Source organism: Marinomonas alcarazii (assembly GCF_003208215.1).
In the GTDB taxonomy this organism is placed as follows: domain Bacteria; phylum Pseudomonadota; class Gammaproteobacteria; order Pseudomonadales; family Marinomonadaceae; genus Marinomonas; species Marinomonas alcarazii.
Genome location: NZ_QKLW01000001.1, coordinates 920,781 through 1,036,123 on the forward strand (window position 1 = coordinate 920,781; position 115,343 = coordinate 1,036,123).

Annotated in this window: 110 protein-coding genes and 3 tRNA genes (1 of these 113 only partly in view); 69 read left to right on the forward strand and 44 right to left on the reverse strand. The window is 42.6% G+C overall.

Features of this window, described 5'->3' with window-relative positions:
- Window positions 1-44: 44 nt before the first annotated feature.
- Entirely contained in the window at window positions 45-3,119 is a 3,075-nt protein-coding gene (gene ydiJ, locus DFP75_RS04095; RefSeq protein ID WP_110572469.1) for a D-2-hydroxyglutarate dehydrogenase YdiJ, read from the reverse strand.
- Window positions 3,120-3,265: 146 nt separating this feature from the next.
- Here ydiJ and DFP75_RS04100 point away from each other — a divergent pair, with 146 nt between their 5' ends.
- The 10 genes from DFP75_RS04100 to DFP75_RS04145 all read left to right on the forward strand — a co-directional run bounded on the left by DFP75_RS04100 (window position 3,266) and on the right by DFP75_RS04145 (window position 16,716).
- Window positions 3,266-4,219 carry a 1-aminocyclopropane-1-carboxylate deaminase/D-cysteine desulfhydrase gene (locus DFP75_RS04100; RefSeq protein WP_245926959.1) on the forward strand — a complete coding sequence of 318 codons (954 nt, stop codon included), beginning with the start codon at window positions 3,266-3,268 and terminating at the stop codon, window positions 4,217-4,219.
- 132 nt (window positions 4,220-4,351) lie between these two features.
- Window positions 4,352-5,233, forward strand: coding sequence for an NAD(+) kinase (locus tag DFP75_RS04105; RefSeq protein WP_110572471.1), 882 nt, complete (start codon window positions 4,352-4,354; stop codon window positions 5,231-5,233).
- Between the two features lie 59 nt (window positions 5,234-5,292).
- Window positions 5,293-6,174 (forward strand): rhomboid family intramembrane serine protease, encoded by an 882-nt coding sequence (locus tag DFP75_RS04110; RefSeq protein ID WP_110572473.1) that lies wholly within the window; start codon window positions 5,293-5,295, stop codon window positions 6,172-6,174.
- A 52-nt stretch (window positions 6,175-6,226) separates the two neighbouring features.
- Window positions 6,227-6,508, forward strand: a complete 282-nt coding sequence (locus tag DFP75_RS04115; protein ID WP_110572475.1) for a YeaC family protein — start codon at window positions 6,227-6,229, stop codon at window positions 6,506-6,508.
- Window positions 6,508-7,332, forward strand: a complete 825-nt coding sequence (locus DFP75_RS04120; protein ID WP_110572477.1) for a DUF2797 domain-containing protein — start codon at window positions 6,508-6,510, stop codon at window positions 7,330-7,332. Before DFP75_RS04115 ends, DFP75_RS04120 begins: the two co-directional genes overlap by 1 nt.
- 13 nt (window positions 7,333-7,345) lie before the next feature.
- Entirely contained in the window at window positions 7,346-9,979 is a 2,634-nt protein-coding gene (pepN, locus tag DFP75_RS04125; RefSeq protein ID WP_110572480.1) for an aminopeptidase N, read from the forward strand.
- A gap of 182 nt (window positions 9,980-10,161) precedes the next feature.
- Entirely contained in the window at window positions 10,162-11,697 is a 1,536-nt protein-coding gene (locus DFP75_RS04130) for a coiled-coil domain-containing protein (protein WP_110572482.1), read from the forward strand.
- Window positions 11,698-11,855: 158 nt separating this feature from the next.
- Window positions 11,856-15,593 carry a methionine synthase gene (gene metH, locus DFP75_RS04135; RefSeq protein WP_110572484.1) on the forward strand — a complete coding sequence of 1,246 codons (3,738 nt, stop codon included), beginning with the start codon at window positions 11,856-11,858 and terminating at the stop codon, window positions 15,591-15,593.
- Window positions 15,594-15,672: 79 nt separating this feature from the next.
- Window positions 15,673-16,281: a cob(I)yrinic acid a,c-diamide adenosyltransferase gene (cobO, locus tag DFP75_RS04140; protein WP_110572486.1), complete on the forward strand. Its 609-nt coding sequence runs from the start codon at window positions 15,673-15,675 to the stop codon at window positions 16,279-16,281.
- 81 nt (window positions 16,282-16,362) lie between these two features.
- On the forward strand, window positions 16,363-16,716 hold the full coding sequence (locus tag DFP75_RS04145; protein WP_110572488.1) for a RidA family protein: 354 nt from the start codon (window positions 16,363-16,365) through the stop codon (window positions 16,714-16,716).
- A 52-nt stretch (window positions 16,717-16,768) separates the two neighbouring features.
- On the opposite strand, the gene DFP75_RS04150 is transcribed toward DFP75_RS04145, so the two are convergent.
- Window positions 16,769-17,257, reverse strand: coding sequence for a Crp/Fnr family transcriptional regulator (locus DFP75_RS04150; protein ID WP_110572490.1), 489 nt, complete (start codon window positions 17,255-17,257; stop codon window positions 16,769-16,771).
- A 299-nt stretch (window positions 17,258-17,556) separates the two neighbouring features.
- On the opposite strand from DFP75_RS04150, the gene DFP75_RS04155 reads away from it, so the two are divergent.
- Complete coding sequence (locus DFP75_RS04155; protein WP_110572492.1) at window positions 17,557-19,143, forward strand: ABC-F family ATPase; 1,587 nt, start codon at window positions 17,557-17,559, stop codon at window positions 19,141-19,143.
- Window positions 19,144-19,213: 70 nt separating this feature from the next.
- On the opposite strand, the gene DFP75_RS04160 is transcribed toward DFP75_RS04155, so the two are convergent.
- The 4 genes from DFP75_RS04160 to DFP75_RS04175 form a co-directional block, all read right to left on the reverse strand.
- Window positions 19,214-20,056: an MOSC domain-containing protein gene (locus DFP75_RS04160; protein ID WP_110572494.1), complete on the reverse strand. Its 843-nt coding sequence runs from the start codon at window positions 20,054-20,056 to the stop codon at window positions 19,214-19,216.
- Window positions 20,057-20,167: 111 nt separating this feature from the next.
- Complete coding sequence (locus tag DFP75_RS04165) at window positions 20,168-21,334, reverse strand: type III PLP-dependent enzyme (protein WP_110572496.1); 1,167 nt, start codon at window positions 21,332-21,334, stop codon at window positions 20,168-20,170.
- 266 nt (window positions 21,335-21,600) lie between these two features.
- Window positions 21,601-22,020: a DUF6691 family protein gene (locus DFP75_RS04170; protein WP_110572498.1), complete on the reverse strand. Its 420-nt coding sequence runs from the start codon at window positions 22,018-22,020 to the stop codon at window positions 21,601-21,603.
- Between the two features lie 10 nt (window positions 22,021-22,030).
- A complete protein-coding gene (locus DFP75_RS04175; protein WP_110572500.1) occupies window positions 22,031-22,429 on the reverse strand; it encodes a YeeE/YedE family protein in 399 nt (132 codons plus the stop codon).
- A 166-nt stretch (window positions 22,430-22,595) separates the two neighbouring features.
- Here DFP75_RS04175 and DFP75_RS04180 point away from each other — a divergent pair, with 166 nt between their 5' ends.
- Both DFP75_RS04180 and DFP75_RS04185 read left to right on the forward strand, forming a co-directional pair.
- Window positions 22,596-23,063 (forward strand): DUF6942 family protein, encoded by a 468-nt coding sequence (locus tag DFP75_RS04180; RefSeq protein WP_110572502.1) that lies wholly within the window; start codon window positions 22,596-22,598, stop codon window positions 23,061-23,063.
- On the forward strand, window positions 23,060-23,503 hold the full coding sequence (locus DFP75_RS04185; RefSeq protein ID WP_110572504.1) for a tellurite resistance TerB family protein: 444 nt from the start codon (window positions 23,060-23,062) through the stop codon (window positions 23,501-23,503). Before DFP75_RS04180 ends, DFP75_RS04185 begins: the two co-directional genes overlap by 4 nt.
- A gap of 63 nt (window positions 23,504-23,566) precedes the next feature.
- On the opposite strand, the gene DFP75_RS04190 is transcribed toward DFP75_RS04185, so the two are convergent.
- Complete coding sequence (locus DFP75_RS04190) at window positions 23,567-24,151, reverse strand: Fe-Mn family superoxide dismutase (protein WP_110572506.1); 585 nt, start codon at window positions 24,149-24,151, stop codon at window positions 23,567-23,569.
- A gap of 157 nt (window positions 24,152-24,308) precedes the next feature.
- Here DFP75_RS04190 and DFP75_RS04195 point away from each other — a divergent pair, with 157 nt between their 5' ends.
- From DFP75_RS04195 to cysN, 3 genes are all read left to right on the forward strand, one after another.
- A complete protein-coding gene (locus DFP75_RS04195; RefSeq protein ID WP_110572508.1) occupies window positions 24,309-25,229 on the forward strand; it encodes a hypothetical protein in 921 nt (306 codons plus the stop codon).
- Between the two features lie 218 nt (window positions 25,230-25,447).
- Window positions 25,448-26,353 carry a sulfate adenylyltransferase subunit CysD gene (gene cysD, locus DFP75_RS04200; RefSeq protein ID WP_110572510.1) on the forward strand — a complete coding sequence of 302 codons (906 nt, stop codon included), beginning with the start codon at window positions 25,448-25,450 and terminating at the stop codon, window positions 26,351-26,353.
- A gap of 18 nt (window positions 26,354-26,371) precedes the next feature.
- A complete protein-coding gene (gene cysN / locus DFP75_RS04205; RefSeq protein WP_110572512.1) occupies window positions 26,372-27,985 on the forward strand; it encodes a sulfate adenylyltransferase subunit CysN in 1,614 nt (537 codons plus the stop codon).
- Window positions 27,986-28,047: 62 nt separating this feature from the next.
- Here the strand turns inward: cysN and DFP75_RS04210 are convergent, their stop codons facing one another.
- Window positions 28,048-28,788: a siderophore-interacting protein gene (locus DFP75_RS04210; protein WP_110572514.1), complete on the reverse strand. Its 741-nt coding sequence runs from the start codon at window positions 28,786-28,788 to the stop codon at window positions 28,048-28,050.
- Between the two features lie 10 nt (window positions 28,789-28,798).
- Entirely contained in the window at window positions 28,799-29,245 is a 447-nt protein-coding gene (locus DFP75_RS04215) for a MarR family winged helix-turn-helix transcriptional regulator (protein WP_110572516.1), read from the reverse strand.
- 211 nt (window positions 29,246-29,456) lie between these two features.
- Between DFP75_RS04215 and DFP75_RS04220 the strand changes: the two genes are divergently transcribed.
- The 14 genes from DFP75_RS04220 to nadA all read left to right on the forward strand — a co-directional run bounded on the left by DFP75_RS04220 (window position 29,457) and on the right by nadA (window position 40,282).
- A complete protein-coding gene (locus tag DFP75_RS04220) occupies window positions 29,457-29,948 on the forward strand; it encodes a GreA/GreB family elongation factor (protein ID WP_110572518.1) in 492 nt (163 codons plus the stop codon).
- Window positions 29,949-30,131: 183 nt separating this feature from the next.
- Window positions 30,132-31,904 (forward strand): aspartate--tRNA ligase, encoded by a 1,773-nt coding sequence (gene aspS, locus DFP75_RS04225; RefSeq protein ID WP_110572520.1) that lies wholly within the window; start codon window positions 30,132-30,134, stop codon window positions 31,902-31,904.
- Between the two features lie 156 nt (window positions 31,905-32,060).
- Complete coding sequence (gene ruvC / locus DFP75_RS04230; protein ID WP_110572522.1) at window positions 32,061-32,618, forward strand: crossover junction endodeoxyribonuclease RuvC; 558 nt, start codon at window positions 32,061-32,063, stop codon at window positions 32,616-32,618.
- Window positions 32,615-33,217: a Holliday junction branch migration protein RuvA gene (gene ruvA, locus DFP75_RS04235; RefSeq protein WP_110572524.1), complete on the forward strand. Its 603-nt coding sequence runs from the start codon at window positions 32,615-32,617 to the stop codon at window positions 33,215-33,217. The genes ruvC and ruvA overlap by 4 nt, the downstream gene beginning before the upstream one ends.
- Before the next feature lie 3 nt (window positions 33,218-33,220).
- Window positions 33,221-34,234 (forward strand): Holliday junction branch migration DNA helicase RuvB, encoded by a 1,014-nt coding sequence (ruvB, locus tag DFP75_RS04240; RefSeq protein ID WP_110572526.1) that lies wholly within the window; start codon window positions 33,221-33,223, stop codon window positions 34,232-34,234.
- Between the two features lie 9 nt (window positions 34,235-34,243).
- Window positions 34,244-34,924, forward strand: coding sequence for a protein TolQ (gene tolQ / locus DFP75_RS04245; RefSeq protein WP_110572528.1), 681 nt, complete (start codon window positions 34,244-34,246; stop codon window positions 34,922-34,924).
- The gene (gene tolR / locus DFP75_RS04250; RefSeq protein WP_110572530.1) at window positions 34,924-35,349 is read left to right on the forward strand and encodes a protein TolR; all 426 of its coding nucleotides are present in this window, start codon (window positions 34,924-34,926) and stop codon (window positions 35,347-35,349) included. The genes tolQ and tolR overlap by 1 nt, the downstream gene beginning before the upstream one ends.
- Entirely contained in the window at window positions 35,349-36,290 is a 942-nt protein-coding gene (gene tolA, locus DFP75_RS04255) for a cell envelope integrity protein TolA (RefSeq protein WP_110572532.1), read from the forward strand. Before tolR ends, tolA begins: the two co-directional genes overlap by 1 nt.
- Window positions 36,290-37,588, forward strand: a complete 1,299-nt coding sequence (gene tolB / locus DFP75_RS04260; RefSeq protein WP_110572534.1) for a Tol-Pal system beta propeller repeat protein TolB — start codon at window positions 36,290-36,292, stop codon at window positions 37,586-37,588. The genes tolA and tolB overlap by 1 nt, the downstream gene beginning before the upstream one ends.
- Before the next feature lie 19 nt (window positions 37,589-37,607).
- Window positions 37,608-38,183 carry a peptidoglycan-associated lipoprotein Pal gene (pal, locus tag DFP75_RS04265; RefSeq protein ID WP_110572536.1) on the forward strand — a complete coding sequence of 192 codons (576 nt, stop codon included), beginning with the start codon at window positions 37,608-37,610 and terminating at the stop codon, window positions 38,181-38,183.
- Entirely contained in the window at window positions 38,183-38,974 is a 792-nt protein-coding gene (gene ybgF / locus DFP75_RS04270; RefSeq protein ID WP_110572538.1) for a tol-pal system protein YbgF, read from the forward strand. Before pal ends, ybgF begins: the two co-directional genes overlap by 1 nt.
- Before the next feature lie 41 nt (window positions 38,975-39,015).
- Window positions 39,016-39,091 (forward strand) — tRNA-Lys (locus DFP75_RS04275).
- A 26-nt stretch (window positions 39,092-39,117) separates the two neighbouring features.
- Window positions 39,118-39,193: transfer RNA gene (locus DFP75_RS04280), tRNA-Lys, on the forward strand.
- A 42-nt stretch (window positions 39,194-39,235) separates the two neighbouring features.
- Window positions 39,236-40,282, forward strand: a complete 1,047-nt coding sequence (gene nadA / locus DFP75_RS04285; protein ID WP_110572540.1) for a quinolinate synthase NadA — start codon at window positions 39,236-39,238, stop codon at window positions 40,280-40,282.
- A gap of 22 nt (window positions 40,283-40,304) precedes the next feature.
- On the opposite strand, the gene DFP75_RS04290 is transcribed toward nadA, so the two are convergent.
- Complete coding sequence (locus tag DFP75_RS04290; protein WP_245926961.1) at window positions 40,305-41,783, reverse strand: coiled-coil domain-containing protein; 1,479 nt, start codon at window positions 41,781-41,783, stop codon at window positions 40,305-40,307.
- Window positions 41,784-41,940: 157 nt separating this feature from the next.
- On the opposite strand from DFP75_RS04290, the gene DFP75_RS04295 reads away from it, so the two are divergent.
- The 4 genes from DFP75_RS04295 (at window position 41,941) to zapE (ending at window position 44,926) form a co-directional block, all read left to right on the forward strand.
- Window positions 41,941-42,507 (forward strand): nitroreductase family protein, encoded by a 567-nt coding sequence (locus DFP75_RS04295; protein ID WP_110572544.1) that lies wholly within the window; start codon window positions 41,941-41,943, stop codon window positions 42,505-42,507.
- A gap of 91 nt (window positions 42,508-42,598) precedes the next feature.
- Window positions 42,599-42,686 (forward strand) — tRNA-Ser (locus DFP75_RS04300).
- 268 nt (window positions 42,687-42,954) lie between these two features.
- On the forward strand, window positions 42,955-43,188 hold the full coding sequence (locus DFP75_RS04305; RefSeq protein ID WP_110572546.1) for a hypothetical protein: 234 nt from the start codon (window positions 42,955-42,957) through the stop codon (window positions 43,186-43,188).
- Between the two features lie 271 nt (window positions 43,189-43,459).
- Window positions 43,460-44,926, forward strand: a complete 1,467-nt coding sequence (gene zapE, locus DFP75_RS04310) for a cell division protein ZapE (protein ID WP_220032613.1) — start codon at window positions 43,460-43,462, stop codon at window positions 44,924-44,926.
- A gap of 10 nt (window positions 44,927-44,936) precedes the next feature.
- Here the strand turns inward: zapE and DFP75_RS18485 are convergent, their stop codons facing one another.
- The 6 genes from DFP75_RS18485 to yciH all read right to left on the reverse strand — a co-directional run bounded on the left by DFP75_RS18485 (window position 44,937) and on the right by yciH (window position 49,148).
- Complete coding sequence (locus tag DFP75_RS18485) at window positions 44,937-45,098, reverse strand: hypothetical protein (protein ID WP_220032614.1); 162 nt, start codon at window positions 45,096-45,098, stop codon at window positions 44,937-44,939.
- Complete coding sequence (locus DFP75_RS18770; RefSeq protein ID WP_425451216.1) at window positions 45,043-45,177, reverse strand: phage integrase central domain-containing protein; 135 nt, start codon at window positions 45,175-45,177, stop codon at window positions 45,043-45,045. The genes DFP75_RS18485 and DFP75_RS18770 overlap by 56 nt, the downstream gene beginning before the upstream one ends.
- A 49-nt stretch (window positions 45,178-45,226) precedes the next feature.
- On the reverse strand, window positions 45,227-47,125 hold the full coding sequence (locus DFP75_RS04320) for an alkaline phosphatase D family protein (protein ID WP_110572550.1): 1,899 nt from the start codon (window positions 47,123-47,125) through the stop codon (window positions 45,227-45,229).
- Window positions 47,126-47,181: 56 nt separating this feature from the next.
- A complete protein-coding gene (locus DFP75_RS04325; RefSeq protein ID WP_110572552.1) occupies window positions 47,182-47,592 on the reverse strand; it encodes an acyl-CoA thioesterase in 411 nt (136 codons plus the stop codon).
- A 21-nt stretch (window positions 47,593-47,613) separates the two neighbouring features.
- Window positions 47,614-48,642 carry a GGDEF domain-containing protein gene (locus DFP75_RS04330; RefSeq protein WP_110572554.1) on the reverse strand — a complete coding sequence of 343 codons (1,029 nt, stop codon included), beginning with the start codon at window positions 48,640-48,642 and terminating at the stop codon, window positions 47,614-47,616.
- Between the two features lie 161 nt (window positions 48,643-48,803).
- Window positions 48,804-49,148 (reverse strand): stress response translation initiation inhibitor YciH, encoded by a 345-nt coding sequence (yciH, locus tag DFP75_RS04335; protein ID WP_110572556.1) that lies wholly within the window; start codon window positions 49,146-49,148, stop codon window positions 48,804-48,806.
- A 142-nt stretch (window positions 49,149-49,290) separates the two neighbouring features.
- Here yciH and DFP75_RS04340 point away from each other — a divergent pair, with 142 nt between their 5' ends.
- Window positions 49,291-49,848: a GNAT family N-acetyltransferase gene (locus tag DFP75_RS04340; RefSeq protein WP_110572558.1), complete on the forward strand. Its 558-nt coding sequence runs from the start codon at window positions 49,291-49,293 to the stop codon at window positions 49,846-49,848.
- Here the strand turns inward: DFP75_RS04340 and DFP75_RS04345 are convergent.
- The gene (locus DFP75_RS04345; protein ID WP_110572560.1) at window positions 49,805-50,536 is read right to left on the reverse strand and encodes a pseudouridine synthase; all 732 of its coding nucleotides are present in this window, start codon (window positions 50,534-50,536) and stop codon (window positions 49,805-49,807) included. The two genes, DFP75_RS04340 and DFP75_RS04345, sit on opposite strands and share 44 nt — an antisense overlap.
- A gap of 114 nt (window positions 50,537-50,650) precedes the next feature.
- Window positions 50,651-51,277, reverse strand: a complete 627-nt coding sequence (locus DFP75_RS04350) for an arylesterase (protein WP_110572562.1) — start codon at window positions 51,275-51,277, stop codon at window positions 50,651-50,653.
- A 26-nt stretch (window positions 51,278-51,303) separates the two neighbouring features.
- Between DFP75_RS04350 and DFP75_RS04355 the strand changes: the two genes are divergently transcribed.
- From DFP75_RS04355 to DFP75_RS04365, 3 genes are read left to right on the forward strand one after another with little or no spacing between them, the layout of a single operon-like run.
- A complete protein-coding gene (locus tag DFP75_RS04355; protein WP_110572564.1) occupies window positions 51,304-51,987 on the forward strand; it encodes an ABC transporter ATP-binding protein in 684 nt (227 codons plus the stop codon).
- On the forward strand, window positions 51,984-54,443 hold the full coding sequence (locus DFP75_RS04360; protein ID WP_110572566.1) for an ABC transporter permease: 2,460 nt from the start codon (window positions 51,984-51,986) through the stop codon (window positions 54,441-54,443). Before DFP75_RS04355 ends, DFP75_RS04360 begins: the two co-directional genes overlap by 4 nt.
- Before the next feature lie 35 nt (window positions 54,444-54,478).
- Entirely contained in the window at window positions 54,479-56,830 is a 2,352-nt protein-coding gene (locus tag DFP75_RS04365) for a DNA polymerase II (RefSeq protein WP_110572568.1), read from the forward strand.
- A 24-nt stretch (window positions 56,831-56,854) separates the two neighbouring features.
- On the opposite strand, the gene DFP75_RS04370 is transcribed toward DFP75_RS04365, so the two are convergent.
- Both DFP75_RS04370 and DFP75_RS04375 read right to left on the reverse strand, forming a co-directional pair.
- The gene (locus DFP75_RS04370) at window positions 56,855-57,631 is read right to left on the reverse strand and encodes a TatD family hydrolase (RefSeq protein ID WP_110572570.1); all 777 of its coding nucleotides are present in this window, start codon (window positions 57,629-57,631) and stop codon (window positions 56,855-56,857) included.
- Window positions 57,628-58,812, reverse strand: a complete 1,185-nt coding sequence (locus tag DFP75_RS04375) for an EAL and HDOD domain-containing protein (protein WP_110572572.1) — start codon at window positions 58,810-58,812, stop codon at window positions 57,628-57,630. Before DFP75_RS04375 ends, DFP75_RS04370 begins: the two co-directional genes overlap by 4 nt.
- A gap of 113 nt (window positions 58,813-58,925) precedes the next feature.
- Between DFP75_RS04375 and DFP75_RS04380 the strand changes: the two genes are divergently transcribed.
- The 6 genes from DFP75_RS04380 (at window position 58,926) to DFP75_RS04405 (ending at window position 63,535) form a co-directional block, all read left to right on the forward strand.
- Window positions 58,926-59,861, forward strand: coding sequence for a chemotaxis protein CheV (locus tag DFP75_RS04380; protein ID WP_110572574.1), 936 nt, complete (start codon window positions 58,926-58,928; stop codon window positions 59,859-59,861).
- Window positions 59,862-59,979: 118 nt separating this feature from the next.
- Window positions 59,980-60,783 carry a sulfite exporter TauE/SafE family protein gene (locus DFP75_RS04385; RefSeq protein WP_110572576.1) on the forward strand — a complete coding sequence of 268 codons (804 nt, stop codon included), beginning with the start codon at window positions 59,980-59,982 and terminating at the stop codon, window positions 60,781-60,783.
- Between the two features lie 129 nt (window positions 60,784-60,912).
- The gene (gene hemH, locus DFP75_RS04390) at window positions 60,913-61,905 is read left to right on the forward strand and encodes a ferrochelatase (RefSeq protein WP_110572578.1); all 993 of its coding nucleotides are present in this window, start codon (window positions 60,913-60,915) and stop codon (window positions 61,903-61,905) included.
- Window position 61,906: 1 nt separating this feature from the next.
- Window positions 61,907-62,659 carry an HAD family hydrolase gene (locus DFP75_RS04395; RefSeq protein WP_110572580.1) on the forward strand — a complete coding sequence of 251 codons (753 nt, stop codon included), beginning with the start codon at window positions 61,907-61,909 and terminating at the stop codon, window positions 62,657-62,659.
- Window positions 62,656-63,024, forward strand: a complete 369-nt coding sequence (locus DFP75_RS04400; RefSeq protein ID WP_245926963.1) for a hypothetical protein — start codon at window positions 62,656-62,658, stop codon at window positions 63,022-63,024. The genes DFP75_RS04395 and DFP75_RS04400 overlap by 4 nt, the downstream gene beginning before the upstream one ends.
- Window positions 63,025-63,028: 4 nt before the next feature.
- Window positions 63,029-63,535: a DNA topoisomerase family protein gene (locus tag DFP75_RS04405; protein ID WP_110572584.1), complete on the forward strand. Its 507-nt coding sequence runs from the start codon at window positions 63,029-63,031 to the stop codon at window positions 63,533-63,535.
- A gap of 9 nt (window positions 63,536-63,544) precedes the next feature.
- Here DFP75_RS04405 and DFP75_RS04410 read toward each other — a convergent pair whose 3' ends face one another.
- Window positions 63,545-64,429: a TIGR01777 family oxidoreductase gene (locus DFP75_RS04410; RefSeq protein ID WP_110572586.1), complete on the reverse strand. Its 885-nt coding sequence runs from the start codon at window positions 64,427-64,429 to the stop codon at window positions 63,545-63,547.
- A 165-nt stretch (window positions 64,430-64,594) separates the two neighbouring features.
- On the opposite strand from DFP75_RS04410, the gene DFP75_RS04415 reads away from it, so the two are divergent.
- From DFP75_RS04415 to DFP75_RS04445, 7 genes are read left to right on the forward strand one after another with little or no spacing between them, the layout of a single operon-like run.
- Window positions 64,595-65,002 carry a sirohydrochlorin chelatase gene (locus DFP75_RS04415; protein WP_110572588.1) on the forward strand — a complete coding sequence of 136 codons (408 nt, stop codon included), beginning with the start codon at window positions 64,595-64,597 and terminating at the stop codon, window positions 65,000-65,002.
- 39 nt (window positions 65,003-65,041) lie between these two features.
- Window positions 65,042-66,433 carry a Wadjet anti-phage system protein JetA family protein gene (locus DFP75_RS04420; RefSeq protein WP_110572590.1) on the forward strand — a complete coding sequence of 464 codons (1,392 nt, stop codon included), beginning with the start codon at window positions 65,042-65,044 and terminating at the stop codon, window positions 66,431-66,433.
- A complete protein-coding gene (locus tag DFP75_RS04425) occupies window positions 66,433-67,080 on the forward strand; it encodes a DUF4194 domain-containing protein (protein ID WP_110572591.1) in 648 nt (215 codons plus the stop codon). Before DFP75_RS04420 ends, DFP75_RS04425 begins: the two co-directional genes overlap by 1 nt.
- Before the next feature lie 9 nt (window positions 67,081-67,089).
- Complete coding sequence (locus tag DFP75_RS04430; protein ID WP_110572593.1) at window positions 67,090-70,506, forward strand: SbcC/MukB-like Walker B domain-containing protein; 3,417 nt, start codon at window positions 67,090-67,092, stop codon at window positions 70,504-70,506.
- A gap of 11 nt (window positions 70,507-70,517) precedes the next feature.
- Window positions 70,518-70,823, forward strand: coding sequence for a BolA family protein (locus DFP75_RS04435; protein ID WP_110572595.1), 306 nt, complete (start codon window positions 70,518-70,520; stop codon window positions 70,821-70,823).
- Between the two features lie 25 nt (window positions 70,824-70,848).
- A complete protein-coding gene (locus tag DFP75_RS04440; protein WP_110572597.1) occupies window positions 70,849-71,151 on the forward strand; it encodes an STAS domain-containing protein in 303 nt (100 codons plus the stop codon).
- A gap of 9 nt (window positions 71,152-71,160) precedes the next feature.
- Window positions 71,161-72,312 carry a fused response regulator/phosphatase gene (locus tag DFP75_RS04445; RefSeq protein WP_110572599.1) on the forward strand — a complete coding sequence of 384 codons (1,152 nt, stop codon included), beginning with the start codon at window positions 71,161-71,163 and terminating at the stop codon, window positions 72,310-72,312.
- Window positions 72,313-72,335: 23 nt separating this feature from the next.
- Here the strand turns inward: DFP75_RS04445 and DFP75_RS04450 are convergent, their stop codons facing one another.
- Window positions 72,336-72,974 (reverse strand): UPF0149 family protein, encoded by a 639-nt coding sequence (locus DFP75_RS04450; protein ID WP_110572601.1) that lies wholly within the window; start codon window positions 72,972-72,974, stop codon window positions 72,336-72,338.
- A gap of 96 nt (window positions 72,975-73,070) precedes the next feature.
- On the opposite strand from DFP75_RS04450, the gene DFP75_RS04455 reads away from it, so the two are divergent.
- The 4 genes from DFP75_RS04455 (at window position 73,071) to DFP75_RS04470 (ending at window position 76,889) form a co-directional block, all read left to right on the forward strand.
- A complete protein-coding gene (locus DFP75_RS04455) occupies window positions 73,071-74,828 on the forward strand; it encodes a RecQ family ATP-dependent DNA helicase (protein WP_110572603.1) in 1,758 nt (585 codons plus the stop codon).
- On the forward strand, window positions 74,828-75,352 hold the full coding sequence (locus tag DFP75_RS04460; RefSeq protein ID WP_110572605.1) for a SprT family zinc-dependent metalloprotease: 525 nt from the start codon (window positions 74,828-74,830) through the stop codon (window positions 75,350-75,352). The genes DFP75_RS04455 and DFP75_RS04460 overlap by 1 nt, the downstream gene beginning before the upstream one ends.
- A 120-nt stretch (window positions 75,353-75,472) precedes the next feature.
- Complete coding sequence (gene ttcA, locus DFP75_RS04465) at window positions 75,473-76,312, forward strand: tRNA 2-thiocytidine(32) synthetase TtcA (protein WP_110572607.1); 840 nt, start codon at window positions 75,473-75,475, stop codon at window positions 76,310-76,312.
- A 10-nt stretch (window positions 76,313-76,322) separates the two neighbouring features.
- The gene (locus DFP75_RS04470; protein ID WP_110572609.1) at window positions 76,323-76,889 is read left to right on the forward strand and encodes a YfaZ family outer membrane protein; all 567 of its coding nucleotides are present in this window, start codon (window positions 76,323-76,325) and stop codon (window positions 76,887-76,889) included.
- A gap of 85 nt (window positions 76,890-76,974) precedes the next feature.
- Here the strand turns inward: DFP75_RS04470 and DFP75_RS04475 are convergent, their stop codons facing one another.
- The 3 genes from DFP75_RS04475 to hemN are packed head-to-tail and all read right to left on the reverse strand — an operon-like array spanning window position 76,975 to window position 79,698.
- Window positions 76,975-77,517 carry an adenine phosphoribosyltransferase gene (locus DFP75_RS04475; RefSeq protein ID WP_110572611.1) on the reverse strand — a complete coding sequence of 181 codons (543 nt, stop codon included), beginning with the start codon at window positions 77,515-77,517 and terminating at the stop codon, window positions 76,975-76,977.
- Between the two features lie 24 nt (window positions 77,518-77,541).
- The gene (gene fnr, locus DFP75_RS04480) at window positions 77,542-78,303 is read right to left on the reverse strand and encodes a fumarate/nitrate reduction transcriptional regulator Fnr (RefSeq protein WP_110572613.1); all 762 of its coding nucleotides are present in this window, start codon (window positions 78,301-78,303) and stop codon (window positions 77,542-77,544) included.
- 21 nt (window positions 78,304-78,324) lie between these two features.
- The gene (gene hemN / locus DFP75_RS04485; RefSeq protein ID WP_342767494.1) at window positions 78,325-79,698 is read right to left on the reverse strand and encodes an oxygen-independent coproporphyrinogen III oxidase; all 1,374 of its coding nucleotides are present in this window, start codon (window positions 79,696-79,698) and stop codon (window positions 78,325-78,327) included.
- A gap of 179 nt (window positions 79,699-79,877) precedes the next feature.
- On the opposite strand from hemN, the gene DFP75_RS04490 reads away from it, so the two are divergent.
- Both DFP75_RS04490 and tusA read left to right on the forward strand, forming a co-directional pair.
- Window positions 79,878-80,462 carry an alpha/beta family hydrolase gene (locus DFP75_RS04490; RefSeq protein ID WP_245926964.1) on the forward strand — a complete coding sequence of 195 codons (585 nt, stop codon included), beginning with the start codon at window positions 79,878-79,880 and terminating at the stop codon, window positions 80,460-80,462.
- A gap of 15 nt (window positions 80,463-80,477) precedes the next feature.
- A complete protein-coding gene (gene tusA / locus DFP75_RS04495; protein ID WP_110572620.1) occupies window positions 80,478-80,711 on the forward strand; it encodes a sulfurtransferase TusA in 234 nt (77 codons plus the stop codon).
- Between the two features lie 67 nt (window positions 80,712-80,778).
- Here the strand turns inward: tusA and DFP75_RS04500 are convergent, their stop codons facing one another.
- From DFP75_RS04500 to DFP75_RS04515, 4 genes are all read right to left on the reverse strand, one after another.
- A complete protein-coding gene (locus DFP75_RS04500) occupies window positions 80,779-81,372 on the reverse strand; it encodes a CBS domain-containing protein (protein ID WP_110572622.1) in 594 nt (197 codons plus the stop codon).
- Window positions 81,373-81,415: 43 nt separating this feature from the next.
- Entirely contained in the window at window positions 81,416-81,721 is a 306-nt protein-coding gene (locus DFP75_RS04505; protein WP_110572624.1) for a hypothetical protein, read from the reverse strand.
- Between the two features lie 198 nt (window positions 81,722-81,919).
- The gene (locus DFP75_RS04510) at window positions 81,920-83,320 is read right to left on the reverse strand and encodes an NAD(P)(+) transhydrogenase (Re/Si-specific) subunit beta (protein WP_110572626.1); all 1,401 of its coding nucleotides are present in this window, start codon (window positions 83,318-83,320) and stop codon (window positions 81,920-81,922) included.
- 10 nt (window positions 83,321-83,330) lie between these two features.
- Window positions 83,331-84,899: a Re/Si-specific NAD(P)(+) transhydrogenase subunit alpha gene (locus DFP75_RS04515; protein ID WP_110572629.1), complete on the reverse strand. Its 1,569-nt coding sequence runs from the start codon at window positions 84,897-84,899 to the stop codon at window positions 83,331-83,333.
- A gap of 543 nt (window positions 84,900-85,442) precedes the next feature.
- Between DFP75_RS04515 and DFP75_RS04520 the strand changes: the two genes are divergently transcribed.
- From DFP75_RS04520 to DFP75_RS04535, 4 genes are all read left to right on the forward strand, one after another.
- Complete coding sequence (locus DFP75_RS04520; RefSeq protein WP_110572631.1) at window positions 85,443-85,940, forward strand: formate dehydrogenase subunit gamma; 498 nt, start codon at window positions 85,443-85,445, stop codon at window positions 85,938-85,940.
- Window positions 85,940-87,508: a formate dehydrogenase beta subunit gene (locus DFP75_RS04525; RefSeq protein WP_110572633.1), complete on the forward strand. Its 1,569-nt coding sequence runs from the start codon at window positions 85,940-85,942 to the stop codon at window positions 87,506-87,508. Before DFP75_RS04520 ends, DFP75_RS04525 begins: the two co-directional genes overlap by 1 nt.
- Before the next feature lie 2 nt (window positions 87,509-87,510).
- Window positions 87,511-90,381 carry a formate dehydrogenase subunit alpha gene (gene fdhF, locus DFP75_RS04530; protein WP_110572635.1) on the forward strand — a complete coding sequence of 957 codons (2,871 nt, stop codon included), beginning with the start codon at window positions 87,511-87,513 and terminating at the stop codon, window positions 90,379-90,381.
- 83 nt (window positions 90,382-90,464) lie between these two features.
- Window positions 90,465-90,695 carry a formate dehydrogenase subunit delta gene (locus tag DFP75_RS04535; RefSeq protein ID WP_110572637.1) on the forward strand — a complete coding sequence of 77 codons (231 nt, stop codon included), beginning with the start codon at window positions 90,465-90,467 and terminating at the stop codon, window positions 90,693-90,695.
- 91 nt (window positions 90,696-90,786) lie between these two features.
- Here the strand turns inward: DFP75_RS04535 and DFP75_RS04540 are convergent, their stop codons facing one another.
- Entirely contained in the window at window positions 90,787-91,203 is a 417-nt protein-coding gene (locus tag DFP75_RS04540; RefSeq protein WP_110572639.1) for a MaoC family dehydratase, read from the reverse strand.
- A 67-nt stretch (window positions 91,204-91,270) separates the two neighbouring features.
- Between DFP75_RS04540 and DFP75_RS04545 the strand changes: the two genes are divergently transcribed.
- The 7 genes from DFP75_RS04545 to yjjG all read left to right on the forward strand — a co-directional run bounded on the left by DFP75_RS04545 (window position 91,271) and on the right by yjjG (window position 97,289).
- Complete coding sequence (locus tag DFP75_RS04545) at window positions 91,271-91,915, forward strand: HAD-IA family hydrolase (RefSeq protein ID WP_110572641.1); 645 nt, start codon at window positions 91,271-91,273, stop codon at window positions 91,913-91,915.
- A 2-nt stretch (window positions 91,916-91,917) separates the two neighbouring features.
- The gene (sppA, locus tag DFP75_RS04550; protein WP_110572643.1) at window positions 91,918-92,937 is read left to right on the forward strand and encodes a signal peptide peptidase SppA; all 1,020 of its coding nucleotides are present in this window, start codon (window positions 91,918-91,920) and stop codon (window positions 92,935-92,937) included.
- A gap of 170 nt (window positions 92,938-93,107) precedes the next feature.
- Complete coding sequence (locus DFP75_RS04555; protein ID WP_110572645.1) at window positions 93,108-93,872, forward strand: hypothetical protein; 765 nt, start codon at window positions 93,108-93,110, stop codon at window positions 93,870-93,872.
- A gap of 53 nt (window positions 93,873-93,925) precedes the next feature.
- The gene (gene prmB, locus DFP75_RS04560; RefSeq protein ID WP_110572646.1) at window positions 93,926-94,840 is read left to right on the forward strand and encodes a 50S ribosomal protein L3 N(5)-glutamine methyltransferase; all 915 of its coding nucleotides are present in this window, start codon (window positions 93,926-93,928) and stop codon (window positions 94,838-94,840) included.
- Window positions 94,841-94,843: 3 nt separating this feature from the next.
- The gene (gene aroC, locus DFP75_RS04565) at window positions 94,844-95,941 is read left to right on the forward strand and encodes a chorismate synthase (RefSeq protein WP_110572648.1); all 1,098 of its coding nucleotides are present in this window, start codon (window positions 94,844-94,846) and stop codon (window positions 95,939-95,941) included.
- An 81-nt stretch (window positions 95,942-96,022) separates the two neighbouring features.
- Window positions 96,023-96,586: an inosine/xanthosine triphosphatase gene (yjjX, locus tag DFP75_RS04570; protein ID WP_110572650.1), complete on the forward strand. Its 564-nt coding sequence runs from the start codon at window positions 96,023-96,025 to the stop codon at window positions 96,584-96,586.
- 22 nt (window positions 96,587-96,608) lie between these two features.
- Window positions 96,609-97,289, forward strand: a complete 681-nt coding sequence (gene yjjG, locus DFP75_RS04575; protein WP_110572652.1) for a pyrimidine 5'-nucleotidase — start codon at window positions 96,609-96,611, stop codon at window positions 97,287-97,289.
- Window positions 97,290-97,392: 103 nt separating this feature from the next.
- On the opposite strand, the gene DFP75_RS04580 is transcribed toward yjjG, so the two are convergent.
- From DFP75_RS04580 to DFP75_RS04635, 12 genes are all read right to left on the reverse strand, one after another.
- Window positions 97,393-97,686 (reverse strand): hypothetical protein, encoded by a 294-nt coding sequence (locus DFP75_RS04580; protein WP_217494962.1) that lies wholly within the window; start codon window positions 97,684-97,686, stop codon window positions 97,393-97,395.
- Between the two features lie 238 nt (window positions 97,687-97,924).
- Complete coding sequence (locus tag DFP75_RS04585; protein WP_220032615.1) at window positions 97,925-99,544, reverse strand: sensor domain-containing diguanylate cyclase; 1,620 nt, start codon at window positions 99,542-99,544, stop codon at window positions 97,925-97,927.
- Between the two features lie 53 nt (window positions 99,545-99,597).
- Window positions 99,598-100,764: an MFS transporter gene (locus DFP75_RS04590; protein WP_110572654.1), complete on the reverse strand. Its 1,167-nt coding sequence runs from the start codon at window positions 100,762-100,764 to the stop codon at window positions 99,598-99,600.
- Window positions 100,765-101,002: 238 nt separating this feature from the next.
- Window positions 101,003-103,582: a heavy metal translocating P-type ATPase gene (locus DFP75_RS04595; protein ID WP_110572656.1), complete on the reverse strand. Its 2,580-nt coding sequence runs from the start codon at window positions 103,580-103,582 to the stop codon at window positions 101,003-101,005.
- 34 nt (window positions 103,583-103,616) lie between these two features.
- Window positions 103,617-104,027: a MerR family transcriptional regulator gene (locus tag DFP75_RS04600; RefSeq protein WP_110572658.1), complete on the reverse strand. Its 411-nt coding sequence runs from the start codon at window positions 104,025-104,027 to the stop codon at window positions 103,617-103,619.
- A 165-nt stretch (window positions 104,028-104,192) separates the two neighbouring features.
- Window positions 104,193-105,482 (reverse strand): NAD(P)/FAD-dependent oxidoreductase, encoded by a 1,290-nt coding sequence (locus tag DFP75_RS04605; protein WP_110572660.1) that lies wholly within the window; start codon window positions 105,480-105,482, stop codon window positions 104,193-104,195.
- Window positions 105,483-105,569: 87 nt separating this feature from the next.
- Complete coding sequence (locus DFP75_RS04610) at window positions 105,570-106,019, reverse strand: YaiI/YqxD family protein (RefSeq protein WP_110572662.1); 450 nt, start codon at window positions 106,017-106,019, stop codon at window positions 105,570-105,572.
- Between the two features lie 116 nt (window positions 106,020-106,135).
- The gene (locus DFP75_RS04615) at window positions 106,136-107,785 is read right to left on the reverse strand and encodes an electron transfer flavoprotein-ubiquinone oxidoreductase (RefSeq protein ID WP_110572664.1); all 1,650 of its coding nucleotides are present in this window, start codon (window positions 107,783-107,785) and stop codon (window positions 106,136-106,138) included.
- Window positions 107,786-107,849: 64 nt separating this feature from the next.
- On the reverse strand, window positions 107,850-109,619 hold the full coding sequence (locus DFP75_RS04620; RefSeq protein WP_110572666.1) for an acyl-CoA dehydrogenase family protein: 1,770 nt from the start codon (window positions 109,617-109,619) through the stop codon (window positions 107,850-107,852).
- 140 nt (window positions 109,620-109,759) lie between these two features.
- On the reverse strand, window positions 109,760-110,827 hold the full coding sequence (locus DFP75_RS04625; RefSeq protein ID WP_175404922.1) for an AraC family transcriptional regulator: 1,068 nt from the start codon (window positions 110,825-110,827) through the stop codon (window positions 109,760-109,762).
- Window positions 110,828-110,958: 131 nt separating this feature from the next.
- A complete protein-coding gene (locus tag DFP75_RS04630; RefSeq protein ID WP_110572670.1) occupies window positions 110,959-111,312 on the reverse strand; it encodes a hypothetical protein in 354 nt (117 codons plus the stop codon).
- A 61-nt stretch (window positions 111,313-111,373) separates the two neighbouring features.
- Window positions 111,374-111,799: a cytochrome b562 gene (locus DFP75_RS04635; protein ID WP_110572672.1), complete on the reverse strand. Its 426-nt coding sequence runs from the start codon at window positions 111,797-111,799 to the stop codon at window positions 111,374-111,376.
- Window positions 111,800-112,054: 255 nt separating this feature from the next.
- Between DFP75_RS04635 and DFP75_RS04640 the strand changes: the two genes are divergently transcribed.
- The gene (locus tag DFP75_RS04640) at window positions 112,055-112,300 is read left to right on the forward strand and encodes a hypothetical protein (protein ID WP_110572855.1); all 246 of its coding nucleotides are present in this window, start codon (window positions 112,055-112,057) and stop codon (window positions 112,298-112,300) included.
- A gap of 43 nt (window positions 112,301-112,343) precedes the next feature.
- Here the strand turns inward: DFP75_RS04640 and DFP75_RS04645 are convergent, their stop codons facing one another.
- A complete protein-coding gene (locus DFP75_RS04645) occupies window positions 112,344-114,812 on the reverse strand; it encodes a Lon protease family protein (RefSeq protein WP_110572674.1) in 2,469 nt (822 codons plus the stop codon).
- A 171-nt stretch (window positions 114,813-114,983) separates the two neighbouring features.
- Window positions 114,984-115,343, reverse strand: partial view of a TatD family hydrolase gene (locus tag DFP75_RS04650; RefSeq protein WP_110572677.1) — the final stretch only. 450 nt of this gene lie beyond the right edge of the window; 360 of the gene's 810 nt are visible here — the last part of the coding sequence; its start codon lies beyond the right edge, outside the window — the gene reads right to left on this strand; its stop codon occupies window positions 114,984-114,986.

Genomic DNA, 115,343 nt, shown 5'->3' on the forward strand with positions numbered 1-115,343 from the left:
AGGCTCGTATTTCAGAGCCTTAATGATGGTGATGCAGTGATTGCTTAATCGGTTCGCACTTCTCTTAGATGTTTCAAGATGGCTTGCACTGGATGAGGAATGGCAACGTCATCAAACCGTTTTGCTTGGCTACGGCATGAGTAGCCTGTAGCTACTAGTTTTCCGGCTAACCCAGGATCCGTCACTTTTTCTTTCCAAGACAAATCATAAATGGTTTTGGACGTTTCTTTATTCGCGGTTTCGTGACCATAAGTTCCCGCCATGCCACAGCAACCGACGTTTTCGACTTTCAGTTCTAGACCTAAAATACTGTAGACCTTTTGCCAGTCTTGAATAGACGCCGCCGCATTGGTTTTTTCTGTGCAGTGGGTCATTAGGTGGTAAGTCGAATTATCACACATTAAAGGTTGTTTAATCAGGTGAGCACTTTTCTTCATCAACCATTCTTGCAGCAACTGGATGTTAGGTATTTGTCTAGTATCGCCAAAGACTTTGGTATATTCCGAACGATAAGTCAGCGTCATCGAAGGATCAATGCCGATAAATGGCAAGCCATAGAACGCCAAGCTTTGCAGCATGTCTAAGTTCTTACGCGCCGTACGATTAAAGGCTTTCATGAAGCCGTGTACATGCAAGGGTTTTCCGTTAGGCATGTAGGGCGCTAGGTAGGCTTGGAAGCCAAGACGGCTTAGGGTTTCCATCGTGTCTAATACCAGCTCCGTTTCAAAGTAGCTGGTAAACGCATCTTGAACCACGATAACAGCACGGGTTCTGTCTTTTGGGCTTAGGGATTCGATTGCTAATGGTGTTGCCAAACGAATACCACGACGGGACATTTCTTTCTTTAGGTTGAGCGCGCTCAATTTTGGATTTTCAGCCAAGCCTAGGTATTTGCTACAGAAGTGATTAACCCAACGACGTCGAATGAGCCAATTGTATGGCTGAGGAAATATTGCCAACGTTGGCATGATGAATTCTAACGACCCAATCAGGTAATCTTTGGCAGGTCGTAAATAACGGCTGTAATACAGCTCCAAAAATTTCGCTCTGAATTCTGGTACATCAACTTTAATTGGGCACTGTCCGACACAAGATTTACACGCCAAGCAGCCCATCATAGATTCATGCACTTCATTGGAAAAGTCGTAGTCGCCGCGACGTTTTGCTAGTGTGTTTTTAAGCTTTGGAAAAAAGCTAAAAAGAAAATTACTGTTTTTTGCGTCTTTGCTTGCTTTAACCGTGTCCACGCCTTGTTGACTCATTCCACGTAGCCATTCACGCATTAAAGAGGCGCGTCCTTTTGGCGAATGACGACGATCTCGCGTACCTTTCCAGGAAGGGCACATGGCATCATTTGGGTCAAAGTTGTAGCAGGCACCGTTGCCATTACAGTACATACCTTCCTGAAATTGGTCACGATTATGCAATGGAATTTGACGGTCAAATTGACCTCGTAATGGAACGGCATCTATCTGTAATAAATCTACACCGAGTTCAAATGGCGTAGCAATTTTACCGGGATTTAATTGGTTTCTTGGATCAAAAGCGCCTTTTATTTGCTGGATACTCGGATAAAGTTCGCCAAAAAAAGCAGGAGAATATTCAGAGCGAACGCCTTTGCCATGCTCACCCCACAACAAACCATTGTATTTCTGGGTAAGTGCAACGACCTTATCTGTGATCTCTCGGATCATGGGTTCTTGGGCTTCGTCTTTGAGGTCAAGTGCAGGGCGAACATGAAGAACCCCCGCATCAACATGACCGAACATGCCATACTGAACATTATAGCTATCAAGAACGGCACGAAACTCCATTATAAAATCAGCAAGATTCTCTGGCGGTACGGCTGTGTCTTCAACGAATGGAATAGGGCGACTTTCCCCCTTTGCGTTTCCTAATAACCCAACGGATTTTTTACGCATTGCCCAGAGCTTGTTAACGTTATCGTGTCCCATGGCGATGGTGTAACCCAACGCACTGCTTCCGCCTTGTTCCGCTAAAGCATCTAATTTGTCGGTCAGTATTTTGATTTTATCGGCAACGTCTTGTTCGTCATTTCCAGTGTATTCGACAAGGTTAATCCCTTGGATGTCTTCTCCTGCTTTTTCTGGAAAAAACTCAGCTACAGAGTTCCAAATAATATCGCCTTTCGCGAGTCCGAGAACTTTCGAATCAACGGTTTCGATGGAGGTTGGCTTGGCGGCCAGTAGCTCACGAGCATGACGCAGGGATCCTTCGAAGCTGTCATAACGAATATTGACTAAAGCGGCATAAGTTGGAATCGGTAAAAGGTTAACTTTCGCTTCAACAATAAAGCCTAGCGTGCCTTCTGAGCCACAAAGCACCGAGTTCATATTGAATTGTCCGTCTTCGGTGCGAATATGAGCCAAGTCGTAGCCCGTTAGACAGCGGTTAAGTGCAGGGAAGGTGTCTTTGATTTCTTGAGCTTTGCTTTTCTGAATACTATCGACAACACGGTGTGCATGAGCGGAATAGTCACTGCCACTTTGTATATCATCCAGTGTTTTATCATCAATGGGGGCAGAATCTAATAGATGGCCATCTAACAGCACGGTTCTTAGCTCAAGAACGTGATCGCGTGTTTTTCCATACATTACCGAACCTTGTCCGCTGGCGTCGGTATTAATCATGCCGCCAATAGTCGCTCGGTTGCTGGTCGATAACTCTGGCGCGAAGAATAAGCCGTGAGGTTTAATCGCTTTATTAAGCTGATCTTTTACTACGCCGGCTTCGACACGAGCCCAACCTTCCTCAGCGTTAATTTCCAGTATTCGATTCATGTGCTTGGATAAATCGATCACCAAACCATCGGTTAACGACTGGCCGTTAGTGCCCGTGCCGCCACCACGAGGGCTTAACACCACATCGTTGAACTCTTCTTGATTAGAAAGTTGAACCAACAGTTGAATATCTTGTACGTTCTTAGGAAAGATAACCCCTTGAGGTAAGACCTGATAAATAGAGTTGTCAGTTGAAAGAACCACACGGTTGGCGTAATCAGGATTGGTATCTCCTGAGAATCCTGAAGCTTTCAGGCGCTCAATGAAAGAAAGGTATTTGGCCTGAATGGGCGAGACTTCAGAAAGCTTTGGAATCATGTTTCATCTCCACAATTGATGAGTGCGAGGATTTTAACAAACAAATGTCAGCGAGAGTGGTTTTTCTCATTTTAAAAAGTGTGTGATAGCGAATGAAAAACACATGTTATGATGAAAACATGTGTTTTTTGTAACTGAGTATATTTGTGTCTTGTATCCAACCAATCGCCTTTGGGCCAGATTTCCTTCCATCAAATGAATTTAAGGTTTCTAAGATTAATTACGAGTTAGATATCTACCGCGGCGATCTTGAACACCCGAATGCACCGGGAAATAAGTGGCATAAGCTTCAGCATCATATTGAGGCTGCCAAAAAACAAAACGCTTCTGTCATCGCTACGTTTGGTGGGCCGTTTTCAAATCACCTTCATGCCTTTGGTGCTACGCTCAAGGATTTGCCGTTTAGAGCGGTGGCTGTCGTACGGGGCGAACTTCAGCCTAAACTCACTCCCACATTAAAAGATATGGTGAGCGATGGTGTTGAGTTGTGGCCTTCGACAAGAGCCGATTATCGACTTGGTATGGACGCTCAAATAGTTGATGAGATAAACCGTTATTATGGAAATGTTTACTGGATTCCAGAAGGTGGCGGCGGGAAGCTTGGTGCTATGGGTTGCCGAGATTGGGCGACTGATATTAACGCAATCGATGGTAAATATGATGCATGGGTTGTGTCTTCAGGTACTGGCACAACTGCCGCAGGTATGTTGGCAAGTCACCAAACGCCAGATTTACATGTGTTTAGTGCGCTTAAGGGTGAGCCCGCTCAGCGAGATTTGATTTTAGAGTTAGCCAGTCAGCTAGCCGATGCGTCAATCTCAAAAGAGTGCTTAGATTCAAAATTGTTCTTCCATTTCGATTGCCACGAAGGTGGTTACGCCAAACAAAGCCCAGCATTAATTGCCTTTATGAGAGAATTCGCGAAAGCCAATCCCAAACATCCACTTGACCCGGTTTATACAAGTAAAAGCATGTATGCCACCTTGAAAGCGATAAAAGAGGGCGTGTGGCCATATCGTCGTACATTATTTATCCATACAGGCGGTTTACAAGGCTGGCGAGGATATTCAAAAGATACTAATCCCTACTGGTGTTCTTAACGAGATGGCGATAGTCATCGTCTTCATGTTAAAGTTGCGCAACTTATGTAAGACCCACATAAAAATAAAAACCGTTATACACACCTTAGTGGGTTGATTTGTTGACATCGATAGACGGGAAGAGAATGACACATGAGTCTTTTTAGACGTGTTGGTATTATTGCTCGATTAGATAAACCTCAGATTCTTGATACGGTTAAGAAGCTGATGGAATATCTCCAAGAAAAAAACATCGCACCGGTACTTGAAGACCAGTTGGCAACTATGATGCCGGGCGTTAAAGTCGCATCCTCTGCGCTAAAAGAATTGGGAGATCATTGTGACATGGTCATGGTCGTTGGAGGTGATGGTAGTTTCCTCGGCGCAGCAAGAGCAATTTGTAATTACGACATTCCAGTTTTAGGTATCAACCGTGGCACCTTAGGGTTCCTTACCGATATTTCTCCTCATAACCTTCAAGAAGAGTTAGATCCTATTTTTCGTGGTGAATACCACGAAGAAAAACGCTTTATGATCGAGGCCAAAATTAAGCGTCAAAATCGTCCTAGCGGTGAGGGCATAGCACTGAATGATCTAGTGCTTCATCCAGGTAAATCTGCGCGAATGATTCGCTTTGATTTATTTATTGATGATCAATTTGTGATGAACCAAAAGTCTGACGGTTTGATCGTGGCAACGCCAACGGGGTCGACGGCATACGCGTTATCGGCTGGTGGACCTATCATGCTACCAAAATTGGATGCCTTGGTACTGGTTCCTATGCACCCTCATACCTTAAGTAATCGCCCCATTGTGATTGATGCGAATGCAAAAATCCGTATTGTGGTGTGTGAATCCAATCTTACCTACCCAAGCGTGAGCTGTGATGGTCAGTTAAACATTACGGCAGCACCTGGTGATGAAATACATATCACCAAAAAAACGGGGGGGATTCGCCTAATACACCCTAAAAACCATGACTTTTACAATGTGTGTCGTGATAAATTAGGTTGGCAATCCAGTTATCGCCCTTAAAGGGTCGAATAACAGGTTAGTGTTCTTATCATTTTATAAACATATCCTTTAGGGGTTCCATGTATTTTGTTTATCAGTTTCAACAAACAGAAGACCCTAAAGGGTTAAGTGAAGCATTATGGCGACATAAGGTGGCACATCAGATTGTTTCTCAACAAGGCCATGATGAGCTATGGATACTAGATCCAAACCAACTTCCAACGGTTGAGCAACTTCTAACCATATGGAAAGATAATCCCTCTTTGTTAGAACAAACCCAACCTAAAGACGTCAAAGCGACATCTCCGGGTGGCATTGTTTCTCAGCTTAAAAAGTCGCCTGTCACAACCATTCTTTTGTTACTCACTCTTCTAGTGGCCGTCCTTACTCAGCTAGGTGCAAACCTCAAGACAGTTGGTTACTTTTCCATAAGTCCGTTTGATATTAGAAATGGTCATATTTATTTTTATGACTTAGCTGAAGTCGTTGCTAAAGGAGAATATTGGCGTTTCTTTACTCCTGCATTACTGCATTTTAGTGTGCTTCATATTGTCTTTAATACCCTGTGGGTATGGGAAATCGGCGGGAAATTAGAGCGTATTTTAGGTTCCATCGTTTGGAGTGTTGGGGTTGCCATCATTGCGGTTTTAAGCAATGTTCTGCAATATCAACTAAGCGGCTATCCATTATTTGGCGGCTTGTCTGGTGTTGTTTACGGCTTGATTGGTTTTGCTTGGCTCGTACCACTATTAAACAAGCGCTGGCCTAATATTATCAGCAAGCACTTAATGTTGTTTTTTACAGTTTGGCTCGCAGTAGGCTATACGCCTTTGCCTGAAATGATAGGACTTGGCAGCATTGCAAACACAGCCCATACCATTGGTTTGCTATCGGGCTTGGTGCTGGCTGTGATCTATTGGTTGGCGACAAAACACCGCCAAAATCCGTCAAATCAATTTTAATTTTACCTTTTAATTATAGACTTAGCCTGCTGTAGCGCAGGGAGATACAAAAATGAATTTTAAAGAAATGATCGACAATATGTCGCCTGAAGTTTATGTCAAATTGAAGCAAGCTGTAGAGCTTGGTAAATGGCCCAATGGCGTGAGATTGACCCCAGAGCAAACAGAGTTATGTCTTCAAGCTGTCATTACTTATGACTACAGCAATAAAGAAGAAAAAGACCGCGTGGGATACATTGATACCACAGGGCATAAAAATGTCGGCAAAAAAGATCCAGCAAAAGAACAAGACACGATCAAATGGGTAGGTGATGGCCCTGAGGGGCAAGCTTAATGCTGCAAGGCAACCTCAAAAAAATGTCCACTGAAGTCCGCGATGGTCAGGTTTATTATCATCTTGATTTGGGTAATGAACGCGTTTTAATCAACGACCTCTTGGGTAAGAAAGTCTCTTTGCATATTGATGGCATCATTCATTGTGTTCATTGCAGTAAAGTGACTAAAAAATCATTCAGCCAAGGTTTTTGCTACAACTGTTTCCGAAAGTTGGCTGCTTGCGATACCTGCATCATGAGTCCAGAAAAATGTCATTTCCATTTGGGAACGTGTCGAGAACCTGAATGGGCTGAGCAATATTGCATGCAAAGTCATTATGTTTATTTGGCGAATTCATCGGCACTGAAAGTTGGCATCACCCGTGGCGATCAACTTCCTACCCGCTGGATCGATCAAGGTGCGACACAGGCAAGAGCCTTGTTTCGAGTACAAAACCGCAGAATGTCGGGGTTAGTCGAAACCTTGTTTAAAACCGAAGTGGCAGATAAAACCAACTGGCGAAATATGCTCAAAGGGTCGTCTACCGAACTTGATCTTGAGCAAGAGCAAGAGCGATTAATTGATCGCCTTTACGAAGGCTTAGACTCACTACAGAGTGAATTCGGCTTGCAATCTATAACCGATCTTTCTGATGAAAATGAAACCCATGAGTTTCACTATCCAGTTTTAGAATATCCAACCAAGATCACCAGCCTTAATGCGGAAAAAACGCCACTCATTGAAGGGACTTTAATGGGAATAAAAGGGCAATATTGGATGCTAGATACAGGCGTCATAAATATCCGTAAATACACTGGTTATCAAGCGACATTGACATTTTAGGAGATTAGAACAAATGAAAGAGAGTCAGCCTTCAGTAATTTATTTAAAAGACTATAAAGTTCCTCCTTTTCTTATTGATAAAACAGAGCTCACCTTTGATCTAGACGAAGCCACTACCATCGTGACTTCTCGCCTACATATGCGCCGGAATCCAGCGTTTGGCAAATCAACAGCGCCTTTGGTTCTTGATGGCGGTGAAGATGTTAAATTAATCGGTGTTGCTATGGATGACTACGCATTGCCGCCAGAAGAATACCGTATCAGTGAAGATAAACTGATCATTACTGCCACCGCTGATGAATTTATTCTGACTTGTGAAACTCTAATTGAGCCACAAAATAACACACGCCTAGAAGGCTTATATCGTTCGTCTTCTATGTTCTGTACCCAGTGTGAAGCCGAAGGTTTTCGCCATATTACTTATTACCTAGATCGTCCTGATGTAATGTCCGTGTTTACCACAACCATTATTGCTGACGAAGCACGCTACCCAGTTATGTTGTCTAACGGCAACGAAGTAGAGCGCGGTAAAACGGATGAGGGCAAAACGGTCGTTGTGTGGCACGATCCATTTCCAAAGCCTGCGTATCTTTTTGCCTTGGTAGCGGGTGATCTTGCAGTTAAAAATGATGTCTTTACGACACAAAGCAAGCGCGATATAAAACTGCAAATTTTCACTGAGTCCCATAATATCGACAAAGTCGATTATGCGATGGAAGCGCTAAAACGTTCCATGCGTTGGGACGAAGAAACTTACGGTCGCGAATACGATCTGGACATTTTCATGATCGTTGCCGTGGATGACTTCAATATGGGCGCAATGGAAAACAAAGGATTGAATATTTTCAATTCATCATGTTTGCTAGCTAGCCCAGAAACCACCACAGATGATACGTATTTGCGTGTTGAAGCTATTGTCGCTCACGAATATTTTCATAACTGGTCAGGTAATCGCGTCACTTGCCGTGACTGGTTCCAATTAAGTCTAAAGGAAGGTTTTACGGTCTTTCGTGATCAAACCTTCTCTGCCGATATGCATTCAGACACAGTAAAACGTGTTGAAGACGTTTCTTTTCTAAAAACAGCGCAGTTTGCTGAAGATGCTGGTCCTATGGCGCATCCGGTACGCCCAGCATCTTTTATCGAAATTTCAAACTTTTACACCCTGACTGTTTACGAAAAGGGCGCTGAAATTGTACGTATGATTCACACCTTGTTAGGTGCTGAAAAATTCCGAGCCGGTTCCGATTTGTATTTTGATCGTCACGATGGTCAAGCGGTAACTTGTGATGATTTTGTTGCAGCGATGCAAGATGCCTCTGGCGTTGATCTTACGCAATTTAAGCGCTGGTACTCTCAAGCGGGCACACCGATTGTCACAGTGACAGATCGTTTTGACGAAGCAACAGGTACGTATCGTTTAACCATGAAACAAGATACACCTGCCACCCCAGGTCAACCAACAAAATTACCTCTGCATATTCCAGTGCGTGTTGGCTTGCTTGACCAACAAGGCACGGTTATATCTGCTGAAGTAAACGGTGTGAGAGCAGAAGATCATGTATTGCACCTCAATGCCAGTGAGCAAGAATTTGAGTTTAGCGGTTTGACTTCTAAGCCTGTACCGTCTTTGTTACGAGGCTTTTCGGCACCCGTTAAATTACGTTATGACTATTCTTCGAAAGACCTATTGTTATTGCTGTCTTCCGATTCGGATGGGTTTAATCGTTGGAGCGCTGCTCAGCAACTCGCTGTTAATGAGCTAACCACTCTTATTAATCAGGCAATAGAAGGGCAAACCTTATCTATTGACTCGCAATTAGTGCATGGCTTTAAAGCATTGCTAAATGATGAAACGCTCGACCCAGCAATGGTTGCTTTAATTCTTGCCTTGCCGAGTCAAGCTTATTTGTCTGAACTAGCAAATCCAATATACCCAGCGGCCATTAAACAGGCCCGCCAGTACTTAAAAGGGCAATTGGCTAATGCGCTGGAGACTGACTTTGAGCGAGTCTATCGTCAACATAAAATTCAAGGTGAATACCAACCCGCCGCTGAAGACATCGCTCATCGTTCATTGAAAAACATCGCCTTATCTTACTGGGTGGAATCGGGCAGTGAGCTCGCTCAACAAGAGCTTGTTGCACAGTTCAAAACAGCCAACAATATGACAGATCAGTTTGCTGCACTTTCTATTGTGGTTAATACCCAGCAAAAACAAGCCGATGTATTATTGAATGCCTTTTATGAACAGTGGAAAGCGGAACCATTGGTGGTCAATAAATGGCTTATGTTAAGTGCAAGCCAAGAACAAGAAACCGCTTTGGAAACGGTGAAAGGCTTAATGGAACATCCTGCCTTTGACCTAAAGAACCCAAATAAGGTTCGCTCTGTTCTCGGTGGTTTTGGACAAAGTATTAGCGGTTTCCATAAAATGGATGGCAGCGGCTATCATTTCTTGGCAGATCAGATAATTTTGTTAAATAAGCGTAATCCACAAATTGCTTCTCGCCTTTGTACTCCATTAACTCGTTGGAAAAAAATGCAGCCTGAGTTAAGTATAAAAATGAAAGCAGAGCTTGAGCGTATATTGGCAGAAGATTTATCTAAAGATGTTTATGAAGTGATTTCAAAAAGTCTTGCCTAGCAAGTTTTAGATTATCCTTTCGTCGATATTCAAAGCCCCCAATGTTTTTCATTGGGGGCTTTTTTGTGTATGGCTTATAATAATTTGAGTTCTGTCTTTACTGGTTCTTTGCATTCTATACTTAAATCTGGCATAAGAGAGGATAACTTATTGTCGACCTTGAGTTTATTAAGGAGCGAAACATGAAAAGCAATAAAACACAGTTTATTCCTATTGCTTTAGGATTATTATTGTCAGCCTGTAGTACAACGTCCAGCCAGCAAACGTCATCATCTATCGACAATGACGTGGTTGAACCCACAACCGCTACAGCAGTCAAATCAGCAAGCAATGACTCCAATGCTGAACTTATTCAAAACCTTCAGACTCAACTAGACAACAACAAAGCGCAGCTTTCGTTGCTTAATCAATCCCTTGATGAGAAAGATAGCTTAATCGCCTCGCTTCAAAAAACAGCACCAACAGCTGAAACCCTAGCGACTTTAGAAAAGCAAAAACAATCCCGAGCAGAACTCGAATCACAATATTCAGCATTAAAACTGGATAATGAATTATTACACCGTCGTATTAGTCAGCTTGAAAATGAAAATGGATCATTAAAGAAACAAGTCGCCAGTCTTGAAGCAATGCCAGCATCACAAGATGGTTTTAAACAAAGCTATCTTGAGCTATTAGGTGAAAATACAGAGTTGCAAGCAAAGTATGCAAATCTTCAAACAGATAACAAAGCCCTTCAAAAACAGCTTTCAGACCTTAAACAAGAAAACCTAATTCTTGCTGGTGAGTTATCTGACGCCCGAGCTCGACATCAAGCATTATCAGAGAGACTTTCTAATCTAAACGATAACTCTGTGATTCCTGATTCAACAACCCAGCCTGTGATACAAACAGATAACGGTGCTTTTTATGACCGTGATAATGCCCAATTACGTGTTGAATTGATTAATCTGCAAAAGCAAGTAACAGATCAAAAAGCACTAATAGAAGAATATAAAAGTGACATTGTTAAGTTGGAAGCAGCATTAGATGAGGGCGCAGCCTATGAGCAGCGCTGGAAAGACTTAAATGCGAAATTGTCACTTGCACAGCAAAATAATGCTACGTTAACTGCCAAGCTAGAAGCCGCAGAAACGGCTCTTAGCACAACTGAGTCTGAGCTAAGCGCCGTATCAGATCGCCTTACTAGCACTCAGCAAGCACTTCAGAGCAATGAGAATAATGGCATATCGGTCAACGCAACGATCGAATCCTTGCAATCTCAGCTAGGTTCAAGATTACAGAATGTCAGCTGGCAGCTACCAGACGAAATGGCGCTGCACAACAACTTTGAAATTCTGGTTTCTGCTGATGTACAGCCATTTATATCAGGTCAAACTTATCAAGCTGAGCTGGTAGTAGACAGTGATATTCAAATGATTAGCGATCGAGTTGCAAATGCTATGGTGCAAAATGGTCGTTTGCAATGGCGCTGGCGTGTTGCTGGATTAAATGAGAAACCTGACGCGCAATTAAACCTATTTGTTAACCAACAAATGAATTTCCAAGATCAGGTATTTCAAAGACAAATTTATCGTGGTAGTGAAACCTTATCATTAGTCAATACGAACTTGTTCGATAAATACGGCTATTGGGGCATGGCAATTTTGCTTGGCCTGATAGGAGGTTTCCTTATCGGCCGAATTAACAAATCAAAAAACGCCCAAGAATTTAACTCTTAGGCCATTAATTTACTGTTATCTTCACGAAGCTGGCTCCTTTGAGCCGCTTCGTGATTGCCTTTTCTCGAATCATTCAACACTGCATTACTTTTTTTCAACGCGACAAGCCCAACTTTTCGGTATAGTACTCTTGCATATTCTTTTTTGAGGTGGTGAGAGTGGTAAAGTCCGATTCGTATTCTATTATTGAGAAACGACTAGCTGAAAACGTATTGATTCTAGATGGCGCCATGGGCACCATGATTCAGGGATACAAATTAGAAGAACAAGACTATCGTGGCGAGCGCTTTGAAGATTGGGAAAGTGACCTAAAAGGTAACAATGATCTTCTTTCATTGACTCAACCAAAGATCATCAAAGACATTTATTCCAGCTACCTTGCTGCTGGCGCAGACATTATTGAAACAAATACTTTCAATGCCAACTACATTTCCATGTTGGATTATCACATGGAAGATCTCAGCTATGAGCTTAACTTTGAATCTGCACGCTTAGCACGTGAAGCCGCTGACGAATTTACCAAGCAAAACCCAAGCAAACCTCGTTTTGTTGCTGGCGCGGTTGGCCCGACCAGTCGTACTTGTACGATTTCCCCTGATGTTAACGACCCAGGCTTCCGTAATATTCACTTTGATGAACTTGTTGAAGCCTATACCACTGCAGTAGATGGTTTAATTAAGGGTGGTGTCGATCTCATTTTAATCGAAACGATCTTCGATACTTTAAACGCAAAAGCGGCCATTTACGCTGTATTAGATTACTTTGAGAAAGCGGGTGTGCGCTACCCAATCATGATTTCGGGCACCATTACCGATGCCTCTGGCCGTACTTTATCTGGACAAACAACCGAAGCATTCTGGAATTCTATTTCCCACGCTAAACCTATTTCTGTCGGCTTAAACTGTGCACTAGGGCCGAAAGAACTACGCCAATACGTAGAAGAGCTTTCACGTATTGCAGACACTCACGTATCTGCTCACCCAAATGCAGGCTTACCCAACGCCTTCGGCGAATACGATGAATCGCCTGAAGAAATGCTTGAAGAAATTCAGGGTTGGGTTGATTCTGGATTCTTGAACATTATTGGCGGTTGTTGCGGTACTGCGCCGGCACACATTGAAACCTTTGCCAAAGCATTTGCAGACGCGACTCCGCGCGTTATTCCGGTTATCGAAAAAGCTTGTCGTCTATCGGGTCTTGAACCTTTTAACATCGACGGAGATAGCTTATTTGTTAACGTGGGTGAACGTACTAATGTCACCGGTTCAGCGATGTTCAAACGCCTTATTAAAGAAGGTGACTTTGATACTGCGCTCGATGTTGCTCGTCAACAAGTTGAGAACGGTGCGCAAATCATCGACATCAACATGGACGAGGGCATGTTGGACTCGCAAGCAGCGATGGAGCGATTCCTTAAGCTGATTGCCTCTGAACCAGATATCTCACGTGTGCCCATCATGCTGGATTCTTCAAAATGGGAGATTCTAGAAGCCGGCCTGAAATGGATTCAAGGTAAAGGCGTCGTCAACTCTATCAGTATGAAAGAGGGTGAAGATAACTTCCGTGAGCAAGCGCGCAAATTAATGAAATACGGAGCCGCCGTTATCGTCATGGCATTTGACGAAGTGGGTCAAGCGGATACTCGTGCTCGAAAAATAGAAATATGCCGACGTTCATATCATATCTTGGTTGATGAAGTTGGTTTCCCACCAGAAGACATTATTTTCGATCCAAATATCTTTGCCATCGCCACAGGCATTGAGGAACACAACAGATACGCCTTGGATTTTATCGAAGCTACGGGTGATATCACTCGTGAACTGCCTTATGCCAAAGTGTCTGGTGGCGTGTCTAACGTCTCTTTCTCCTTTCGTGGTAATAACCCCGTACGTGAAGCGATTCATGCTGTGTTCTTGTACCACGCGATCAAGCAAGGCATGACGATGGGGATTGTGAATGCGGGGCAACTTGCCTTGTATGAAGACATCCCGCTGAAACTACGCGACGCAGTAGAGGACGCTGTACTTAATCGCACACCAGAAGCAACGGATAACTTGTTAGCAATCGCTGGCGAGTTTGCGGGTAACGGCGAAGTAGCGGAAAAAGAAACTCAAGAGTGGCGTGGTTTGCCTGTTTCTGAACGTCTTAGCCACGCTCTAGTAAAAGGCATTACAGAGTTCATCGATGATGACACAGAAGAAGCTCGCCAAGCTTATGCTCGCCCATTAGAGGTAATTGAAGGGCCTTTGATGGACGGAATGGGCATTGTCGGTGACTTATTTGGCTCCGGCAAAATGTTCCTGCCTCAGGTGGTAAAGTCTGCTCGAGTAATGAAAAAAGCCGTTGCTTATTTGATGCCTTTCATTGAAGAAGAAAAACGTCTCAATATGGACACAGCTTCTTCTAGTAATGGCAAGATCGTTATGGCAACAGTGAAGGGCGATGTACATGATATCGGCAAGAATATTGTTGGTGTGGTTCTGCAGTGTAACAACTTCGAAGTCATCGACCTTGGGGTTATGGTGCCAGCAGAAAAAATCCTGCGGACCGCCAAAGAAGAGGGCGCAGACATGATTGGCCTGTCTGGCTTAATTACACCATCTCTTGATGAAATGGTGCATGTGGCCAAAGAAATGGAGCGCCAAGGATTCGATTTGCCGGTAATGATCGGCGGCGCAACCACATCGAAAGCCCACACGGCCGTTAAGATCGAGCAGAACTACAAACGCAATCAGGTGGTGCATGTTACCAATGCATCTCGCAGCGTAGGTGTTGCCAGCGCTTTATTAAGCAAAGACAAAGAGCGCTATCAAGCCTTTGTCGACGAAATTAAAGCGGACTACGAGAAGACACGAATTCGCTATAAAGATCGCGCGAAAGCCGGTCGTCGAGTTTCCTTGGATAAAGCGCGTCAAAATAAGGCCCCAATAGCGTTTGATGGTGGAAATATTGTAAAACCCAACAAGCTGGGCGTTACTGTTTTAAACGAAAATGATATCGACCTTAATCTAGTTAAAGACTACATAGACTGGACGCCATTTTTCCAAACTTGGGAATTGGCTGGCGCTTATCCTCGCATTCTGACTGACGAAGTAGTTGGCGAAGAAGCCACCCGAGTATATAAAGATGCGCTTAAAATGTTAGACGAAGTGATTGCGAGTAAATGTTTGCAAGCACGTGCGGTTGTTGGTTTGTTTCCAGCGAACCAGACAAACCATGATGACATTGAAATCTATGCAGATGAATCGCGTAATGACGTTATCGAACGTTTGTCTTTCTTACGCATTCAAAATGAATTGACGGCTCCTGGTAAATACAACCATAGCTTGGCCGATTTTATAGCGCCAAAAGAAAGTGGTGTCGCTGATTATATAGGGGCTTTTGCTTGTGCGGCAGGTTTTGGTATCGATCCATTGGTAGAAAAATACGAAGCGGATCATGATGATTACAATTCTATTATGATCAAGGCGGTTGCAGACCGTTTGGCCGAAGCGACAGCAGAGTACTTGCATGAAAAAGTTCGTAAGGAATTCTGGGGCTATGCTGAAGCAGAATCGTTAACCAATGAACAATTGATCAAAGAAAAATACCAAGGTATTCGTCCGGCACCTGGTTATCCTGCTTGTCCGGATCACACAGAAAAAGCCAAGCTTTGGACTCTGTTAGATGTGAAAGAAAACATCGAGATGGAGATCACAGAAAGCTTTGCAATGATGCCTACCGCAGCAGTGAGTGGGTGGTATTTTGCCCACCCAGATGCAACTTACTTCGGTATTGGTAAGATTGGGCCAGATCAGGTTGATGATTACGCAGATCGTAAAGGGATGAGTAAAGATGATGCCGAAAGGTGGCTAGCCCCTAACCTTGGCTATGACCCTGAAGACGACCGTATTTAATTTATGTTTGCAATTATGAGGCCTTATTTGTACGTAAGTATGAATAAGGCTTTCGTTCTATTTAGTAGCAAGAGGCATTATGTCAAAAGCAATTAAGGACCCAGAAAAACACCAACAGCGCATGCAAAATATCAAAAAGCATGTCGATAAGCGTATTGCTAAAGCTCAAGAAGACAAAGGCACTTTTGTGCTTTTGACAGGGAATGGAAAAGGCAAGTCCAGTTCAGCATTGGGTATGGTTGCTCGTGCTCTAGGCCATGGAATGAAAGTCGGTGTCGTGCAATTTTTAAAAGGCGAGTGGAACACTGGCGAAATCGACTTTTTTAAACAACAAGAAAATGTTCGATGGGAAATCATGCCGTCAGGCTTTACTTGGGAAACGCAAAATAGAGACGCAGACATAGCGTCTTCAGAGGAAGCTTGGTCCAATGCATTGAGCATGCTCAATGATCCTGACGTCGATTTGGTTGTATTGGATGAACTGACTTATCTGCTTCACTACGAATACCTGAATGAAGACGAAGTGTTGAAAGCCTTGATGAATCGCCCTGAAAACCAGCATCTTGTTGTGACTGGACGTGGCGCCTCTGAAGCATTGATCGAACTTGCTGACACAGTAAGTGAGATAAAAGAAGTAAAGCACGCCTTTAAACGTGGAATAAAAGCGCAAAAAGGGCTGGAATTTTAGAGGCTTCTGCCTTTATAGTGAAACACTTAAAAATTATAAATATAAAAAAGTATATTCTTTCTTAATGAAATAGAGGTAATTATGGCAACAATTGAGCGCATGGAAGTTGGTCAACGCATGAGCCGTATCGTTAAACACAACGAGACGGTTTATTTATGCGGCCAGGTGGGTGCGGATGCAAATACGGATATCACTGAGCAAACCAAAACCATGCTAGAAAAAGTTGATGTTCTATTAGAGCAAGCTGGCTCAGACAGATCTTATATTTTATCAGCAACAATTTACCTTCGAGATATGAAAGACTTTACAGCAATGAATGCGGTTTGGGACACATGGATTCCTAAAGGCCACGCACCAGCTCGAGCGTGTGTAGAGGCAAGACTGGCAAGACCTGAACTGCTAGTTGAAATATCAGTGGTCGCCGCTATTAAGTAATGACCCGTTATTTATGAATCGACTAATAGTGCAATTCATTAGTCGATTCATTTCATTTCTCAAGCTCATCATATTCAACCAAGGCATTACTCAATTCTCGTATTGTTCTTGCCATATCTCGCGATAAGTTCATCAACAGAATACCGAAATCAAACGGATGTTGATCATGAAAATCACTAAACAACTGGCTTGAGATCTCTAACAAAAGAGAATCTTCTAATGCGCATAGACTGCCGACACGCTCATGCAGGGCAATCATAGACACAAAGCCAATCGCTTCACCAAAACAAACAGTTCTGGTTCGTAATTTTTTATCATTATGTTGCTTGTAGAAATCTAACTTTCCATGCAAGACAGCATAAAAGCTTCCGCCTTTGCTACCATAGGAAAAAACCTCATCACCTTTTGCTACTTTATGCAAAACGCCTTCGTCTAGTAAAAACTGAATTGAAGGGTCTGACAAAGCGCCAAAAATAGAGCCTTCTTTTAGGTGCGCTGGCGATATATCGTACTGTGTCGCTACTGCTAAGACGGTTTCCATATCTTTCTCCGTCAGTGGTTATAACTATATCATCGGCGGTTATCATGATTTCTAAATAGCCAATGGATATATATTAGTTTTAGTCCTATCCAGTCAAAAGATCAGTATCATTTTGTATTCCGTTTGTGGGTTATTGACTCTATGTGTAACAGTTAGTTCGAGCTTTTTTTCACAATAAGCACTTTCTTCCTTAAAGACTCGCCTAGTTCTGTGCGATAATGCGCCGCATAATCTTTGCTCTTATGACGAAAAACAGATAAAAGCAAAAAAACTTACCTCATGATAAACGGAAGAATACTTTGTTAACGACGGCTAACATCACCATGCAATTTGGTGCAAAACCTCTTTTTGAAAATGTCTCTGTGAAGTTTGGAGAAGGCAAGCGCTACGGTCTAATCGGAGCGAATGGATGTGGTAAATCTACGTTCATGAAAATTCTAGGCGGTGATCTAGAACCAAGCTCTGGTAATGTTTCTAAAGATCCGAATGAGCGTCTTGGTAAATTGAAGCAAGATCAGTTTGCCTACGAAGAGTATTCCGTTATTGATACTGTCATTATGGGTCACACTGAGCTTTGGGCAATTAAATCTGAAAAAGATGCCATTTACGCAAACCCAGAAATGACTGAAGCTGATGGTTTACGTGCTGGCGACTTGGAAGCTGAGTTCGCTGAAATGGACGGTTACACCGCTGATGCTCGTGCTGGAGAATTGCTACTAGGCGTTGGTATTCCTATAGAACAACATTATGGCTTAATGAGCGAAGTCGCTCCTGGCTTAAAACTTCGTGTATTGCTTGCTCAGGCCTTGTTCTCTGATCCAGAAATTCTATTGCTTGACGAGCCAACCAACAACTTGGACATCAACACTATTCGCTGGTTGGAAGGTGTTTTGGTCGAGCGTAATTGCACTATGATCATCATTTCCCATGACCGTCACTTCTTAAACTCTGTTTGTACTAACATGGCAGATTTAGACTACGGCGAATTGCGCTTGTTCTCTGGTAACTACGATGAGTACATGACAGCGGCGACTCAAGCTCGTGAGCGTCTATTATCAGACAATGCGAAGAAAAAAGCGCAGATTAACGAGCTAAAATCCTTCGTTAGCCGCTTCTCTGCCAACGCTTCAAAATCGAAGCAAGCAACATCACGTGCTAAACAAATTGATAAAATTCAGCTAGAAGAAGTAAAACCTTCCAGCCGACAGAATCCATTTATTCGCTTCGAGCAAGAGAAAAAGCTACATCGTATGGCCGTGCAAATCGAAAACGTAGCCAAATCTTATGATGAAGAACTATTCAGTGGCTTAAACATGATGGTCGAAGTCGGTGAGCGCATTGCGGTTATCGGGCCAAACGGTATCGGTAAAACGACTTTGCTAAAATGTTTGGTTGGCGATACAGAGCTTACCAAGGGCGAAGTGAAATGGTCAGAAAACGCCAATATTGGCTACTACGCCCAAGATCATGCCCATGAATTCGAAAAAGACGTTGACCTAATCGAATGGATGGGACAGTGGGGGCAAGAAGGCGACGACGAGCAAGTTATTCGTGGCACTTTGGGACGCCTGCTTTTCTCTCAAAACGACATTAAGAAATCTGTAAAAGTGCTTTCTGGTGGTGAACAGGGTCGTATGTTATTCGGTAAGTTGATGCTGCAAAAGCCTAACGTACTCGTTATGGATGAGCCAACTAACCACATGGATATGGAATCGATCGAGTCTTTGAACTTGGCGCTTGAAAACTACCCTGGCACTTTGATCTTTGTCAGCCATGACCGCGAATTCGTATCGTCCTTGGCGACTCGTATCGTCGAAGTAACCAGTGATGGCATTGTCGATTTCCACGGCACTTACGACGAATACTTAGCGAAACAAGAAGCCTAATTTCACTAAGCATTGATGATAAAAAAGAAGGCCAAGTGCCTTCTTTTTTTATGGGTCTAAAAGAGCAGTGTTAGGCTTTTCTTCTGTCTAGATATTGTTCAGGCTCTCTATATTCAAGCACTTCAATACTATCGCCTAGATGAATGCTACCTGAATTTAGGGCGATCATATTTATACCAAATGTGACACCATCTTTACCAAGTAGACGAAACTTGCCAAGTGTTTTAAGTGGTTCGCCTTTCCCTATTTTTTCTGCTGTCTTTGGGTTTAATGTTGTGAATATACAACGAACACAAGGTTTTACATTTTCAAATTCGACTTGGCCAATTCGAATACGTTTCCAACTGTCTTCTTCAAATGGCGAGTTTCCTTTCACAACCAAATTGGGTCTGAATTGCATCATGTCGATGTCTTTAGGACAGCTACGATTAAGTTCTGCAAGTGAGGCTTCTGTTGTTAATAGAAATGGATAGCCATCAGCAAAAGCGACAGGTGAATCTGGCCTACGACTAGTAAAACGCTCGGACGCTTTACCAAAGTAAACAAGTTGTAACGGCTCTCCAGCGATCTCGCTAAACCAAGCGTCTATATTTTCATTACTTATTTGTCCCTGCACAATATCATCCCACACGGTCACGCTTTTATATTGGCCGCTAAAAATATCAGGATTAATGTTAATGCTTTCAGTCATATCTGGATGTGAAAGTGTCCATTGGTTCTCTCCAGTAAGCTGTGCAGATATTAACGTAATATTTGGGTGTTCACGTCCAGTAATAAATAAGCCATTAGGTTTTACCATCATGTAACGTCGATCACCCCATAGGCCAGAAAAGTCTACCTGACTCGTCTTTAGTGAGATGCCTTGCACCGATTTAATAGGATAAATGACCAGGTCACTGAGAGAATAATGCATGAGTGCTCCTTGTATAAACTCTCATTATTATTCCCCATAGCGAAGCATGATGCCAATAAAAAAGCCCTAGAATGGATCATTCTAGGGCTTCTAATTTAGTGCTTGAAAAGCTTATAGATAATATGACGCCAAAGGAGGGAAGCCATTAAATTCTACCGCACTATAAGTTGTGGTGTAGGCACCAGTCGACAACCAGTACATACGATCACCTATCGCCAAATTCAGTGGCAGGCCATACTTGTAGTTCTCGTACATGATATCGGCGCTATCACAGGTTGGACCGGCAATAATAACTTCCTCTAATTCACCACCTTTATCAACATGAATTGGGTACTTGATAGATTCGTCTAGCGTTTCAATAAGGCCAGAGAACTTACCAACATCTGTAAATACCCAACGATTCAATGCAGTGTGTGATTTACGAGAAATCAAAACAACTTCACTTACTAAAACACCAGCGTTAGAGATTAAAGAGCGACCTGGTTCCAGAATGATTCTTGGTAAATCAGTACCAAAATCTTCTTCCAAGAAGCGTTTAATTTCTTCTGCGTACGTTGCCAAGTCATTCGTACGAGCAATATAGTTAGCAGGGAAGCCGCCGCCCATATTTATCATCTCTAATACGATGCCATCTTCTTCTTTAAGGCGTTCAAATATTACTTTAACGCTAGCGATAGCCGCATCCCACGCACCGATATCACGTTGCTGTGAACCAACATGGAAAGAAACGCCATAAGGAATCAAGCCTAATTCTTTTGCAAGGACCAGTAGGTCCATCGCCATGTCTGGACGGCAGCCAAATTTACGTGAAAGAGGCCAGTCTGCTGTTACTGTACCTTCAGTTAAAATGCGAACGTAAACTCGAGAGCCAGGGGCTGCTTTTGCAATATTGCGCAGATCCGCTTCTGAATCTGTCGCGAACATGCGAACACCTTTCTCGTAAAAGTAACGAACGTCTTTTGCTTTCTTAATTGTGTTGCCGTAGCTCACTTGCTCTGGGGAGATGCCACCAATTGCAAGCAATTTATCTAGTTCATAACGTGATGCAACGTCAAAGTTTGAGCCACGATCACGCAGTAACTTTAAAATCTCTGGCGCTGGGTTTGCTTTGATAGCATAAAAAATATCAGCAACCGGAAAGCCTTTTGTTAATTCAGTGTATGCTTCATCGATGATTTCGGTATCGATAACAACAAATGGCGTGTCTTTGGTTTCAGCAAAGGCTTTAAAACGGGCAAAGCGTTCTGGTGTGTAGAAAGAATTGACGTCAACAGTCATGGGCAAAAGCTCCTTAATTATGCAAAACATAAACCGATTAAATAAGTAAACGCCTTTACCTTCTCCCGTCCTACTTATGGCTGTTACTTATCCGGCAAAAATGGCCTTAAGCGACTAGCGCAGCAGTTGAAGCGGTGCGGATTATGTTCAGCAATGACGCGGGCGAAATTTAAGACGCAAGGCGTCTTTGGTCAAGTATTTTTTCATATTTTAGACCAAAAAAAAGAGACTGCGAGCGTCTCCTTTTTTTTTAGGGATTTCATTGTCTATTTTTGCGATGAAAGCGACTGTAAATGATGTAATCCACTGCCAATTATCAAAGCGATAACAAAATAAAATCCCTCTGCTGGATTGTTCACTAACGCCGTCAAACCAGGCCCAGGGCAATACCCACTTAATCCCCAGCCAATACCAAAAAGAATGGCGCCAATAATTAGTTTCGCATCGATTTGACGCATTACTGGCACTTGCCAACTATGGGATAAAAGCGGCTTAAGTTGCTTCTTTTTGATGATGTAGCCAAGCATGCCAACCGCAATAGCGCTGGCCATTACTATGATAAGTGATGGGTTCCAATTACCAAGAATATCTAAAAAGCCTAAGACAACAGCTGGATTGGTCATTTCAGCAAATGCCAATCCTAGGCCAAACAGGATACCTGCGAGGATTGTTACGATTGCAGACATGTTAGTTCTCCTAATTTAAGACCATCACGGTCAGAATGGCTGCCAACATAAATGTTGCTGTGGCGACAATTGAACGAGGCGATAATCGTGAAATACCGCAAACACCATGGCCGCTTGTGCACCCGCCGCCTAGTCGCGTGCCATATCCAACTAATAGTCCAGATGCGATAAGTAACCAAGGGCTTCTTATTTCAGGAAAATCCACAGTTTGCTCTGTGAGCGTTCCGTAAGCGGCACCCCCAATAATTAACCCAGCAATAAATAAGAAAGGCAGGAATCGCTCTTTAGAGAAAAGCAGTTGCGACAAAATTCCGCTGATACCGATCACTTTACCAAGGGTTAAAAGGTATATCGTTGCTGTTAGGCCTATGAGCAGACCTCCAACTAAAGGGTTGAAAATCGTATCCATTGTTACATCCTCATGTTTATATTAGTTTATTCTAATACACTTTATAAGAAAACTCTAATGTAATATTTACTCTATTTTCTTCTCCACATGTGCACAGTGTTTATTCATTAGCATACTGATATTAATCACTCTTCATTGTATTCTTCACTATCTTGAGGAGAGACAGATGAACGAGTTGTGGCTAGGGGCGTCAGCAGAAAGTGCCGATTACATTTTCTTGTTGCCAAATAGACCCGAATTTCCGCCCCATTTACTAAAAAAAGATTATCCCCATGTTGATGTGACCACTTTGATTGCCATTAACGGAAACCACTGGCGAAAAATTTTTACCATTATGGCGAAACTGGCTGCACCAGAACTCAGTACTTGGCGAACCTTTCGCGATAACGATTTATTAACAAGAGTAGGCATTGCTTTTTCAGCACATCAAATTCAAAACGTTAATGGCGTTGTCTTTATTGTAGGTAAGACGTTTGAAGATGCCTGCCCAATTTCAGAACAAGCAAGGTTGATAGGGGAGAAACAACACGCCAGAGTCGATCTTCCTTATGTCTGGTGCCCCTATTTAGACTATCGTCAATTTCCTAATAGCCTTATTGATGCTCTACGCGAGTACATTTTGGAGAAAAAATGATTACAGCATTAAAAAACCTTTTTAAGCTACCTGTAGAACAGGTTGAGCAAATATCTTATCAAAAAGCCGTTGCTGCGCTATTAATGGAGGTCATGCTTGCGGATCATAAAGTCGATGAGCAGGAAGAAAAGCAGGTAAAAGAGTTTCTACGTGAAATAAGTGACTTGGGCGAAGACATTGATGTTTTGTATGAAGAAGCGAAGTCAGGCGTAGATGAAGCAAATGATTTGTATCAATTTACCAAAGTGATTAATGATGGAGCGACATTGGAGCAAAAAATGTTACTGCTAAAAGGTTTGTGGCGAGTGGCTTTGGCAGACGGAGACATTGACTCTTATGAGGATCACAGAATAAGAAGAATTAGCGAATTGCTATTCATGCCTCACTCAGAGTTCATACAGGCGAAATTGTCAACGCAAGCAGAAATGAAGGCAGAATGAATGAAAATAAAAATGCGGCCCTTAGGCCGCATTTTTTGACTGGTCTAAATCTAAGACTAAGACTTACGCTGCGAAGTTCGCTGCTGCGAATTCCCAGTTTGCAAGTGCCCAGAAACCTTTAAGGTAATCAGGACGAACATTGCGGTAGTCAATATAATAAGCGTGTTCCCAAAGATCGACAGTGATGATCGCTGTTTGACCGCTTGTCATAGGAGTTCCAGCATTGCTTGTGTTGACGATTTCAAGAGAACCATCTGCGTTCTTAACCAACCAAGTCCAGCTAGAACCAAAGTTGTTTACAGCTTTGTCGTCAAATGCTGCTTGGAACTCTGCGAAAGAACCCCATTTTGCATTGATTGCATCAGCTAGAGCGCCAGTTGGCTCGCCGCCGCCATTAGGGCTTAGGCTGTTCCAGAAAAACGTGTGGTTCCAGATTTGAGCAGCATTGTTGAAAACAGGACCCGCTGGAGCAGAGACAATGATCTCTTCAAGCGTTTTATTTTCGTATTCAGAACCTGGTACTAAGCCGTTCAATTTAACAACATATGTGTTGTGATGCTTGCCGTAGTGGTATTCAAGCGTCTCAACAGACATGTGAGGCTCTAGTGCGTCTTTAGCATAAGGAAGAGCGGGTAATTCAAAAGCCATTTCAATTCTCCTTGCTTTTTATTTAACGAAAAATGCTTGTGATCAAGCAGTTAATGGTGCTTATATAGTATCACCGAACATCTTAAGATAATATTACTTAGGTTTGTTCTTGAGCTATTTTCCATAATTTTTGTTAATAACGATATATAAGATTTCCATGCGAAAAGATGATGATGTTGAGATCCCAAGCCTGACTCTGGATCATGATGAAGTCAGCGAAAGAAGGCCTAGCGCTGTCAAGCCTAAGAGCCAGACAACCCCTACACCCACAAGGCCAGCGCATGCACCAAATATTGTGCATAAAAAACAAAGCCTTGTTGGAGTCTATCTTTTGTTAATTCTCTTGCTGATAGTCTCGGCAGGTGCCGGTTATTGGCTGTGGCAACAAAATATACAGCTGCGTAACGAGTTGTATGGTGCTAAAAGTGAAATACAAAATTTAGATCATCAGTTACTTGCTGCCGATGTGTCCGCCAATAAGCAGGGCGAAACATTGGAAGAAACACTAAACAACCATGCCAGCGAAATCCGCAAATTGTGGGGTGTTTCATACGATACAAACAGAAAGTCCATCGCCAGCAATAACGCTGCAATTGATGAAATGCAAAAAAAGCTTTCGACAATGCGAGACACGATATCGACCCAATCTAAGCGCATTGCGGTTCAGGCAGAAGCGTTTAACGAAGTTGAAGCGGGTTTTAATAAGCTGGTTCCCACCGTCGCCAATATTGATGAAACCGTTAAATCAATTGCTGTGGAGCAGGGTGAGCAGGCTAAGCAACTACAATCAGCTGAAAAAATGATCACAGCACAAAGCGGTAAGAATGAAGCTCAAGCATTAAGCCTAGAGCAACTGTCTCAAAGTTTAGCCGCCTTAGAGAAGAAAGTCGCATCAATAGAAACACAGGCGTTAGGATCAAATAACGCTGAAATGGCAACTTTTGAACAAACGCTAGCTAGACATCAGGAAGCGATAGAATCAAGTGATACATTTAGGGTTCAGGTGAACGCTGAAATAATTCGATTGCGTAAGCAAATTAATCAATTGATGTTAGAACAGCAACTAACCAACGAATAGTAAAATATTTCGTACCAATTTGTGCATAAGGCCGATTATTTCGGCCTTTTTTATGCCTGTCTAACTTTGCCTTGCCATATTCACAACACACTAATCGGCCATATATGGCTTTTTAACTATCTATATTCCACTAAAGTCTAGACACCACTCTTTTTATAACTTTATAGCATGTTATAGTTTGGAAAATGCTGAATCCTGATATATAGAGATGGGAAATTATGACAGAGGCAAGACTTACTCACTTAAAACAACTAGAAGCTGAAAGCATTCACATAATACGTGAGGTTGCGGCTGAATTTGATAACCCAGTAATGCTTTACTCTATTGGTAAAGACTCAGCGGTGATGCTACACCTTGCAATGAAGGCTTTCTATCCAGGTAAACCACCGTTTCCGCTTATGCACGTGGACACTGGCTGGAAATTTAAAGAGATGATTTCATTCCGTGATGAAATGGTAGCTAAGCTAGGTCTAGAGCTTATTGTTCATCAAAACCAAGAAGGCATTGAGCAAGGTATTGGGCCATTCACACATGGTAGTTCCAAGCACACAGATGTCATGAAAACCCAAGCTTTGAAACAAGCTTTAGATAAATATGGTTTTGATGCAGCTTTTGGTGGTGCCCGCCGAGATGAAGAGAAATCTCGTGCGAAAGAGCGAGTTTACTCTTTCCGTGACAAACAGCATCGTTGGGACCCAAAAAATCAACGTCCAGAATTGTGGAATATCTACAACGGTAAGGTTAACAAAGGCGAAAGCATCCGCGTTTTCCCATTATCAAATTGGACCGAGTTGGATATTTGGCAATACATTTATCTGGAAAGCATCCCAATTGTGCCACTGTATTTTTCAGAAAAGCGCCCAGTTGTAGAGCGTGACGGCACATTGATCATGGTTGACGATGAACGCATGCCGTTGAATGGCGAAGTGCCAGAAATGAAATCTGTTCGTTTTCGTACTCTGGGTTGCTATCCATTAACGGGGGCGGTTGAGTCTGAAGCCGCTTCGTTACCTGAAATTATTCAGGAAATGCTGCTAACAAGAAGCTCTGAGCGACAAGGGCGAATGATTGACCACGATTCATCCGGGTCAATGGAAGAGAAGAAGAAACAAGGCTATTTCTAAGTTTGGAGTAAAGAAAGAATGTCTCACCAATCAGAATTGATCAGCCAAGACATACTTGGTTATTTGAAACAACACGAAGAAAAAGACTTATTACGTCTTCTTACTTGTGGCAACGTTGACGATGGAAAAAGTACATTAATTGGACGCCTGCTTCATGACTCAAAGTTGATTTATGAAGACCACCTTGATGCGGTTAAACGTGATAGTAAAAAATCCGGTACTCAAGGTGAAGAAGTGGATTTGGCTTTGCTTGTTGATGGTCTTCAAGCAGAACGAGAGCAGGGCATCACAATTGATGTGGCTTATCGATACTTTTCGACCGAAAAGCGTAAATTCATTATCGCCGATACACCAGGCCACGAGCAGTACACTCGCAACATGGCGACGGGCGCATCGACCTGTGACCTTGCTATTATTTTGATCGACGCTCGCTATGGCGTGCAAACCCAGACGCGACGCCATAGCTATATTGCTTCTCTTTTGGGTATTAAGCATGTTGTCGTTGCGATAAACAAAATGGATTTGGTGGATTTCTCTGAAGAGAAGTATGAACAAATCAAAGCGGATTATTTAAAATTTATTGGTCAACTTGGTGATCGCCAACCGGAAGACATTCATTTTGTTCCTATGTCAGCTTTACGTGGCGACAATGTGGTGAATGCTTCAGAAAGTACGCCTTGGTATCAAGGTGGATCACTCATGTCTATTCTAGAAACTGTACAGATTAACCGCGATGTGAAACGTGATTCTTTCCGTTTTCCAGTCCAGTACGTTAATCGACCTAATCTAGACTTCCGTGGTTTCTCTGGAACGATTGCCGCAGGCGCTGTGAAACCTGGAGATAAAGTGGTTGCTTTGCCATCTGGCAAAACGTCGACAGTGGAAAGAATCGTTACTTTTGATGGTGACCTTGAAACCGCTAAAGCAGGACAAGCCGTTACCATTACATTGGAAGATGAAATTGATATCAGCCGCGGTGATATGCTTTCACATCTCGGCCAAGAGCCTCTCATTGGAACGACACTGCGCTCGTCAATAGTTTGGATGGCAGATCACCCTCTGGTGCCTGGTAAATTGTATGACTTCAAGATTGGAACACAAACGGTTCCTGGAAAAGTTCATCACTTCAACCACAGAGTTGATGTAAACACCCTCGAAGTGAGTGATATAGACTCTTTAGAGTTAAATGGCATTGGCGATGCAGTTATTCAATTCGATGCTCCTGTCGCTTTTGATGAATACACGGATAGCCGCTTTACTGGCGCTCTCATCATTATCGATCGCCTGACAAACGTCACTGTGGGTGCTGGCATGGTTGAAGAGGCTGTTGCAGAGCTAGACCAAGAAACGCTTGTAACGGCAGAAGATCGTGCGGCTCGACTTGGACAGAAACCAGCCGTCATTGCTCTTACTAGTGATGTGCTCGCGCAAAGCGAAGTCCTTGAGCGTCTATTATTGCGCCAAGGGGTTGTCGCATTAGTCAAAGCAGATGCAACGGCAGCTGATGCAGCACTAATCCGTCAGACAGGGATTGCCTTTTTGATCGCTGATTCGGCTATTGCGGACTCGCAGATAACAGAAACGGCATTGGATGAAGTGGTTGATTTAATCGCTGAAAGCGTATTGCTATAAGTCTGTAAAATTGCAAAAAGCCACTTCATGATGAAGTGGCTTTTTGATTAATTTTTTACTAATCAAGCAGTGGCTTCAAGGTCAACTCGTTTAACAACTTTATGTTGATCTTCATTGCTGCCGAGCTTCCAATAGCTAGATATATACAACCTGTCTTTTTGAATTTCTTTTTCACTCTTAAAGAATGAGCGCAGTGCTTTCATACTGCTGAATTCGCAAGCAGCCCAAACTGAAACGCTTCCTTCAGGCCATGAAAGTGACTTCACTTCATCAAGCAGTGAGCTGTTATTTTCACCAGGATGCGCATTGATCACCCATTTTAACTCGATGCCAGCAGGGTGCTTTAATGGCTGAATATCAGCCTCAGAGATAACTTCCAAAATGGCAAACCCCTTAGCGTCATGGGGCAACTTTTCTAAATTAACACTGATCGCTGGAAGGGCCGTCATATCTCCAACCATTATTTGCCAATCGGCCGATTCTTCAATGAGCTTCTTCGGTCCAGGTCCGCCAACGAAAATCTTGTCATTTGGCTGAGCCTGCTTTGCCCAAGTGGATGCGGGCCCTCCATCTTCGTGCAGAACAAAATCAATGTCGATTTCGCTTTCTCTTTGGTAGCGAATGGTATAGGTACGAATTAACGGCTTTTGATCTTCTCTGGGAAAAATAAGTTTTACATAGCCACTTTCTTGATCTTCTGGAATGGTATTAATCTCATCACCACCCAAGGTTATACGCAACATATGAGGGGTCACTTGTGATTTTTTAATAACAACCAACTCTCTTTGTTGAGGCTTGCTCATTACGTGCTCCTTAATTTTGTTTGTCGCATTCCGTTAATGAGAGACTGTCGCTAATCATTATGTTCGAAATACGTATGAAATCCTCTATTTGATGATCCGTTAAATTACGGGTCATTCGTTCTACTGCCGTATGTTCTAGCATCATAATTCTGGAAAGCTGCTCTCGGCCGGAGTCTGTCAAGCTCAATAACTGGCTACGATGATTTTCTGGGTTACTGGCTTTGGTTATATAGCTTTTAGTAAGCAATTCCTTTAGAACGCGTGTAACCTGAGATTTATCTAAAGAAAGCTTGTCAGAAATATCTTTCGCACTGCAGTTGTGGATCTTATCAATACACTTTAAAGAGCGTATGTGGGTTACCGGCATGGCGATGTCTGCTTCTAATGCAGCAGCGCGAATTTGATGCCGATAGTTATGCATTAGTCGATGGAGTGACTCACCAATATTTTCCTTCATGTAACCTCTAAAATGCTTAATGAATTATTAATATATGAGAACGATTATCAATATACAGATTTTGGTTGATAATGTCAACTGACAAAAAAAGGCAGCACATTAAAACCACGATTCTTGTCATTTTTACTAACGTCGAAAGTACTAACAAGTCTCTTTTTTTATTTGCTTGAATCGCTACAATGCATGCATCAATACTAAGTAGATTTAAAAAGTGGATAAAAAATCGGTACATCAAGCCATTAAAAACGCATTATTACAGCGCTTTGAAACCGCAAAATGGGCTGCTAAGCAAGCCCATGATGCCGCCACAAATGACGAAAGCGTTGCTGAAAATAAGTACGATACATTTGGGCTTGAGGCTTCCTATTTGGCTCACGGCCAATCGCAGCGAGTTTTAGACTGTGAAAAAGACTGGCTACTTTTCAATAAAAAATCTGTGGATATTTTTAATCAGGACGAGGCTATTAAGTTATGGGCTCTAGTCAGGCTTGAAGGGATTGAGGTGGCTGACGGAGCTGAAAAATATTTCTTTATTTCTCCATGTGCAGGAGGATTAACGGTCGAAGTAGACGAAAAAACAGTTTATCTCGTCACAAGCTCAAGCCCTGTTGGAAAAGTTCTGCTTGGAAAACTGACCGGGGACGAGGTCGAATTGCTACAAAATGGCAAGCAAACGGCTTACGAAATAACCAGTATCAGTTAATAGCGAATATTGTAGCGGACAAATTTAGGTCAGCCCCTAGAGAGTCGGCTTATGTTCGCATATAATGTTTTGCCTTAAATTATTCAGCTCTTTCGTTTAGTACAAAACACACAGTTTAACTTGATGGAAGGCACTCTAAGAACACATCACTCTCTTACTGAGATAGTAATAGGAAAAGAAATTATGCGCAGCCATTATTGCGGCGAGTTAAATGCTTCTAACATTTCACAAGAAATAACCCTATGCGGTTGGGTTCATCGTCGCCGAGATCACGGCGGTGTTATTTTCCTAGACGTTCGTGACCGTGAAGGTATTACACAAGTTGTTTTTGACCCAGATCGCGCAGAAAGCTTTGCTTTGGCCGACAGTGTTCGCAACGAATTTGTTGTTAAACTTAAAGGTTTGGTACGTGCTCGCCCAGAAGGCACAGTGAACCCAAACATGAATACGGGTGAAATTGAAGTTCTTGGTACTGAATTAGAAATTCTAAATGCGGCTAAAACACCACCGTTCCAGCTTGACGAACATCAATCTGTTGGTGAAGACGTACGTTTGAAAAACCGTTTCATCGATTTACGTCGTCCTGAAATTCAGCAAAAAATGCGTTTCCGCTCAAAAGTAACGTCTGTATTGCGTCGTTATTTAGATGACAATGGTTTCCTAGATATCGAAACACCAATTTTGACACGTGCCACACCTGAAGGCGCACGTGATTATTTGGTTCCTAGCCGCACACAGCAAGGTAGCTTCTTTGCTCTTCCGCAGTCTCCTCAGCTATTCAAACAATTGTTGATGGTGTCTGGCTTTGACCGTTATTACCAAATCGCAAAATGTTTCCGCGATGAAGATTTACGTGCAGACCGTCAGCCTGAGTTTACTCAAGTAGATATCGAGACATCTTTCATGAGCGAACAAGAAATCATGGCGATGACGGAAGACATGATCGTTGGTTTGTTCAAAGAACTAATGAATGTCGACCTAGGCACTTTCCCTCGCATGCCTTATTCTGAAGCGATGGAAACCTATGGTAGCGACAAGCCAGACCTTCGTATTCCGCTTACGATTATAACGGTTTCTGATTTGATGGCGAATGTTGACTTTAAAGTTTTCTCTGGTCCAGCAACAGATCCAAAAGGTCGTGTGGCAGCACTTAAAGTACCTGGTGGTAACGCATTAACACGTAAACAGATCGATGATTACACTAAGTTTGTTAGTATCTACGGCGCTAAAGGCTTGGCTTACATCAAGGTTAATGATAAATCCAACCTTGAAGAGGGCTTGCAGTCTCCAATTGTTAAGTTCTTGCCTGTTGAAGTACGTGCCGCTTTGCTTGAACGTCTTGAAGCACAAGATGGCGACCTGATCTTCTTTGGCGCGGACTCTGAACGCGTTGTAAATGAAGCTCTTGGGGCACTTCGTTGCAAACTAGGTGAAGATTTAGACCTTTATACTTGCCAATGGGCACCATTATGGGTTGTTGACTTCCCTATGTTTGAAGAAACCAGTGATGGTGGAATCACTGCGATTCACCACCCATTCACTGCGCCTTCTTGCTCTCCTGAAGAGTTAAAAGCAAACCCATTAACGGCATTGTCACAAGCTTACGACATGGTTCTTAATGGTACTGAACTTGGTGGCGGTTCTATTCGTATTCACCAGTCTTCAATGCAAGAAACAGTTTTTGAATTGTTGAAGATCACTAAAGAAGAGCAAGAAGAGAAATTTGGTTTCTTGCTTGACGCATTGAAGTTCGGCGCGCCACCACATGGTGGTTTGGCATTTGGTCTTGATCGTCTTGTTATGCTTATGACTGGATCAAGCTCAATTCGTGACGTAATTGCTTTCCCTAAAACTCAAAGTGCAACTTGTTTGTTGACCCAGGCGCCTGGTGAAGTAAGTGAGAAGCAACTTAAAGAACTAAGCATTCGAGTAAGAAAGCCTGCTGTTGAGTCTTAATTTTAACCTTAACTTATTGTAAAACAGTAAGTTATGTTAATTATCTGAAAGAAAAATGTAAAAGGTCGCTAATTAGCGACCTTTTTTATATTTTTACATTGCATACTTTGTAAAGGGCTGTTGAAATATACAGTAATTATAAAAGGCGCGAGAAGTATGTCGACAACCAGAATTTTAGCGATTGACCCAGGATCCAGAATAACCGGATTTGGTGTCGTCGATATCATAAATGGTAAAACAACTTATGTGACGAGTGGCTGCATTAAGCTACCGGATGAAGCGCTGTCAGTTAGGCTGAAATCTATCTACCAAGGCGTTTCTACATTGTTAAGCGAATATAAACCACACGAGTTTGCTATTGAAGAAGTGTTCTTAGCTAAGAACGCCAACTCAGCTCTAAAACTTGGGCAAGCTAGGGGAGCTGCGATCGTTGCGGCGTCTCTACAAGATTTGGTTGTTCATGAATACGCTGCGAGACGCGTTAAGCAATCTGTGGTGGGTAACGGCAATGCAGACAAAACACAAGTTCAAATGATGGTTCAGCTGTTGCTTAATTTAGAATCAAAACCTCAAGCAGATGCAGCCGATGCTTTAGCTATTGCTTTATGTCATGCAAATACCAGAACCTCTGGGGGGTTAGAGTATGGCGTTGGTAAGCGAGCAGGGCGTACGTCCAAGCGCTGGACAGAACAAGATGTAAGGAAAACATTGTGATCGGACGAATCGTCGGCACCTTGATTGAAAAGACCCCACCAGAATTATTAGTCGATGTGGCTGGAATTGGCTATGAAGTCAGTGCCTCTATGACGACCATTTATGACCTGCCTCAAGTTGGTGGTCAGGTCACGCTTTACACGCATTTATTAGTAAAAGAAGATTCCCATACCTTATATGGTTTTATTGATAAGAATGAGAGAGCTTTATTTCGCGTTCTTATCAAAGTTAACGGTATAGGACCAAAGATGGCATTAGCCATTTTATCAAGCATGTCAGCAGAAGAGTTGATTAATAACGTACAAGAGTCCGATGTTACCGCGCTTACTCGCATTCCAGGAGTAGGTAAAAAAACCGCAGAGCGCTTAATTATCGAACTGAGAGACAAGCTTGGGCAAGCCGCAAAAAGTGACCTCTTTTCAGCACCGGCTGTTTTGCGCCAAGTTCAAGCAGATCCTAGGCAAGAAGCTGAAGCGGCGCTTATTTCGCTTGGTTACAAACCTCAAGAAGCAGCAAAAGCCATTGCTGGCGTTCCGATCGATTCAGCCAATAGCGAAGATGTCATCAAGGCCGCGCTAAAAAGCATGCTGAGGAAATAACAGATGATTGAACAAGATCGCATTATTTCAGCCGAACTAAAAGGCAATGATCGACAGATTGACAGGGCCATACGGCCTCAAAAGCTGGCAGACTACATAGGCCAGCCAGTGGTTAAAGAGCAAATGGAGATTTTCATCCAAGCCGCAAGGCAGCGTGAAGAGCCGCTTGACCACACACTGATATTTGGTCCGCCAGGCTTGGGTAAAACAACCCTGGCGAACATTATTGGCAATGAGATGGGCGCCGAGGTCAGAACCACTTCTGGACCTGTGCTTGAAAGGGCGGGGGATCTAGCCGCTCTGCTGACGAATTTAAACGAAGGAGACATTCTCTTCATTGATGAAATTCACAGGTTAAGCCCAGCGATAGAAGAAGTGCTTTATCCTGCCATGGAAGATTACCAATTGGACATTATGATTGGTGAAGGGCCAGCGGCTAGATCAATTAAAATTGAACTACCGCCGTTTACACTTGTCGGAGCAACTACGCGGGCAGGATTATTAACCTCCCCCTTACGTGATCGATTTGGTATCGTTCAAAGACTTGAATTTTATAATGTAGAGTCCTTAACCACGATAGTCGCCAGATCCGCGGGCAAAATGGGTATGGATCTTGATCACTCAGGTTGCTTTGAAGTTGCCAGAAGATCAAGAGGAACGCCACGCATAGCAAACAGACTATTGCGACGCGTACGAGATGTAGCGCAAGTGAGTGGCGAAGCAATTGTTGGTCAAAAGGTTGCTCAAAGAGCGTTGGATATGTTAAGTGTAGACAGTCAGGGATTTGACCACTTAGATAGACGTATGTTGTTGACTATGATAGAAAAGTTTGACGGCAGACCTGTCGGACTAGATAGTGTATCCGCAGCTTTGGGTGAAGATAAAGATACTATTGAAGATGTGATAGAGCCTTTCTTAATACAACAAGGTTTTATTATAAGAACACCAAGAGGACGTCAGGTCACGAAACGTGCTTACGAACATTTTAATTACCAGCTACCTTCAGATTTAAAATAGAGGTTAATAATGTCAATTTGGGGACTTATCGCCAGCGCTAGCTTTGTGGTTCAACTTGTTATGTTGATTCTATTGGCCGCTTCCGTATTTTCATGGGTCGTAATATTTCAAAGAATTCGAGTATTAAAAGCGGCAAAGAAGACCCGTGCTGCGTTCGAAGAGAGCTTTTGGTCCGGCATTGATTTGAGCCAGCTTTATAGAAAGCTAACTCAAGAAGGGCGCAAAGTAGAAGGCATGGAAAACATTTTCACTTCTGGGATAAAAGAATTCACCAGACTGAGACAAAATCAAAATGTTGACCCTGAAGCAATTATGGATGGCGTTCAACGTACGATGAGAGTCGCGCTTTACCGTGAGGAAGAGAAGCTTGATCAGCATTTACCATTCCTTGCCACCGTTGGGTCTACAAGTCCATACATTGGTTTGTTTGGTACTGTTTGGGGGATTATGCATTCCTTCATAGGCCTTGCTGAAGTTCAGCAAGCGACACTTGCAACAGTGGCTCCTGGTATCGCCGAAGCGCTTATAGCAACTGCAATCGGTCTAGCAGCCGCTATCCCTGCCGTTATTGCTTATAACCGCTTTTCTTCTACGGCTGAATCACTAAGCTCTAGCTATGAAAACTTTGCCGATGAATTTACAAGTATTTTACATAGGAAGGTTCATGTCAGAGAGGGAGGCGCTGTATAGTGGCTCGTTCAAGAAGAAACAAACGTCGTCCAATGGCAGAAATCAATGTCGTTCCTTACATTGACGTTATGCTGGTTCTACTGGTCATTTTTATGATTACAGCTCCCATGCTTACACAAGGAGTTGACGTTGAACTGCCTAATGCCAATGCGTCGCCAATACAAAACGATGAAAGCGATGTGCTGATTGCCTCAATTGACTCAAAAGGAAATTACTACCTAGATGTTGGTGGTAAACAGGAATCAATTGGTTTATCGCAACTGCAGGATCGCGTAAGAAAAATATTAAACCAGAACCCTAAAATGTCTGTATTAGTAAGAGGCGATAAAAACGTTCCTTACGGTGATGTGGTTGGGCTAATGGTAACCTTGCAGGGAGCCGGCGCTCCAAATGTTGGTTTAGTAACAGAGCCGGATAGAAACTAATGAAATGGTTGCGCAAGGACAGTTATGGTATTCCAATCATATTGGCTGTAGGTTTACACCTTAGCATTGTGGTTGCTGGTCTATTGGTGATTGATTTTGGTGATGAAGAACAAAAGAAACCCAAAAGACCGCCGATAGTGAATGCCACTGTTATTGATATTTCCCAAACGATTATTGGAAAACGTGAAGCGGAAGAAAAAGCGGCAAATCAGCGAGCTGCCGCTTTGGCTGAACAAAAGAAAAAAGAAGCTGAGCAGCAAAAAAGAAAAGAAGCGCAGCGCAAAGCTCTTGAAGAAAAAGAGAAACAGCTAGCGAGAGCCAAACAACAGGCTCAAGAAAAAGCAGAAGCCGAAAAGAAAGCAGCGGAGCAGAAAAGAGAAGCTGAACGTCAACGTCTTGCAAAAGAAGCTGAGCGTAAACGCGCGGCAGAAGAAGCCGAGAAGAAACGTTTAGCCGAACAGCAAGCAAAAGAGAAACAACGCAAGGAAGAACTTGCCAGGAAAGTAGAGGCAGAAAGACAGGCCGAAGAAGAGAGAAAACGCCAAGAAGAGGCGGCTAGACTGGCTAAAGAACGGAAAAAGGCAGAAGAAGCGGCAGCTTTAGCTGCTGCTGAAGAGGCTAAAAGGCAAGCTGCTGAAGCTCAGATGGTGCAATCTATTAGTGGTTTGATCAATGATAGAGTAACAGCGAATTGGAATAGACCTCCAAGTGCTCGAAATGGCATGAAAACGTATCTTCGCATTTATTTTTTACCAAATGGAGAGGTAAGGAGTGTGGATGTTACACGCTCTAGTGGCGATGCCTTATTCGATCAAAAAGCAGTCGATGCGGTTTATAAAGTAGGAAAGATTGATGAATTATCTAACGTAGACTCTTACGTTTTTGAACGAAACTTTCGTCAAGTAGATTTAATTTTTAACCCACAAGATTTGAGAAACTAATGATGTTTAAAAAATGGTTGAGTGTGGTATTCACTTGTTTCATATTTTTGAGTACAGCTAGAGCCCAATTAGTTATTGAAATAACAAGTGGTGCGGATCAATTATTACCTATCGCAGTCGTGCCTTTTGGCTATACTGGTGTAAACCGTTTGCCTGAGGATATTGCACAAATTGTAGAAGATGACTTGAGTCGTAGTGGTTTATTCAAAGCAATACCAAGATCAAATATGCTTAGCATGCCTTCAAAAGAAGCGGATGTATTTTATCGAGACTGGCGATTGCTAAAAAGCGACTATGTTGTTATTGGTAATATTCAGAAGTTGCAAAATAACCAATATAGAATAGGCTTTGAATTATTAAATGTTTTAACTCAAAAGCCTGTTCAGAAACACAGCTCAATAGATGTTAGTGCTGCGAACTTTCGCGATGCGGCTCATTATATAAGTGACAAAGTTTACGAATTATTGACGGGCACAAGGGGAGCATTTAGTACTAGAATATTATATGTTACTGCAGAGGGTGATAAAAAAGCGCCTTTATTCAAATTGCAGGTTGCTGATGCCGATGGCCATCGCCCACGTGTAGTTGTTGAATCAAAAGAGCCTATTCTTTCCCCTTCTTGGAGTATGGATGGTCGTAATATTGCTTATGTAATGTTTAGAAATCGTCGACCTAATATTTTTATTCAGGAGTTAGCTACTGGTAAACGCCAACAAATAGCTCAATTTAGAGGATTAAACGGCGCTCCATCATGGTCACCAGATGGAAAGAAATTAGCCCTAGTATTATCGAAGGATAATAATCCAGAAATATATACACTGGATATTGCAACCCAGAAATTGGAGCGTATGACAAATCATTACGCTATCGACACCGAACCAAGCTGGGAACCGGATGGAAAAGGAATAGTATTCACATCTGATCGTGGTGGTAACCCACAGATCTATCGATTAGATGTAAATAGTAAGCGTGTAGAACGAGTAACTTTTGAAGGTGAATTAAACACCAGAGCGAGAATGACGCCAGATGGCAGATATCTTGTGACAGTTCAAAAGGACGACGGCAATTATCATATAGCGTTACAGGATATGAAAACGGGTCGCGTACAGATTCTAACAGAGACTTACTTAGATGAATCGCCAAGCATTGCGCCAAATGGTAGCATGGTGATGTATGCCACAACCTATCAAGGAAAGGGTATCTTAGCCGTAGTATCCGTTGATGGACTTGTAAAATATAAGTTACCATCAGCTGATGGAGATGTACGTGAGCCATCTTGGTCCCCGTATTTCAAATAAAGACATTGAGGAGTGAATAATGAGTGTAAACAAACTAGGTAAGTTTGCTGTAATTGGATTGTCTGCCGCTTGGATTGCGGGTTGTAGTACAACAGCGACAGATACTGATTCTTCAACTGTTGCTGAAGATGCCAATTCAACAGAACAAGCAGCTGACACTGGAAGTTCAGACCAAGCATACGGTGCTGGTGAAGACGGCGCATTAACAAGTGTTATCGTTGATGATACAGAAGCAGCACAAGAATCTAGCATGGATTCTCTAGCTGGCGTTGAAACTGTATTCTACTTTGACTTTGATAAATCAATTGTTCGCCCTGAATCTCGTGAAGCGTTGGCAAAACACGCTGAATACTTGGTTGCAAACCCAGATGCGCGCGTTGTTTTGGAAGGTCACGCTGATGAGCGCGGTACTCGTGAATACAACATGGCTCTAGGTGAGCGTCGTGCTAAAGCAATCAGCCGTTATTTGACTATCCAAGGCGTAGCTGCTTCTCAAATCGAAACAGTAAGCTTCGGTGAAGAAGTTCCTGTTGCTTTTGGTCATGATAGCAACGCTTGGCAGCTAAACCGTCGAGTTGAAGTGCGTTACGAATAATGATCTATAAAAATATCAGAATTCGCTCTTTTGCAATGGTGCTGTGTTTCACAGCACCATTCGCATCAGCTGAAATGCAGCAGGCAGGTGGAGGGCTTTCAGCAGGAGCCGCCGCCGACCTACTGTTCCAGTTAGAAACGCTGCAGCAAGAAGTTCAAAGTCTTCGTGGCCAACTAGAAGAGCAGGGGCATGAATTAAAGTTGATGAAGCAAAGCCAGCGAGATCGCTATATTGATCTGGACAAACGTATATCTTTATTGATGTCGGCTTCAGCTAATGAAACGAAAAGAAATATCCCTCCAGCACAAAATCAAGAGCCGCTACCTACAGCGACTCAAAGTACGACGACAAACCGAACCTCTAGTAATAATTTAATCACCTCACCTTTAGCACCTGTTGCACTACAACCGCCAACACAGGCCGCTCAACAAGCTTACGATGACGCATACAACCTAATTCGTGAGAGAAAGTTTGATGAAGCGGAAGCTGCGTTTACGCAGTTTGTGAAGCAATTTCCAAATAATACGCTTACTGGAAATGGCTACTACTGGTTAGGCGAAGTTAAACTAGTGCAAGGTCGCTCTAATGAAGCACTTGATGCATTCACGACTGTTATCCAGAAATTCCCTGGCCACAGTAAAGAGCAAGATTCCTTGTACAAGTTAGGGACGGTGAGTGATCAAATGGGCGATAGCGCAAAAGCTAAATCCTACTTGCAAGATGTAATTCGGCGTTTTCCTGACAGTAAAGCAGCTAAGTTAGCATCAGGTTATCTAAGTAAAATTAAATAACTTGCATTCCTCAGCGGGCTCTGTATTATACGCAACCCGTTGGGTCGTTAGCTCAGTTGGTAGAGCAGTTGACTTTTAATCAATTGGTCACTGGTTCGAATCCAGTACGACCCACCAACTTTTTTATTCCTTTTGTGATTTTTGGGTCGTTAGCTCAGTTGGTAGAGCAGTTGACTTTTAATCAATTGGTCACTGGTTCGAATCCAGTACGACCCACCAAAAAACACTCATTCCGCTCCCAGTTTCTTAAGGGGTAATGATATGTCCGAGCTTTTTAATAAGTCAGCACTTCGTGATACCGTCCAAAAATATTTATCTGAAGCCGAAGAGAACCTTAAAATCAAGTCAGTTGATGACGAACAGATTCGTGCTGAAATAAAGTCATTACTAAAAGAAAAGAATGCTGTTCTAGTTGCTCATTATTATACTGAAGATGCCATTCAAGAACTTGCTGAAGAAACGGGCGGGATTATTGCCGATTCCTTGGAAATGGCGCGCTTTGGGGCAAACCACCCTGCAGAGACATTAGTTGTTGCTGGCGTTAAGTTCATGGGCGAAACAGCTAAGATACTAAGCCCTGAAAAAACGATTTTAATGCCAACACTAGAAGCAACATGCTCTCTTGATATTGGCTGCCCTATAGATGAATTTTCTGCTTTTTGTGATCAATATCCTGACCGCAAAGTCGTTGTTTATGCCAATACCTCCGCTGCGGTTAAAGCTCGTGCAGACTGGGTCGTAACGTCCAGTATCGCATTAGATGTTGTTGAGCACCTTGTTGAACAAGGCGAAAAAATCATTTGGGCTCCGGATCAGCATTTGGGTGGTTATATCCAAAGAGAAACCGGTGCTGATATGATTCTGTGGGATGGAGCCTGCATCGTCCATGAAGAGTTTAAAGCGAAAGGCATTACCGACCTAAAAGCAGTGTACCCAGATGCAGCGGTACTTGTTCACCCAGAATCTCCAGAAGCGGTAGTAGAAGTCGCCGATGTTGTCGGTTCAACGTCGCAACTATTAAATGCTTCTAAGACCATGACGAATGACACTTTTATAGTGGCAACGGACAGAGGCATTTTCTATAAAATGAAACAAGCCTCTCCCGACAAGCGTTTTATTGAGGCCCCAACAGCCGGTTCTGGCGCATCTTGTAGAAGTTGTGCCCATTGCCCTTGGATGGCATTAAACAGCCTAGAAATGCTCAGAGACGCTCTGAAAAACAACTCTGGAGAAATCCATATCCAAGAAGAAACCAGGGTAAAAGCACTTCTTCCATTGCAAAAAATGCTGAACTTCCAAGCTAAATAGCATATTCGATGCAGTAGGGGCTCTAATGCTTTAGAGTCCCTAAATATTTTTTTTCTAGGTCAGAAAACGCCAACTGAAGCCTGTCACTTTCAAGGCTTTTTTTGTTGAATATCCCTCTTAATTCTTGATGGCTTTTTCCTAATCTCATCCCTAAGACTTTTTCTTTTAGCTCTGTGGTTATGCTAACCAGCTTTCTATTCCTTTCTCTTTGCAAGACAAGTTCTGACGCTAAATTTCCTGTGGATTTTTTACTTGGAACAATGGAATCCAGCTCATCTTTTAATTTTTTATTTTCACTCTCTATCGTCTCCAGTTCTTGTGCAAGTAAGGTTACGCAGGTTTCAGATTCATGCAAAAGGCGTTCTAACTCATGGGTATCTTTATCTTGTTCTGCAAGACTTCTTATTGGAAGATTTTCCTTGGCCGAAGTGACACCATCGCGTAATGAAATGATCGTTTCTTTCTTATTACTATGCAGAGCTTGAAGGCTACCAATAGCAGTGGTGTTCTTTTCGTTTAATTGTTTTTCTAGCTCAGCAAGCTTGGCATCTCTATCACTAATGTACTCTTTCAAAGAAGCAATGGATAAATTGGACGTTTCCAGTTCGGCCTCTAATTGCAAAACCAATGATTCTGATTCTTTAGCAATACGTTCAAGTTTAGCGACAGCGGTTTGTTGGGCTTCAAAAGTAGTATGAGAAGTATGATGCTCCTGTGCTCTCGCCATTTCGTTTTTAAGCTGATCAATCACGGTTTCTTGCCTTGCTGAAAGATGGCTTAAACTCGCTATCTGCTTCATAAGCTTAGAGCGTCGCTCACGCTCGAGATTCCTAGCTGCAGGGGCTTGCCTATGTAATACAGAATCTGAACCTTTATTTTTATCATCACCGTGCACTTTTTTTAATCGCTCAATGCTCAGATTAAGGTCTTTAACTTTGGACTCTAAACGAGCTTTCTCAATTTTTTTAACGGTTAAACGCTTAAGCGCCTGCTTTGATCGATCGATACTGTCGCGCAAGTCTTCGTTTAGTTGGTATTGGTTTTCAGTCAATAGCTCTTTAGACATTAAAAGCTCGGCAATCTGTGTAAATTCTCCCTCCATTTCTTTTAAACTATTTTTTAGTTCATCAATATTGTGCTGTTTCAATTTAGGACTAAATAATGCGGAGAATAAACTGGATAAAAAGCGCTGTAATATTGGCGTTGGCTGCTCGCTCACTTGATTTAGTAAGATGGCTCGCTCAGCCTTTAAAATAGTACCCCAAATTTTTAAACGGTTCGTTTCATGTTCGCTCATGCTCTCCATGTCTATAGCATTAGCCGCAAAACTGATTTGCTTATCTAAATATCGCGCTAACGACTTGTATACATCTGGGTTTTCAGCACCACCCAATAGACTAGGCATTTCAACCTGACTGCTTTCAATGGGCCTCGGCTCTACGGCTTCGGCTTTTTTTGATAGTCTGTGTGTCAGCCATAGCAAGAAAATACTGCCTAACAAGAGCAGCGTGCTGATCTCAAGTAGTGTCCAAATCAACCACTTAGCCATAAAAAAGCCTCGACCTTTCGGTAATAGATGTGATATTCATTATCATTAATTAATAGCAGATAACGAGTTTGCTTTCATCATTCTTTATGTATATGGAATACAAAATTTTATGAGTAAAGAGTTTATAACATTCATGCGCAACCGCGTGTCACAACCGAAACTTGATTCGCCTGCACCCAGTGAAAATGAATGGGTTACAATCTTAAGTGCAGCAAGTCGTGCCGCAGACCATGGTAACTTAACACCATGGCGCTTCAGAATATACGAAGGAGAAGGGCGGGCAAAACTAGGGCAAATTTATTGGCACCACGCGCTTTCAGAAGTGGAGTCCATGCCTTTGAATAAAGAAGAGTCATTCATTAAAAAAGCGTATCGAGCGCCAGCAGTATTGCTTATTTATGCACACATCCAAGACCACCCCAAAGTACCAGCGGTAGAACAGATTATGGCTGCCTCAGCGGCCGCACAACAAGTTTTACTGGGCCTTAATGCTCTGGGCTATGGCGCAATGTGGCGAAGCGGTCCTGCTTGTTTTACACAGAAAACCAAAGATCTATTATCCCTTGAATCCAACGAACAAATTATTGGCCTCATCTATGCGGGAACACCTGCTAAAGAACAAACCACTATTAGAGACGTTGAGCTTGAATCACATCTAACATGGGTAAGAGATTAATTTCTAAGGTTTAATTGCAAAAAACTGTTGCAATTAAACCTCTCCATCACTAATATACGCGCACAAATTACGCAGCGCGTAAAAAAGTTTTGGTGAGCTGTCCGAGTGGCCGAAGGAGCACGCCTGGAAAGCGTGTATGTCGAAAGGCATCAAGAGTTCGAATCTCTTGCTCACCGCCATTATTCTTAAAAAAAGACGTCTACGACGTCTTTTTTTTTCGCCTTTAATTTATCTTAGATCTTAGCTACCGCTATTCTCCTACTATTCCTAAACCTCAGAAAATATCACAAAACGTATTTATTGCCGTCTCTAATGAGATTACCTAAAGTCAAGCTGTGTGCCACTGCTTCTTGAAGGTTGGAAGTTGGAAGTTGGAGGTTGAACTTAAAAAGATTGAATCTTCACTTAATAGCGGCACAGGAGCTTTTCGGCCAACTCCAAGAATAGATGGAAAGCTGTGCAACTCAGATTGGACGTAAAACTGAGCAACTTCGGATCCTTGAAGAAGATATTCTTTCTTTAGAGAAGAAAGTTCGTGAAATTGAAATTGAAATCGAAAAGCTTTACGAAAAGCATAATTTATCGAAAGAGAAAAGCGATTTTATCAATGAGTGTGATGCAATTGTAGGATTGCTCAACCAGTTTATTGTGAGAATGCGGAAAAGCAATTTTCAACTCTGATTTTAAACTGAGTGATGACACCTGAGTTGCTAGCCTGGTTAACCCAGCCAGGCCCTGAGATTTTGCGAGCCATGCTGGCTGGAGGCAATTGGCAATACCGATCCCGAATATGTCCTGTCTAAATTGGTCATTGAAGCTGACCAAACCAGTGTCCAGCGAGACTAGAACGCAAAAACTTGAGCCTGTAATGCAAATCCATTTGATCCTCTTACAATAATTTAGCGTACCATATTAGCATGTTGATAAACTCGTTAGTTCGATGATGAAGAAGATGATGAAGAAGTTGATAGCACAACATCGCGTCGCTCGGCGGTGCTTCTCTAAAGGCCCCGTTTCAGCGGCTTATGAACTAAAGGTGAACGCGGGGGAGGTGCGACGAGATGACGCTCAAGTTGCTCTGGCGGCAAAATTCGATTCCCTGTACGAGTTTCTTGCCTCGCTCCCACCAGTACCCGTACGCACCGACGATCCTACAGAGAACAGCTGTACAAGCAAAAATCCACTTTTACTGCTATTGGCGCGATCCCTGGCATCCGCCCAGTCCTTTCTTCGAAAGAAACTCCATTTGTGGTTTTTTTGTCCACCACCGCGAGGCATGTACATTCATGGAACGGTTGGGGTAGGCAAGACCTTTCTAATGGATCTCTTTTACGCGTCGGTTACTGATGATGATTTTTGTTGTAATAATGACAGCCACAAACACGCAAAGATTACCAAACGCCGCGTCCACTTTCATGAATTCATGCTAGACGTCCATCATCGGATCTTTGTCTATAAACAGAAGCATCCACGAGGTGATGCGACTCCCATCATTGCGCAACAATTGGCACAAGAAGCCCAACTCCTCTGTTTAGATGAATTTCAAGTGACAGACATTGCCGATGCCATGATTTTGAAACGACTATTTTCACTATTACTGGATTGGAATGTCGTGGTGGTGGCCACCTCGAATAGATCTCCCGATGCCTTGTATGAGGGAGGCATTAACCGATCCCTTTTTTTACCATTCATCGACATGTTGAAACGCACGTCCGACATTATTTCCATGGAGGATTCAAGCAAGGATTATCGACGCGAACATCGAGCGTGTGGTCAATCCTATTTTTGGTCAAACAAGGATGTTCATGGCGATAATAATACTAATAACAACATACAGGCGCAGTTGGAAGAAATATTTGGTGGCATTGCATCCGGAACTGAGGCCGAGATTATTCCAGTCCTATTTGGTCGCACCGTCCAGGTCGCCCGATTGAATGACCGGTGCGCTTGGTTTGATTTTTCCGAGTTGTGCTACCAACCGCTCGGTGCGGCCGATTATATTTCCCTCTGCTGCCGATTTCCGGTCCTCATCATAGACCGGGTTCCCCAATTGAACGCCAAGCACCTTAACGAAGCACGACGATTCGTGACCCTCATTGACGCGTGTTATGAATCTCACACCCGCTTGGTGCTGGCGGCACAAGTCCCGCTCGACGAATTGTTTGTCAATTTTGAAGCGCAAGTCGAAAGCTGTGATAGAGATGAAGAATTGTTTGTCAATGACAAGGGGGGAAACTCGAGTTCTTTTGCGACGACCATGATTCGCACCAAAGATGGGAAATATTTCGAGTGGTCAGCGACGGGTCGTGTTGGTGTGTCACTAGCACAATTTTCGGCCGCAAATGATCTCGCCTTTTCCTTTAGACGAGCCGCGTCTCGGTTGAGAGAAATGGGTGGAAAGGAATGGGGACGACAATGACGAAAGGTCTTTACATTGCAAAAAAAACACTAAAATGAGTGACACCGCATGTTTTTCGCTCAAATGAAAGAATAATGTTAACAAAATCGATTTCACCCCATGTTGCACCACGTACTTCACCAGAACGAGCAACCGTTAAAAATGCGACCACGCAGACGACTAGCAGTTTCATTCTTTTCAAGCCATATAGATTGAAGTACTTCAAGTATGTGTGCTCTATTAATGCGATTGACAGAGAGGTGACCAATAATAGGGAATGCGTATTGCTCTAAGCTTCAGCGCCATTGAGCTTAGCGACAGTTATTCCCAAGTTGCTTCTTTTTCTGAAAGCGTAAAACGTATATCGCGGCCATCAGAACACATCTGCATAATTGAGTTAGGGGAGCCGTCTTCGTTTAGGCTTACTAAGCTAACGCCCGAAGCATTTAACAGCCGCTCACCATCGGCCGCTGTTTCTGGCTTATGAGGGATGACTTTCATACTGCGACGTCGGGTGAACCAGTTGAGAGGAGATCTGGGCGAATAGAGCCAACGATTCAGACGATCGAATACATCTAACAATTTCCCCGGAAATTCATTTTTTAGGCCGCTGCTGGTTATCTGCCACAAATCAGGCCCACGCTTAACTCCGCGTAGCTGTATGTCATAAACAAATGAGTAATGCACATCACCAGAGAGTATGACGAAGTTCTTTGGCGTTTTATTGTGACGAAACATGTTCATGAGAGTATACGCAGAGCCAGGATGAGCCATCCAGTTTTCTGCATCAACCATTAAGGGCTTGCCAAACCAAGTAAACACACGTTGAATACTTTCAATAAGTTTTACGCCAAAAATGGGAGCGGGAGACACCAACACCACTGCGTCAAGACCTTTTAATTGATGCTGTAAGTCTGTAAGTGCTTCCCAATCCATTAAGCCTGAAGGGTTTTCAATGGATTTCTCAGAACGCCAGCGCTGCGTTCGGGTGTCCAGTACCACAAGAGGAGGCTCTGTCTGCCAAGTGTAATTCCATTCAGAAAATCCAAGTAGCTCTTGCACTAGCTCATCGTGGTCGGACTCACCCAAATGATTGAGCGCCAATTGGCAGTTGTTAAGAAGTTCCTTAGGAAAAGATTCTGGGCTATTGCCCCAACCTTGGCAAAGTAGGTAAGCAAATAACGCATTTCCAATAATACGCGTAGAGAAAGGGTGGTTGTAAGCCGTTTTTTCCCATGCTGCTGTTAGGTTCCAGTCGTCGGTTACATCATGATCATCAAATATCATGGCGACGGGTATGTGAGCCAAAGCACGACGCACTTTCGGCAACCCTTTCGCAAATTCTTTCAGTATGACAACTTGCTTTGCAAAACTGTCTTTTTGCGCCTCTGATAAACCAGCAGGCTCCATCCAACTTGTGTCTGTAAATGCGATATCCCAGCCTGTAGGTGACCAGACAAGCGCATACATAGACAGCATTTCAGCCAATGATATCAAATGGTTGTGGGCCGTGTCGGTGGTAAAAACCGGTTTACGGACACCACCGAAAAACTGTTCTATTAAGCTTCTATTGGTATCATTTTCAGGAAGAAGTGACTCCCTTGCATAATAATGAGGAGAGTCCGTATGAAGTTCATCCGAGTTATCAATGTCAATGCAGTCAAAAGCTTCTGCACGTATTCCCAAATGTGGAATTAGCTGGTGAATAACACAAAGCAGAGGAGCTGCGACATCGTCAGCGTATATTTGATCACCACTCATCATCAAAACACTAGGCCATTCTTTTGGATCAGTATTTTGTAAGAGCGAATCGACTCTTAATAAGCCATCTTGACTTGGATGATGTGGTTTGCGGCAAGAGCCATGTAGGATGTTTTTGATCTTAGGCTGCAACACGAAAAAGGGCAGTTTTTGCCCCGGATAAACAAGATCCTCGGCCCATTCACTCCAACCTGTATCATTAAGTCGTAGATCGTAATGAATAGGGCATTGAGCTGGTAAGGCGGTGTCTAAGGGAATGTCCAGTAGTTGAATATAAAGGTTATCACCCACTTTAAGTTGGGTATGGGAATCCGCAACTTGCGTGCTTTTATAGGTAAAAAGCATCTTGTCATCTTGAAACAAGGTTAAGTCAACCACTACGGATTCAGTTGTCATCAACCAAATGGTTAATCGCTCTGTGGTCATTCTTCGTAATAGCGGACCAGCCAATACCTGCATATTTCCCCTTACACGCGATCTTATTGGATGCTTTTATAGACATCAAACATAATGCGCTACTGTGAAAGTAAAAGCTCAGCTTGCTCGAAAACCACAGGACGACCTTCTTTTGTTGTCGAGGTAACCGTCATTCTGGCTGAAAGCATTAGCTGATGATCTTCAGTTCTGTGAACGGTTTGGATAAAGGCGAGCTTGAGCTTGGAAATGCGCTCAACGCTTGTTTCGATATAAAAAGCATCACCGCTTTGCAGCGAGCGTTTATATTCTAACTCCGCTTTTATAAGCACGAGGTGAATGCCTCGCTTGGTTATTTCAGCGAAATCCAAGCCACGTGTTTTAATATATTGATGTCGAGCGTGTTCTAGGTAGTTTTGATAGACCGAATTGTTAACAATACCCTGCATATCACATTCGTAATCACGCACTTCGAAATGAGTGCGGTATCCATGCTCGATATGATCCTTCATTGTAATACCTTGTTCTTAAAATTATTCGTGATGTGCGATGGCGTTTTTGCCTGACCGCTTTGCGTATAGCAGATAGTGCTGAGACCGCTCCACCAGCTCTTTAGGGCTTTCATCACCAAATAGCGTTGCAACACCAATTGAAACGGTAACCTGTCTCAGTAAAACCTTAGTATTTTTATAACGTATCTTTTGAATAGAAACTTCATGGCGTATGGATTCAGCAAGTTGAGCTGCTACACTCAGCTCCGTTTCGCTGAGTAACATAGCGAACCGTCCACCTTCTATGCGCGCTAAAAAACCGCTTTCTGGTAACATACCAAGCAACACTTTGGATATATACCTGATTAACGATGTTCCTGCTTTTTTCCCATATTCTTCGTTAACCTTTGCAAGGTTATCAATATCAATCAGAAGCAGAGTTAAATCATCTTCAGCATAAGGAACTAATGAAAAGAGCTTTCGTTCAAAGCCTTTTTCATTTGCCAATAAGGTCATTGCATCGAGTTCTGTGTTCCTTTTAACATCAGACAACTCGGCACGAAGTGACGCCAATTCCTCTTGAGCGGAAACCAAAGATCGGCCAAAGCGCTCGATTGCTTGATTTACTTGAAAGGCACCTTGTTCAAGAGTGGAGGCAAGCTGTTCAATTTGTGATGGGGTGCTTACCTCATCGATCACCTCTTTCGTCTTCTGCAAGTGAGACTGAAAGAGACCAATATCTTTAGATATATCAGTTGTGTTTGTTTCTAAACTGCTTGTAAGGTTTTTTAAACGTGCACCTTGGGCATCTGCCTGCTGGAATTCTTCAGGTAATAGGAATTCAGTAAAAAGCTCTTTCGAGACAAATGCCGGTAAACTACCAAAACGGCGCAATGAGCGATCTACTAATTGATTCAGTTTAGGATTATTGTTTGAAGCGTATTCGTACCAAATACCATAATTAAAAGGCGTTGGAGGAATATCCAGCTTAACCATAAGCGGAATGGCTGATCGCATTAGCTTATTGGCTTGCTTTGTGGTGTGTTGAAACATCGGAACCTCTACTGCCATTTGCTACCGCTAAGACGTCCCATTTCATTAGGGGTAATGCATTATAAAAGAGCGTTGAAATCACTCATAAACATTCTGGCTTCGACTAAAAAATAATATTCGTGTTTCCAAACCCTTGAAAACACGAAACATAGTAAATCTAACAACAAAGAATAGCTATCTTAGCCGCCCTTAAATTTACAAGAAAATCCTTCTTTTTCAAGCAGCTCTTTGATTTTTTGACGGTTATCACCTTGTATTTCGATGTGACCATCTTTCACTGCACCACCAGTACCACATTGTGCTTTAAGTTTTTTCCCCAGCGCCTTTAGTTTTTCTTCTGTTAAAGGTAAACCGGTAATGACTGTAACGCCTTTGCCTTTTCGACCTTTCGTTTCTAGGGCAATACGTACATTACCATCGCCAACAGTCATTTCATTCTTGCATTGACAGTCTGAGATCGGGTTCTCGCACTCAGAACAAAGACGACCTTGGTCTGTCGAATACACTAAATTTCTTTTTTTCACGTTCGTTCATTCCCTCTGAGGTCATTGATAAGGCACATTTTATCATTTCCTTTTTCCGCTATCAGTGAAAAATGTAATATTCAGCATTTATTCAATATCTAAACTAAGATAAACAGTATGAGTCTGATGATATGTGCTGGCTATGAAAAAAATACTTAAGATACGACAAGCTACCGAAAATGACCTTAGAAGCATTTTATTATTCGAATTTCGCAACCGAGATTGGTTTTCAAAATTCATTCCTCAGGAAGCATTGCGGCAGCAATCTCAGATTTACTTCAAACGTTTACTCAGAAGTGACGTTAAAAAATTTCAATACCTAGTCTGCTTACCCAATGATGTTCTTATTGGGCGCTTCAGTGGTCAGCTCCTAGACCAGGGCTGCCTAGAGGTGTCTTATCGCATCGCCAAAAACTTTACCAACCAGGGAATTGCCAAATATGTGCTTAAAAACCTACTACTAGTATGGGCAAGCGATGGCATCAATGAAGTGTACGCTCAAGTGGCTGATCATAATGCAGCCTCCATAAGAGTACTGACAGCATGCGCGTTTGAGCTGCAAGAGATTCAACAAAATTCGATAAATTTAGCAGGCGATATACACGATAGTCATGTATATCGCTGGTCAACCACAGAAGACATCATACCTTTGTACATCACGCCTGGTAGCGGTAGTTCGACAATTTATCTAGAACATTAGTGATAGCAGGGCTCAAAGGTGCATTAATAACCAAACGCTCAAGACTAATAGGGTGTGTAAACTCCAGACTCGAAGCATGGAGCATCAAGCGAAAGTCCTCCGGCCATAGATCTTTCACTACTTTGTTGATGTGACGACAGCCATAACAAGAATCCCCAACAAGTGGGTTTAAATAATGCTTAAAATGCCGACGAATTTGATGCTTACGACCTTGTTTTGGCGATACTTCAACCCAGCTGAGACGCATGTTGTCATAACGACTGACGGGGACTGGCACTTGATATTGTTGAAGACGCGTAAACTGTGTTTCGGCTTCTTTTTCAGTGCCTTCAATTTTAAATCGAGATCGACCTTTCTGTTCGTTTAATTTTGCCAGAGGGTAATCGATAACACCTTCCGAATCACAAAAGCCTCGAACTAAACAATGGTAAGTTTTTTGCGTGGTCGCTTCTGCAAACTGGCTAGAAAGGCGTCTTGCTATTTCTGGGCTAAACGCCATAACCAATACACCCGAAGTGCCTCGATCAAGGCGATGAATAGGAAACACCCATTGCCCCGTCTGGTCTCGAAGCCTTTGAACAACGGCATCTTCTTCGTCTTTAGCTAAGTTTGTACGATGAACAAGTAAGCCTGCGGGCTTATTAACAACGACAAGGTGTTCGTCTTGAAACAAAATATCTAGAGTCATTAATCTTTATCTATAAAAAAGGTAATTTTATCCATCGCCATATCGGCTAAGGTTTGCATTGCTTCATCACTGGTTCCAAAAAATCCGCTTTCATTACGCTTTCCTTATTTATATCTATTTAACACTGTCTAATAGTGGTTCTAAATATGGCAATATATTTTGTAACACTACAGGTTGACCCGCTTTATTGGGATGTAGGCCATCGTTTTGCATTAGATCCTTGTTCAGAGCGACCCCTTCAAGCATAAAGGGCACATAGGCGAGGTCGTATTTGGTGGCGATGTTCTTGTATAAATTAAAGAACATTTCAGTATAACGTTTGCCATAGTTTTGCGGGATTTGGTTGCCAATCAATAACACAACCGCTCCAGTTTCTTGAGCTTGCTCAACCATTTTTTCTAGATTTAATGTGGTCTGATCTAAAGGGTAACCACGTAAAGCATCATTAGCGCCAAGCTCTAATATTACCAAGCTTGGTTTGTGCGTGGTTAGCAGATCGTTAAAGCGTGAAAGACCGCCTTGGGTTGTTTCACCACTAACACTAGCATTAATAATGTCTATTTCAGGATGAGATTGTGAAAGTTGATTTTTTAGTAAACTAACCCAGCCATCTTGTTGTCGTAAGTTATATGCCGCACTAAGGCTATCCCCCATAACCAGTAAAGTGGATGCCGAAGCGAACGAACTAACGAACAAGAGAGTCAATATTGCAAACCACTGTCTTATTTGTTTTTTTAACATATCAAACCTTTTTAGAGTGAATCACTATGGATAGAAACACCGCGATTAAAGTATCTAATTTAACTCATACCGTGACGTCGAATACAGGAGATTTAACCATATTGAAAGGAATTAATATGGAAATCAAAGAAAGCGAGTCTGTGGCCATAGTTGGTTCATCTGGCTCAGGTAAGTCAACTTTGCTCGGTTTATTGGCCGGTTTAGACGTCAACACCTCCGGCGATATCTTTCTATATGATCAAGAGTTCTCTAATCAATCCGAAGAAGAAAGGGCGCTGGCTCGTGGTCAATACGTTGGCTTTGTGTTCCAGTCTTTCCATTTATTACCAAGCTTACAGGCTATTGAAAACGTCATGTTACCGGCCGAGCTGAAAGGCGATAAAGAGGCGCGCAAAAAAGCAGAAGTTCTGCTGGACAAAGTAGGCTTATCACACCGTTTAACGCATTATCCTAATCAATTATCTGGAGGCGAGCAGCAACGAGTTGCCATTGCACGCGCTTTTGCTTCAAACCCTAAGGTCTTATTTGCTGACGAGCCAACAGGGAATCTTGATGAAGAAAACGGCAAGCTTATTATCAAATTGCTTTTCGATCTTAATCAATCCCAAGGGACAACATTGGTCATGGTGACGCACGATAATGAGTTAGCCAAAATGTGCGATCGTCAATTGGTCATGTCTGCAGGTCAACTAACGGAAAAAGCCTTATGAGTTTTGCCTTTCGTCTAATGTTCAGAGATATCCGCAGTGGCGACTTGCTGACGCTGTTGTTGGCTTTGGTAATATCAGTAAGCACAGTGACTTCGATAGGTTTGTTTGTCGATCGTTTACAACTCTCTTTTGAAAAAGAGTCCGCTAATCTACTAGCGGCTGACCGCTTAATTCGCTCAGACGATGTTATATCGCCAGAATGGGAGCAAAAAGCGAAAGAACTCTCTCTTCAGACCGCACAAAGAACGTCATTTACCACTATGATGTTTGCGGATAACTCGCTTCAGCTTTCACAATTAAGCGCCGTTACCGATAGCTATCCGCTTAGAGGCGCCTATCTAATCGATGATAAATTATTCGGTACTGGGCGTCGTTCTGTTGAAACACCAAAGCAAGGCGAAGTATGGATATCATCACGCTTAGCAAGTTTGCTAAACGTTAAGCTTGGTGATCAGGTTGAAGTGGGTGACCAACCCCTAACAGTTACCCAATTTCTAGTACGAGATCCTGGTTCTAGTGCATCGGCTTTCGCTATTTCACCTAGAGCCGTGATGAACATGGCTGACCTTGCAGCTACTAACGTCATCATTCCGGGTAGTCGAGTGCGATACTCTTTGTTATTGGCTGGAGATAGGGCGTCTCTCGATGAGTATGAAGACTGGATTACGCCACAACTAAATGAAAGCCAACGCTGGCGAACACCCACACAACGTGGCGAACGTATCGGCGATACCATTGGCCGAGCAGAGTCTTTTTTATTGCTTGCTGGTACATTAGCGGTTGTCATGTCAGGGGTTGCCATGGCATTGGCTTCGTCTCGTTTTGTTAAACGTCATTTGATGCAAGTGGCCATTTTAAAAACACTTGGAGCCACGCCGAAGCAGTTAGGAAGGTTGTTTTTTCTGCAGCTATTTCTGCTATTTGTCGCCGGCGCTGCCATTGGTTTAGGCATTGGCTGGGGTATACAAGAAATCATTGCTTCGCTGTTGTCTGGCTTAATGTCGACAGCACTACCAGAGCCTTCCATTGGTCGTTTGTGGCTGGGAGTCGCCACTGGATTCATTTCAATGGTGGCTTTTTGTCTACCGCTTATGTCACACCTTATCAAGATATCGCCTTTGTCTGTGTTACAGCCAAATGCAAAAATTGAGTTTAACTCTTTTGCTATCTATGCCATTGGCTTTGTCGGCATGTTCGGTCTGATGTGTTTGTACACCAATGGTTTTCTACTGCCGAGCATCATGACTGTGGCTATTTTGGGGATCGCACTTCTTGTCGGCGCCATTGGTTGGCTAGCGTTCAAACTAGGGCGTTCATTAACCTCAGGAGCCACGAGCGGCTGGCAAATTGGTCTTGCCTCTTTATATCGAAGACTGGTTCCTAACCTATTTCAACTCTTGGTGTTCACTCTTATCATCATGCTTACCTTGATTCTGACCGGTGTCAGATCAAACTTAATTGCCGATTGGCAGCAACAACTGCCGGAAGATGCACCAAACCACTATTTGTTCAACGTGCAAGCAAATCAGATTGATCCTATTAACGCCCAAACCTCTAAGTTAGGCGTGAAAGCATCGGCTTGGTATCCAATGGTCCGAGGCCGTGTAACTGAGGTTAACAATGAATCTGTGCAATCTCTTTACCCTGAGGAAAGAAATGAGCCTGAGCTTTACGAGCGCGAGCTTAACCTAACTTGGTCAGATACGCTTGGAGAAGGAAACGAATTGGTCGAAGGCGATTTTTCAGCACCCGGTCTCTCTGTAGAGCAAGAGGCGGCGAAAGAAGCCAATTTATCCCTAGGGGATGAGTTAACGATTAACATTGGCGGCAACCTTGTGACCTTACCCATCACCTCGATTCGAACCGTTGATTGGGGATCAATGCAGCCTAACTTTTATTTGATTCTCCCCAAGAGTGCGCTAGAGGATTATCCAGCAAACTTTGTCAGCAGCATGTTCATCAGTGATCGTGAAGCGCAATCTTTTTATCGTGCTATGGCTCAGTATCCAACAGTGTCTATCTTAAATGTGGGCGATATTTTGAGACAAATTCAAGCCATCATAGGCCAGTTATCCAAAGCCATTCAGTTGGTACTCTTTTGTATCTTGAGTGCTGGGGCCTTAGTGCTGTTGGCCAGTGTCCGCTCGACATTGCAAGAACGCCTCGAAGAAGGCGCGCTACTGAGGGTTCTAGGGGCCAGAGCCGCATTAGTAAGACAAGCTCTTTTGGTTGAATTTGGTGCACTGGGATTTTTCGCAGGTTTGATTGCCGCTATAGGGGCTGAAACCTGTTTGTTTGGTTTGCAGGTATTTGTGTTCAATACAGAAGCAAGCTTCCACCCATTGCTTTGGCTATTAGGACCAGCTATTGGTGTTTTAGTGATAACAACCATTGGTGTGTTTGCCAGCAGAACCGTTCTAAAAGTGCCACCCATGCTACTGCTGCGTGGGTTATAATGTAGGCCATCTTGGAAATACATTAGGCTGTATAAATGTTTGTAGAAAAAACTGGCTATATTGTGAGTCGTCATACCCGTGATATTGACGGCCACATTGAAATGAGCCTTTTTATAAAAACACCAGAAGGTACCGTTAAGGTTCTTCCGGATAGACAGCTTAGTGTATTTTTTACGGATGCGCCGATTGACAAGCTTCCCACCGATGTTACTGGTATTCACTGCTCGGCATCCGCCTTAAAGTCATTTAATAATGAGCCTGTTACCTTGGTTCAAAGCAACAGTCTTTTGCTTCACCAACAAATGATTAAATGGGTAAAAAGCAATGGCTTTGCTGTTTTTGAAGAAGACATCAAAGCCCATAACCGCTATTTAATGGAACGCAACATACGTGGATCGGTACGTTTTATCGGCATTCCTGACGTCAGTCATCAAACATTTCACCAAGCGCGAGTGATAGCAGGGGATTGGCAACCCGATTGGAGTGTTTGGTCACTCGACATCGAAACCTCTGTGTCATCCAATACTTTATTATCAATTGGCATTACATCACGAGATTTGCGTGTTGCCTTTGTGGTAACTAGCCAAGAATCAGTGTCTCCACACATTTATCGATTTAATGATGAAAAAAGCTTATTGCTGGCGTTTATTCGTTACGTGAAAAAGCATTCCCCTGATATTTTTATTGGCTGGAATCTCATCGGCTTTGATTTACAGTTTATCGATCAACGCTGTCAGATACTTGGTATTCGCCCCGCGTTTGGTGTAAACGGTGAAAGTTGGAATATTCGCTCTTCCGACAATCAAGGTAAATACTTTGCCAGTATTCCTGGTCGTGTTGCCTTAGATGGCATTACGCTCCTGAAAGTCGGCGGATATCATTTCGAATCTTACAGCCTGAACAATGTCAGTAAGGAAATACTCGACGATGGTAAACTTTTACAGGGTAGCGAACGCTGGCAAGAAATAGAGCGCCTTCATAAAGAAGATCTTGAAGCCTTTGTTGCTTATAACTTACAAGATTGCGATCTTGTTATGCGTATATTCGAGAAATTGAAGCTCATCGAGCTGCAACAAACCCGAGTGGATTTAACGGGCATTCCGCTTGAACAAACAGGCGGCTCTGTGGCAGCGTTCGAAAATTTGTATTTACCCAGATTGCATTCTGCTGGGTGGGTGGCTCCTGCATGGCGAGATGATGACTTTGTTGCGAGTCCTGGCGGCTTCGTAATGTCATCTATTCCTGGGCTTTATAAAAATGTTTTAGTGTTCGACTTTAAAAGTTTGTACCCCAGCATTATTCGCACATTTCACGTTGACCCATTGGCTCGTATCAGCGCTCAACACTCAACCAGTTTCTCCAGCCAAGATAACGCGCATATCACGCAATTGGTTCCAGGGTTTTTAGGCGCCCGTTTTGATCGACAACAAGCCATTTTACCTTCTTTGGTAGGTGAGCTCGCTCAAGCGCGAGAAGACGCTAAGCAAGTGGGTAATAGCATCTTAAGTTACGCAATTAAGATAATTATGAACTCGTTTTATGGCGTGCTGGGGTCAAACGTCTGTCGTTTTTATCATGCCGAACTTGCAAGCTCGATAACCATGCGCGGTCATGAATTATTAGGCCGAACTCAAGCTTGGATGGAAGAGCGTGGCGCGAAGGTAATATATGGCGATACGGATTCACTCTTTGTCATACTGAACGACGAACTAGAGGCCCCTCAGAAACAGGGCGAACATTTACGTGATGAAATCAATGCCTGTTTAGCTAACTGGTGCAAAGAATACGCTCAGTTAGACTCCCACCTAGAATTAGAGTTTGAGCGTGTCTATGAACGGTTTTTTATGCCAACCATACGAGGACAAGAAGAAGGCAGCAAAAAACGCTATGCCGGTAAATCAAAGGGAGAATTGGTGTTCAAAGGGTTGGAGGCCGCCAGAACAGATTGGACACCCTTGGCTCGCCAATTCCAACGAACTTTATTTGAAAAAGTATTTAATGACGAAAACCCAATTAGTTATATCCAAGAAACCATTCACAAATTAAGGGCAGGGATTTATGACGAGCAGCTGGTTTACAGTAAACAACTAAGTCGGCCCTTATCGTCTTACACAAAAAACAAGCCTCCTCATGTAAGAGCGGCCGCCATAATTGATCAGAAAAGAGCAGAACAGGGACTTCCTTTAGAATACAACAAAGGAAGGAAACGTGTTTATTACCTTTACCAGCGTACAGGTGTCGTGCCTTATGAAAGCAGTGATGATCTGGTTGAGTTGGATTACGAACACTATATAGAAAAGCAGATTGAACCGATAGCCGACAGTATACTGCCATTTTTTAAAACCAACATGGCGAGTCTACTGTCACAACAAATTTCGTTACTGTAAAGAGGCGCTAGAGCCTCTATAAAACTATACGCGAATACCAAAAACCCGCTCCGTATTGGCTAGGGTTATTCCGACTAATTCTTCAACCGAAATATCTTTTAGTCTTGCAACTTCCTCCGCTACCCAAGGCAAAAATTTGGGATGATTCCTTTTTGGCCGCGGACGAATGTTGCGAGGCAACAAATAAGGAGCGTCTGTTTCTAAAAGCAACCTATCTAAAGGAATATGTGGAATGGAGGCTTGTAAATCTGCACCTCGACGTTCATCGCACACCCAGCCAGTAATGCCAATGGACAAGCCCAGCGCTAAATAGCGATCTAATTCTTCACGACTGCCTGTAAAGCAATGGATAACAGATTTCTGAGCCAAGCTAGGTGACTTTGACAGTATTTCAACCATTTCGTGATGAGCATCTCGCTCATGAAGGTAGAGAGGCAGGTTAAATTCACTCGCCAACTCAATTTGCTCACCAAACGCATAGCGCTGTTGTTCAGGCGTCGAGTAATTACGGTTGAAATCCAGACCGGCTTCACCAATCGCAACTGGTTTTGCCTTGTTGATGAGACAAGAAAGCTCCGATTGACTTTGGGTATTCCAAGTTTTCGCCTGATGGGGGTGGCAGCCTAACGTATTCCATATCACAGAATGTTTAGCGCTCAATGCTTGAACAAGCTGACTTTCTTCCAAATCCGAAGCGATGCAAATCATACCTTTCACACTGGCTTGCTGCATATCTGCAATGGTTTTCTCTAGGTCATCCATAAAGTATGAATGGTTAATATTTACTCCAATATCAATCAAAATGCCCCCATTTCTCTCGCATCTTTTAAGCTCTTCACATATAACTCCCTAAGAGTCTCTTGTGTTATTTCTTGATTAGCCAAGTGCTCAAATGGGATTTTTGACCACTGACCAGCCTCATAGGCTTTGACGATTTTCAATACACTACCTAGGTTGCCTTTTAAATCCAGCAATGCGATCTTAATATTATCTTCTAGAGGGAGATCTTTAAGTAATACCCCTAACTCTTCATCTAAGAAGCTAGGCAAATAGGAAAAAAGCCCTACTAAAAAAGCCCCATCTAATTTGGGAAATAACAGCGCAGAGACGTTACTGCAAAAACAGGCCCTAGAAAGTGCCATGGTAAATAGACAAGCTGGCTTTCCGCTGACACTTCCCAGCATGACAAGACTAACCCATTTGATTAAGTCTCTTATGCCAATAATTTCAATAGCTCGTTGAGCATTTGAGACATTAAAGTGGCTACGATACATAACAGAGTGAGTCAGTTTAATAATTCGGTAAGTAAGCGTTGGATCACGCTCAATGCATTCCGCCAGCCTTTTCAGTGAAATCTCAGGCTTTTTCAACTCTACCAATAGGTCTATCAAAATAGCCTGATAAGCCAATATTCGTTTGCCTTTAACGGACGTCATTTTGTGTATGAAGTCTCCGCTAAACTGGCCCATTGGGAACCTGTCCTGTAAAACAGAATACTGTTCTGCTGTTTCTACTCGATTGATCCAAACTGTTTTCAGCTCCAAAAGCGGTGCATCTAGACGGGCTATCACCTCATCAATCGGCATTCGGCTTAATGAGAAATGTACATGCGTGAATATATTAAAGAACTCTACTGAAAAGTCTGAGGGAGAGGGGTTGGAGATACCCAATACATGGCCTTGTAAACGTAAATCTGACAGAATCTCAAGATTGGCCTGCGTTAATTCAGTCGCTTCTAAAAAAAACACTGCATGAATGTTATTTTGTAATGGTAAAACCTGAAGTTCGTCTAAACTAGTCTTTATATAGATGGTTTTTTGTTGCGTTATTTCGGTAATATTAACATCGACAAACAAGGAACTTAAAAACAATGAATCGTGAGTATCTGTAGAGGTTTTGGGGTGCAGTATATAATACGCAACAGTAGCCGAAGCTTGATTTACAACTGCTTTACGGCAGAAAAGTATGTCGTTATTACTCATTGCACATCCTTGAAAGAAGAGTTATCGCAAAAAAAATACTGTAACCATCAGCTGAATACAATATCATGGTTAAATTGATTAACGCCTAAAAATTAAAATGTTTGGAGTAAAATATGGCAAGCATGCTAGACGCTGTAGACCAAAGAACCAAGTTAGTAGGTGAAAACCGCTTGGAACTGCTCATGTTTCGCCTTGGCGGAATGCAAATGTTTGCAATAAACGTTTTTAAGGTTCAGGAAGTCGTTATGCTTCCAAAACTGAACTTAATGCCGCATCGACATCCTTCTGTAGCGGGCGTTACGCATTTTCGTGGTAGAACCGTTCCAGTAATCGATTTGTCAGAATCGATCGGTATGAAACCAATCGATCGAACTCAACCCTGTAATTTGATTGTCACGGAATACAACAATACCGTTCAAGGTTTCATGGTGGGTGAAGTAGACCGCATCATCAACATGAACTGGAATGAAATTTTACCACCACCAGATGGCACAGGACGACAACACTATTTAACCGCGATCACTAGAGTGAACGATCGAATAGTAGAAATTATTGACGTTGAAAAAGTGTTGGCTGAGATCTCTCCTTATGACAGCACCGTTAGCGACCATGTTATTGATAAAGATTTGCTAACTTTGGCCAAAGGTTTAGAAGTATTGGTTGTGGACGATTCTTCTGTGGGTTTGGCTCAGTGTCGTTCGACATTGGATTTCATGGGGATCAAGGTTCATGAAGCGACCGATGGAAAGCGCGGACTTGAAAAACTGAAAAAATGGGCAGATGAAGGGGAAAATGTTCCAGAGAAATTGCTCATGATGATCACCGACGCCGAAATGCCAGAAATGGATGGTTATCGTCTAACTCGTGAAGTTCGAGAAGATCCTCGCCTTAAGGACCTTCACATTGTTCTTCATACTTCGTTAAGCGGTAGCTTCAACAAAGCTATGGTACAAAAAGTTGGCTGTGATGATTTTCTGTCTAAGTTCCAACCAGATAAATTGGCAACCTTGATTCAAGACAGAATTCGAAGCGTCGTTACTCAGGAATAATTACTAAATTGACGGTTTAACTATCAATCTTAGTAAATTAAATTGATCCAACAATGAAGCGGACTCATGTCTGCTTTTTTGTTGGTTTTCACCATGGCTAGGAAGGGTGTTTTATCTTATGCCAACCATAGAAATGATTTTACTGTTGCTCTTTATCGGAGCGACATCTGGTTCTCTTGCCGCCTTAATTTCTATCGCTCCCACTCTTATTGCTATTCCAGCACTCTATTTCTTTTTGCCTATCTTTGGGTATTCATTAAATGAGTTCATCTTACCAGCAGTAGCGACTTGTATAGCTGCGTTTATACCGACACATCTTTTTGCTTGGATAAACGCAATGAAGCAAGGTGACGTGGATTCAGACAACCTAATTCGCTTTTCACCTGGAATAGCATTAGGCGGCGTTATTGGCGCTCAACTGCTCTCGATAATCAGCTTCGATGTATTCAGAATCTGCTTTAGTATGCTGGTGGTTATCACAATTATCGGCATGACGTTTCGCTCATCACTGACAAAAATAAAAACCATTCCTATGACCAAAAGCGCCGCATTACCAATAGGTTTAATTATTGGCACCTCATCCGTCATCTCTGGACATTGTGGCAATGTGCTCGCGTACGTTTTAGAGAAGGTGAACACGACGAATAAGAAGTTGAGCGCGGGGACGATCAGTGGTTTTGCTGTTTTTGCGTCCATTGCCGCACTGATGGGTTTTATTTTTCCTGCAAAAGCGTTTGAGAGCATGGAGCTATCAGGTTTTGCCGGAGCCATTCATATTCCCTCTATGTTAATACTAGGAATGACCCATTTTATCTTCTACTTACTCTGCCGTGGTCGCGGAAATGACCTTGATAAAAAAGTGCTTTCTATTGGCTTTATTGTCTTTCTCGCTTGTTCATTAATTCGCTTATGGGTTGGTTGACCCAACAACATCAAGCAATGACAACATGGTGAAAGTAAAGAATCGCGTGCAGTAAAACTTGGTATTTCCATTATTGCCCCAATTTAATGGGTTTATAATAAACCTGAGATCAAAATCAAAAGGTATCACATGCATAACTATAGTAATTACGGTGTTTTGATGATGAATCTGGGAACCCCAGATGGGTCTGAGGCATCCGATGTTCGCCGCTACCTTAGAGAGTTTCTATCAGACTCGCGAGTAGTCGACGTCAATCCTTTAATTTGGCAGCCGCTACTCAACCTTGTCATCTTACCTTTTCGCTCGCCTAAAGTGGCAAAAGTCTACCAACAAGTTTGGATGGATGAAGGGTCGCCTTTATTGGTATTGAGCAATCGTTTAAAAAACAATGTTAAAAAAGCCTTATCTGACAAGGCAGGGCACACAGTTCCTGTTGAGCTGGCAATGACCTATGGCAATCCAAGCGTTGAGTCCGCTGCAAAAGCCTTAAGAGAACAGGGCGTTAATAACATTATTGTCATCCCTATGTACCCGCAATTTTCGTCGACGACAACCGCTGCGGCCTACGATAGAGTCATGTTATCACTGAAAAAATGCCCACACTGGCCATCTCTTCAGCTTTTGCATGATTATGCTGATCACCCTATGTACATTAAAGCGCTCGCGAACTCCATACGTGATCAATGGGACAAACAAGGCGAAAGACGACATTTGGTTTTATCTTACCATGGCATACCAAAGCGCTACGTGACCAATGGTGACCCTTATGCTCGCCGCTGCGAAAAAACCAGCCAACTGGTTGCTGAAGAATTAGAACTAGGGGATCACGAATGGACACACGTCTATCAGTCCAGATTTGGTCGTGAGGAATGGTTGAAACCTTATGCCGACGCAACATTAAAGGCACTTCCTTCAATGGGCATTAAGAAAATCAATGTCATTAGTCCAGCCTTTTCTATCGACTGCATCGAAACACTTGAAGAGGTTACTCTAGAGCTTGGAGACGAATTCAAAGACAATGGCGGCTTGGCATTTGATTACATTCCAGCGTTGAATGACACACCTGATCACGTGGCGTTATATGTCAATTTAATAGAAAAAAACACACAGCAATGGTCGTAAAATGTCGATAAATAATCACCAGATACAAACAATTGCCTTTGATGCAGACGATACTTTATGGCGAAACGAAGACATTTTCATAAACGCACAGAGTGATTTTATAAGCCTACTTTTGCCATACCATGATGAAGCTTATGTACGCTCGCATTTGGCCGCTGTACAGATTAAAAATTTAGAGCACTTTGGTTATGGCATTAAGGGCTTCACCTTATCTATGATTGAAACGGCCATTGAGTTAACTGAAGGGCGCATTACGGGCACAGAAATTCATCAAATCATAGAACTGGCGAAACGTATGCTGGCGTCCCCAGTGGAATTATTACCAGGCATAAAGAAGGTGCTGTCTGAGTTAAAGGGGCAGTTCAATTTATTCGTCATTACAAAGGGCGACTTGCTCGATCAGGAGAGCAAATTAGCTCGATCGGGTATTGCTGACTACTTTGATGCCATAGAAATTGTCAGTGATAAAAACTCAGAGGCGTACGAACAAATACTCAAACGCCACCAGATTTCAGCAGATAATTTTCTGATGATTGGGAATTCATTAAAATCGGATATTTTACCTGTATTGGATCTTGGCGCCCGCGCCATTCATGTTCCGTATCACAGTACTTGGGAGCACGAAGAAGTCTCCGATGAGACGTTATTGCAGTATCCGCAACTCATCAGCTTAACGAATATTTCACAGTTAATGAGTTGGTTAGGCTTAAAAGATCACAACTCCATAACCAAAAACGATAAGGTGGTATCATGAAGTATTTCAAATTACTGATCGTAACGTTTTTTCTAATATCCACGTCCGTACAAGCGGATGAATCTACGTTCGATAAGGCGAAAGCTGAAACTAAAATATTATGGGATAAAACCAAATCCACTACCTCTGAAGTCATAGATAAAACCGCAGAAAAAGCTTCTGAAATTGGTGAGAGAGCATCAGAGCTTGGAAGAAAGACTTCTGAAGGAGCCAGAGAAACAGGGGCTACTGTTTGGGAAAAAACCAAAGAAGTTGGCAACGCAACGGCCGATGCTGCACGCGCAGGTGCGGCTAAAATTAGGTCATTAGCAGACGGCAAAGAATGCCAAGAAGACAGCGCAACCTGTTACAAGAACAAAGAGTAAAGCAGTGAAGGAAGACGATCGTAACAAAACCACATCCAATAATTGGGAACAAGAGTTCCTAGAGCAGGATGATGCCCATATTACATCGGCAAAAGTACGCTATCGTTGTCCCAAATGTGAAAGCTTATTAGTTTTAAAAAAAGGCGCTAATGGCGAGTTTTGGGGCTGTGAATCCTATCCTAGCTGTGATTACACCGCCAATAATGAACAAGGAAAGCCTGTTAGGGCAAAGCGTTACCTTTGCCCAGCCTGCCAATCCCCATTGCGAAGAAAAGTCTTCAAAGACAACGCTTTTTGGGGATGCTCTAATTACCCAGATTGCAAGGTGACAGTAGAGGATGACAATGGAACGCCATCCAGTACAAAAAAATATCCTTGTCGTGCCTGTGGCCATTACTTAGTGCGTAAAAAGAGCAAAAATGGATACTTTTGGGGCTGCATTACTTACCCAAAATGCACTAACACCCTGAATGATGATAAGGGCTTACCAGTCCTAAAGAAAAAGCGCTAACCGCATTCATCATGAATAGCTTTGGGCGATATTCGTTAATGCATCGTCCACATTGTCAAATTTAAATTCAAACCCTCTTTCCTCAAGCCTTTGCGGAACAATCTTTGCCCCTTCTGTGAGCAAAGACGACATTTCACCTAACATCATCGACAACAACCATTTAGGCGTAGGCAAAAGAGCAGGGCGCTTTAACGAACAAGCATAACTCCTAGCAAAGTTTTTTTGCTCAATATACTGTGGAGCCACCATGTTATAAGCGCCGTCAAAAGTCTCATCTTGCATTGCGTGACAAATAGCTCGTATCACATCGTCTATATGGACCCAAGGAAACCACTGGTTACCGCCGGCAATAGGGCCACCTAGCCCTAACTTGAATGGCAAACGCATTTTTTCTAATGCGCCTCCCTTGCCTAAAACAACACCTAAACGGTAAATCACGACACGAGTTTGTTGGCTTGAAAAGCCATTGGCCGCATCTTCCCATGCCGCACATAGATCATGGGCAAAACCGGACTCAGGCGTCGTGTCTTCATAAAAAGTGGCATATGTTGCCTTTCCATAAAAGCCCACTGCGGACATAGAAATCAGAGTTTTAGGCGGATATTGCAAGGCGTTTTTAATGCTATTCGTTAAAGTGACTCGGCTGTCAAAAAGTTCCTGTTTACGTTTTTTGCTCCAAGGTTTATTGGCAATACCTTCACCCGCCAAATTAATAAACACATCAAATGCCACATCTATGTTTTTTAAATCGTTTACATAGACCTGTTCAACGCGTGAGTCTAGCGTTTGGCTTTTGTTCCTGACAAGCGCGTAAATCTGATGGTCTTCTTGTGATAAGGTGGCAAGCAGTGAGCGACCAATAAATCCTGTCGCACCAGATAGCAAAATTCTCATAAAGCCTGTTCTCGTTATAAGTGAGTAATAAACATACGTACAAAAAAAGAAATAGGATCAATAACTTCCTGATACTTCAGAATAGATTGTATTTCACAAAATATATGCAGAAGATGGTAAGGTTTTTTGTTCTGCACCTTCTTTTTCTGATATAGGATGGCTAAAATGGGGAATCGAGAAACATTAGGTATCAAAATGCTACGCAAAGAATACGATCACATCATACTTCTTGCACACGGAAGCCCTGATCCTCTTTGGAAACAGCCCTTCGAGTCGCTTTACCAGCAAGTATCATTAACTTACGGGAAAAATAACGCGAGTTTAGCCTATATGGAGCTTACCACTCCCTCCTTAGAAGAAGTTATTGCCACATTGGGAGAAGAGGTTAGAACAGTTGCTGTATTGCCACTTTTCTTAGCGGTTGGCCGACATTTAAGACATGATGTCCCTGCACAAATCGCCGCTTTGCAGAGCGATGCCCTGCAGATAGAACTATTACCTCCAATTGGAGAGGATGAGCTAGTAAAGCAAGCTATGCAAACTGTCGTAGCCAATCATTTAGGTAAGGTTTAAACATGGTATTAGTTTTCGATAAGTCAGGGAGCCGAATGAATGCTATTTAGACATTTACCTGATGAAATATTTCAGGCTTTGAGCGGCTCCAACAGAGCATTAATTGAAGCGGTACTGAACGATCTTGCAGATATTTTTTATGATCATGCTGAAGACCCAATAAAAGATAAATCCACTATTATTGAGTCGATAGAAGACACTTTGCACAAGTTAGACACGCTGGCTTGGCATGATGATCAAAAAGAGTCCTTTGACTCACCTAAGACCATCCATGATTACGCCTTAAGAATTTACCATCGTCTGGTGAATACTGGATGGTTAGTGGAAGAGCAGGAACTGTATAGAGTCAGCGTCCTGATGACACCTCAAATCTCCATGTTACTGCGTTCTCTCGTCGAGATTAGCCGACATGGCAAACGCAATTATGGTGCGACTGTACTGAGCATACTCAGTAATTTGGAGTCCGTCGCAAAACACCCTAAAGAGCGTGGGGTAACTTTACGTCAATCAGCTGAAGCATCTCGAGATTTCTCGGCTCACCTGAATCAGATCTTACTTGGGATACGCAGTTTGCAAAGAGAGCTCTTTGCTAGCCGAGACCCTAAAGCGATTGTTGCTGGTTTCTTTGACTTGTTTGTAGAAGGCATCTTGATTGCTGACTATAAAACCATCAAAACGAGCAATAACCCATTCCGTTTTAGACGACAAATACTCGAGTTAACACAAGAGTTTTTGAACAACCCTGAAACCATGGGGCAGGTTGCCCAGTGTTATGTAGATCAACAACTCATTACCATGGCTGAAGCACAAGCCATGGTCGAGAAAGATTGCCGCGACATTATCCAAACCTTTAGCAATATAGAACAACGCCTAGAACGCATTGATGAATATCGATACCGTCTTGAAAAAAGAGCCGCTGATACCGCCCGCTACATGGACAGTTCACGTCCGGGCATGGCGAATAAAGTCGCAGGCGTTATTGCCGATGTCGCAAAATTCGACAAATTGCCAACATTAAAAAATGTTATTGGTGCACGTTTTGTCGGTATGGCGTCAGCCGCACAACCAACAAAACGCAGAGAGCCGCCACCACCTCGCGTAATGACACCATCGGAAGTGTCAGCGGATGCAATAAGATTGCGTGATCAGCAGCGTCGTTTCCACGAAGCTCGACAGGTTACCATTCCTAAGATGCAAAACTATTTGGATAAACAAATAGCGGCTGGTGATAGCAAACATATTTTAGATTTCACTATTGAATCTGTTGAAGATTTTGTTTGCTTCGATCATTTGCGTTATGTCGGATCTCTTGGCGTAAGCGCTAAGAAAATAGAAGAGTCATTTGAAGTACAGTTTACTGACCAGTATGTGGATGTGCATAATTTCGTTGAATGTCGTGAATTTACTGTAGTGCGTAGGAGCAAAGCGTAATGCTTAGAGAATTAAAAAAAGTCGTTGAAGAGTCAGGCAAAGACGCTCAAGAATTCCAACAAACGGCAAACTTTGTGATTGCGAATCAATTTGCTAGCGCCTACAAACATGGCCAACGAAAACATTACTTGTTGCTTGAGTCCTATCAAGACTACTTTGATAACTTATTCGATGCGCTGGGAATGAAGCTTTACATCAACGAGAATGAGCGTCTTGCCGGCGTTTTGCCAATCCAAAAAGAAGCCTTTGTTCGTTTGAAAACAGATGAAACCTTATTCCTATTGGTGCTTCGCCAAATTTACGAAGAGAAAATTGAGAACTTTGAAGTCGATAATGGCTTTGTCGCCACAAACACACACACCATTCTTGACAGATTTGTTCAGCTCGTTAAGCGCGAAATTCCTAACGAAACACGATTCAAAGACATACTGGCTTTATTCAGTCGTCATGGCATTGTCATCCGAGGTAAATCCTACGAAGAAGACAGTAAGAACCAAATGATCAATATAACCCCTGTGGTGAGATTGATTGTGACAGAAGCGTACCTAAGACAATTAGAGTCATTTAATGGTACGGATCCAGATGAAGACGACATCGTGGAATCAGATGCCGAAACAGAAACAACACAAGAAACGACTCAAGACTAGGGCCAAGATATGAAAAAGTTAAATCGCATCGTATTAGTCAATTGGTACCTGCTGGGTGCAGAAGAGATAACTATTCGTGGCAATACTGCCATCATTGGACCAACTGGTTCTGGTAAATCCTCTTTGCTTGATGCTATCCAAACCGTTTTGACGGGTGCAAGCAAGCGACACTTGAATTACAACGCCAGTGCCAATGATGGCAAGGCGAGTGGTCGAAGCATTCGTTCTTATATTTTGGGGATGATCGACTCAGGGCAAGCCAATGCCAAAGCCTTCGGCACCCAACCAAGACAAGACGCAACCAGTTACCTTGCTTTGGTTTTTGAAGATAGCATCACAGGCAAAGAGTCCACTGTTGGGATTACATTGAGTGCGTCATTAGCATCACCGGAAGAGGATGTTCTTGGTCGCTTTGTGCTGTCTAATTTTGGCGCGCGCAAATCTGATTTCATCGATGCAATGGAAGGTAAAAGCTATAAAGCTAAACCCTGGATTGAAGTGCGTGAGAACCTGAAAAAAGTTTGCCTAGATCCATACATTAAATCAGGCAGCGCTTCTGCTACCCAATATATCAACCGCTATTTAGAAGAACTTAGTCCGAGCCCAGATCATTTAGTTACACAGGATAGCTTCCTTAAAAACTTCAAAAACGCGCTTAAGTTTGTTCCCATTGCTTCACCTACACGCTTTGTACAAGACTTCGTCTTGGCAGAAGCGCCTTTACAAGTTGGGGCTTATCAGAAATCACTCAATGAATACCGTCAGCTAGAAGCCAAAACACTTGAAGTTTCTAAACGTATTGATGATTTAAGACTGATTCAACAAGATTGCGAGAAGAAGCATCAGCAAGAGCAAACTGCGATTAACTATCAATGGATCGCAACAGAAGCACGTTTTGATGAGTTGGGCAGTAAGCAAGACGATATACAAGATCAATATGAGCTTCAAAAAGAGCGTGAAGAGGAAATCGAAGAAGAATTAACTACCCAAGCCAGCCTATTAAAACAACTGCAGGGACAGTTGCTTCGTTTCGAACAACAGTATGAACACTCTGACGTTGGTCTAAAACTGCAACAACTAGAGCAAAATAAGAAGCTATTAACACTGCAAGGCCAGCAAGATCAAAAAGCCATCTTACAAGTACGACAGCTGACAGTATTGTTATCGGCACTGAATTCTTTTGAAGACCTTCTATCAAAAGAAACCCTGACGTTGGTAAGTGAGTTTTCAGCATTTAATGGGTTAATTTCAGAAGATGGACGCATCGAAGGTAATCTCAAACCTTTGACTCAGAAACTGGTTGCACTTAATGAGTCTTTAGATAAAGAAAAATCTCAAGTGTTTGCTCAACGTTCTGAGCTTAACCGCACCATTTTGAACTTAAAAGATGAGTGTAAGCAGCTTGAATCAGATGTCTCTTCTTTAAAAGGCGGGGTTAGCCCGCTTTCTCAAAATACAAAACGACTTATTGCGTTATTAAAGGACGCAAATATCACAGCCACACCACTGAGCCATTTAGCGGAAGTCACTGACAGAAAGTGGCAAGACGCTATTGAAGGTTACCTAGGTGCACAACGTGAAGCGTTGATCGTTGAGCCTGAAGAGGCAGAAGAGGCGATTCGTATTTTCCGTGCTCATCGACGACAATTAATGGGGTGTCGTGTTATTGACACCACCCAAACTCGATTGTGGTTAAATCGCGGCGACAATAATTCAGCATTACGCTTTATACGTTGTAACAATGATCACACTCAAGCTTATTTAAACCGTCGCTTGGGTGGAATAAAACCTGTTGATACAGAGCGTGAATTATTGCGTGAAGACAGCGCGATGACAGCCGATGGCATGTTAAAACTTGCCGGTACTATCTCTACCATTCGTTTTGTCCCACACATGATGGTTGGTATCAATACCGAAGGCATGCGTGAATCTCGTGAAAAACAATTAGCTAACCTTAGCGGCGAACTAATGAATTTCCTTAAGGCCGATCAGCGCCTTGAGCAAGCGGATTCCTTGCTTGGTCGTATCATGGCTAACAATCAATTTGATGCTGATACCATAAGCAATGCGAGCCATTCTGTGACTCGATTGACTCAAGAACTTGAGTCAGTTGAAGCCGAAATTATGCAATTGCAAAAGCATGACGATACCGAACTACAAGAACGTATTGAAGAGCTGAAATCTCGTATTGCCAATGTTGAGCTGGATCAGAAAAAACTGGATCGTGAGCGCCAACAGATTGCAGAACAATTTGGTGCATTAAATACCCAAAAAAGTCAGTTAAGCTCAGCGCTATCGGCTCTAGATGAAGAGCGTAATCGCCTGACGTCTAATCCAAAATACGATGCTGAATTCGCCAGTGAGCGTTATGCTTTATTGGAGAGTAGCATGGTAAATGGCGCAGCCATTTATAGAGAAGCCATCAGTCGGGCTGAAAAGGCCAACGAAAAAGCTCGTACTTTCGATCAGAAAGTCCGAAAAGAAGTGGCTGACCATTATGGTAAATACCATCATGCTAACCTTGATAATGACGTTCAACTGGATTACCTAGAATCGAAATTTGAAGAGTTTGAGCATTACGTTTCTTATCAAATCGATGTCCTTAGTGAGACTGAATTAGCCAAATACGCTAAACGTGCGGAATTGGCTCGTCGAGAAGCTGAGGAAACATTCCGATCAGATTATGTCTCTAAACTGAAAGACTCGCTTGATCAAGTCGCACACATTATTCGTGAGCTTAACCACAGCTTAAAACGCCGTCCATTTAACCAAGAGATCTATCAATTCCGCTACTATCCAAATGGCGATATGAAAGACATCTTGGATTTGGTTGAGCGTTTTAGTGCCCAAGATCAAGCAAATGTCGGTGGATTATTTGACCCTCACTTGAATGACGATCCAGATCACGCTCGAGCTATAGCGTCGATTCAGGAATTGATATCAGATGACGAGAAGCAACAAGATCTTGCAGACTACCGTAAGTTTTATAACTTTGAGGTTGATATCTTGGATGCCGACGGCAACAAAAAAACAACGTTGAGCCAGCGCATTCAAACGGGCTCTGGTGGTGAGCACCAGATTCCATTTTACTTGGCCATCGCTGCTGCTTTATCGACTACGTATCGTTTACACGAAACCATGGATGGGGAAATCGTTGGCGGCTTCTCTCTGGCCATGTTCGATGAAGCTTTCAACAAAATTGATATGGTTAAAACGTCAACTTGTATGGGCTTTATGAAGGACATTGGCTTACAAGTTATTGCCGCAGCGCCAGATGATAAACGCGCTGTTATGGCAGCGAATATGGATACTATTATTAGTGTTTGGCGAGAAGGCGGCGCAGTATCCATCGATGTTGCTTATCCGAAAGAAAAGGGTCAAACCCTACTAAATGGCGAAGTAGACTCACTACCGACTCCAGCATAATAGAGAATGACATGCTTATACAAAATCAGATAAATCAACGTATTAACGAAAGCCTAGATGTACAGCATATGACACTCGAAAACGAGAGTCATATGCACAATGTGCCAGAAGGCAGTGAATCGCATTTTAAACTTGTTTTAGTGAGTGATGATTTTGAAGGTAAAAGGCTGGTTCAACGACACCAGCTTATTTACGCTACGCTAAAAGAAGAAATGACGAAAATTCACGCCTTAGCCATGCATCTATACTCAACCAAAGAATGGAATGAGCGCAATGCGCTTGCTCCATCTTCGCCAAAATGCCACGGAGGCGAGTAGATCGCTTGATCCGCTCGATTAGCCAATGAGTATTTCAGTTACTGTTAACGAAGAAGAAAATCTTGTCACCATTCATATTATTGGTAGCTTTGATTTTTCTTTATTTAATGAGTTTCGTGAAGCCTATTCTTCATTACCAAAGACGTATAAAAGCTATGTTGTCGATATGAGTATGGTCGAATATTTAGACAGTGCAGCACTTGGAATGCTACTAAGTATGAGGAATGCAATCGAGCTAGAAAGTGACATTCGATTAGAAGGAGCCAATGACTTCATTAAGAATATTCTTATGATTTCTCGCTTCGATAAACGCTTTGACATTCAATAGGCTAAATAGATGAAATTATTATGCGTAGACAGTGAACCCGTTTATCGCGAAATTATTTCTTTATGTGCAGAAAGCGTCGGCGCTCAGGTCAAGAGTGTAGAGTGCTTTGACGAAGCAATACATGCGTTTTACGACTACGCTCCGGATATTGTCATCTTAGACGTTATTATTAAAGGTGGCAGTGGTATTGATCTCGTTAAAAAAATGAAAGCCATGGCTGGCAATCGCTTCGTACCGATTATATTTCTAGCGTCACAGACATCAGACGCCGTTATGGGAAATTGCTTTAGATGCGGCGCTGATGATTTCATTCCTAAGCCATTCAGTGAAATCTTGTTCAATATTCGATTAAAGACACATATGCGCCACGTCGAATTGATCAAAGAAATGTACCGTAAAAATAAAGCGCTCACCTATTATCAAACCATGATAGAACGAGAACATGAAATGGCGCACCATGTTCTTAACCACATTCAGACACGCAGCGAACGAAACTCCGAATATGTTGCTATTACTCGATTGTCTGCAGCGAGCTTTAATGGCGATTTAGCCCTGGTAAAAACCCGTTCTGATGGAGCTCGTCTAGCATTTGTTGGCGATTTCACCGGACACGGTTTACCCGCATCAATAGGGGCCTTACCTGTCATGCAGGCTTTTTTTGATGCGGTCGATGATTTGCTTGATATCGGTAAGTTAGCCGAAAGAATCAATCGAATTTTAATCAGTGTCTTACCTGATTATATGTTTTGTGCTGGCTATTTGGTGTTGCTGTACCCTAATGGAAAAATCCTATATTGGGGTGGCGGCATGCCTAATGCCTTTATTCGTCGTTCTGGTGGCAAACTCGATCAACTGAGGTCGAACCACATGCCTCTTGGTATTTTACCTGCACGAGAATTTGACGCGGGGCTACAAAGCGATCAACTAGACGAAAGCGATACTCTGGTGATTATGTCTGATGGCGTCTTAGAGTTGAAAAATATCTCTGAAGAAATGCTAGGGAACGATAGAGTAGAGGCCATTATTAATTCTTCTTATGCAGAGAAGAGCTTAATAACAGCGCAAAGGACAGCGGAAAAAAAATTAGCAGAATATCAGGGTGAATCTATTCAATTAGATGATATTACACTTCTTGCTCTTAGAAGAACCTGCTTGAATTAAGCGACAAGCAGGTGCTTTCAGTACTATCTCTTTCCACCTTTCTTTTTGTTTTTATTGCCTTGTTTTGGCTGTGCTTTGGGAAAAGGGCGCTTCTCTGGTTCCGTACGTAGCACTAAAAATAAGTCAGTTACTACTTCTGGTATTTGTGCAATGCAAGAATCAGTCAGTTTTTCACTGTGACGAATTTGAACAACTTCTTCATCATCAAACAGGTCAGACGCGACCATGATTGGCAGTAAAAGCTCCGCTACTACTTCTTCCTTTTCAGACTCAAACCATTGGCTTTCTGTCATGAATACGCCTTCCATAAAACCAGTAGCCCATTCTTGCAGCTCACTTAACTCTTCAGGAGATTGGCCCATTTCTAATTCACAAGGAACCATAAAGCCATCTTCAGATTCTAGCTCTTTTTGAATATCAACAAAAAGGCGAGTTAAGTACTGAGTAATTTGCTTTTCTTGCTTTGGATTTTCAAACTGTGGTGTCTCTTCGAAGATCACCGGTAACCACTGATCTTCCGTTGTTGGTGTAGGACAAATAGCTAATGCCGTCAAAAAGCCATGAGCCATCACAAAGTTCTGACATTCCTCATGAACTTGATCCGATTCCAAAAAATTTTCTAATGTCTCTAGTTCAAGATCATCAAGAGGTTGATGTGCCATGTATATGTTTCCCCAATACAAATTAAGTGTATGATTCTAGCGAAAAGAGAGCGAAAAATCGATGCAGAAAGTAGCGTCTTAAGGGATAATTCCTAAATGAATTTAAAGTCACTCACACTTTCTCGATTAGGTTATTCCGAATATCGCCCATTGCAAGAAAAGGCGATCGATGCCTTATGCGCAGGTCAGGATGTTTTACTAGCCGCACCCACAGGTGGCGGCAAATCCTTAGTTTACCAATCAGCTGGATTAATCAGACAAGGCGTTGCCGTCATTGTTAGTCCGTTGTTGTCTTTAATGTCTCAACAAGTAGATGAGTTAACTAAAAAGGGCATTCGCGCTAAATTTCTAAATTCAACACTAAACCCAGGAGAACAGGACGATTTAATCTGGGCACTACGGCATGAACATATCGACTTACTTTACATATCGCCTGAAAAGTTGGTACAGCCTTCGGTTATCGGTTTTTTACACAGCTTCGACATTTCTTTATTTGCCATTGATGAAGCCCATTGCATTTCTCAATGGGGGAGCTTTTTTAGACCTGAGTACAGCCAATTAGGACAACTTAAGGACTCCTTTCCAGACGTTCCTATCATCGCTTTAACCGGAACCGTCGACAAAGACACAATAAACACCATTCAGACATCACTTAAGTTGAAGGATTGTCAGGTTCTTCGTAGCAGTTTTGATCGATCCAATATAAAGATCCACATCGCTCAAAAACGCAAAGCTAAACAACAGGTTTTGTACTTTTTACATCATGAAGTACCCGGTCAGACTGGCATCATCTATTGTCGGTCAAGAAAGAAGACCGAAGAGATTGCGGATTGGCTCAGTCAATTAGGGCTACCAAGCTTATGTTATCACGCCGCAATGACGGAAGAAGATAAACGAGCTAATCACCATACCTTTACCCACCAACCAGGCACCATCATGGTTGCGACGACGGCCTATGGTATGGGGATTGATATTGCACATGTTCGATTTGTTGTTCACATCGACTTACCCAATAATACTGAGTCATATTTTCAGGAAATAGGCCGCGCGGGAAGAGATGGCAAACCAGCCAAAGCATTACTTTTGTATGGCCTACAGGATATAACCCAAGCTCAACAATTGGCTGCCATGCAACCCTTTTCAGCAGATAAAGAACTTGAAAATATGGGTAAATTCTTTCGGGTTTTGGAAAGTAGGGGCTGTAGAAGACAAAACTTATTGGCACATTTTGATGAACGCTTACCAGCATGCGACAACTGCGACCGATGTCTATCCAATAGATCAGAACAAAATGTGACGATAGCAAGCCAAAAACTGCTTTCTTTAATTTATCATACGAAAGGTGTCCAACCGTTTTCTTTGCTCATCCAGATATTACTTGGCAAAAAAACCAAATCTGTACTGGCAGCTAATGCAGAAACATCTCCGTTATTTGCAAAAGGCAAAGAGCTTACTGAAGTTCAATGGAAAGCGATCATTAGACACCTTATTGCTTTCGATTACATAACACTTGGCACAATATCTGCTTTCACAGTTCACATAAATGAAAAATCCCGGTCCGTGTTAAAAGGCAATACACAAATTATTATTCCAAATGAGCAATACTACCCAACACTTCATGAAGACGATCTTGAGATAGGCAGTGTGAGTTGGCATAAGGTATTAGCTTGGAAATATAGCCATGGTAAAAATACTCTTAGTGAAAATCAGCTAAGATTAATTTGTCGCCATAAGCCAAAATCTATTGCATCTCTTAGCAGACTAACAGGCTTACCAAAAGATCATGTCGTAGATTTTGCAGATACACTATTAAAAATAGTACATGAGATGGATTCATTGGAGGTAAGTCCTTAATGACGTTGCAACTCGAGCTGACAACTCAAGAACACAAAGCAGACGCCTTAAGTCATATCACCCAGAAAGCAAATGAATGCTTTGATAAAGCCGATCAATTTTTTGGCAATAAATTTAAACGCTCAACCTGCAATCTAAAGCAACGAGGTCGAGCGGCGGGCACAGCTCACCTGCAAAAAAACGAATTGCGCTTTAACCTTTTCATGTACCAACAAGATCCAACCGAATTCATTAATACTGTGGTTCCTCATGAAGTGGCTCACCTTATTGTTTTTCAGATTTATGGTCATTCTGTTAGACCTCATGGCAAAGAATGGCAAGCCGTTATGAGAAAGGTATATGGCAACAATCCAAGTAGGACACATACCTTTGAAACACCACCACAAAAACAACCCTACACATATCACTGCGCGTGCCAGAAACATCAATTCAGCAAACAACGTCACACTAGGGCACAAAAGGGGGTTGAATACATTTGTAAGGGTTGTAAGTCAAATTTACAATTTGTAGGTAAAATCACTTAGTGCGTCATAAATTTCCTTTAAAAAGTGATTTATCGTGCACTTTTCCTCTGAGATCTTCATTTTTGATGCGATGCCTTTGTGCTTATAGTATTATGGCGTCGTTTTATTTATAGCGTGTTTATGATGGATTTATCTAATCGACCTAAAGAAAAATTAGAGCTGAATAAGCTCCAAAAACGTCTGCGTAGACAAACGGGCCAAGCCATTGCTGACTTCAATATGATTGAAGATGGCGATAAGGTAATGGTATGTTTATCTGGCGGTAAAGATTCTTACACAATGCTGGAGATTCTTCGCAATCTGCAAGCTAATGCCCCGATAAACTTTAGTATTGTGGCTGTTAATCTAGACCAAAAGCAACCTGGCTTCCCAGAGCATATTTTACCTGCTTACTTAGAAGAGTTAGGTGTTGATTACCACATTTTAGAGCGTGACACCTACAGCATAGTAAAAGAGATTGTGCCTGAAGGGAAAACTACCTGCGGTCTATGTTCACGCTTACGCCGTGGTTCTTTGTATGGGTTTGCTGAAGAAATTGGCGCCACTAAAATAGCACTAGGCCACCATAGAGATGATATTCTTGAAACTTTGTTCTTGAATATGTTCTTTGGCGGCAAGCTAAAATCAATGCCACCTAAATTGTTAAGTGATGATGGTAAGCACGTTGTTATTCGTCCCTTAGCTTATTGCAAAGAAAAAGACATTGAAGCTTTTGCGGTCATGAAAGAGTACCCGATTATTCCTTGCAATTTATGCGGTTCACAAGAGAACCTGCAAAGACAAGTTGTGAAAGACATGCTTCAAAAATGGGAACAAGAATTCCCAGGTAGAACTGAAACTATGTTTTCTGCTATGCAAAATATTGTTCCATCACATCTAGCAGATACAGAATTATTCGACTTCAAAGGGTTAAAGCAAGCACCAGACGCTTTAAACCGAGTAAATATTATTTCGTTATAGGACCTTAAAAATGAATGCTACGTACAAAACACTATTAGTAACCGCAGCCATTTTAGGCACTTCAGCAGTAAATGCTGCCTCTACCGCTGGCGTCAGTTTAACTAACGAGACGGTAAAAGGGGATGTTAACTTTGATATGGGCACATTCGGCGTAGACGCTGGTATTGCTTATGATAAAGATGAGAATTTTACGACTACGCACCTTGGCGTTAATGTTCAAGACGCTGACACCAGCGGCCCATTACAGGTCGGTATTGGCGCTCGTGTATACGGAATCGATGCAGATCTAAAAGATGATAGTGATGTATCTATGGCGCTTGCTTTAGGTGGTTGGTACCGCTACACACTTCCGGAAGCAAACCGAATCAGTATTTATGGCTCGCTTTACTATGCGCCAGAAGTTTTATCCTTCACTAACTTAGATCATATGTACACTTATGAACTTCGTGCAGAGTACATGACTATGCGCAATGCTCGTGCATACATTAGTTATGGAAATACAGTAGCAGTATATGATAACGATAGCCGTATAGAGGCGAACAAAGGTTTTGCTATAGGTGCAATGGTTGATTTCTAATAGAGTTAAAGCTCTTATAGAAAGTAAAAAAGGTGGCATATGCCACCTTTTTTAGTATTAATAACAGCAGTCTAAACGGCAGATATCAATCACCGTCATAAGCACAAAGACTAAACACAGGTATGTTGCTGTCACGTAGCTTTTGACTTCCACCAAGATCTGGCAAATCAATTATTGCCGCCACTTCTTTAATATTCGCACCTTGTGCAGATAATAATTCTATTGCAGCTAATAGCGTCCCACCTGTCGCGATTAAGTCATCAAACAACAAGACTTCATCACCGGCTTTAACCGCGCCTTCTTGTATTTCTAACTCCGCTTCACCGTATTCTAGGGCATATTTTTGTGAAATGGTCTTACCAGGCAGTTTGCCTTTCTTACGAACCAGAATTAATGGTTTTTGTAGCTCATAGGCAAGAACCGCTGCGATAAGAAAACCACGAGCATCAATACAAGCGATATGAGTAATATCAGTAGAAATATAGCGATGCACATAAGCATCTACAACCATTCGCATCCCTTTTGGGTCACTAAAAATGGGAGTAATATCCCGAAAACTGATGCCTTGCTTTGGCCAGTCTTCTACTGTTTGTATTAGTGACTTAACGTAAAAATCATCGTAGAGCATTATGGTATTGCCTCAATATATCAATCAAATTTGACTGATTTTACCACAATCACTGGCAACCCCAACGAGTTTTTGCATTTCTGGGAAATCAACAATTTCAATTTCTTTGCCGTCGACATGAATGAGCTCATTTTTTTGAAAACGGGTGATCACACGACTAACGGTTTCCACTGCTAACCCTAAATAATTTCCGATTTCGCCACGCGACATAGACAAACGGAAAGAGCTAGCAGAATAACCACGTTTTTTAAAACGATTAGAGAGGTTAAGTAAAAAAGAGGCTACTTTTTCATCCGCATTCTTTTTCCCCAGAAGCACCATCATCTGCTGATCATCAGAAATCTTACGGCTCATCACTTTAAAAATTTGGTGCTTTAAAGAGGGGATTTGTGAAGACAACTCTTCAAGGTGGCTAAACGGAATTTCACAAACAGTCGTCGTTTCAAGCGCCTTTGCAGAAACGGGGTAGGTGCCAGAATCAATACCACTTAATCCCACTAGCTCGCTAGGGCAATAGAAGCCTGTAATTTGCTCCTCGCCAACAGAAGTAATATTGAATGTTTTTAATGTGCCTGAACGTACTGCATAAACGGAATCAAAAGACTCACCTTGGCGAAACAAAAAATCTCCCTTTTTGAGTGGTTTTTTGCGCTCAATTATCTGATCTAGTCGATTAATATCTTCATCTGCAAGTGCGATGGGAAGACAAAGTGCGCTCAGACTGCAATTTTGACACTGCGAAGTAAGCGTACTATTAAACCTTGAATGTGTGTGTGTTAATGACATTTCAATCTCCCTGATATTAATTCATATAACTTTTGAGTATTTTACCGTGTTGTTTAAATGCTTATCGAAAACCATACAAATACACCGAATAAGCAATCTTCCACGATCTGTGATCTTAATAGTGGTCTGCATTCCACTAGGATCAAACTCCAACATGCCATCTTGTAACATAGGAGTTAAGCTATCCATTTCTTCAGCAAAGTACTCTTTAAAGTCGATTTTAAACCTTTGCTCAACTAACGTCATATTGAGTTGAAACTGTGATATGAGGGTCATGATGACATAATGACGTATTCTATCATCGCGATCGCTAATATACCCTTTAGCAATAGCTAATTGACCCTTTTCAATACTACTCCGATAATCGGTCAAGTCAGTATAATTTTGAATGTACACGCCATTTAAATCGCTAATGGCAGAAACACCGAATGCAATTAAATCCGTGCCTGCATGCGTTGTATAGCCTTGAAAGTTACGGCGCAACGTTTCTTGCTTTTGGGCAATGGCTAATTCATCACTCGGTTTCGCAAAGTGATCCATACCAATGTACTCGTAACCAGCCTCTAACAAATACTCTATACTCATTTTCAACAAATCAAGCTTCATGCTTGATAAAGGCAAAACGTCATCGGTTATGCGTCTCTGAGCAGGGAAGCGATCAGGCAAATGCGCGTAGTTGAATAAAGAAATTCGCTCTGGAGCCAGCGCAATTACTTGCTCAAGAGTGTTTTTAAAACCGTCAATTGACTGATAGGGCAGACCATAAATTAAATCAAAATTAATCGACTTAATGCCTAATGCCCTTGCGTCATTTACAAGGCTTTCAACCATACTATAGGGTTGTATTCTATGTATCGCTTGCTGAACTTTATGATCAAAATCTTGAACACCAACACTAATCCGATTGATGCCCATTTCAGTCAGCAATTTGATTTTCGAGTAGCTAATTTCTCTAGGATCTATCTCAATACTGTAGTCCTGTGATCCGTCATTAACCAAATTAAAATACTGATTGATATTATCAAACAACACTTTAATTAGGTCTTCCGTTAAAAACGTTGGAGTGCCACCACCAAAATGAAGCTGTGTAACCTTTCGTGAATGATCAAGCATAAGGCTACGTAACCGCATTTCCTCACCTAGTAGTTCAACATATTCCACGCCTTTATCATATTGCTTTGTCACAATCTTGTTGCACGCGCAGTAATAACAGAGGTGTGCGCAAAATGGGATGTGAAAATACAAGCTAAGATCGGCATCCGATGGCGTCAACATCTTATCAATCAGTGCAATTTTGCTGATTGAAGCGTTAAATTGCGGGGCAGTAGGATAAGAGGTATAGCGAGGCCCTGATAAATCATACTTGCTAATAAGTGCGGAGTCCCAGATCATCATTCGTTCCTATTAAAATTTCTAATAGGAATTCTACTCTTTCAAACAAGAGCTTATTCTGACACAGATCAATAGATACCATTCTCAGTGCTCAAATGATTGCTTCAATGTATAGAAAATAATGAATTTGGTTCTAACACATAGATGAATCTGATCTAATAGTCATTTTAAGCGCAATGATCATGAAATCACTTCCAATATACATCGCTCACGGGGCTGGAGCTGGCCATGAAAATAGTTTCTTAACGTGTCTGCGCTGCGCGCTTTCAGACCAAACGAAACAAGTCGTATATCCGGTCACTTTTTCTTATATGGCAGAACAAGAGCGTACAGGTAAAAAAAGACCGCCTCCGCGCTTTCAATCGCTTGTCCCAGAGTTTGAGCAGCTGGTTAAAAACGAAGACGCATGTGTGGTTGCTGGCAAATCGATGGGCGGACGGGTAGCAACGCAAATAACTCACCTGCCAAACGTAAAGGCAGTTATTTGTTTTGGCTTCCCTTTCTATCCCCCTGGCAAGCCTGAAAAGCATAGGCTGTCTTTTCTTGAAGAGTTAAAAAAACCCTGCCTCATCATTCAAGGCACAAGAGATCAACTGGGCTCTTTTGATTGGGTGAGTCAGCAGACATTACCAGATAATATAGAGATTCTATGGATAGAAGGAGCTGATCATGACTTCAAAACCCTCAAGAAGCTCAACAAAAATATAGACGACACCATTTTAGAATTAGCCATGCATGTAAAAACCTGGCTCAAACTTAATACGTAATTAGAGGGGAATATTATGGAACACCAAGCCTTGCTTGATGCAACTGATTTACTTTGCCCAGAACCCGTTATGATGCTACACGCTGAGATGCGTAAATTGACGGCCAAACATGTTCTCAAGGTCATTGCGACAGACCCATCAACAACAAGAGACATCCCGAAATTTTGCCAATTTCTTGGTCACAAGCTAATGAAGCAGGAGCAAGAAGGCGATATTTACTATTACTGGATTGAAAAAAAGGAAAGCTAACTCAAATAATAAAGCCCAGGTCATTATGATCTGGGCTTTATTTGTTCAGTCGGTGAGGTCGATAAAGTTATGCCACTTTTAGCTTTCTTGTGTGCTCTTTATGACCAAGAATCGCACTTTCATAAATCTGTGCAAAACTAGAAAAGCCAACATCAATATCCAGTCTTAACTGACGAGCCACATCATTTGATGATATAACGCCACGAATGGCTTTGGTTTCTTCATCAATTACCAGTAAATGCTGTAGCTTATTATTGCGCTGACTAAACAAAAGAGACTCTATATCAGAGTGCTGCAATGAAGTATAAGACAAAGCAAGGAGCACATCTTTTGATCTCATTAAATCTGCAACCATTAGCTCAGAACGCTTAAAACCATTGGCAACTTGTTTGATAAAAATATCTTCAGACAAATCTTCTAAGCTAACAATACCGACAAAATGATTATCAGCATCAACCACTATTTTCATGCGCACGTGTTCTTTTCTCATCAATTGAACCAACTCATCAGCACGAGTATTGGCTTCAATGACTCTAGGCCCCGCTTTTTGAAAGTCCGTGAACACGGTAACTGCAGGTGAATAGATGTTTATGTTTTCAATAGTTTTAGGCCAAATAAGCTCATTGACGCTTTTTGTAGACACATAAGTTAGTGTTTTCATGATAAATCCCCAATAAAAGACAATTAAATAGAAATAGGGTGAGTTATATCAATGAAAATGGCGGAGCTCGTGGATTAACATTACGAGTAACCTTGGTAGTGGAAACAAAGGTATCGTAAATGTATAAATTGGATGGAATGCCTAGGGCGTTAACATAAGAGTCGCTTAAAAATAAGCAATCTTTATCTGATCCCGTATCTTTGTCAGGTGTTACAACCTCATGACTAACCTGTTCGATAGTCGGTTCTAGCCAACGAAACTGGTTTACTTCTTGAGCATTGGCGCGCTGAGAGATCGTCAGAAGAGACGATACAATCACTGCAATGATCATAAGTAATTGAGTTTTCATTGTAATACCTAGCTTTTGAATTATCTTAACAATATAGGCCTGCTTTAATTTAAATCCCAGCCTTAATTTCAAAATGCCGTGTATTTACACGATCTTATGCATTATCAATACATTGTGATCCTATTGAACAAGCAATGGTCTTAGGCATAAAAAACGCCAGCGCGATGCTGGCATTTTCTACTTCATGCTAGTAATACCTTATGACAAGTGCTTTAGTAACGCCTCTACACTCTCTTTTGCGTCACCAAATAACATGCGTGTATTGTCTTTAAAGAATAGGGGATTCTCAACACCAGCATAACCTCGGCTCATCCCTCGTTTAAGTACAATGGTCTGCTTACCATGCCAAGGCTCTAGCACTGGCATACCTGCAATTGGGCTGTCAGGCTCCTCATTGGCCGCGGGATTAACAATATCATTTGCCCCGATTACGATAGACACATCAATGTTTTTAAAATCATCATTGATTTCGTCCATCTCGTAGACAATATCGTATGGAACCTTAGCTTCTGCCAACAAAACGTTCATGTGCCCAGGCATACGACCAGCTACTGGGTGAATACCAAAACGAACATTCACACCTTTATCACGAAGCTTCTTGGTAATTTCATAAACTATATGCTGCGCTTGAGCTACAGCCATACCATAACCAGGTAGAATCATTACCTCTTTAGCATCTGCCAACGCTTGCGCTGCTTCTTCAGCGTGGATCTCAATAATCGTACCCTGTGGCTCAGCGTCTGTGGCTACACTTGATTTATTGGCCTTCTTTCCACCAATACCACCAAGAATGACATTCAGGAACTTACGATTCATAGCACGACACATGATGTAGCTTAGGATCGCACCACTACTGCCGACTAGCGCTCCGATCACTATTAGTAAGTCGTTACCCAGCATAAAGCCCATAGCCGCAGCTGCCCAACCGGAATAGCTGTTTAGCATAGAAACCACGACAGGCATATCAGCACCACCAATAGCAATGACCAAATGCGCACCAAAAACAAAAGCCAATAAGGTAATTATCATGAGGTAGTTCATGCCTTCTGCTGCACCAACTTGAGCAAACTGCACAACCAAATACACAACAGCAATACAAATCAGAAGATTGAGTAAATGACGAGCAGGTAATCTAAGCGGCTTGCCAGAAACCTTGCCACTCAATTTTAGATAAGCAACTAAAGACCCTGTAAATGTTACCGCACCAATAAATACGCCTATCGCTGTCTCTACATCATGTATGCGTTGAGCAACCAAAGAATCATACTGCCCATGGCCTAATGCATTTGCAAAGCCAACAAAAACAGCAGCCAAACCAACTAAGCTGTGAAGAATAGCCACCAGCTCTGGCATTTGTGTCATTTCAACCCGCTTGGCAAGCAACCACCCAATTAAACTGCCGGGCACTATGCCGAGTAGTAGCAATTCATAATTATCGGTTACCGCTCCAGCGATCGTGATCACAACAGCAAGCGCCATCCCGAGCATGCCATAAATATTGCCGCGTCTTGCGCTTTCTTGGTGGCTTAGTCCAGCTAAGGCCATGATAAACAACGCGCTTGCCCCTATATATGAGGCGGTCATCATTCCGAAGTTCATTGTTTATCTCCTATTTGCGGAACATTTTCAGCATACGATGCGTCACGGCAAAACCGCCCACAATATTGATACTGGTGATAAAAATCGCCATGGCGGCTAAAATCGATACGATTGGACTGTCACTCGATACTTGGGTAATAGCACCAATGACAATAATGCTACTGATCGCATTTGTGACACTCATAAGAGGTGTGTGTAAAGAATGACTGACGCCCCAAACCACCATGTAGCCAACAAAACATGACAATACAAACACCGTCATGTGAGCCATAAATTCTGCTGGTGCGATAGAGCCCAAACCAAGCAGCAATGCACCCGTAATAAGCACCGGTAAGAGAAAACCAAAAGCACTCGGCTTTTTCTCTTTGGCTTTTACATCCGCTTTTTCTGGTTTCAGTTGTTCGCTAACATCCGATTTCGGTGCTGCTGACAGTCTAGGTGCCGGTGGTGGCCAAGTAATACTGCCGTCTTTCACAACCGTTGCTCCACGAATCACTTCGTCTTCCATATTAAGATCGATCTGACCGTCTTTATTCGGGCATAACTCAGTAAGAAGGTGATAAATGTTAGTGGCAAATAACTGACTGGACTGAGCCGCCATACGGCTTGGCAGATTGGTATAGCCGATAATAGACACACCATGTACATCAATCACTTCATTGGCTTGTGTTAAACGACAGTTACCACCTGTCTCTGCCGCCAAGTCAACAATAACGCTGCCGGGCTTCATTGAGCGAACCATGTCTTCGGTTATAAGCTCTGGGGCGGTTTTGCCTGGAATTAATGCTGTCGTAATAATGATGTCTACGTCTTTTGCTTGTTCTGCAAATAGCGCCATTTCAGCAGCGATAAATTCCGCACTCATCGTTTTAGCGTAACCACCTTCGCCACTGCCATCTTCGTCCTTAAAATCTAAAAGTAGAAATTCGGCGTTCATACTTTCGACTTGCTCTTTTACCTCTGGACGAGTATCAAAGGCACGCACAATAGCGCCCATACTTTTGGCTGCACCAATTGCGGCCAAACCCGCAACACCAGCACCGATTACTAGCACTTTTGCAGGTGGAACTTTACCCGCAGCCGTAATTTGCCCAGTAAAAAATCGACCAAAATGTTGGGCCGCTTCCACAACTGCACGATAACCTGCAATGTTAGCCATCGAGCTTAGGACATCCATTTTCTGCGCTCTCGAAATACGTGGCACGGCATCAAGCGCTACAACATTCGTTCCTCGCTCAGAAAGCTGCTGAAGCTTATTCATATTTTGCGCAGGATGAATCAGACTGATCAGTGTTTGATTCTGCCCTAACAACTCGACACCATAAAATCCAAGTTCTGGGTGCTCAACAGGAGGGCGAACTTTTATTAGTAAATTGGCTTCGTGCCATAGCTTCTTAGTGTCGTGTGTTATTTCAACACCAACAGCTTTGTAAGCTTCGTCTGAGTAGGAAGCTGCAGTACCAGCTCCGCTTTCCATTACGATATCAAACCCTAACTGCTTCACTTTGGAAGCAATAGAAGGGGTCATGGCAACTCTTAGTTCGCCATCTTCTATCTCTTTTGGGATTCCAATTTTCATATTAATGCCATTTTATATTTATTAACGTTAGCCTGAATATTCATCCAATATGTCTGGAAGATACTGCCCTTGTTTCCTACTGAGTAAACGAGTACGAAGTGAGCACAATTAAAAACCAGCTGCTTGTTACGCTATTGCATGCCAGCGTCAACAGCTGTTGTCATAACGACGTTTTATCGAGTTCAGATCAGATGCCAATGCATTGTCTTATTTTTTCAATTGAATAATTGATTCAATCCCGCTTACCTTAATGAAGCAGGGAGTGCGTATCTCAAGATATAAAATGTCGTAATGAGATAAGTTGAATATGAGGGGATGTGCGATCCTGCGACATTGAACGCCGTATGCGACCAGGGATGAAATGTCTGAATCTCGACATTTTATGATGGTGAGTAAGCGACAATATCACCTAAATATCATGAGGTATTATTTTTTGGTTCAGGGCGAATGTGTGCTTTGCATCAATAGGTACTACAATAAAAATAACACTCCCGCCTGTATGAGTTTTTAGCGACTAAGGCGGTTGTAGGAGGATTTATAATAATGACTACACCGAGATTCGTGATTTGGGAACCTACCGTCGGTCAATCCATCATTGATGAGTTTAAGGCCAAGCCAGGCGCCTTACTGCCACTTTTACATGCTATACAAGACCGCTTTTCTTACATCCCAGAAGAGGCCGTAGCACTCATTGCGTCGTCTTTAAAGTTAAGTCGTGCCGAAGTTCATGGCGTCATCAGTTTTTATCATCACTTCCGAACCAAACAACCTGGCCGTCATGTCGTTGAAGTCTGTCGCGCAGAGGCTTGTCAGGCTTTAGGATCTCGTCGTTTAGAAGCTCACGCTAAGAGCGCCTTGGGAGTGGAATACCATCAAACGACCAGCGACTACAACATAACCCTAGAGCCTGTTTACTGCTTAGGGAATTGCAGCTGTGGCCCCTCTGTTCGAGTAGGCGATGAAGTTTATGCCGACATGGATAATCAACGCTTCGATGAATTAATTAGCAGCTTAAAAACTGAACGTTTGGAGGTTCAATAATGGTTCAACGTATTTACATACCTTCAGATACGACAGCGAAAGCACTCGGTGCAGACCGTCTTGCTAAACTGATCAATATCATGGCAAGCGAACAGGGCCTTGAACTGGATATCAAACGCAATGGCACTCGGGCATTATATTGGTTAGAACCTTTAATAGAAGTTGATACTGCAAAGGGTCGCTTTGGTTTTGGCCCTGTCAAAGAAGCCGATTTAGAATCCCTTTTTGCAGCCAAATTTTGGCAAGGCGACGTTGAGCATCCTTTAGCACTCGGTTTGGTAGATGATATCGAGTACCTCAAAAAACAACAGCGCCTAACCTTTGCACGTATCGGAGCGATAGACCCTTTGTCTTTGAGCGATTATCAACACTTAGATGGCTTCAAAGGTCTAAAAAAAGCCCTCAAAATGGATTCGCAAGCACTGGTCGATCAAGTGAAAGAATCAGGCTTGCGTGGTCGAGGTGGTGCAGCATTTCCAACTGGCATCAAATGGCAAACCGTATTAAATGCACCAGCTGAGCAAAAATACATTGTCTGTAACGCAGATGAAGGCGACTCCGGCACCTTCGCCGATCGATTGGTAATGGAATGTGATCCCTTTATGTTGATCGAAGGGATGATTATTGCTGGTTTAGCAGTTGGCGCCACCCAGGGCTATATTTATCTCCGCTCAGAATACCCTCTGGCCTACAAGACACTCAATCAAGCTATTGCTCTGGCTTATGCCAATAACTTGCTTGGTAGCGACATCCAAGGCAGCGACAAACATTTTGATTTAGAAGTTCGTTTAGGTGCAGGGGCTTACATTTGTGGTGAGGAAACCTCATTGCTTGAAAGTCTTGAAGGTAAGCGCGGCTTAGTTCGTGCCAAGCCTCCATTACCCGCAATTGTCGGTTTGTTTGGACAACCAACCGTCGTCAATAACGTGTTGTCACTTGCAGCCGTGCCTTTCATACTAGATCAGGGGGCGAAAGCCTATGCTGATTGCGGTATGGGGCGCTCTCGTGGCACCTTGCCATTCCAGTTAGCAGGTAATGTTAAACGAGGCGGATTAGTTGAATTAGCCTTTGGACCAAAGCTCAGCGAACTAATGTTTGATTTTGGTGGTGGCACACGGAATGGTCGCCCCTTAAAGGCGGTTCAAGTAGGCGGCCCGTTAGGCGCTTATCTACCAGAGTCTCAATGGGATACACAGCTTGATTACGAAGCCTTTGCAAAAGAAGGCGCCGTACTTGGTCATGGCGGTGTAGTGATGTTTGATGACACCGTCGATATGAGTGAACAAGCACGATTTTCAATGGAATTCTGTGTGGCTGAGTCTTGCGGTAAATGTACACCTTGCCGTATAGGTTCTACTCGCGGTGTTGAGGTTATTGATCGTATTCGTTCAGGTGAGAATGTGGACAGCAATATTGCGCTATTAACGGATCTGTGTGAAACCATGGTTGACGGCTCGCTCTGTGCAATGGGCGGCATGACACCATTCCCAGTGCAAAGTGCGATGACACATTTTAAAGAAGATTTTGTGAAAAACGCAGCTTCAACCACGAATATAGAGGAGGTCTAGACATGTTGCAATATTTTGATCCACGTAAAGATTACGGAACACCTGCCTCGCTTAGTGAAAAGCTGGTAACGCTAGAGATTGACGGTGTTGAAACCTGCGTTCCAGAAGGTACGTCTGTTATGCGTGCTGCCGCTTTAATGGATATTAATATCCCTAAGCTGTGTGCGACTGATAACTTAGAAGCCTATGGCTCATGCCGACTTTGTGCCGTCCAAATTGAAGGGCGCCGTGGCACTCCAGCCTCATGTACTACGCCAGCAGAGCAAGGTATGAAGGTTTGGACGCAAAATGAAAAATTAGCCAAGCTTCGCCGTAATATCATGGAACTGTATATTTCAGATCACCCACTAGATTGCTTAACATGCCCTGCAAATGGGGATTGTGAACTTCAGGATATGGCAGGCGCTGTTGGTCTAAGAGAAGTACGCTACGGTTTTGATGGTGAAAACCACCTAGACGCGCCTAAAGATACGTCAAACCCTTATTTTACCTTTGATGCCAGTAAATGCATTGTTTGTTCTCGCTGTGTACGTGCTTGTGAAGAAGTTCAGGGGACCTTTGCATTGACGATTGATGGTCGGGGGTTCGACTCAAAAGTCGCTGCAGGACAGAATGAATCCTTCTTGGATTCTGAATGTGTCTCTTGTGGCGCCTGCGTGCAAGCATGCCCAACCGCAACATTATCTGAAAATTCAATTATCGAATTAGGGCAGCCTGAACACAGTGTGGTAACGACTTGTGCTTATTGTGGTGTGGGTTGTTCTTTCCGTGCAGAAATGAAAGGTGATCAACTTGTACGCATGGTGCCTGATAAAGGTGGTGATGCAAACCACGGTCACTCTTGCGTTAAGGGGCGCTTTGCCTTTGGCTATGCAACTCATAACGATCGCATTAAAACGCCAATGATTCGTGATTCTATTGACCAACCTTGGAAAGAGGTCGGTTGGGAAGAAGCGATTTCTTTTGCAGCAAATCGCTTAAAAAGCATTCAATCAGAGCATGGCCGTGAAAGCATAGGCGGTATTACATCTTCACGTTGTACCAACGAAGAAACATACCTTGTACAGAAACTGATTCGTGCAGCCTTTGGCAACAATAATACGGATACCTGTGCCCGTGTTTGTCATAGCCCAACAGGTTATGGCTTAAAACAGACGTTAGGCGAATCCGCTGGCACACAAACATTTGATTCGATTATGAAGTCGGACTGTGTTTTGGTTATTGGCGCAAACCCAACGGATGCTCACCCGGTGTTCGGTTCTATGATGCGTCGCCGTTTGCGTGAAGGCGCAAGCTTGATCGTTGCCGACCCACGTGAAATTGATTTGTTGAAAACGCCACACCTTGGTAATGCACTGCATTTGCCTCTTCGTCCAGGCTCTAACGTTGCTATGGTTAACGCGCTGGCACATGTTGTTATCACCGAAGGGTTAGAAGATACCGATTTCATCGCCAAGCGCTGTGAAACCGACGCTTATAATAAATGGCGTGCTTTTATATCTGAAAAACGTAATTCGCCGGAGGAAGTTGAAGAAATCACTGGTGTGTCTGCTAAAGCTGTACGTGAAGCCGCTCGCAACTTCGCTAAAGCGCCAAATGCCGCAATTTATTATGGTTTAGGCGTCACCGAGCACAGCCAAGGTTCAACCATGGTAATGGGGATCGCCAATCTTGCATTAGCAACAGGTAACATTGGTCGTGATGGCGTAGGGGTTAATCCACTACGTGGCCAAAATAATGTTCAAGGCTCTTGCGATATGGGCTCATTCCCGCATGAACTACCAGGCTATCAACACGTTTCTGACCCGATCGCACGTGGACGCTTTGAGGCGGCTTGGGGCGTGAGTTTAGATGATGAACCAGGCTTGCGAATTCCTAATATGTTTGATGCCGCCATCGCGGGACAATTTCGCGCCTTATACGTTCAGGGTGAGGACATTGCACAATCCGATCCGAATACCCAACACGTTGAGGCCGCTTTAAAAGCATTGGATTGCCTCATTGTTCAAGATATCTTTTTGAATGAAACAGCGAAATTTGCCCATGTATTGTTGCCTGGTTCTTCTTTCCTTGAGAAAAACGGCACCTTTACAAACGCAGAACGTCGAATTAACCGTGTACGCAAAGTAATGCCCGCGGTTGCAGGAAAAGAAGATTGGGAAGTGACCGTCGATCTTGCAAATGCTTTGGGTTATCCAATGAGCTATAACCACCCGTCCGAAATTATGGATGAGATTGCCTCCTTGGCTCCGAGCTTTGCCGGTGTAAGTTACGAGAAACTCGATAAACACGGCAGTTTACAATGGCCTTGTAATGATCAGTTCCCGGATGGCTCGCCAATAATGCATATGGAAAGTTTCCCGATGCCAGAAGGCAAAGGACATTTTGCTATCACTGAATTCGTACCAACGACAGAACGGGCAAACCGCAAGTTCCCGTTGTTGTTAACCACTGGACGAATTCTGAGTCAATACAACGTGGGGGCACAAACACGACGTACAGACAACCAAGCATGGCATGATGAAGATATATTGGAACTTCACCCTCATGACGCGGAAGAACGAGGCATCAGTGATGGCGACTGGCTTGGCATCACGAGCCGAGCAGGGCACACGGTCTTACGGGCGCGAATCAGTGTGCGCATGCAGCCAGGAGTGGTGTATACAACCTTCCATCACCCAGGAAGCGGCGCAAACGTAATCACCACTAACAACTCAGACTGGGCAACGAACTGTCCTGAGTATAAAGTGACTGCAGTGCAAGTTGAGAAAGTCTCTCAACCTTCAGAGTGGCAAAAAGACTTTGTGGCGAATCACCAGCGTCAGCATAAGTTTTTAGCTGAAGCCACCGTGGCAGCAGCTAGTGAAGAGTGATAAATAAACTAATGCGGCTGAGCCTACTAAAAGGTCAGCCGCTATTAGTCATTGTAATAGGACAGCGGTAGCGAGAATAAGATATGCACCAAACTGAGCAAGAACACTTAATTGATATGATCAATCAGATTGCGATTAACAATATCAGCCTCGGTGATGACTCCGTCGTTGCTGATATGATTGCTGGGCATGTTAAGAAATTTTGGCCACGTCGGATGAAAGTTATTTTAAACGATTATGTGGTTAATGATGGGGGGGAACGCCTTCACCCTGCAGCTTTGTTAGCAAGCAAGAAACTGTCGAAAGAAGGATAATCACAAACCCCAGTTTTACTGGGGTTTGTTTTTTTCGTAATGCAAAAGCCTAAAGTATAGGTAAAGACTCTTTTTGATGACACGATTGCATTTACGCTGGCAGCATAATCGTTGCTTCACCGGTCACAACAACTTTTCCATCACACTCACATACCGTTTTTAACGTTGCACGTCGACGGCGTTCGTTAATGTCAGTCACTGTGATTTTTGTCACGACTTCTTGGCCAATGAAAACAGGTGCGCGAAATTTCAAAGTTTGCTCTAAGTAAATGCAGCCAGGCCCTGGCAATTTCGTGCCAATAGCAGCAGAGATGAATCCCGCCGTTAACATGCCGTGAGCAATAGGCTTGCCAAAAGATGTTGTTGCAGCATAATCCGCATCTAAATGAACAGGGTTTGTATCGCCCGTCACTTCTGCAAAAGTATGGACATCTGCCTCTGTAACCAGCTTGCGGTATTCAATGCTTTGATCGATAGAAAGTTGCTCTAATGTATAACCAGTAGTCATTACCAATCCTTATTTTGTCAATTTTGGTTATGGTACACTTTCAGCGATTTATTCTTAAGAGGTATCTATGGTTAAGTTGGTTATTTTTGATTGGGACGGTACCTTATTCGACTCTATCGATAAAATTTGTCACAGCATGCTGGAAGCTGGGCTCCATATAGGAGCACCAGTCAAAACAAAAGACACTATCAAAAACATTATAGGGTTATCACTCGATAAAGCAGTCAGCACAGTCTGGCCTGAGTGTTCACAAAAAATGCAAAATGACATTATTGAACACTACAAAACACTTTATGTCGCATCAGATCAGGTTCCGCCTTTAGCTTACCCTGGTGTCATGAATATGCTTGATAAACTCCATACTGCCGGTATCAAAATGGCAGTGGCAACCGGTAAAAGCCGCCGCGGACTTAATCGAGCCATGTCTCTAACGAACACGAACAACTACTTCATTACTTCCCGTTGTGCCGATGAAGCAATATCAAAACCCGATCCACTTATGCTCAACCAAATATTAACCGAGCTGGACATTTTCCCAGAGCACGCCATTATGATTGGCGACACAGAATATGATTTAACGATGGCTACCAACGCCGGTATGAAAAGTGTTGGGGTGACTTACGGCGCACATGAAGAAGAACGACTAAAAGCTTGCCAACCGCACGCTATAATTAATAATTTCAATCAACTATCAAATATTTTAGGGCTATAAAAATGAGTTGGACAGAAGACGAAGATCGCGAGCAGTCACTTAAAAAAGCCGAGGGATCGCTGGAGCAAAATAAAGAGAAAACAGAAAGTTCAGACACAGACCCAAATAAAGAAATATGGTCATTACTCGAAAAAACACTCAATGACAATCTGATTGAAAAGCGTCGCGCTAGACGCTGGAAAATCTTCTTTCGTTTTACCACACTCGCTATTTTTATAGCCGTGATGGCGAGCTGGGTTGTTAAATCGAACCTGCAAGACGTCACATTAGAAGAGGACATTGTCGCCATGATACCTATGCGCGGTGTCATTGGAACTGACAACGAAATAGAGTCTTCAGAGTTTGTTTCCTTGCTTGATGCTGCATACAGCAACTCTAGATTAAAAGGCGTCATCATTGAAATGAACAGCCCTGGTGGAAGCCCTGTTCATTCTGGCATTATCTACGATGCCATTCGTTTAAAGGAAAAAAACTATCCAAACATTCCAATTCTAGTGGTTGTAGAGGATATGGCTGCTTCTGGAGGCTACTACATTGCTTCTGCGGCAAATGAGATTTATGCAGACAAAGCCAGTTTAGTTGGCTCAATTGGGGTAATTTCATCTGGCTTTGATGCGAGCAATTTACTGGAGAAAATTGGCGTTGAGCGACGTACTTTTACAGCGGGTCGCAACAAAGCCTTTCTTGACCCATTTTCGCCCATGACGGAAGAAGCCAAAACCAAGTGGCAGGCGGTATTAGATGAAACGCATCAACAATTTATCAACGCAGTAAAAGACGGTCGTGGTGATAGATTGGTTATAACAGACGATGTCTTCTCCGGTATGGTATTCACGGGCTCACAAGCCATCAAGATTGGTTTAATCGACGGCTTAGCAAGTGTAACCGATGTATTGAACACGCGTTTTCCTGACGCTGAGCCCGTTATTTTTGAACCAAAACAGGATACATGGAAAGAACTGGCCAAAGAATTTGGTGTTGAATTGGCAACCAGAGTCATAAGCACTACCAACATCCAGTAAATCATTATCCTAAACAACAAAGCTCCTTCGGGAGCTTTTTTATTGTCTAACATTAAGTGACTTTCTTCTTTATGTTGATAACCAATGGAATTGGAGTGATTGATTTTATTCTTTTAATAAATAAGATAAAATATTTATATAACTTATTTAATTTTAGCAGGATGGCAATAATGGCTCGCAAAGCAAACATAGCAAGAGAAGAAATCCACCAAGCCTGTTGGGACCTACTTGAAAAAAACAGCTTCCCGAATATCCCGCGTCTGGCCGATTACTTTCTGCAAAAGGACGGGCGACGCTGCTCAAACACCACTTTTTTGAACGCTATCACCGAATGGGAAGAAACCTACAAAGAACATCAGCAAAATGAATTAAGTGAACTTAATGACGTATTGCTTCCTGTTTTCAAACGCTTCTCAAGAGAAGTGACTCAAAATATTGGACAACTTCTCGATGAAAAATCGTCCGAAATTGAGCAGCATCAAATACGTAAGCAAGAAGCAACGCAAAGTGGTTATCTGTCTTTGTCATCAGCATTAGTTGAATTACAAGATGCATACGACGCTTTAGCATCAAAACACCAGAAATTAAGCAGCGAAGCCGAAACACTAAAGCAAAAATCTGCACTTAATGAGCAAAGATACCAAGAGGTGATGGCTCAAAATGCGGTATTAAACAGTCAGATCAAACAGGCACAGAAAGACAATACCGAGTTGAGAATAAACCTGGCACAGAAAGAAGTGGATTTAGCCAAACAAGACAATCGACTTTCTCAGTTATCACAAGAGAATCAGAAACTAATAGAAGCGCAGCAGGAGTCTAAAAACGCCAAAGCAAAAGACGAGGCCCAACAGTGGCAAATGATGGCGAAAAAACTCGACGAACTCACCAACTCTATGAAAACCATGCAACGCAAAGATAGAGGCTCGAAACAATAACCGTTATAATGCGGCAAACGCCGTATTCGCGCATTCATTATTAAGAAGAGAAGATGAGCAAAAAACAAACAGCCACTCGAGATTTATCCACCATTAAAGACTTCATTCGTTGGACATTCAGCCGCTTTCAAAAGGCTGATTTATTTTACGGTCACGGCACAGATAACCCATGGGACGAAGCGGTTCATCTAGTTATGGGCGCACTAAAGCTTCCACTAGATTTTGATCGCGATATGTTAGATTGCGCACTGACTTATAATGAAAAAAAGCACCTTCTTAAACTTGTGCAGACACGCATCAGCAAACGCGAGCCTTTGCCATATTTATTAGGCGAAGCTTGGTTTATGGGGCTGCCATTCAAAGTCACTAAAGATACGTTAATCCCACGCTCACCGATCATCTCACTACTAGAAAGTGAATTTTCACCTTGGCTAAAAAACTACCCATTAAATATATTGGACATGTGCACTGGCTCAGGCTGTCTTGGTATTGCTGCCGCCTTAGTATTCGAAGATGCTGAAGTCGACATTTCGGATATTAGTGAAGCCGCCTTATTAGTCGCTAATGAAAATATTCTTCGCCACCAAGTAGAAGACAGAGTGCAAGCAATTCATTCTGATATGTTTAAAGGCTTAGCCGGCAAACGCTACGATCTTATTATCTGCAATCCGCCTTATGTAGATGCTGATGACTTTGCAAATGCGCCAGCAGAATTTCACAATGAGCCGGAATTAGCTTTAACATCTGGCGATGACGGACTGAGTTTTACCCATGATTTTTTAGCCCAAGTCGCGCATTATTTGCAAGATGACGGTATATTAGTATACGAAGTAGGAAACACCGAAGTAGCGTTACAAGCTGCATACCCTGACATTCCCTTTATGTGGGTTGAACTAGAGCAGGGTGGTAATGGCGTATTTATCCTAACTAAAGAACAACTTAGCGAACTATTACAAGAGCAGAATTAACCTATGTCTGGTAATACATTTGGAACACTTTTTAAGGTCACCACCTTTGGTGAGAGTCATGGTCTTGCACTGGGAGCCATTGTTGACGGCTGCCCACCAGGAATCGAGATATGTGAAGCTGATTTGCAACGTGACTTAGATCTACGCAAACCAGGCACCTCTAAACACACAACACAACGTCGTGAAGCCGATGAAGTAAAGATTTTGTCAGGCGTTTTCGAGGGTAAAACGACAGGCACGCCAATCGGATTAATGATCGAAAATACTGATCAGCGCTCAAAAGATTACGGCAATATCGCAGATACTTTCCGCCCAGCTCATGCCGATTACACGTATGATCAAAAATACGGCTTTCGCGATTATCGTGGTGGCGGTCGTTCATCAGCACGAGAAACAGCGATGCGCGTTGCGGCTGGAGCCATTGCGAAAAAATACTTGAAACAACAATTCGGTATTGAAATCCAAGGTTTCTTGTCTCAACTGGGCCCAATCAAATTGGAAGTGAAAGACTTAAGCCAAGTCTATGACAACAGTTTTTTTAGCCCTGATCCTGATGCGATTCCTCAGCTTGAAGAATACATGACGGCATTACGCCGTGAAGGAGATTCTGTTGGCGCAAAGATTACCGTTATTGCCAAAAACTTAATGCCAGGCCTTGGCGAGCCAGTATTTGATCGCTTAGATGCAGACATTGCCAAAGCCATCATGAGCATCAACGCAGTAAAAGGCGTAGAAATTGGTGACGGATTTGATGTCGTCGAACAAAAAGGCAGCGAACACCGTGATGAAATGACACCTGAAGGCTTTTTAAGTAATCATGCCGGCGGTGTTTTGGGCGGCATTTCATCTGGCCAAGACATTGTTGTGCACATGGCCTTAAAACCCACGTCAAGCATTACGATTCCAGGCAAGAGTATTGACCGTGCTGGAAATTCAATAGACGTCATTACTAAAGGTCGACATGACCCTTGTGTTGGTATTCGTGCAACCCCAATTGCCGAAGCCATGCTCGCATTAACTATTATGGATCACTTGCTAAGACACAGAGCGCAAAATGCAGATGTTGTCTGCCCAACGCCCATTATTAAAGGGCAAGCATAGTCTTACAGATATTCCAAACAACAAGCCGCTATTAGCAGATAGCGGCTTTTTTATTTTTATGATTTCAATACGAGGCGATTAATGGCTAATACACTAGGAACGACTGTCATTCGAATTCGCGTTGGTTCCACGAATCCGGTCAAAGTAAACGCGGCCAGACAGGCTTTTACCCAAGCTTTCCCAAACCACATCATTCATTGTGAAGAAATGCATGCACCGTCTGGTGTTGCTGAGCAACCCATGTCAGAAGCGGAAACTCGGCTTGGCGCACAAAATCGCGCACGTTATTGCTTTGAAAATAGTAAAGACAAGGTAATGAATTTCTTTGTTGCAATGGAGGGCGGTGTTGATAAATTCGAGGAGGGTGCAGCCACCTTTGCTTACGTCGCCATTGTAAACAGTGAAGGTCTTCTAATGACAGGCCGTTCTGCAAATTTGCCTCTGCCAGACAAAGTTTATCAGCGCTTGCAATCCAATGAAGAATTGGGACTGGTTATGGACGACCTGTTTAATACGGATAACATTCGGCAAAAAGGCGGCGCCATAGGCTTGTTTACCAATCACGCAGCGACAAGAGAAAGCGTCTACACAGAAGCTCTGGTGCTTGCATTGGCCCCAGCGTTGCACTCTGAACATTATTTTTAAACTGTTAGATTAAGTACATACAATGAAGTATAAATGGATCTTATTTGATGCTGACGAAACACTATTTCATTTCGATAATTTCGCTGGCTTAAAACACATGTTTGCACAACATGGCGTGGCTTTTGAAAAAACCGAATACGATGAATACCAGGTTGTAAACAAACAGCTTTGGCTCGATTATCAAAATAATCAGATTAATGCAGAACAACTACAAACACGTCGTTTTAAATTATGGAGCGATAGACTGGCCATTAGCCCAAAAGAACTTAACAAACAGTTTCTAGACGCTATGGCGGAAATCTGTAAGACATTACCAGGCGCGGTAGAACTCGTGTCGTATTTGCATGCAAACAGTATCAAGATGGGCATAATCACCAATGGCTTTGTCCAGTTACAAGCAGTACGACTAGAGCGAACAGGTTTTTTACCATATTTCGCACCCGTGGTTACTTCAGAGTCCGTTGGTGTTGCTAAACCACACCCTAAAATATTCGAACATGCTTTTGAGCAAATGGGCTCACCAAACAAAGAACACGTACTTATGGTTGGCGATACCTTGGAGTCAGATATTTTAGGAGGAAACAACTTTGGCATTGATACATGTTGGCTTAACCATCACAACAAAGAGCATCCAAAGGAAATAACACCAACTCACCAAATTCGTTCACTGGTTGAGTTACAGAGTTGGTTAAATTCTAAATAGGGCATCTAGCGCTAAATAGCCCAGAATGAAGAAACCCCATATAAACCTTGCTGAGTATATATGGGGTTAACTGTAAGCATATTAGCTGAGTCGTCTTTATTATTTATTTTTTAGTAGCAGACAAATACTTATCTAAAGTTTCTTGGCTTGCGGATTTAACCGTCATACCGTCTGGACCAGCACCGATATTTGTATACTGTTTTGCAGGCTCACCATGTTCTTTAAAGAACTCTAATTCTTTAGAACCTTCCTCAAAAACCCAAAGGCGTCCATCTTCAACTTTTGTAGTGAATCCATCGACATCGTATTTTGAAGCAGATGTGTCAGAAGACATTGAAGAGCAAGCGCTAAGAGATCCAGCAAGCAAAGCAGCGATAATCAGTTTGTTTTTGTTCATTAAGAGCACCTATACAAAAGTAGATTGTTTAAAAGTTAAAAACTCATAATGAAAGAATTGCGTTACAGAAAAATGACGAAATGATTTAACGAGCAATTTTTTTGCACAGTTTAGAAATATGGCGCTTAAGAGGACTGGAATAACGCTCACTATTTCCGATAAATGTTATTATCGGAAATAGTGTATATTTGGAAATAGCGACCTCAAAGCCGCTAAATCTTATCCATACTTCTTAAATTTAAATGCATGCGCATGTTTCCGCAACGATGCTGCGGTTACGACCTTGCCCTTTGGCTTCATACAACGCTTGGTCAGCAGCTGATAATGTTTCTGATACATTTGCTCCACAGTCTGCAAACCATTCAGCTACACCAATCGAAACCGTAATATTACCAACAACATCGAATTTTTCATCAGAAATGGCAACGCGTAATCGTTCAGCAATACTGTAGGCTTCATCTAACGTGATTTCTTTAAGAACCAATATAAATTCTTCACCGCCTGTACGAGCCACCATGTCACCATCTCTAGTGAAATGCTTTAGTATGTTCGCCTGATGCTTCAACACTTCATCGCCAACACTATGCCCAAAGGTATCGTTAATGCGTTTAAAGTAATCAATGTCTAGCGCCAAAATAGCGAATGGCATGTCTAACAACTCAAGTTGTTTGAGTTTAATTTGAAATGCACGACGGTTACTAACACCGGTTAATGGGTCTGTTTCAGCGTCTCTCTTTAATTCACCAATTTGGCTCTGAATAACCTTAACACCACTTAGCATGGCACGTTTCAACCCTAGACTTTCAACATACCACGATCTTATGTTCTCAATATCCTCGTTCACAGTTGGACTATCAAGTGAACGAGCCTTCTCAGCCAACTGTTGCAATGGCCTAGAAATCGCCCGTGCGAACAACCAAATAAACAGGAATACTCCAAAAGCCAATGGCAATGTACGTAAGACCACTTTTTCCATAATTCCGGTTAGTGGGAGCAAAGTCGATTCCAGTGGACTTTGTGTAATGACAATCCAACCAGTACTGGGAATAACAGAATAGCCTGCGAGCATAGGAACACCCTTCACGCTCTCAAGCATCATTCCACCTCCTTTAGATGCTAGAACATCGTCAATACCTTCATCATTATCAAAAAAAGTACCAATTCTCGCTTGATCAGGATGGTATAAAATCTGTTTATTTGCGTCGATGACATAAATATACGAGCCATTCTTATAGTGATGTTCACCCAGAATATCGCTCAAAATATTTGGACTCTTCAAATAAATGGAGCCCCCTAAAAACCCTCGATAAGTACCATCTGAACTAAATATCGGTGAAGAGATAAAAACAATCAGGTTTTTGAGCGTTGAAACATAAGGGCTACTGATGAGATTTGTTTTCTCTTCTTGAGCTTCCCTAACCCCTAACGATGTGAGCTTTTTTCCCACTATATCCAGGGTTTCAGGGGAAGCGGCTTTTGCTAAGCCAGAAGCATCGCTAATTACAACCGAATTAAAACTGTCAGTTTGATATTTCAACCGATTTGCTTCTTCAGTTAATGTAGCCTGATCGCTCATTTTATCGTTAATAGAATTTGCGGAGTAAGCGAGCTGTTGCAGAGTGGATGTTAAAAACACCTCAGTCGTATCTGAAAGTTTATTTGCATACGCCCTATTTACCTCAATAGCTTGGGATATAAGCTGTTCTTTTTGCACTTCGTAGTTTGAATAAAAGCTGCTAACAAAAGTAAGGATGGTGGCTGTAAGAGCGAGGAATAAAATCAGTCGGTTTAACTTGAGGAGCTTGCTATTTAAGAAGGTCAAAATCGTATATCCATTACGTAGAGTAAATTTTTGCACTGCAGGTCATTTTATACCAAAAAAAAGAGGCGCATTCAGCCCCCCTCTTTGTTTTAATCAAAATTGTTAGCAGTAGACTTTTTGTATCGATTGAAACAAACCATCAACAAACCAGAAAACGATAATATGGCGGCGGCTGCAGGAATCCATTCAAAGCCAAAACCAATACTAATAACCAGTCCACCTAATGCAGCACCAAGAGCATTCCCAAGATTAAAAGCCCCTATATTAATCGAAGAAGCTAAGCCTGGCGCCTGTGCAGCAATTTTCATCACTTGCATTTGTAATGGTGGACCGCTACCAAAAATCACCACGCCCCATAACAAGGTTGTTAACGATGCGCCTATAAGACTGGTCGATGTAAAACGGAACAAAAGCAAAATAGTAATCTGTAAGCCAAGAAAGATAAATAACGCCATATCGGGAGACTTATCTGTTAACTTGCCACTGATGAAGTTACCTAAAGTGAAGCCAATGCCGACTAACATCAACATTAAAGCAATCGCATTATCTGAAGCGTCAGCTAATGTCTGCATGATTGGCGTGATGTAGGTATACAAGGTAAACATAGATCCTGCACATAACACAGTGGTAGAGAATGCTCTTAGTGCCGCAGGCTGAGTAATTGCCTTCAATTCAGCTTTGACATTCGGCTTGTCAGCTTTTGGCATGCGAGGCAAGTTACGATAAATACCCGCAAACGCAATCACGCCTAATAATGCCGTCAGAGCAAAAGCCAGTCGCCAATCTATTGTCTGCCCAATCCATGTCGCAATTGGGACACCAACGATATTGGCAATGGTTAAACCCAAAAAGATAGCCGCGACCGCTGAGCCTTTTTTATGAGCAGGTGCCATATTCATCGCAACCAATGCCCCAATACCAAAAAACGCCCCATGGGAAAAACTCGTGATAATACGAGAAATCATGAAAGTAGAATAATTTACCGAGACGGCAGATAAAATATTGCCAACAATGAAAATGACCATTAAAGCAAGTAGTGAGGTTTTGTGGCTGTAGCGAGTTAAATACAAAGTTATTAAGGGCGCACCCAACATCACACCTATCGCATAAGCACTGATCAATAAGCCTGCCGCAGGTATAGATGCATTTACACCGTCAGCGATTACGGGCAGTAACCCCATCGGCATAAATTCTGTTGTCCCTAATCCAAATGTACCGAGGGCAAGGGCAAATATACCCCATTGATAAGCCTGCATAGACGCTCCACTGTAAATGAAAAATAACCAAACCAAATCAAAAAAATAAGCCAATAACAGAAGCTATTGGCTTATTAAATGGAGCCGTATTTTACACCAAACATTTATCAAATGCTTGGCAAAATCAATGCCCTCTATTTTCGGAGTTTCTGCTTATGCGGTTTAATGTGGCTTGGCCACCAGAACCAATAGATCACGAACAATATAAGCAACAACCCTATTATATTAATGAGCGCGTTCATTTAGACACCTCCTGGCGTTTTTCCTTTAACTGGGAGACTTTCAATAATCGTAGTCGGTTAGCATTCATGACAACAGTAACAGACGATAAAGACATAGCCGCACCAGCGATAACAGGACTCAAAAGCCAACCAGTAAAAGGAAACAACACACCAGCTGCTACCGGTATACCCAAACTGTTATAGGTGAATGCCCCCCATAGGTTTTGCTTGATATTACGCAAGGTTGCCGAGCTAATATCAATAACATCCGCCACACCGCGTAAATCATTATGGATCAGAGTGATGTCAGCACTCTCCATAGCGACGTCTGTACCCGCGCCCATAGCAAATCCCACATCCGCTTGAGCCAATGCCGGTGCATCGTTAATTCCATCGCCAATCATGCCAACCACTTCGCCTTTAGACTGCAGCGCTTGGATCCAATTTAACTTATCATCCGGCATAAACTGCGCGTGGTAGTCATCGATGCCTACATGATCAGCCACAGCCTTTGCTGTCTCTGGATTATCGCCGGTGAGCATCACAACTTTTAAACCTTGATCTTTAAAATGTTCAATGACAGATTTAACTCCCGCCTTAATTGGATCCTCTATAAAGAAGATCGCCAATACATGCGTAGTATCAGATAAATAGACACGAGTCGTGCTTTTAACGCCCTCGTCGCTTTGTGCCATATTTAGGTCAATAGCATGCTCTTTCATTAAACGTTGGTTGCCTAATAAATAGGTTTTACCATCGTATACCACTTTAGCGCCCAAACCACTGAGCGACTCAAAACGCTCCAATTTAATACTATGCTTTTTGTGTGAATCAAAATGAGCCAATAGCGCGTCAGCCAAAGGATGATTTGCTTGTGATTCTATTGCCGTGACAATTTGACCAACAAACTCTTCCTGAGCGCGCTCAGCTATCTGCTGATGAACCACTTTCGGCTTTCCTTCGGTTATGGTTCCAGTTTTATCCAAAACGATCACAGACAATTCACTGGCTCGCTGTAAAGCTTCACCATTGCGAATCAGACCACCATACTCTGCGGCTTTACCAATACCAATCATGGTAGAAATGGGTGTTGCCAACCCCAAAGCGCAAGGGCAAGCAATGATGAGAACCGAAATCGTCGTCACTAGCATATATGACAGCGCCGCATCATTTCCAAAGTTAAACCAAGCTAGCGCGGTAACAATAGCGATAATGATCACACTAGGAACAAATACAGCGGAGACTTTATCCGCCAAGACGCTGATTGGTGGCTTAGAATTCTGAGCCTTGCCAACCATAGTAATAATTTGAGCCAGAAGCGTATCCGCCCCTACTCGAGTTGCTTTAAATAATAAACTTCCCTGACCATTTACAGTGCCAGCCGACAATACACTGCCTTGGTGTTTTTCGATGGGCTCAGCCTCGCCCGTTAGCATAGATTCATTTACGGTGGAGGAGCCTTCGACTACTTCACCATCAACCGGAACCTTATCCCCTGCACGAACTCGCAAGATATCATTTACTTTGATGTCGGCTACAGGCACGCGAGTCTCAGAGTCCCCCTCAACCTTGGTTGCCATCTTGGGACGTAAATCTAATAAACGATGCAAAGCCTTGCTGGTTTTACGACGCGCACTTAACTCTAACGCTTGCCCCAAGTTAATTAGGCCGATAATCATAACGGCCGCTTCAAAATACAGATGCTGTGTATTATCTGGAAACCACTGGCTTGGTGCTAAAATCACTAGCATGGAATATAACCAAGCGCTTCCCGTACCTAATGCGATAAGTAGATCCATATTCGCTTGATGATTACGAAACGCCTTCCACGCTCCGCGAAAATAATGCCGTCCTGCACTGATCATGATTAGCAAGGTGATTAAGCCGATGATTCCCCACACGACTTTTTCGGTGAACGTGCTCACCATCATATCCCCACCTAAAACGCCATAAAGCATTAAAGGAACACCCAACCCCAAGCCAAGAATCGACGATTTTTTCTTATGCTGGTATTCCTGCTGTTCTCTTGCTTGACGCTCTTCCTGACTTTTTTCTGCATCAACAATAAGGCTTGCTTGGTAACCTGATTTTTCGACAGCCTTAATGAGTTCTTCTACCTTCCCCTTGCTGATTACTTGAGCGGTGTGACTGGCAAAATTCACTTCAGCAGACACTACATCTTCTGCATTATTCAGCGCTTTTTGAACCGTATTAACACAGCCCGCACAGGTCATTCCAGCAATTGATAGCTGGTAACTTTGAGTGTCTGTGGTTTGATCTGAAGTGGCCTGCTCTTTTTCGCTGCCAGTTTCCAGGGCCTGTTTTTCTTCTGCTTCACTTTTTTGAGCATGCTCATCATTAAACAAACCTTGAAACTCAAAACCTGCCTTTGTAACACTCTCCTCAATTTCAGCTAGTGGTAAATCAGACGTCACCAACAACTGTTCTTGTTTAGGAATGCCCTCAACTTGCGCTTCTGGACTTTTCACCTGAATGAATTTGCGAACTTTTGAGACACAGCCTTGGCATGACATACCGGTCACTCTTAGCGTTAGCTCGACTTTTTGATCAGATGATTTTGATGCTGAATCTGTCATATGCTCTTTCCTTCTAATCTCGTCATGACGCGCTTCACTTTGTATTTTCCCATTCTTCAATCAAACAACAAATCGAATGGCCATCAGGCGCACCGTTTGGCATGTGCTCCCACGCAGCTAGAGCCTCTTCCATTTTGATTAAATGCGCTTGCAATTGAGCTATTTTTAATTTGGTTTCAGGCACCTTCTTTTCCAGAAGGTCACGAACCATTGGGCAAGGTGAATCGCCACTATCGGATTGCTGAAAAATCTCTTCGATCTGTTTTAAGCTAAAACCTAATTCACTGGCTTGACGGATGAAATTCAATCGCTGCAATGCCACTTTGTCGTAGAGCTGATATCCATTATTCGGATCACGCTCAGCATGGATTAACCCAAGCCTAGTGTAGTGACGAACTGTCTCAGTCGTAACCTTGCCTATTTTAGCTAGCTCACTCACTCGCATAGGGACCCCCTTTAGCTTCTTTTAAGTTTTCATCATAACGCTAGTGTAAAACCTATGTGTAGCACATAGGTCAAGCTGATATTAATTCCTTGGTAAAAATTTAGCGCAAAAAAAACCGAGTTCATTATGAACTCGGTTTTGTATGGGGCACTTTAAAAGAAAAGATCAGTGCAACTTCAGTTTTGGCTTAACGACCTTGCCAATTTTTTGTGCAGCCATAATCACCGTCGCTTTCAACCAGCCATGAATTGCAATGAGATGAAGTCTGTACAGAGAAACATAAACGAAACGAGCGATACGGCCCTCTATAAACATGGAGCCACCCATTAAATTTCCCATTAGATTACCCACTGTACTATAGCGGCTCAAATTCACCAGAGAGCCATAATCTTTGTAGGTATATTCTTTAAGCGGCTCGCTCAAAAATGACGCCTTGATATTATCAAATACAAGGGCTGCCATTTGGTGAGCTGATTGTGCTCTTGGCGGCACAAAAGAGCCATCGGCTTGCTCACATGCGCAACAATCACCTATGACATAAATATTGTCAAAGTTTGTCGTTTGCAGGGTTCCTTTGACTAATATTTGATTGTTACGTGTGGTCTCAAAACCTTCGATATCCGCCACAAAATCCGGTGCTTTAACACCAGCAGCCCAAATCATTAGGTCAGCTTCAATGTTTCCCTCATCGGCAGTTTGGAAGCCACCGTCGTAAGCACGCACAACTCGCGTGTTTTGACTTACCGTAACACCAAGACGAATCAGCTCTTTAGTCGCCAAGGAAGCAATACGGTCAGGCAGCGCAGGAAGAATTCGTTGACCAGCTTCAATTAATTGCACTTGAACTCGTTTACCTGACATTTCAGGCATACCATAAGCTTTAAGCATGTCAGCCACATGAAATAATTCAGCCGATAATTCAACGCCTGTAGCTCCCCCTCCAACAATGGCAAGTTTGAGTTTAGCGTCTGTGCCTTCTTGATGAACTCGTAAAAACTGATTCAATAAGGCTTGCTGGAAGCGTTCGGCTTGTTTGTGGGAATCAAGAAAGTAGCAATGATCTGAGACACCTGGCGTGCCAAAATCATTACTCACACTACCAACAGCCATAATCAGTATGTCATAGGAAATGGTGCGTTCTGGCAAAACAACATGCCCCATATCATCTGATAAAGAATCCAATCGTAACGTTCGAGCTTCAGGATCAACACCCATCAAAGTGCCTAACTGAAATTGGTAATGATGCTTTGCGGCATGAGCCCGATAATTCAAACCATCGCTGTTTATATCTAACGAGCCAGTCGCAACTTCATGCAGCAGCGGCTTCCAAATGTGAGTCTGACTTCGATCAATCAGCACAACATCAGCTTGACGCTTTTTCCCAAAGGCGTGTCCTAACTTGGTGACTAACTCCAAGCCACCAGCACCACCGCCAACAACAACGATTTTCTTCATACAAAATCACCTATAAACATTGAATAATTTGGAAAGCATTCATTAACCTACTTTCCAAATTATTCATGAGACTTTACTTACCCGTTTTTATTTCACTCGTTGCGCCAGGAGCTTATCCAATGTATTTGCAAACGCCATTCTATCTTGCTGACTAAATGTCGCTGGTCCACCCATCTGCACACCAGATGAACGCATCTGCTCCATGAAGTCTCGCATCCCTAAGCGCTGCTTTATGTTTTCTTTGGTATAAAGTTCACCACGAGGGTTTATCGCTAACGCACCTTTCTCAATCACGTCCGATGCTAAAGGAATATCCGCAGTAATGACCAAGTCCTGATTATCGATATTATCGACTATGTAGTTATCAGCAACATCAAAGCCAGAACTAACGACACGTCGCTCAATCCATTTTGATGGGGGAATAGAGATGGCTTGATTAGCCACTAAGATACAAGGAATTTCAACTCGCTCAGCGGCACGAAAAAGAATGGTTTTTATAACATTAGGACAGGCGTCAGCGTCGACCCACAAGCGCATAGGATTCCCCTTTTTGTAGGGCACTATTATTGATCAGTCGAAATATGAAATCCAGTGATGAATAAGAACAAACGGAGCACATATCAGCAATCCGTTTGTTCATACACTTTCAGATACTACATATTTGGGTAATTTGGACCACCAGAACCTTCTGGCGTTACCCAAGTAATATTTTGTGCAGGGTCTTTGATATCACACGTTTTACAATGAACACAGTTTTGCGAATTAATTTGAAAAATAGATTCGTTATTGGCCTCTACTACCTCGTACACCCCTGCCGGACAATATCGTTGTGCAGGCTCATTGTATTTAGGTAGATTGCTCTGTATTGGTATTGCCGCATCTTTTAGCTTTAGGTGACAAGGCTGATTTTCTTCATGATTTGTATTCGACAAGAACACAGAAGATAATTTATCAAAGCTTAGTAAGCCATCCGGCTTTTTATATTCTGGTGCCACGTGCTTTTCGGCTAACTCCATGCAAGCATAATCTGGCGTCATATCCTTAAACGTAAGGGGTAAATTACCCGAAAAGACATTTTGATCTAACCAGTTATAAGCTCCCCCCCAGAAAGTACCAAACTTATGCATAACGGGGACAAAGTTACGCGCTTGCTGCAACTCTTTTCCAAGCCACGAATCTTTCAACGCGTCATTAAATTGCAGCAACTCTTTTGGTGATGTTTCCAGCTGCAGCGCATCAAAAACACTTTCTGCTGCAATCATACCGCTTTTCATAGCCGTATGAGTTCCTTTAATTTTGGCAGGATTTAACGTACCCGCATCACAACCAATGAGCAATCCGCCAGGGAAGCTCATTTTAGGCAAAGAAGCCCAACCACCTTTTGCGATCGCTCTAGCACCATAAGAAACACGTTTAGCGCCTTTCAAATGCTCGGCAACAACAGGGTGATGCTTATATTTTTGGAACTCATCATAAGGACTGAGATAAGGATTTTTATAGTTCAGATCGACGATCAGCCCAACAACCACTTGGTTGTTTTCTAGATGATACAAAAATCCACCACCTCCAGCTTCGCTCCCTAATGGCCATCCAGCTGTATGGATAACCGTACCAGGCTTACTTTGCCCTTCTGGTACATCCCATAGCTCTTTGATACCAAGTCCATAATGCTGAGGGGCTTTATTTTTATCTAACTCAAAGCGCGCAATAAGCTCTTTGCCAAGATGTCCGCGACAACCTTCTGAAAAAATAGTGTACTTGGCTTTAAGTATCATACCAGGCATGAATCCGTCTTTTTCAGAGCCATCCTCAGCACGGCCCATATCTCCGGTAATCACACCTTCTACATTCCCTTCATCATCATAGGCAACTTGAGCCGCTGAAAACCCTGGAAAAACTTCAACACCGAGCGATTCGGCTTGTTCTGACAACCAGCGGCAAAGATTACCAAGGCTAATAATGTAATTGCCATCATTATGCAGCGTTTTTGGCATCATCCAATTAGCGAATTTTTTTGAGGAAGTGTCAGAGCCAAGCCAATGTAGCTCGTCCACGTTCACTTTGGTGTTAAGCGGCGCTCCCATTTCTTGCCATTCGGGAAAGAGTTCGGTGAGAGCGATTGGGTCAACAACGGCACCAGATAGAATGTGCGCTCCTATTTCAGAACCTTTTTCAACCAAACAGACACTAATTTCTTTTTCTTCAGCTTGTGCTTTTTGCATAATTCGACAAGCGGCAGACAAGCCAGCAGGCCCACCACCAACGATCAAAACATCAAATTCCATTACTTCTCTATCTGACATGTTTTGTCTCCCTATAAGGATGCGTTTTTATTTTTAGGGCATTCTTTATAATTTTATAATATTGTTATCGATTGAAAGCGCTTTTGTTTAGTTTGTCAACAGTTTGAGAACCAAACATTATTGAGTGGCTGTAACCAAACGCTCGCGGCAAAACGTGATCACAGTAAAAGGCGACAGAATGCTCCCAAGAAGCTTTTTGTTCATCATCTAAATTACCGTCATTTTGCGCGGCCTCTAATGCCCTTACTTGTAACCAACCACCAATCAAATAGCCCATGAGCATCATATAAGAATACGCCAAGCCAGTGCCTAATACTGGGTTCTTTTTCATTTCAGCCAAACAGTTTTGTGTAGCGGCTTTGGCTAACTCCAAAACATGTTGAACTTTTTCAGTGTAACCACTAACAGATGTTTTCTTCCACTCCGCAAGCTCTGCTTCTATATCCTCTAATAAAGACAGCATGGCAGCCCCTTTATCAGAGTGCAATTTACGGCCAATCAAATCGATTGCTTGTATGCCGTTTGTCCCCTCATAAATGGGTAAAATTCGAGCATCACGAGCGTGCTGAGCAACCCCTGTTTCTTCAATGAATCCCATGCCTCCATGCACTTGAATCGCTAGAGAAGTAATCTCTTGGGCCTGCTCAGTAATCCAGCCTTTAACAATAGGTGTATATAGAGCAGTTCTGGCAATAGCACGCTGTTGATCTTCTCCTGATGCAAAATGAGACATATCATTCTCTACTGCCGCCACATAAATAAGCGAGCGCATTGCATCAATCTGCGACTTCATTGTCATCAACATACGAAGTACGTCTGGGTGTTCAATAATAGCTGCCCGCTCGGTACGCTCCGCGTTCATTCCTTGCTTACGCTCTAGAGCATAGGCTAATGCTTGCTGATATGCTCGCTCAGAGATGGCTAAGCCCTGCAAGCCGACTCCCTGTCTTGCATTATTCATCATAGTGAACATGGCTTTTATGCCTTCGTTTTCTTCACCTACTAGGTAACCTACAGCACCTTCTTTATCACCAAAGCTCATCACACAGGTAGGCGAAGCATGAATCCCCATTTTATGTTCTACTGAAACCACCTGAACATCATTACGTTGACCTAGTTCACCTTGGTCATCCAGTAAAAATTTCGGCACGATGAATAACGAAATGCCTTTTACACCTTCAGGGGCATTTGGCAGACGGGCCAGCACCAAATGAATGATGTTGTCAGTCATCTGGTGATCGCCCCAAGTGATAAAGATTTTCTGACCTTTGATGCGGAATGCCTCCCCATCTGGGGTCGCTTTACAGGTAATCGCAGCTAGGTCAGAGCCAGCGTTAGGTTCAGTAAGATTCATTGTGCCAGCCCATTCGCCAGCCAACATTTTTGGAAGGTAAAGATTTTTAAGTTCGTCACTTGCGTGCAAGCTAATCGCTTCAATTGCGCCAAGGCTTAGTAAGGGGCACAAAGAAAAGGCTAAGTTAGCGGCTTGAACGCCTTCGTTCACGGCTGTTGCGACATAAGAAGGTAGACCTTGGCCACCGTATTCAGGGTCACCCGACAAACCTATCCATCCACCGTCTGAATAGGCCTGAAAAGCCTCTTTGAAGCCTTTTGCTTCAATAACTTCACCCTTCTCAACACGAGACCCTTCTTTGTCTCCACTCGCATTGATAGGCGCAATCACCTGTTCTGATAATTTGCCAGCTTCACCGAGAATCGCTTCTAATAGATCATTATCAACAGCGTCATCTAAATAAGGTGTAAGACGGTCAATTTTAGCGACAGAACGTAAACTGAATAAGATGTCATTGATTGGGTATAGGTATTCGCTCATTTTTTATTCTCCGGTTAGTTATCCGAGCGGATTTATACCTATAGAATGGAAAAATAAAGCCAATTTCTCAATAACAATTCAGACCTATATTTCTAACAAAAACATTCATGCTGTTTATTCAAAGGGTTCAACAGCCTAATCTATAGGCGTTTCATCGCTTTACCGAATTTCAGGTATTCCTCACTTTTTCGATATTCACCTGGCGTCATACCAGTCCATTTTTTAAAGGATCTAAAAAATGCACTTGGCTCATCGAACCCCATTAATGCTGCAATATCATTGATACTAAGCTGTGGCGCATTCATATAAGTAATCGCCGCCTCTTTGCGGCAATCGTCTTTAATATTTTGATAGGAAGTCTTTTCATCATTGAGACGACGACGTAATGTGGAGACACTCATATTAAGAGCGCTTGCCACTTCATCTGCACTTGGCATTTCACGAGAGAAATCTTTCCCTAACATCGCCATCACTTGTGATTTAAGACTGTTATCATTTTCAACCATGACTAACAATTGATAAGGCGCCGTTTTTAAAAAACCTCTCAAGCTGTCTTCCGTTTGCACGATCGGCATATCAAGGTAACTAGCGGGGAAAACCAATGCATTGGCGTGTTGATTAAACTTAACTTCAGACTGGAACAATGTTTTGTAGTATTCGACATCATCGGGTCGTTCGCTAGTAAAGTAAGCCGCTTTTAAATTTAGTCGACGCCCTATCAACCAACAAATAAAATGGTGCCACATAGACAGTGTGGTTCTTAATTGCTCATTTGATTCAGGCACGACAAGTTCATCAACACTCCCGTCGGATGAATCTAAGGCTGCAAACGTTACCATCGCAAAACGGCCCTTTTTAATTAGCACGGGCTTGACGGTTGGACCACGGCAAATTTCATAAAAATCACTGCAGCGATATAAAGCATGAGCAAGACTTCGCGCATGTATAATGCATAAGCACATCATTCTAAAGGTACCATTAGGAACCTTTCCTCCGCTGAGCATGCCAAAAGATTCGTCCTGCATCAGCCACATGATTTTCTGATAAAGCATGCCATATCGATATGCTGGAAAAGTGTCACCTTGCTCTAGCTCATCGTGTGTTAGTTCTAAGCTGTCTAATACTGCTTGGCGATCAAGCCCTTGACCTTCAACCGCCTTTAAAAGATATCGAACACTAGACATAGGAACAGAAGCTTTCACAGACATCACCTTATTTCACAAATGAACTTACTAAATTTTTATTTTACGGTGTTTTTTTTAACATAAAAAAAGGCTGCATCTGCAGCCTTTTTTATTTTACCTTCACTTACTAATTTTTTGCTTCAACTTTAATGAGCTTATTTTTGCTCAGTAAAAGCGGATAACAATTCGTCTAATGACAGATCTTCACTATCTGTATCGACATTAGTCGTCTGCTCCAATGCTTCTGCTTGCTCTGTTTTTTCTTCAACAGGCTTAACAAAAACAAAGCGACGTGGACGTACAGGTGCTGCCCCAGCTTCTTTTTCCGGAAGTAGACCTAAACGATCAAGTTTTTTGTGCGCTTGTTCTTTGCGTTCCTTGGCTTTCTTTGTTACAAAACGGCGAGTTGACGAAGCTTTACGAGCTTTGTTTTGCTCTTTCATCATCTCTTTTGAACCAGTTTTTCCAAGTTTTCCACGCATACTGCGCGATTTTTTAACACGAGCCATAATATCCTCTCTTTATCGCGCGCATTGTAGCAGTGAAATCACGCTAGGTCATCCAGCAGTGTTAGCAATCCTTAAAAGATCTGTGACCTAAATTTCTCTGCTCACCAATTGCACCAAATAAATCTCTCACTTTTGCAGAATCACCGGCCTTCAAAGCACCTTCAAGTTCTTTAAGTATAGTGATTGTGTCATCAACGACTTTTTGATACTCCGCAGTTTGGGCCTTTAACTCTGCGCCTTGCAAATTATCATGACTAAATTTGTGAGGTGCTTCACTGCGAGATTTCTCGAAATATGAAATAAGCGCTTCGACGTGACCTACTGCAGACTCACTGTCTCCGGCTTTCACATCAGATGACATCGCACGCATTTCATCTTTGATATTTTCCATATATCCATGCAATGTGGTATCACATACACCATGAGCAAATACTGTAGAAGAAAAAGCCATTGACATAATGGCGGCAGTAAGAAGAGTTTTTTTCATCGTTATACCCTTTAAGTTCCTAGTTTCTTAGGCAAATGGCTTCATTTTTTTAGCCAAACAATACCTTTAAAATAACACGCTTACTGAAAATAGCATCCAAAATATTGCAAAAAACAATTGTCTTTTTTGATTACATACACATTCAATGGTACAAAAGCGGTTTGATGTGTATCGTCTAGTGTTGGACAACGAATACGATAGGAGTTCATTATTTTTACTGTCAAACCTCTATTGCTGGTGGTAACCGGCCTAGTAATGAGCAGTCTTACTCTAGCTGAATGCAGTGATTTTGATGCGAAACTGGCGGCGGATAAACTGGCTCAGGATTATATTGATGGAAAAAGCTTTAGACCTGCATTGGTATTAAAAAAGCACTTGCCCAGTAAACGCAAAGAGGTCGCCAGCTATATCAAAACGGACGACCTCTACTATACGGTGTATTCTTTGGTTAACTCTAATTGCACTGCGAAAATAATCAAAAGAACCAATGGCAAACACTAAGTCACCACTGGTTCTATTTAATTTTTAAGCTGCGCTGATTCGTTCATTTCTTATCTTTTTCTGTATCTTTCGTTTTATTAGATTTTTTGGCGTTTGTAGATTCTTCCTCAGAGTCTTCTTCCTCTTCATCGTCATCTTCTTCACCTAGTTTTGAGATTTCTTCTAGTCGCTCAATCACTCTGGCAGACAAACTGCCTTCTGGGTATTCACCTTCCTCATTCACGACACCTGGCTCAATTCCTGTCAATAAATGCAGAGCTTCATCCGCTGTTGAGACCGCATAGATATGGAACATCCCGGCTTTAACAGCTTCAACAATCTCATCGCTTAACATTAAGTTAATCGCGTTTGATTTTGGAATGATGACCCCTTGCGTGCCAGTCAGCTCTCGCGCCTTACAAACATTGAAGAAGCCTTCTATTTTTTCATTCACCCCGCCGATCGCTTGAATTTCACCGTACTGATTCAACGAGCCAGTTATAGCAAGATCTTGACGCAAAGGCACTTGAATCAATGCCGACAACAAACAACATAACTCTGCGGTAGAAGCGCTGTCACCATCTATGTAACCGTAACTCTGCTCCATAGCAATGGAGGCTGAAATATCGAGTGGAAAGCGCTGAGCATATTTATTGCCCAAGTAGCCAGATAGGATCAACACACCCTTAGAGTGAATATTTTGACCTAGGTTGGACTCTCTCTCTATATCAATAATCCCTTTGCCACCTGGGTAAACGGTTGTAGAAATTCGCGCTGGCGCACCAAAGCTGCTATCACCGATCTGCATCACAGTTAAACCGTTTATTTTACCAACCGCATAACCATCACTTTCCAGCAATACGGTGCCTTCGATAATCTCTTCAATGATTTTTTCACTAACGCGGCCCGTTCTGTGTTTTTTGGCTTTTAAAGCTCGCGCAATATGATCGGCCGTAATTTCTGTGTCTTTGGCCATCTGACGAACAAAATCCGCCTCACCCAATAATTCGAATACATCACCGATCTTTGCGGCCATCTCGCGCTGATGCTCTGCTAAACGGCTGCTGTATTCGATTAAAGCAGCAACACCGTCACGGGTTACATTGGCGTATTCTTCTTTGTCGACTCGGTCTTTCATGAGGCGCGCGAAAGACAGCTCAGATTCTTTAGTGCGTTTTAGTGTATCGTCAAAATCGACTAGAACGCGGAACATTTCCTGAAAGTCTGGATCCGCATCCTGCAACAAATAATAAATATCACGGGCACCTATCAAGACCACCTTAACCTGCAAAGGCAAATCTTGGGGAGACAAGGTCATGGTATTCATCAGCCCCATATCAGCGTATGGATGCTCGATCTTAATGGTTTTGCTTTTGAGGGCACGTTTAAGTGCTTCCCATAAATAATGGTCTGTCAGCAGTTTTTCAGCGTCTAAGATTAAATAGCCGCCATTTGCAGCGTGCAAACTGCCAGAGCGAATTAAACGGTAGTTAGTGACTAACATACCTTGGTCACTACTGTGCTCAACTTGACCAAATAAGTTGCGATAAGTCGGATGCGGTTCATACACAACAGGCTGACCACCATTAGGCTTATGAGTCATCGCGATATTGGGTAAATACAGCTCCTCATAAAACTGACGACGGCCAATTTCATCGCGGTTTTCAGAGGCTTTATCATCTGCCATTTGATCAATGATAGTTTTATCTAAGTCTTCACGCAGAGCATGAAGATGAGCAGTGATATCGGCATCATCTTGATATTTCTCAAATAAGCCTGACATCAATGGATCCAATGCTTCTTTGACAGTATCTAAATTCAATTGACGGATTTTTTCGTAGGTCGCTCGCTTCCATTGTGGCAAGCCTAATAGTTCTTCATTTAACAAACCTTCAAGCGTAGACACACCTTCCTGAAAGGCATCACGCTCATCGTCAGTCAAAGCAGCAAATTCATTTTCTTCTAGCGCTTTGCCATCTTTCATTGGTGCAAAACTGACAGAAGACGCGTCGCGAAACATAGCAACACCAATCTTTCCAGAAATGCGCTCAACTTTATTAATAGCGGCTTCATACTGATCATTGAATGCTCTATCAATAATGCTTTTTTGCTGTTGATAGGTTGGGTTTTCAAAAGCGGCAGGAAAGGTAACCATTAATCCATCAATTAACGAACGGATCTCTTTTTCAAACTCAGACGCCTGACCTGGAGGGAACTCAAGGGCTTTAGGGCGATGGCTTTCCGTAAAATTGTTAATGTAAGCCCACTCATTAGGGGCAGGACGGCGCTTCGCTTCACTTTTCAAATAATTTAGTACATAAGAGGAGCGGCCTGTTCCCGAATCCCCCATAGCAAAAATATTATAACCTGGACGTTGCATTGCCACACCGAACTGAATGGCCTCAACAGCACGTTCCTGACCTAAAATACCGCTTAGCGGCTCAATATCATTTAATGTTTTAAAAGCGAGATGATCATTTGGCACTTTCGCTGCAAGTGCTTGGTGAGGTAGAGAGGTAACCATACTGGACATCAATGGGTTTCCTTTTATGTAACAAGCTTCTTTAAATGAGGCTTGCGAAAGAAGAGTCCTCTTCTTTCGAATATGTTATGTAAATACAGTAAGTTGAGACTAACACTCTGATTCCACTTCGCCTATATGATGGAATAAAATTTCCTTCTCACCTGCATCGTCATTAAAGTGCTAAGAAGCGGCTAGCTGAAGCTGAGACAGAGGATTAGCTTTTGAAAATACACGGTGAAAGTTCTGCGCCGTGGCTTCTAATAAAGCTTCGTAGCGAATTCCTTTTAAATCGGCGACGTACTGTGCCACTTCAGAAACATACTGAGGTTCATTTTTCTTACCTCGATAAGGAACGGGTGCCAAATACGGCGAATCTGTTTCAACAATCAATGATTCTAATGGCAGCTTACGCACCGTTTCTTTCAAGTCTTGCGCGGTTTTAAAAGTCACTATGCCCGATATAGAAATAAGATAGTTCTCATCCAGCGCGGCTTTCGCCATATCATAATCTTCAGTAAAACAATGCAATACCCCTGCGCT

What these genes read in the sequence shown, in the direction of transcription:
- ydiJ (WP_110572469.1), bottom strand. Translation starts at nt 3,119, where the DNA reads ATGATTCCAAAGCTTTCTGAAGTCTCGCCCATTCAGGCCAAATACCTT.
- DFP75_RS04105 (WP_110572471.1), top strand. Translation starts at nt 4,352, where the DNA reads ATGAGTCTTTTTAGACGTGTTGGTATTATTGCTCGATTAGATAAACCT.
- DFP75_RS04110 (WP_110572473.1), top strand. Translation starts at nt 5,293, where the DNA reads ATGTATTTTGTTTATCAGTTTCAACAAACAGAAGACCCTAAAGGGTTA.
- DFP75_RS04115 (WP_110572475.1), top strand. Translation starts at nt 6,227, where the DNA reads ATGAATTTTAAAGAAATGATCGACAATATGTCGCCTGAAGTTTATGTC.
- DFP75_RS04120 (WP_110572477.1), top strand. Translation starts at nt 6,508, where the DNA reads ATGCTGCAAGGCAACCTCAAAAAAATGTCCACTGAAGTCCGCGATGGT.
- pepN (WP_110572480.1), top strand. Translation starts at nt 7,346, where the DNA reads ATGAAAGAGAGTCAGCCTTCAGTAATTTATTTAAAAGACTATAAAGTT.
- DFP75_RS04130 (WP_110572482.1), top strand. Translation starts at nt 10,162, where the DNA reads ATGAAAAGCAATAAAACACAGTTTATTCCTATTGCTTTAGGATTATTA.
- cobO (WP_110572486.1), top strand. Translation starts at nt 15,673, where the DNA reads ATGTCAAAAGCAATTAAGGACCCAGAAAAACACCAACAGCGCATGCAA.
- DFP75_RS04145 (WP_110572488.1), top strand. Translation starts at nt 16,363, where the DNA reads ATGGCAACAATTGAGCGCATGGAAGTTGGTCAACGCATGAGCCGTATC.
- DFP75_RS04150 (WP_110572490.1), bottom strand. Translation starts at nt 17,257, where the DNA reads ATGGAAACCGTCTTAGCAGTAGCGACACAGTACGATATATCGCCAGCG.
- DFP75_RS04160 (WP_110572494.1), bottom strand. Translation starts at nt 20,056, where the DNA reads ATGCATTATTCTCTCAGTGACCTGGTCATTTATCCTATTAAATCGGTG.
- DFP75_RS04165 (WP_110572496.1), bottom strand. Translation starts at nt 21,334, where the DNA reads ATGACTGTTGACGTCAATTCTTTCTACACACCAGAACGCTTTGCCCGT.
- DFP75_RS04170 (WP_110572498.1), bottom strand. Translation starts at nt 22,020, where the DNA reads ATGTCTGCAATCGTAACAATCCTCGCAGGTATCCTGTTTGGCCTAGGA.
- DFP75_RS04175 (WP_110572500.1), bottom strand. Translation starts at nt 22,429, where the DNA reads ATGGATACGATTTTCAACCCTTTAGTTGGAGGTCTGCTCATAGGCCTA.
- DFP75_RS04180 (WP_110572502.1), top strand. Translation starts at nt 22,596, where the DNA reads ATGAACGAGTTGTGGCTAGGGGCGTCAGCAGAAAGTGCCGATTACATT.
- DFP75_RS04185 (WP_110572504.1), top strand. Translation starts at nt 23,060, where the DNA reads ATGATTACAGCATTAAAAAACCTTTTTAAGCTACCTGTAGAACAGGTT.
- DFP75_RS04190 (WP_110572506.1), bottom strand. Translation starts at nt 24,151, where the DNA reads ATGGCTTTTGAATTACCCGCTCTTCCTTATGCTAAAGACGCACTAGAG.
- DFP75_RS04195 (WP_110572508.1), top strand. Translation starts at nt 24,309, where the DNA reads ATGCGAAAAGATGATGATGTTGAGATCCCAAGCCTGACTCTGGATCAT.
- cysD (WP_110572510.1), top strand. Translation starts at nt 25,448, where the DNA reads ATGACAGAGGCAAGACTTACTCACTTAAAACAACTAGAAGCTGAAAGC.
- cysN (WP_110572512.1), top strand. Translation starts at nt 26,372, where the DNA reads ATGTCTCACCAATCAGAATTGATCAGCCAAGACATACTTGGTTATTTG.
- DFP75_RS04210 (WP_110572514.1), bottom strand. Translation starts at nt 28,788, where the DNA reads ATGAGCAAGCCTCAACAAAGAGAGTTGGTTGTTATTAAAAAATCACAA.
- DFP75_RS04215 (WP_110572516.1), bottom strand. Translation starts at nt 29,245, where the DNA reads ATGAAGGAAAATATTGGTGAGTCACTCCATCGACTAATGCATAACTAT.
- aspS (WP_110572520.1), top strand. Translation starts at nt 30,132, where the DNA reads ATGCGCAGCCATTATTGCGGCGAGTTAAATGCTTCTAACATTTCACAA.
- ruvC (WP_110572522.1), top strand. Translation starts at nt 32,061, where the DNA reads ATGTCGACAACCAGAATTTTAGCGATTGACCCAGGATCCAGAATAACC.
- ruvB (WP_110572526.1), top strand. Translation starts at nt 33,221, where the DNA reads ATGATTGAACAAGATCGCATTATTTCAGCCGAACTAAAAGGCAATGAT.
- tolQ (WP_110572528.1), top strand. Translation starts at nt 34,244, where the DNA reads ATGTCAATTTGGGGACTTATCGCCAGCGCTAGCTTTGTGGTTCAACTT.
- tolA (WP_110572532.1), top strand. Translation starts at nt 35,349, where the DNA reads ATGAAATGGTTGCGCAAGGACAGTTATGGTATTCCAATCATATTGGCT.
- tolB (WP_110572534.1), top strand. Translation starts at nt 36,290, where the DNA reads ATGATGTTTAAAAAATGGTTGAGTGTGGTATTCACTTGTTTCATATTT.
- pal (WP_110572536.1), top strand. Translation starts at nt 37,608, where the DNA reads ATGAGTGTAAACAAACTAGGTAAGTTTGCTGTAATTGGATTGTCTGCC.
- ybgF (WP_110572538.1), top strand. Translation starts at nt 38,183, where the DNA reads ATGATCTATAAAAATATCAGAATTCGCTCTTTTGCAATGGTGCTGTGT.
- nadA (WP_110572540.1), top strand. Translation starts at nt 39,236, where the DNA reads ATGTCCGAGCTTTTTAATAAGTCAGCACTTCGTGATACCGTCCAAAAA.
- DFP75_RS04295 (WP_110572544.1), top strand. Translation starts at nt 41,941, where the DNA reads ATGAGTAAAGAGTTTATAACATTCATGCGCAACCGCGTGTCACAACCG.
- DFP75_RS04305 (WP_110572546.1), top strand. Translation starts at nt 42,955, where the DNA reads ATGGAAAGCTGTGCAACTCAGATTGGACGTAAAACTGAGCAACTTCGG.
- zapE (WP_220032613.1), top strand. Translation starts at nt 43,460, where the DNA reads ATGATGAAGAAGTTGATAGCACAACATCGCGTCGCTCGGCGGTGCTTC.
- DFP75_RS18485 (WP_220032614.1), bottom strand. Translation starts at nt 45,098, where the DNA reads ATGAAACTGCTAGTCGTCTGCGTGGTCGCATTTTTAACGGTTGCTCGT.
- DFP75_RS04320 (WP_110572550.1), bottom strand. Translation starts at nt 47,125, where the DNA reads ATGCAGGTATTGGCTGGTCCGCTATTACGAAGAATGACCACAGAGCGA.
- DFP75_RS04325 (WP_110572552.1), bottom strand. Translation starts at nt 47,592, where the DNA reads ATGAAGGATCATATCGAGCATGGATACCGCACTCATTTCGAAGTGCGT.
- DFP75_RS04330 (WP_110572554.1), bottom strand. Translation starts at nt 48,642, where the DNA reads ATGGCAGTAGAGGTTCCGATGTTTCAACACACCACAAAGCAAGCCAAT.
- DFP75_RS04340 (WP_110572558.1), top strand. Translation starts at nt 49,291, where the DNA reads ATGAAAAAAATACTTAAGATACGACAAGCTACCGAAAATGACCTTAGA.
- DFP75_RS04345 (WP_110572560.1), bottom strand. Translation starts at nt 50,536, where the DNA reads ATGACTCTAGATATTTTGTTTCAAGACGAACACCTTGTCGTTGTTAAT.
- DFP75_RS04350 (WP_110572562.1), bottom strand. Translation starts at nt 51,277, where the DNA reads ATGTTAAAAAAACAAATAAGACAGTGGTTTGCAATATTGACTCTCTTG.
- DFP75_RS04355 (WP_110572564.1), top strand. Translation starts at nt 51,304, where the DNA reads ATGGATAGAAACACCGCGATTAAAGTATCTAATTTAACTCATACCGTG.
- DFP75_RS04360 (WP_110572566.1), top strand. Translation starts at nt 51,984, where the DNA reads ATGAGTTTTGCCTTTCGTCTAATGTTCAGAGATATCCGCAGTGGCGAC.
- DFP75_RS04365 (WP_110572568.1), top strand. Translation starts at nt 54,479, where the DNA reads ATGTTTGTAGAAAAAACTGGCTATATTGTGAGTCGTCATACCCGTGAT.
- DFP75_RS04375 (WP_110572572.1), bottom strand. Translation starts at nt 58,812, where the DNA reads ATGAGTAATAACGACATACTTTTCTGCCGTAAAGCAGTTGTAAATCAA.
- DFP75_RS04380 (WP_110572574.1), top strand. Translation starts at nt 58,926, where the DNA reads ATGGCAAGCATGCTAGACGCTGTAGACCAAAGAACCAAGTTAGTAGGT.
- DFP75_RS04385 (WP_110572576.1), top strand. Translation starts at nt 59,980, where the DNA reads ATGCCAACCATAGAAATGATTTTACTGTTGCTCTTTATCGGAGCGACA.
- hemH (WP_110572578.1), top strand. Translation starts at nt 60,913, where the DNA reads ATGCATAACTATAGTAATTACGGTGTTTTGATGATGAATCTGGGAACC.
- DFP75_RS04395 (WP_110572580.1), top strand. Translation starts at nt 61,907, where the DNA reads ATGTCGATAAATAATCACCAGATACAAACAATTGCCTTTGATGCAGAC.
- DFP75_RS04400 (WP_245926963.1), top strand. Translation starts at nt 62,656, where the DNA reads ATGAAGTATTTCAAATTACTGATCGTAACGTTTTTTCTAATATCCACG.
- DFP75_RS04410 (WP_110572586.1), bottom strand. Translation starts at nt 64,429, where the DNA reads ATGAGAATTTTGCTATCTGGTGCGACAGGATTTATTGGTCGCTCACTG.
- DFP75_RS04415 (WP_110572588.1), top strand. Translation starts at nt 64,595, where the DNA reads ATGGGGAATCGAGAAACATTAGGTATCAAAATGCTACGCAAAGAATAC.
- DFP75_RS04420 (WP_110572590.1), top strand. Translation starts at nt 65,042, where the DNA reads ATGCTATTTAGACATTTACCTGATGAAATATTTCAGGCTTTGAGCGGC.
- DFP75_RS04425 (WP_110572591.1), top strand. Translation starts at nt 66,433, where the DNA reads ATGCTTAGAGAATTAAAAAAAGTCGTTGAAGAGTCAGGCAAAGACGCT.
- DFP75_RS04430 (WP_110572593.1), top strand. Translation starts at nt 67,090, where the DNA reads ATGAAAAAGTTAAATCGCATCGTATTAGTCAATTGGTACCTGCTGGGT.
- DFP75_RS04435 (WP_110572595.1), top strand. Translation starts at nt 70,518, where the DNA reads ATGCTTATACAAAATCAGATAAATCAACGTATTAACGAAAGCCTAGAT.
- DFP75_RS04440 (WP_110572597.1), top strand. Translation starts at nt 70,849, where the DNA reads ATGAGTATTTCAGTTACTGTTAACGAAGAAGAAAATCTTGTCACCATT.
- DFP75_RS04445 (WP_110572599.1), top strand. Translation starts at nt 71,161, where the DNA reads ATGAAATTATTATGCGTAGACAGTGAACCCGTTTATCGCGAAATTATT.
- DFP75_RS04450 (WP_110572601.1), bottom strand. Translation starts at nt 72,974, where the DNA reads ATGGCACATCAACCTCTTGATGATCTTGAACTAGAGACATTAGAAAAT.
- DFP75_RS04455 (WP_110572603.1), top strand. Translation starts at nt 73,071, where the DNA reads ATGAATTTAAAGTCACTCACACTTTCTCGATTAGGTTATTCCGAATAT.
- DFP75_RS04460 (WP_110572605.1), top strand. Translation starts at nt 74,828, where the DNA reads ATGACGTTGCAACTCGAGCTGACAACTCAAGAACACAAAGCAGACGCC.
- ttcA (WP_110572607.1), top strand. Translation starts at nt 75,473, where the DNA reads ATGATGGATTTATCTAATCGACCTAAAGAAAAATTAGAGCTGAATAAG.
- DFP75_RS04470 (WP_110572609.1), top strand. Translation starts at nt 76,323, where the DNA reads ATGAATGCTACGTACAAAACACTATTAGTAACCGCAGCCATTTTAGGC.
- DFP75_RS04475 (WP_110572611.1), bottom strand. Translation starts at nt 77,517, where the DNA reads ATGCTCTACGATGATTTTTACGTTAAGTCACTAATACAAACAGTAGAA.
- fnr (WP_110572613.1), bottom strand. Translation starts at nt 78,303, where the DNA reads ATGTCATTAACACACACACATTCAAGGTTTAATAGTACGCTTACTTCG.
- hemN (WP_342767494.1), bottom strand. Translation starts at nt 79,698, where the DNA reads ATGATGATCTGGGACTCCGCACTTATTAGCAAGTATGATTTATCAGGG.
- DFP75_RS04490 (WP_245926964.1), top strand. Translation starts at nt 79,878, where the DNA reads ATGAAATCACTTCCAATATACATCGCTCACGGGGCTGGAGCTGGCCAT.
- tusA (WP_110572620.1), top strand. Translation starts at nt 80,478, where the DNA reads ATGGAACACCAAGCCTTGCTTGATGCAACTGATTTACTTTGCCCAGAA.
- DFP75_RS04500 (WP_110572622.1), bottom strand. Translation starts at nt 81,372, where the DNA reads ATGAAAACACTAACTTATGTGTCTACAAAAAGCGTCAATGAGCTTATT.
- DFP75_RS04505 (WP_110572624.1), bottom strand. Translation starts at nt 81,721, where the DNA reads ATGAAAACTCAATTACTTATGATCATTGCAGTGATTGTATCGTCTCTT.
- DFP75_RS04510 (WP_110572626.1), bottom strand. Translation starts at nt 83,320, where the DNA reads ATGAACTTCGGAATGATGACCGCCTCATATATAGGGGCAAGCGCGTTG.
- DFP75_RS04515 (WP_110572629.1), bottom strand. Translation starts at nt 84,899, where the DNA reads ATGAAAATTGGAATCCCAAAAGAGATAGAAGATGGCGAACTAAGAGTT.
- DFP75_RS04520 (WP_110572631.1), top strand. Translation starts at nt 85,443, where the DNA reads ATGACTACACCGAGATTCGTGATTTGGGAACCTACCGTCGGTCAATCC.
- DFP75_RS04525 (WP_110572633.1), top strand. Translation starts at nt 85,940, where the DNA reads ATGGTTCAACGTATTTACATACCTTCAGATACGACAGCGAAAGCACTC.
- fdhF (WP_110572635.1), top strand. Translation starts at nt 87,511, where the DNA reads ATGTTGCAATATTTTGATCCACGTAAAGATTACGGAACACCTGCCTCG.
- DFP75_RS04535 (WP_110572637.1), top strand. Translation starts at nt 90,465, where the DNA reads ATGCACCAAACTGAGCAAGAACACTTAATTGATATGATCAATCAGATT.
- DFP75_RS04540 (WP_110572639.1), bottom strand. Translation starts at nt 91,203, where the DNA reads ATGACTACTGGTTATACATTAGAGCAACTTTCTATCGATCAAAGCATT.
- DFP75_RS04545 (WP_110572641.1), top strand. Translation starts at nt 91,271, where the DNA reads ATGGTTAAGTTGGTTATTTTTGATTGGGACGGTACCTTATTCGACTCT.
- sppA (WP_110572643.1), top strand. Translation starts at nt 91,918, where the DNA reads ATGAGTTGGACAGAAGACGAAGATCGCGAGCAGTCACTTAAAAAAGCC.
- DFP75_RS04555 (WP_110572645.1), top strand. Translation starts at nt 93,108, where the DNA reads ATGGCTCGCAAAGCAAACATAGCAAGAGAAGAAATCCACCAAGCCTGT.
- prmB (WP_110572646.1), top strand. Translation starts at nt 93,926, where the DNA reads ATGAGCAAAAAACAAACAGCCACTCGAGATTTATCCACCATTAAAGAC.
- aroC (WP_110572648.1), top strand. Translation starts at nt 94,844, where the DNA reads ATGTCTGGTAATACATTTGGAACACTTTTTAAGGTCACCACCTTTGGT.
- yjjX (WP_110572650.1), top strand. Translation starts at nt 96,023, where the DNA reads ATGGCTAATACACTAGGAACGACTGTCATTCGAATTCGCGTTGGTTCC.
- yjjG (WP_110572652.1), top strand. Translation starts at nt 96,609, where the DNA reads ATGAAGTATAAATGGATCTTATTTGATGCTGACGAAACACTATTTCAT.
- DFP75_RS04580 (WP_217494962.1), bottom strand. Translation starts at nt 97,686, where the DNA reads ATGAACAAAAACAAACTGATTATCGCTGCTTTGCTTGCTGGATCTCTT.
- DFP75_RS04590 (WP_110572654.1), bottom strand. Translation starts at nt 100,764, where the DNA reads ATGCAGGCTTATCAATGGGGTATATTTGCCCTTGCCCTCGGTACATTT.
- DFP75_RS04595 (WP_110572656.1), bottom strand. Translation starts at nt 103,582, where the DNA reads ATGACAGATTCAGCATCAAAATCATCTGATCAAAAAGTCGAGCTAACG.
- DFP75_RS04600 (WP_110572658.1), bottom strand. Translation starts at nt 104,027, where the DNA reads ATGCGAGTGAGTGAGCTAGCTAAAATAGGCAAGGTTACGACTGAGACA.
- DFP75_RS04605 (WP_110572660.1), bottom strand. Translation starts at nt 105,482, where the DNA reads ATGAAGAAAATCGTTGTTGTTGGCGGTGGTGCTGGTGGCTTGGAGTTA.
- DFP75_RS04610 (WP_110572662.1), bottom strand. Translation starts at nt 106,019, where the DNA reads ATGCGCTTGTGGGTCGACGCTGACGCCTGTCCTAATGTTATAAAAACC.
- DFP75_RS04615 (WP_110572664.1), bottom strand. Translation starts at nt 107,785, where the DNA reads ATGTCAGATAGAGAAGTAATGGAATTTGATGTTTTGATCGTTGGTGGT.
- DFP75_RS04620 (WP_110572666.1), bottom strand. Translation starts at nt 109,619, where the DNA reads ATGAGCGAATACCTATACCCAATCAATGACATCTTATTCAGTTTACGT.
- DFP75_RS04625 (WP_175404922.1), bottom strand. Translation starts at nt 110,827, where the DNA reads ATGTCTGTGAAAGCTTCTGTTCCTATGTCTAGTGTTCGATATCTTTTA.
- DFP75_RS04630 (WP_110572670.1), bottom strand. Translation starts at nt 111,312, where the DNA reads ATGGCTCGTGTTAAAAAATCGCGCAGTATGCGTGGAAAACTTGGAAAA.
- DFP75_RS04635 (WP_110572672.1), bottom strand. Translation starts at nt 111,799, where the DNA reads ATGAAAAAAACTCTTCTTACTGCCGCCATTATGTCAATGGCTTTTTCT.
- DFP75_RS04640 (WP_110572855.1), top strand. Translation starts at nt 112,055, where the DNA reads ATGAGCAGTCTTACTCTAGCTGAATGCAGTGATTTTGATGCGAAACTG.
- DFP75_RS04645 (WP_110572674.1), bottom strand. Translation starts at nt 114,812, where the DNA reads ATGTCCAGTATGGTTACCTCTCTACCTCACCAAGCACTTGCAGCGAAA.